Annotated in this window: 121 protein-coding genes, 1 other RNA gene, 5 pseudogenes, 1 riboswitch and 1 other annotated feature (1 of these 129 running past the window's edge); of the genes and pseudogenes, 102 read left to right on the top strand and 25 right to left on the bottom strand. The window is 36.0% G+C overall.

Features of this window, described 5'->3' with window-relative positions; all coding sequences use genetic code 11:
• From queA to yajC, 3 genes are all read left to right on the top strand, one after another.
• A protein-coding gene (gene queA, locus BKP35_RS18760) for a tRNA preQ1(34) S-adenosylmethionine ribosyltransferase-isomerase QueA (RefSeq protein ID WP_071314907.1) crosses the window boundary here: on the top strand, positions 1–650 show its 3' portion. 394 nt of this gene lie to the left of the window's left edge; only the last 650 of its 1,044 coding nucleotides appear in the window; its start codon lies beyond the left edge, outside the window; it ends in the stop codon at positions 648–650.
• Entirely contained in the window at positions 651–1,790 is a 1,140-nt protein-coding gene (gene tgt / locus BKP35_RS18755; RefSeq protein ID WP_071314906.1) for a tRNA guanosine(34) transglycosylase Tgt, read from the top strand.
• Positions 1,791–1,891: 101 nt separating this feature from the next.
• Entirely contained in the window at positions 1,892–2,155 is a 264-nt protein-coding gene (gene yajC, locus BKP35_RS18750) for a preprotein translocase subunit YajC (protein ID WP_071314905.1), read from the top strand.
• 49 nt (positions 2,156–2,204) lie between these two features.
• On the opposite strand, the gene BKP35_RS18745 is transcribed toward yajC, so the two are convergent.
• Entirely contained in the window at positions 2,205–2,591 is a 387-nt protein-coding gene (locus BKP35_RS18745; RefSeq protein ID WP_071314904.1) for a TIGR04086 family membrane protein, read from the bottom strand.
• 455 nt (positions 2,592–3,046) lie between these two features.
• Here BKP35_RS18745 and BKP35_RS18740 point away from each other — a divergent pair, with 455 nt between their 5' ends.
• The gene (locus tag BKP35_RS18740) at positions 3,047–4,336 is read left to right on the top strand and encodes an ArsB/NhaD family transporter (protein WP_071314903.1); all 1,290 of its coding nucleotides are present in this window, start codon (positions 3,047–3,049) and stop codon (positions 4,334–4,336) included.
• Positions 4,337–4,874: 538 nt separating this feature from the next.
• Positions 4,875–5,546: a DUF421 domain-containing protein gene (locus BKP35_RS18735; protein WP_071314926.1), complete on the top strand. Its 672-nt coding sequence runs from the start codon at positions 4,875–4,877 to the stop codon at positions 5,544–5,546.
• 118 nt (positions 5,547–5,664) lie between these two features.
• Here the strand turns inward: BKP35_RS18735 and spoVB are convergent, their stop codons facing one another.
• Positions 5,665–7,236: a stage V sporulation protein B gene (spoVB, locus tag BKP35_RS18730; RefSeq protein WP_071314902.1), complete on the bottom strand. Its 1,572-nt coding sequence runs from the start codon at positions 7,234–7,236 to the stop codon at positions 5,665–5,667.
• 224 nt (positions 7,237–7,460) lie between these two features.
• Here spoVB and BKP35_RS18725 point away from each other — a divergent pair, with 224 nt between their 5' ends.
• The 20 genes from BKP35_RS18725 (at position 7,461) to BKP35_RS18635 (ending at position 30,862) form a co-directional block, all read left to right on the top strand.
• Positions 7,461–7,946 carry a COG2426 family protein gene (locus BKP35_RS18725; protein ID WP_071314901.1) on the top strand — a complete coding sequence of 162 codons (486 nt, stop codon included), beginning with the start codon at positions 7,461–7,463 and terminating at the stop codon, positions 7,944–7,946.
• A gap of 100 nt (positions 7,947–8,046) precedes the next feature.
• Positions 8,047–8,334, top strand: coding sequence for a post-transcriptional regulator (locus BKP35_RS18720; RefSeq protein WP_084031765.1), 288 nt, complete (start codon positions 8,047–8,049; stop codon positions 8,332–8,334).
• A gap of 227 nt (positions 8,335–8,561) precedes the next feature.
• Positions 8,562–9,851, top strand: coding sequence for a protein translocase subunit SecD (gene secD / locus BKP35_RS19885; RefSeq protein WP_211274649.1), 1,290 nt, complete (start codon positions 8,562–8,564; stop codon positions 9,849–9,851).
• Positions 9,841–10,764 (top strand): protein translocase subunit SecF, encoded by a 924-nt coding sequence (secF, locus tag BKP35_RS19880; protein ID WP_211274648.1) that lies wholly within the window; start codon positions 9,841–9,843, stop codon positions 10,762–10,764. The genes secD and secF overlap by 11 nt, the downstream gene beginning before the upstream one ends.
• Before the next feature lie 222 nt (positions 10,765–10,986).
• A complete protein-coding gene (locus BKP35_RS18710) occupies positions 10,987–11,889 on the top strand; it encodes a cation diffusion facilitator family transporter (protein WP_071314900.1) in 903 nt (300 codons plus the stop codon).
• 127 nt (positions 11,890–12,016) lie between these two features.
• Positions 12,017–12,388: a lipopolysaccharide assembly protein LapA domain-containing protein gene (locus BKP35_RS18705; protein ID WP_071314899.1), complete on the top strand. Its 372-nt coding sequence runs from the start codon at positions 12,017–12,019 to the stop codon at positions 12,386–12,388.
• 55 nt (positions 12,389–12,443) lie between these two features.
• A complete protein-coding gene (gene recJ / locus BKP35_RS18700) occupies positions 12,444–14,783 on the top strand; it encodes a single-stranded-DNA-specific exonuclease RecJ (RefSeq protein ID WP_071314898.1) in 2,340 nt (779 codons plus the stop codon).
• Positions 14,784–14,826: 43 nt separating this feature from the next.
• Positions 14,827–15,342, top strand: a complete 516-nt coding sequence (locus BKP35_RS18695) for an adenine phosphoribosyltransferase (RefSeq protein ID WP_071314897.1) — start codon at positions 14,827–14,829, stop codon at positions 15,340–15,342.
• 209 nt (positions 15,343–15,551) lie between these two features.
• A complete protein-coding gene (locus BKP35_RS18690) occupies positions 15,552–17,741 on the top strand; it encodes a RelA/SpoT family protein (RefSeq protein WP_071314896.1) in 2,190 nt (729 codons plus the stop codon).
• Between the two features lie 117 nt (positions 17,742–17,858).
• Positions 17,859–18,299 carry a D-aminoacyl-tRNA deacylase gene (gene dtd / locus BKP35_RS18685; protein ID WP_071314895.1) on the top strand — a complete coding sequence of 147 codons (441 nt, stop codon included), beginning with the start codon at positions 17,859–17,861 and terminating at the stop codon, positions 18,297–18,299.
• Positions 18,300–18,488: 189 nt separating this feature from the next.
• A complete protein-coding gene (locus tag BKP35_RS18680) occupies positions 18,489–18,701 on the top strand; it encodes an RNA polymerase subunit sigma-70 (protein ID WP_337959660.1) in 213 nt (70 codons plus the stop codon).
• A 75-nt stretch (positions 18,702–18,776) separates the two neighbouring features.
• Positions 18,777–19,056: a binding site (T-box leader), on the top strand.
• 249 nt (positions 19,057–19,305) lie between these two features.
• Positions 19,306–20,580, top strand: a complete 1,275-nt coding sequence (hisS, locus tag BKP35_RS18675; protein ID WP_071314894.1) for a histidine--tRNA ligase — start codon at positions 19,306–19,308, stop codon at positions 20,578–20,580.
• A 15-nt stretch (positions 20,581–20,595) separates the two neighbouring features.
• Complete coding sequence (aspS, locus tag BKP35_RS18670) at positions 20,596–22,383, top strand: aspartate--tRNA ligase (protein WP_071314893.1); 1,788 nt, start codon at positions 20,596–20,598, stop codon at positions 22,381–22,383.
• Positions 22,384–22,665: 282 nt separating this feature from the next.
• A riboswitch (SAM riboswitch) is annotated at positions 22,666–22,767 on the top strand.
• A 133-nt stretch (positions 22,768–22,900) separates the two neighbouring features.
• The gene (locus BKP35_RS18665) at positions 22,901–24,154 is read left to right on the top strand and encodes a homoserine dehydrogenase (RefSeq protein ID WP_071314892.1); all 1,254 of its coding nucleotides are present in this window, start codon (positions 22,901–22,903) and stop codon (positions 24,152–24,154) included.
• A gap of 71 nt (positions 24,155–24,225) precedes the next feature.
• Positions 24,226–24,405, top strand: a non-coding RNA gene (gene ssrS, locus BKP35_RS18660) — 6S RNA.
• A gap of 591 nt (positions 24,406–24,996) precedes the next feature.
• Positions 24,997–25,758: a tRNA threonylcarbamoyladenosine dehydratase gene (locus tag BKP35_RS18655; RefSeq protein WP_071314891.1), complete on the top strand. Its 762-nt coding sequence runs from the start codon at positions 24,997–24,999 to the stop codon at positions 25,756–25,758.
• A 335-nt stretch (positions 25,759–26,093) separates the two neighbouring features.
• The gene (locus tag BKP35_RS18650) at positions 26,094–27,680 is read left to right on the top strand and encodes an L-lactate permease (protein ID WP_071314890.1); all 1,587 of its coding nucleotides are present in this window, start codon (positions 26,094–26,096) and stop codon (positions 27,678–27,680) included.
• Between the two features lie 297 nt (positions 27,681–27,977).
• The gene (locus BKP35_RS18645) at positions 27,978–28,697 is read left to right on the top strand and encodes a (Fe-S)-binding protein (protein WP_071314889.1); all 720 of its coding nucleotides are present in this window, start codon (positions 27,978–27,980) and stop codon (positions 28,695–28,697) included.
• Positions 28,698–28,710: 13 nt separating this feature from the next.
• Complete coding sequence (locus tag BKP35_RS18640; RefSeq protein WP_071314888.1) at positions 28,711–30,141, top strand: LutB/LldF family L-lactate oxidation iron-sulfur protein; 1,431 nt, start codon at positions 28,711–28,713, stop codon at positions 30,139–30,141.
• Position 30,142: 1 nt separating this feature from the next.
• On the top strand, positions 30,143–30,862 hold the full coding sequence (locus tag BKP35_RS18635; RefSeq protein WP_071314887.1) for a LutC/YkgG family protein: 720 nt from the start codon (positions 30,143–30,145) through the stop codon (positions 30,860–30,862).
• A gap of 200 nt (positions 30,863–31,062) precedes the next feature.
• Here the strand turns inward: BKP35_RS18635 and BKP35_RS18630 are convergent, their stop codons facing one another.
• The gene (locus BKP35_RS18630) at positions 31,063–31,740 is read right to left on the bottom strand and encodes an RsfA family transcriptional regulator (protein WP_071314886.1); all 678 of its coding nucleotides are present in this window, start codon (positions 31,738–31,740) and stop codon (positions 31,063–31,065) included.
• A 507-nt stretch (positions 31,741–32,247) separates the two neighbouring features.
• Here BKP35_RS18630 and BKP35_RS18625 point away from each other — a divergent pair.
• Positions 32,248–32,871, top strand: coding sequence for a class I SAM-dependent methyltransferase (locus BKP35_RS18625; protein WP_337959659.1), 624 nt, complete (start codon positions 32,248–32,250; stop codon positions 32,869–32,871).
• Between the two features lie 101 nt (positions 32,872–32,972).
• On the opposite strand, the gene BKP35_RS18620 is transcribed toward BKP35_RS18625, so the two are convergent.
• The 4 genes from BKP35_RS18620 to BKP35_RS18605 all read right to left on the bottom strand — a co-directional run bounded on the left by BKP35_RS18620 (position 32,973) and on the right by BKP35_RS18605 (position 38,580).
• Positions 32,973–34,322: an ammonia-forming cytochrome c nitrite reductase subunit c552 gene (locus BKP35_RS18620; protein ID WP_071314884.1), complete on the bottom strand. Its 1,350-nt coding sequence runs from the start codon at positions 34,320–34,322 to the stop codon at positions 32,973–32,975.
• A gap of 324 nt (positions 34,323–34,646) precedes the next feature.
• Positions 34,647–35,378, bottom strand: a complete 732-nt coding sequence (locus BKP35_RS18615; RefSeq protein ID WP_071314883.1) for a response regulator transcription factor — start codon at positions 35,376–35,378, stop codon at positions 34,647–34,649.
• Between the two features lie 7 nt (positions 35,379–35,385).
• Positions 35,386–37,026, bottom strand: coding sequence for an ATP-binding protein (locus tag BKP35_RS18610; protein ID WP_084031763.1), 1,641 nt, complete (start codon positions 37,024–37,026; stop codon positions 35,386–35,388).
• Between the two features lie 219 nt (positions 37,027–37,245).
• Entirely contained in the window at positions 37,246–38,580 is a 1,335-nt protein-coding gene (locus tag BKP35_RS18605) for an AAA family ATPase (RefSeq protein WP_071314882.1), read from the bottom strand.
• 131 nt (positions 38,581–38,711) lie between these two features.
• On the opposite strand from BKP35_RS18605, the gene BKP35_RS18600 reads away from it, so the two are divergent.
• From BKP35_RS18600 to mltG, 15 genes are all read left to right on the top strand, one after another.
• A complete protein-coding gene (locus tag BKP35_RS18600) occupies positions 38,712–39,398 on the top strand; it encodes a YczE/YyaS/YitT family protein (protein ID WP_071314881.1) in 687 nt (228 codons plus the stop codon).
• Positions 39,331–39,750 carry a cysteine metabolism transcriptional regulator CymR gene (gene cymR / locus BKP35_RS18595; protein ID WP_071314880.1) on the top strand — a complete coding sequence of 140 codons (420 nt, stop codon included), beginning with the start codon at positions 39,331–39,333 and terminating at the stop codon, positions 39,748–39,750. Before BKP35_RS18600 ends, cymR begins: the two co-directional genes overlap by 68 nt.
• Positions 39,751–39,886: 136 nt before the next feature.
• The gene (locus BKP35_RS18590; protein ID WP_071314879.1) at positions 39,887–41,032 is read left to right on the top strand and encodes a cysteine desulfurase family protein; all 1,146 of its coding nucleotides are present in this window, start codon (positions 39,887–39,889) and stop codon (positions 41,030–41,032) included.
• Between the two features lie 17 nt (positions 41,033–41,049).
• Positions 41,050–42,159, top strand: coding sequence for a tRNA 2-thiouridine(34) synthase MnmA (mnmA, locus tag BKP35_RS18585; protein WP_071314878.1), 1,110 nt, complete (start codon positions 41,050–41,052; stop codon positions 42,157–42,159).
• Between the two features lie 239 nt (positions 42,160–42,398).
• On the top strand, positions 42,399–43,064 hold the full coding sequence (locus BKP35_RS18580) for a tetratricopeptide repeat protein (protein WP_071314877.1): 666 nt from the start codon (positions 42,399–42,401) through the stop codon (positions 43,062–43,064).
• A 22-nt stretch (positions 43,065–43,086) separates the two neighbouring features.
• On the top strand, positions 43,087–45,351 hold the full coding sequence (recD2, locus tag BKP35_RS18575) for an SF1B family DNA helicase RecD2 (protein ID WP_071314876.1): 2,265 nt from the start codon (positions 43,087–43,089) through the stop codon (positions 45,349–45,351).
• A gap of 159 nt (positions 45,352–45,510) precedes the next feature.
• Positions 45,511–45,987 (top strand): PRC-barrel domain-containing protein, encoded by a 477-nt coding sequence (locus tag BKP35_RS18570; RefSeq protein ID WP_071314875.1) that lies wholly within the window; start codon positions 45,511–45,513, stop codon positions 45,985–45,987.
• 46 nt (positions 45,988–46,033) lie between these two features.
• Positions 46,034–46,225, top strand: a complete 192-nt coding sequence (locus tag BKP35_RS18565) for a hypothetical protein (RefSeq protein ID WP_071314874.1) — start codon at positions 46,034–46,036, stop codon at positions 46,223–46,225.
• Between the two features lie 84 nt (positions 46,226–46,309).
• Positions 46,310–46,495, top strand: coding sequence for a hypothetical protein (locus BKP35_RS18560; RefSeq protein WP_071314873.1), 186 nt, complete (start codon positions 46,310–46,312; stop codon positions 46,493–46,495).
• Positions 46,496–47,587: 1,092 nt separating this feature from the next.
• Complete coding sequence (locus tag BKP35_RS18555; protein WP_071314872.1) at positions 47,588–48,667, top strand: AI-2E family transporter; 1,080 nt, start codon at positions 47,588–47,590, stop codon at positions 48,665–48,667.
• Between the two features lie 688 nt (positions 48,668–49,355).
• A complete protein-coding gene (alaS, locus tag BKP35_RS18550) occupies positions 49,356–51,992 on the top strand; it encodes an alanine--tRNA ligase (protein ID WP_071314871.1) in 2,637 nt (878 codons plus the stop codon).
• A 96-nt stretch (positions 51,993–52,088) separates the two neighbouring features.
• Positions 52,089–52,355: an IreB family regulatory phosphoprotein gene (locus BKP35_RS18545; RefSeq protein WP_071314870.1), complete on the top strand. Its 267-nt coding sequence runs from the start codon at positions 52,089–52,091 to the stop codon at positions 52,353–52,355.
• Between the two features lies 1 nt (position 52,356).
• Complete coding sequence (ruvX, locus tag BKP35_RS18540) at positions 52,357–52,773, top strand: Holliday junction resolvase RuvX (protein WP_071314869.1); 417 nt, start codon at positions 52,357–52,359, stop codon at positions 52,771–52,773.
• A gap of 75 nt (positions 52,774–52,848) precedes the next feature.
• Positions 52,849–53,142 carry a DUF1292 domain-containing protein gene (locus BKP35_RS18535; protein ID WP_071314868.1) on the top strand — a complete coding sequence of 98 codons (294 nt, stop codon included), beginning with the start codon at positions 52,849–52,851 and terminating at the stop codon, positions 53,140–53,142.
• A gap of 588 nt (positions 53,143–53,730) precedes the next feature.
• Complete coding sequence (gene mltG, locus BKP35_RS18530; protein ID WP_071314867.1) at positions 53,731–54,858, top strand: endolytic transglycosylase MltG; 1,128 nt, start codon at positions 53,731–53,733, stop codon at positions 54,856–54,858.
• 72 nt (positions 54,859–54,930) lie between these two features.
• Here mltG and BKP35_RS19805 read toward each other — a convergent pair whose 3' ends face one another.
• Positions 54,931–55,095: a hypothetical protein gene (locus BKP35_RS19805; RefSeq protein ID WP_169819276.1), complete on the bottom strand. Its 165-nt coding sequence runs from the start codon at positions 55,093–55,095 to the stop codon at positions 54,931–54,933.
• A gap of 168 nt (positions 55,096–55,263) precedes the next feature.
• On the opposite strand from BKP35_RS19805, the gene BKP35_RS18520 reads away from it, so the two are divergent.
• The 8 genes and pseudogenes from BKP35_RS18520 to BKP35_RS18485 all read left to right on the top strand — a co-directional run bounded on the left by BKP35_RS18520 (position 55,264) and on the right by BKP35_RS18485 (position 63,921).
• Entirely contained in the window at positions 55,264–55,902 is a 639-nt protein-coding gene (locus BKP35_RS18520; RefSeq protein WP_071314865.1) for an O-methyltransferase, read from the top strand.
• A gap of 13 nt (positions 55,903–55,915) precedes the next feature.
• Positions 55,916–56,845: a peptidase U32 family protein gene (locus BKP35_RS18515; protein ID WP_071314864.1), complete on the top strand. Its 930-nt coding sequence runs from the start codon at positions 55,916–55,918 to the stop codon at positions 56,843–56,845.
• Positions 56,846–56,902: 57 nt separating this feature from the next.
• Positions 56,903–58,171 (top strand): peptidase U32 family protein, encoded by a 1,269-nt coding sequence (locus BKP35_RS18510; RefSeq protein WP_071314863.1) that lies wholly within the window; start codon positions 56,903–56,905, stop codon positions 58,169–58,171.
• Positions 58,171–58,806, top strand: coding sequence for a uridine kinase (gene udk, locus BKP35_RS18505; protein ID WP_071314862.1), 636 nt, complete (start codon positions 58,171–58,173; stop codon positions 58,804–58,806). Before BKP35_RS18510 ends, udk begins: the two co-directional genes overlap by 1 nt.
• A 321-nt stretch (positions 58,807–59,127) precedes the next feature.
• Positions 59,128–59,593: pseudogene (greA, locus tag BKP35_RS18500) on the top strand (transcription elongation factor GreA).
• 388 nt (positions 59,594–59,981) lie between these two features.
• On the top strand, positions 59,982–61,748 hold the full coding sequence (locus BKP35_RS18495; protein WP_084031761.1) for a peptidoglycan D,D-transpeptidase FtsI family protein: 1,767 nt from the start codon (positions 59,982–59,984) through the stop codon (positions 61,746–61,748).
• 133 nt (positions 61,749–61,881) lie between these two features.
• A complete protein-coding gene (locus BKP35_RS18490; protein WP_071314861.1) occupies positions 61,882–62,598 on the top strand; it encodes a YrrS family protein in 717 nt (238 codons plus the stop codon).
• A 27-nt stretch (positions 62,599–62,625) separates the two neighbouring features.
• The gene (locus BKP35_RS18485) at positions 62,626–63,921 is read left to right on the top strand and encodes an amidohydrolase family protein (RefSeq protein ID WP_071314860.1); all 1,296 of its coding nucleotides are present in this window, start codon (positions 62,626–62,628) and stop codon (positions 63,919–63,921) included.
• A gap of 161 nt (positions 63,922–64,082) precedes the next feature.
• On the opposite strand, the gene BKP35_RS18480 is transcribed toward BKP35_RS18485, so the two are convergent.
• Entirely contained in the window at positions 64,083–65,336 is a 1,254-nt protein-coding gene (locus BKP35_RS18480; protein WP_071314859.1) for an adenosylhomocysteinase, read from the bottom strand.
• A gap of 430 nt (positions 65,337–65,766) precedes the next feature.
• Here BKP35_RS18480 and BKP35_RS18475 point away from each other — a divergent pair, with 430 nt between their 5' ends.
• Positions 65,767–66,015 (top strand): YrhC family protein, encoded by a 249-nt coding sequence (locus BKP35_RS18475; protein WP_211274647.1) that lies wholly within the window; start codon positions 65,767–65,769, stop codon positions 66,013–66,015.
• Between the two features lie 87 nt (positions 66,016–66,102).
• On the opposite strand, the gene BKP35_RS18470 is transcribed toward BKP35_RS18475, so the two are convergent.
• From BKP35_RS18470 to BKP35_RS18460, 3 genes are all read right to left on the bottom strand, one after another.
• Positions 66,103–66,678 (bottom strand): hypothetical protein, encoded by a 576-nt coding sequence (locus BKP35_RS18470; protein WP_071314858.1) that lies wholly within the window; start codon positions 66,676–66,678, stop codon positions 66,103–66,105.
• 125 nt (positions 66,679–66,803) lie between these two features.
• Positions 66,804–68,453: a solute symporter family protein gene (locus BKP35_RS18465; protein WP_071314857.1), complete on the bottom strand. Its 1,650-nt coding sequence runs from the start codon at positions 68,451–68,453 to the stop codon at positions 66,804–66,806.
• Positions 68,454–68,726, bottom strand: a complete 273-nt coding sequence (locus BKP35_RS18460; RefSeq protein ID WP_071314856.1) for a hypothetical protein — start codon at positions 68,724–68,726, stop codon at positions 68,454–68,456.
• Between the two features lie 463 nt (positions 68,727–69,189).
• Between BKP35_RS18460 and BKP35_RS18455 the strand changes: the two genes are divergently transcribed.
• Together BKP35_RS18455 and BKP35_RS18450 are read left to right on the top strand one after the other, a co-directional pair.
• Positions 69,190–69,435 (top strand): HPr family phosphocarrier protein, encoded by a 246-nt coding sequence (locus BKP35_RS18455; protein WP_071314855.1) that lies wholly within the window; start codon positions 69,190–69,192, stop codon positions 69,433–69,435.
• Between the two features lie 294 nt (positions 69,436–69,729).
• Positions 69,730–71,406, top strand: a complete 1,677-nt coding sequence (locus BKP35_RS18450) for a glycoside hydrolase family 13 protein (RefSeq protein WP_071314854.1) — start codon at positions 69,730–69,732, stop codon at positions 71,404–71,406.
• 117 nt (positions 71,407–71,523) lie between these two features.
• Here the strand turns inward: BKP35_RS18450 and mgtE are convergent, their stop codons facing one another.
• Positions 71,524–72,894 carry a magnesium transporter gene (gene mgtE, locus BKP35_RS18445; RefSeq protein WP_071314853.1) on the bottom strand — a complete coding sequence of 457 codons (1,371 nt, stop codon included), beginning with the start codon at positions 72,892–72,894 and terminating at the stop codon, positions 71,524–71,526.
• A 601-nt stretch (positions 72,895–73,495) separates the two neighbouring features.
• Here mgtE and BKP35_RS20220 point away from each other — a divergent pair.
• The 3 genes from BKP35_RS20220 (at position 73,496) to deoD (ending at position 75,364) form a co-directional block, all read left to right on the top strand.
• Positions 73,496–73,777 (top strand): HesB-like (seleno)protein, encoded by a 282-nt coding sequence (locus BKP35_RS20220; protein WP_337959658.1) that lies wholly within the window; start codon positions 73,496–73,498, stop codon positions 73,775–73,777.
• Between the two features lie 493 nt (positions 73,778–74,270).
• Positions 74,271–74,438, top strand: a complete 168-nt coding sequence (locus BKP35_RS19800; protein ID WP_169819275.1) for a hypothetical protein — start codon at positions 74,271–74,273, stop codon at positions 74,436–74,438.
• A gap of 218 nt (positions 74,439–74,656) precedes the next feature.
• Positions 74,657–75,364, top strand: coding sequence for a purine-nucleoside phosphorylase (gene deoD / locus BKP35_RS18440; protein ID WP_071314852.1), 708 nt, complete (start codon positions 74,657–74,659; stop codon positions 75,362–75,364).
• Positions 75,365–75,666: 302 nt separating this feature from the next.
• Here deoD and BKP35_RS18435 read toward each other — a convergent pair whose 3' ends face one another.
• Together BKP35_RS18435 and BKP35_RS18430 are read right to left on the bottom strand one after the other, a co-directional pair.
• A complete protein-coding gene (locus BKP35_RS18435) occupies positions 75,667–75,969 on the bottom strand; it encodes a hypothetical protein (protein WP_071314851.1) in 303 nt (100 codons plus the stop codon).
• Between the two features lie 84 nt (positions 75,970–76,053).
• Positions 76,054–76,863 carry an ATP-grasp domain-containing protein gene (locus BKP35_RS18430; protein ID WP_071314850.1) on the bottom strand — a complete coding sequence of 270 codons (810 nt, stop codon included), beginning with the start codon at positions 76,861–76,863 and terminating at the stop codon, positions 76,054–76,056.
• Between the two features lie 337 nt (positions 76,864–77,200).
• Here BKP35_RS18430 and BKP35_RS18425 point away from each other — a divergent pair, with 337 nt between their 5' ends.
• The 10 genes and pseudogenes from BKP35_RS18425 to BKP35_RS19795 all read left to right on the top strand — a co-directional run bounded on the left by BKP35_RS18425 (position 77,201) and on the right by BKP35_RS19795 (position 87,204).
• Positions 77,201–78,343, top strand: coding sequence for an acyl-CoA dehydrogenase family protein (locus BKP35_RS18425; RefSeq protein WP_071314849.1), 1,143 nt, complete (start codon positions 77,201–77,203; stop codon positions 78,341–78,343).
• Positions 78,344–78,415: 72 nt separating this feature from the next.
• Entirely contained in the window at positions 78,416–80,059 is a 1,644-nt protein-coding gene (locus BKP35_RS18420; protein WP_071314848.1) for an AMP-binding protein, read from the top strand.
• Between the two features lie 45 nt (positions 80,060–80,104).
• Positions 80,105–81,466 (top strand): acetyl-CoA carboxylase biotin carboxylase subunit, encoded by a 1,362-nt coding sequence (locus BKP35_RS18415; RefSeq protein WP_071314847.1) that lies wholly within the window; start codon positions 80,105–80,107, stop codon positions 81,464–81,466.
• Positions 81,467–81,530: 64 nt separating this feature from the next.
• Positions 81,531–81,743: an acetyl-CoA carboxylase biotin carboxyl carrier protein subunit gene (locus tag BKP35_RS18410; protein ID WP_071314846.1), complete on the top strand. Its 213-nt coding sequence runs from the start codon at positions 81,531–81,533 to the stop codon at positions 81,741–81,743.
• Between the two features lie 17 nt (positions 81,744–81,760).
• Positions 81,761–82,662, top strand: a pseudogene (locus BKP35_RS18405) (hydroxymethylglutaryl-CoA lyase).
• A gap of 19 nt (positions 82,663–82,681) precedes the next feature.
• On the top strand, positions 82,682–83,464 hold the full coding sequence (locus tag BKP35_RS18400; protein ID WP_071314845.1) for an enoyl-CoA hydratase: 783 nt from the start codon (positions 82,682–82,684) through the stop codon (positions 83,462–83,464).
• A 205-nt stretch (positions 83,465–83,669) separates the two neighbouring features.
• A complete protein-coding gene (locus tag BKP35_RS18395) occupies positions 83,670–85,199 on the top strand; it encodes an acyl-CoA carboxylase subunit beta (RefSeq protein ID WP_071314844.1) in 1,530 nt (509 codons plus the stop codon).
• 290 nt (positions 85,200–85,489) lie between these two features.
• Entirely contained in the window at positions 85,490–86,179 is a 690-nt protein-coding gene (locus BKP35_RS18390; protein ID WP_071314843.1) for a CoA transferase subunit A, read from the top strand.
• Positions 86,180–86,213: 34 nt separating this feature from the next.
• Entirely contained in the window at positions 86,214–86,855 is a 642-nt protein-coding gene (locus tag BKP35_RS18385; RefSeq protein WP_071314842.1) for a CoA transferase subunit B, read from the top strand.
• Positions 86,856–86,859: 4 nt separating this feature from the next.
• Entirely contained in the window at positions 86,860–87,204 is a 345-nt protein-coding gene (locus BKP35_RS19795; RefSeq protein ID WP_169819274.1) for a hypothetical protein, read from the top strand.
• A 612-nt stretch (positions 87,205–87,816) separates the two neighbouring features.
• On the opposite strand, the gene BKP35_RS18375 is transcribed toward BKP35_RS19795, so the two are convergent.
• Positions 87,817–89,466, bottom strand: coding sequence for a solute symporter family protein (locus tag BKP35_RS18375; RefSeq protein WP_071314840.1), 1,650 nt, complete (start codon positions 89,464–89,466; stop codon positions 87,817–87,819).
• Positions 89,467–89,739, bottom strand: coding sequence for a hypothetical protein (locus BKP35_RS18370; protein WP_071314839.1), 273 nt, complete (start codon positions 89,737–89,739; stop codon positions 89,467–89,469).
• A gap of 467 nt (positions 89,740–90,206) precedes the next feature.
• Here BKP35_RS18370 and sigK point away from each other — a divergent pair.
• Positions 90,207–90,638, top strand: a pseudogene (gene sigK, locus BKP35_RS18365) (RNA polymerase sporulation sigma factor SigK); the annotation flags it as partial.
• A 30-nt stretch (positions 90,639–90,668) separates the two neighbouring features.
• On the opposite strand, the gene BKP35_RS18360 reads toward sigK, so the two are convergent.
• Positions 90,669–92,225, bottom strand: coding sequence for a recombinase family protein (locus BKP35_RS18360; protein ID WP_071314838.1), 1,557 nt, complete (start codon positions 92,223–92,225; stop codon positions 90,669–90,671).
• Positions 92,226–92,564: 339 nt separating this feature from the next.
• Between BKP35_RS18360 and BKP35_RS18355 the strand changes: the two genes are divergently transcribed.
• On the top strand, positions 92,565–93,317 hold the full coding sequence (locus BKP35_RS18355; RefSeq protein WP_071314837.1) for a hypothetical protein: 753 nt from the start codon (positions 92,565–92,567) through the stop codon (positions 93,315–93,317).
• On the opposite strand, the gene BKP35_RS18350 is transcribed toward BKP35_RS18355, so the two are convergent.
• A complete protein-coding gene (locus BKP35_RS18350; RefSeq protein ID WP_071314836.1) occupies positions 93,311–94,000 on the bottom strand; it encodes a hypothetical protein in 690 nt (229 codons plus the stop codon). The two genes, BKP35_RS18355 and BKP35_RS18350, sit on opposite strands and share 7 nt — an antisense overlap.
• Positions 94,001–94,291: 291 nt before the next feature.
• Between BKP35_RS18350 and BKP35_RS18345 the strand changes: the two genes are divergently transcribed.
• Positions 94,292–94,531 (top strand): hypothetical protein, encoded by a 240-nt coding sequence (locus tag BKP35_RS18345; RefSeq protein ID WP_071314835.1) that lies wholly within the window; start codon positions 94,292–94,294, stop codon positions 94,529–94,531.
• 17 nt (positions 94,532–94,548) lie between these two features.
• On the opposite strand, the gene BKP35_RS18340 is transcribed toward BKP35_RS18345, so the two are convergent.
• Genes BKP35_RS18340 through BKP35_RS18330 form a run of 3 tightly spaced genes read right to left on the bottom strand, consistent with a single transcriptional unit; the run spans position 94,549 to position 96,135 of the window.
• On the bottom strand, positions 94,549–95,169 hold the full coding sequence (locus tag BKP35_RS18340; RefSeq protein WP_071314834.1) for a restriction endonuclease: 621 nt from the start codon (positions 95,167–95,169) through the stop codon (positions 94,549–94,551).
• A gap of 24 nt (positions 95,170–95,193) precedes the next feature.
• On the bottom strand, positions 95,194–95,628 hold the full coding sequence (locus tag BKP35_RS18335; protein WP_071314833.1) for an ImmA/IrrE family metallo-endopeptidase: 435 nt from the start codon (positions 95,626–95,628) through the stop codon (positions 95,194–95,196).
• Between the two features lie 27 nt (positions 95,629–95,655).
• Complete coding sequence (locus tag BKP35_RS18330) at positions 95,656–96,135, bottom strand: helix-turn-helix domain-containing protein (protein WP_084031757.1); 480 nt, start codon at positions 96,133–96,135, stop codon at positions 95,656–95,658.
• A 124-nt stretch (positions 96,136–96,259) separates the two neighbouring features.
• On the opposite strand from BKP35_RS18330, the gene BKP35_RS18325 reads away from it, so the two are divergent.
• The 31 genes and pseudogenes from BKP35_RS18325 to BKP35_RS18195 all read left to right on the top strand — a co-directional run bounded on the left by BKP35_RS18325 (position 96,260) and on the right by BKP35_RS18195 (position 111,765).
• Positions 96,260–96,502, top strand: a complete 243-nt coding sequence (locus BKP35_RS18325; protein WP_071314831.1) for a helix-turn-helix transcriptional regulator — start codon at positions 96,260–96,262, stop codon at positions 96,500–96,502.
• Between the two features lie 143 nt (positions 96,503–96,645).
• Entirely contained in the window at positions 96,646–96,885 is a 240-nt protein-coding gene (locus BKP35_RS18320) for a hypothetical protein (RefSeq protein ID WP_071314830.1), read from the top strand.
• Positions 96,885–97,055 (top strand): hypothetical protein, encoded by a 171-nt coding sequence (locus BKP35_RS19790; protein WP_169819272.1) that lies wholly within the window; start codon positions 96,885–96,887, stop codon positions 97,053–97,055. Before BKP35_RS18320 ends, BKP35_RS19790 begins: the two co-directional genes overlap by 1 nt.
• A 22-nt stretch (positions 97,056–97,077) precedes the next feature.
• Positions 97,078–97,341, top strand: a complete 264-nt coding sequence (locus BKP35_RS18315; protein WP_211274646.1) for a hypothetical protein — start codon at positions 97,078–97,080, stop codon at positions 97,339–97,341.
• A gap of 45 nt (positions 97,342–97,386) precedes the next feature.
• The gene (locus BKP35_RS18310) at positions 97,387–97,617 is read left to right on the top strand and encodes a hypothetical protein (protein ID WP_071314829.1); all 231 of its coding nucleotides are present in this window, start codon (positions 97,387–97,389) and stop codon (positions 97,615–97,617) included.
• Positions 97,614–97,898 (top strand): hypothetical protein, encoded by a 285-nt coding sequence (locus tag BKP35_RS19785; RefSeq protein WP_169819271.1) that lies wholly within the window; start codon positions 97,614–97,616, stop codon positions 97,896–97,898. Before BKP35_RS18310 ends, BKP35_RS19785 begins: the two co-directional genes overlap by 4 nt.
• A gap of 60 nt (positions 97,899–97,958) precedes the next feature.
• Positions 97,959–98,276: pseudogene (locus tag BKP35_RS18305) on the top strand (single-stranded DNA-binding protein); the annotation flags it as partial.
• Between the two features lie 126 nt (positions 98,277–98,402).
• Positions 98,403–100,766 carry a phage/plasmid primase, P4 family gene (locus BKP35_RS18300; protein WP_084031756.1) on the top strand — a complete coding sequence of 788 codons (2,364 nt, stop codon included), beginning with the start codon at positions 98,403–98,405 and terminating at the stop codon, positions 100,764–100,766.
• The gene (locus BKP35_RS18295; protein WP_071314827.1) at positions 100,763–101,191 is read left to right on the top strand and encodes a hypothetical protein; all 429 of its coding nucleotides are present in this window, start codon (positions 100,763–100,765) and stop codon (positions 101,189–101,191) included. Before BKP35_RS18300 ends, BKP35_RS18295 begins: the two co-directional genes overlap by 4 nt.
• Positions 101,192–101,206: 15 nt before the next feature.
• Positions 101,207–101,488, top strand: a complete 282-nt coding sequence (locus BKP35_RS18290; RefSeq protein WP_071314826.1) for a hypothetical protein — start codon at positions 101,207–101,209, stop codon at positions 101,486–101,488.
• 233 nt (positions 101,489–101,721) lie between these two features.
• The gene (locus tag BKP35_RS18285) at positions 101,722–101,988 is read left to right on the top strand and encodes a hypothetical protein (protein WP_071314825.1); all 267 of its coding nucleotides are present in this window, start codon (positions 101,722–101,724) and stop codon (positions 101,986–101,988) included.
• Between the two features lie 23 nt (positions 101,989–102,011).
• On the top strand, positions 102,012–102,287 hold the full coding sequence (locus BKP35_RS18280; RefSeq protein ID WP_071314824.1) for a hypothetical protein: 276 nt from the start codon (positions 102,012–102,014) through the stop codon (positions 102,285–102,287).
• 470 nt (positions 102,288–102,757) lie between these two features.
• On the top strand, positions 102,758–103,039 hold the full coding sequence (locus tag BKP35_RS18265; RefSeq protein ID WP_071314821.1) for a hypothetical protein: 282 nt from the start codon (positions 102,758–102,760) through the stop codon (positions 103,037–103,039).
• A 364-nt stretch (positions 103,040–103,403) separates the two neighbouring features.
• Positions 103,404–103,640, top strand: coding sequence for a hypothetical protein (locus tag BKP35_RS18260; RefSeq protein WP_084031755.1), 237 nt, complete (start codon positions 103,404–103,406; stop codon positions 103,638–103,640).
• A 5-nt stretch (positions 103,641–103,645) separates the two neighbouring features.
• Positions 103,646–103,783, top strand: coding sequence for a hypothetical protein (locus BKP35_RS19780; RefSeq protein WP_169819270.1), 138 nt, complete (start codon positions 103,646–103,648; stop codon positions 103,781–103,783).
• Positions 103,774–103,914, top strand: a complete 141-nt coding sequence (locus BKP35_RS19775; protein ID WP_169819269.1) for a hypothetical protein — start codon at positions 103,774–103,776, stop codon at positions 103,912–103,914. Before BKP35_RS19780 ends, BKP35_RS19775 begins: the two co-directional genes overlap by 10 nt.
• A gap of 185 nt (positions 103,915–104,099) precedes the next feature.
• Positions 104,100–104,300, top strand: coding sequence for a hypothetical protein (locus tag BKP35_RS18250; protein WP_071314819.1), 201 nt, complete (start codon positions 104,100–104,102; stop codon positions 104,298–104,300).
• A gap of 84 nt (positions 104,301–104,384) precedes the next feature.
• Positions 104,385–104,567, top strand: coding sequence for a hypothetical protein (locus BKP35_RS18245; protein ID WP_139192922.1), 183 nt, complete (start codon positions 104,385–104,387; stop codon positions 104,565–104,567).
• A 72-nt stretch (positions 104,568–104,639) separates the two neighbouring features.
• On the top strand, positions 104,640–106,118 hold the full coding sequence (locus tag BKP35_RS18240; protein WP_071314817.1) for a hypothetical protein: 1,479 nt from the start codon (positions 104,640–104,642) through the stop codon (positions 106,116–106,118).
• Between the two features lie 16 nt (positions 106,119–106,134).
• The gene (locus BKP35_RS18235; RefSeq protein ID WP_071314816.1) at positions 106,135–108,222 is read left to right on the top strand and encodes a fibronectin type III domain-containing protein; all 2,088 of its coding nucleotides are present in this window, start codon (positions 106,135–106,137) and stop codon (positions 108,220–108,222) included.
• The gene (locus BKP35_RS19770; protein WP_169819268.1) at positions 108,219–108,377 is read left to right on the top strand and encodes a hypothetical protein; all 159 of its coding nucleotides are present in this window, start codon (positions 108,219–108,221) and stop codon (positions 108,375–108,377) included. Before BKP35_RS18235 ends, BKP35_RS19770 begins: the two co-directional genes overlap by 4 nt.
• Entirely contained in the window at positions 108,377–108,922 is a 546-nt protein-coding gene (locus tag BKP35_RS18230) for a hypothetical protein (protein ID WP_071314815.1), read from the top strand. The genes BKP35_RS19770 and BKP35_RS18230 overlap by 1 nt, the downstream gene beginning before the upstream one ends.
• 1 nt (position 108,923) lies before the next feature.
• Positions 108,924–109,199: a hypothetical protein gene (locus BKP35_RS18225; RefSeq protein WP_337959657.1), complete on the top strand. Its 276-nt coding sequence runs from the start codon at positions 108,924–108,926 to the stop codon at positions 109,197–109,199.
• Positions 109,193–109,330, top strand: coding sequence for a hypothetical protein (locus BKP35_RS19765; RefSeq protein WP_169819267.1), 138 nt, complete (start codon positions 109,193–109,195; stop codon positions 109,328–109,330). Before BKP35_RS18225 ends, BKP35_RS19765 begins: the two co-directional genes overlap by 7 nt.
• Positions 109,331–109,720, top strand: coding sequence for a hypothetical protein (locus BKP35_RS18220; RefSeq protein ID WP_071314814.1), 390 nt, complete (start codon positions 109,331–109,333; stop codon positions 109,718–109,720). It begins immediately after the preceding gene.
• A 1-nt stretch (position 109,721) separates the two neighbouring features.
• Positions 109,722–109,874 carry a hypothetical protein gene (locus tag BKP35_RS19760; protein WP_169819266.1) on the top strand — a complete coding sequence of 51 codons (153 nt, stop codon included), beginning with the start codon at positions 109,722–109,724 and terminating at the stop codon, positions 109,872–109,874.
• A 59-nt stretch (positions 109,875–109,933) separates the two neighbouring features.
• Positions 109,934–110,278, top strand: coding sequence for a hypothetical protein (locus tag BKP35_RS18215; RefSeq protein WP_071314813.1), 345 nt, complete (start codon positions 109,934–109,936; stop codon positions 110,276–110,278).
• Positions 110,279–110,911: a zonular occludens toxin domain-containing protein gene (locus BKP35_RS18210; protein WP_071314812.1), complete on the top strand. Its 633-nt coding sequence runs from the start codon at positions 110,279–110,281 to the stop codon at positions 110,909–110,911.
• Complete coding sequence (locus tag BKP35_RS18205) at positions 110,908–111,093, top strand: hypothetical protein (protein WP_071314811.1); 186 nt, start codon at positions 110,908–110,910, stop codon at positions 111,091–111,093. Before BKP35_RS18210 ends, BKP35_RS18205 begins: the two co-directional genes overlap by 4 nt.
• Positions 111,053–111,409, top strand: coding sequence for a hypothetical protein (locus BKP35_RS18200; protein WP_084031754.1), 357 nt, complete (start codon positions 111,053–111,055; stop codon positions 111,407–111,409). The genes BKP35_RS18205 and BKP35_RS18200 overlap by 41 nt, the downstream gene beginning before the upstream one ends.
• A 17-nt stretch (positions 111,410–111,426) precedes the next feature.
• On the top strand, positions 111,427–111,765 hold the full coding sequence (locus BKP35_RS18195; protein WP_071314810.1) for a hypothetical protein: 339 nt from the start codon (positions 111,427–111,429) through the stop codon (positions 111,763–111,765).
• Positions 111,766–111,895: 130 nt separating this feature from the next.
• Here BKP35_RS18195 and BKP35_RS18190 read toward each other — a convergent pair whose 3' ends face one another.
• A complete protein-coding gene (locus BKP35_RS18190; protein WP_071314809.1) occupies positions 111,896–112,150 on the bottom strand; it encodes a hypothetical protein in 255 nt (84 codons plus the stop codon).
• Positions 112,151–112,260: 110 nt separating this feature from the next.
• Here BKP35_RS18190 and BKP35_RS18185 point away from each other — a divergent pair, with 110 nt between their 5' ends.
• Positions 112,261–112,806: a recombinase family protein gene (locus BKP35_RS18185; RefSeq protein WP_071314808.1), complete on the top strand. Its 546-nt coding sequence runs from the start codon at positions 112,261–112,263 to the stop codon at positions 112,804–112,806.
• Between the two features lie 66 nt (positions 112,807–112,872).
• On the opposite strand, the gene BKP35_RS18180 is transcribed toward BKP35_RS18185, so the two are convergent.
• Positions 112,873–113,748 carry a hypothetical protein gene (locus tag BKP35_RS18180; protein ID WP_071314807.1) on the bottom strand — a complete coding sequence of 292 codons (876 nt, stop codon included), beginning with the start codon at positions 113,746–113,748 and terminating at the stop codon, positions 112,873–112,875.
• Positions 113,749–113,817: 69 nt separating this feature from the next.
• Complete coding sequence (locus BKP35_RS18175; protein WP_071314806.1) at positions 113,818–114,039, bottom strand: helix-turn-helix domain-containing protein; 222 nt, start codon at positions 114,037–114,039, stop codon at positions 113,818–113,820.
• Positions 114,040–114,308: 269 nt separating this feature from the next.
• On the opposite strand from BKP35_RS18175, the gene BKP35_RS18170 reads away from it, so the two are divergent.
• Both BKP35_RS18170 and BKP35_RS18165 read left to right on the top strand, forming a co-directional pair.
• Entirely contained in the window at positions 114,309–114,704 is a 396-nt protein-coding gene (locus BKP35_RS18170; protein WP_071314805.1) for a hypothetical protein, read from the top strand.
• 179 nt (positions 114,705–114,883) lie between these two features.
• Positions 114,884–115,174: pseudogene (locus tag BKP35_RS18165) on the top strand (sigma-70 family RNA polymerase sigma factor); the annotation flags it as partial.
• Positions 115,175–115,343: the final 169 nt, after the last annotated feature.

The following is a 115,343-nucleotide window of genomic DNA, read 5'->3' as shown; positions in this document are numbered from 1 at the left end:
TTCAATATGATGGTATTTTTCATGAAATTCTAGACGCTTTTGGTGAAATGCCTTTACCGCCATACATAACGGAGCAGTTAGAAGATCAAGATCGCTATCAAACAGTTTTTGCGAAGCATCGCGGTTCAGCAGCAGCTCCGACGGCTGGTTTGCATTTTACAGAAGAGCTTTTAGAGGAGATTAAAGCTAAAGGCGTACAAATCGTCTATATTACACTTCATGTGGGATTAGGAACGTTTCGCCCTGTTAGCGTTGATTCGATTGAAGAACATGAAATGCATGCCGAGTTTTACCAGATGACCTCCGAAACGGCTGAGATTTTAAATGAAACAAGGCGCAATGGTCAAAAAATTATTACAGTAGGAACAACTTCAACGAGAACGTTAGAAACCATTGCTCAAGAAAATGACGGTGTGTTTCGGGAAAGTTCAGGTTGGACAAGTATTTTTATTTATCCTGGGTATCAATATAGAGGAATAGATGGTTTAATTACTAATTTTCATCTACCGAAATCTACTCTTATCATGCTTGTCAGTGCGCTTGCGAGTAGAGAGCATACCTTAAATGCTTATAGAGAAGCTGTAAAAAATAAGTATCGCTTTTTTAGCTTCGGTGATGCGATGTTAATTATGGAAGGGAGCAATAAATAGATGGTAGCGATTCGCTATGAACATATAAAAACGTGTCGCCAATCAGGGGCTCGTTTAGGAAAAGTTCATACTCCACATGGAACGTTTGAAACGCCTATTTTTATGCCTGTTGGGACATTAGCAACAGTGAAGACGATGAGTCCTGAAGAATTGAAAGAAATAGGCTCACAAATTATTTTAAGTAATACGTACCACCTTTGGCTAAGACCTGGACATGACATTGTTAAAGAAGCAGGTGGTCTTCATAAATTTATGAATTGGGACCGCCCAATTTTAACGGATTCAGGTGGCTTTCAAGTGTTTAGTTTAAGTGCACTTCGAAAGATTGAGGAAGAAGGAGTGCATTTTAGAAACCACTTGAGTGGTGAAAAATTATTTTTAAGCCCTGAAGGAGCGATGGAAATTCAAAATGCCTTAGGTTCAGATATTATGATGGCTTTTGATGAATGTCCGCCGTACCCTGCCACATATGAATACATGTTAAAATCAGTAGAGCGAACGAGTCGGTGGGCTGAGCGTTGTCTAGAAGGGCACAAACGTCCTGAGGACCAAGGTTTATTTGGAATTGTCCAAGGTGGAGAATATGAAGATTTACGCAAAAAGAGTGCGGAAGACTTAGTTTCATTAGACTTTCCAGGATATGCGGTAGGTGGCTTATCCGTAGGTGAACCTAAAGATGTGATGAACCGTGTCCTTGAATTTACGACTCCACATTTACCACACGATAAACCACGATATTTAATGGGTGTTGGCTCACCAGATGCCTTGATTGACGGGACGATTCGTGGTATAGATATGTTTGACTGTGTACTTCCGACAAGGATTGCGCGTAACGGAACGTGCATGACAAGTAGCGGAAGGCTCGTAGTTAGAAATGCTAAGTATGCAAAAGATTATCGTCCTTTGGATGAAAAATGCGATTGTCACGTATGTAAAAATTATACAAGGGCATACATTAGACATCTTGTTAAATGTGACGAAACATTCGGATTTCGCTTAACCTCTTATCATAATCTTTATTTCTTGTTAAAATTAATGGAGCAAGTTCGAGAAGCTATTCGCCAAGATCGCCTTCTAGACTTTAAAGAAGAGTTTTTTGAAATGTATGGATTAAATAAGCCAAATGCAAAAAACTTTTAATTTTGGCAAGAAAAGTGATAAGGTTAGGACAGGTTTTTATGCTATAATAAAATTTAGCATTGCTATGAGAGTATAGTTTTAGAAAGGGGTGAAATTCAAAGATGGAAATGTTTATGACGATTTTACCATTGTTATTTATGTTCGCTATTTTTTACTTTCTCTTAATTCGTCCACAGCAAAAGCGTCAAAAGAAAGTTCAAGAAATGCATGCTGCTCTTCGAAAAGGGGACAAAGTTATTACAATCGGTGGCTTACATGCTACGATTGATGCGATTGACGAAGATACAGTTATTTTATTAGTAAACGACAATAAAAAACTGACGTATGATCGTAACGCTGTACGTGAAGTGGTTAATCCAGACTAATGTACATACACAAAAAATGAAAGGCTCTAAGACGGAGCCTTTCATTTTTTTAAACCATACGACTATTTCTAACAATATTTACTCCTAAAATTCCTCCAATTAGAGCTGCAACAATAAATCCAGCATGGAATAAATATTGTTCTAATGTGAACGTAGTGTTATACCCTAAAAATTGGACTAAAAATACGACTAAAGAATATAAAACTCCTGTTCCTGCTCCAACCAGCCAACCTTTCTGCTTTGATTTCCCGCCTGAAACAAAGCCACCAATTAACAATGCTACAAATGTTAACCCCATAATAATCCAACTAAATGATGACTCAGTAAGAGCGGTAAAGCGAAGCAATAACGAGATAATGAAGCTTACCGAAAGAATGATCACCAGTATTGTGATTAGTCCAAAAATCATTGATAGAAACATACCACGGTTTTCCATATTATTTCCCCCTTTCAAAAGTCCTGTTTTTTCGCCTACTAAAGCTTATTCACACTTGTACAAAAATAGAATTAAATTTTGAATTTGGAGTTAGAAAGTTGGAAAGGAAGACATGAATTTTACATGTTAATGGTTGACGATGCTTCATCTTATATGGGGTCGATAAATCCTCATGAGAATTTTGTATAAAAAAAGGCGGATGATTTAGTGAACGAGCCTCTGAGATTCGAAAGAAGGTCAAAGCGAAGAGAAGGAAATCATCCGCCTTTTCTATATTAAATGATGGCAAAGCTTTGTCATGACGGTTTTGTATATATATAAGGAAATCGCCCGACTTTTTATATTAACATTTTATGTATTAATTTTTTAGTTTTTCAACTAAATGAAAAGAAATTCTAATTGAGACAAACCTTTCATACAATGTACAAATGGACAAGATTTGAAAGGGGATTAAGATGGAGTTAACTTACGCCTTTACTATATTTATCATAAGTTATATCTTAATTATTTCTGAAAAGTTAAATCGAGCATTAGTCGCATGTTTAGGTGGCGTGTTAATGCTTTTTTTTGGCGTATTAGATTTAAATGCTGCGTTTGTCCATCATATTGATTGGCATACAATTACACTTTTGTTAGCGATGATGATTTTAGTTACAATTACCAGTAAAAGTGGATTTTTTGAATACATTGCGATTATTCTAGCCAAACAAGTAAAAGGCAAGCCGATACCGCTATTAATCGTTATTTCTCTATTAACTGGTGTTGGATCAGCTTTTTTAAATAATGTCACAACGGTATTGCTAATCGTACCTATCGTACTTACGTTAACGAAGCTTTTGAATATATCGGCAATCCCCTATTTGTTAGTGACGATTTTAGCGTCTAATATTGGTGGTACAGCTACTTTAATCGGTGACCCGCCAAATTTGATGATCGGTCAAGCCGTTGAACATTTAAACTTTAATGCTTTTTTAGTTCATCTAGGGCCAGTTGTCATTATTATATTTGCAGTCGTTATTGCAGGAATGTCTCGTTATTATGGCCCTAAACTTCAAGTTGCGAATGAAAACCGTAAGCAATTAATGAATGTTCGAGCAAGGCATTATTTGAAAAATAAGTCTTTATTATTTAAATCTGTGTTTGTTCTGTTCTTAACCACCCTTGGTTTTATTATTCAACCGCTATTAAAAGTTGAGTTAACGAGTGTTGCGATGGCAGGAGCGTTACTTTTATTGCTTCTCACCCATGGCCAACAACAAGTGGAAGAAGTGTTTAAATCGGTAGAGTGGGTGACGATTTTCTTTTTTGTAGGACTGTTTATGCTTGTTGGAGGTTTAAAGGAAGTAGGTATCATTGATGAAATTGCAAAATCAATTATATATTATACGGAAGGCGATTTACCGAAAACGGCAATGCTCATACTATGGGCATCAGGAATTTTATCGGGGTTTGTAGATAATATACCTTTTGTAGCTGCAATGATCCCGGTAATTATTGAGTTTGAAAATTATGGAATGACTAATTTAGATCCGTTATGGTGGGCATTAGCATTAGGAGCCTGTTTAGGCGGAAATGCAACGTTAATTGGTGCAACTTCAAATGTTATAGTAGCTGGCCTTGCAGCTAGAGCGAATCAAGGATTTAGTTATATAGAATTTTTAAAAGTCGGTGCACCTGTTGCCTTAGTTTCGTTTGTTATATCGAGTATTTATATTTATTTTAGATATTTAATTTATTTTAATTAAGTGAATTTCATAATTACGTAAATTGAGCCATATCAAACTATATGTAGTTGCGAGCGCCTTAACGCAACTACATATAGTTACTTAATGGCGGTCATATTGAATTATGAAATTCATTAAAGTGAATTCCAGAGAATGGGGGCGTAAGACAAATTTATTTGTTTATGTCCCTGTTTTTTGGTTAGTTGGAAAGTTGGTTAGTGGACAGGTGGTTAGGTTGCGGTCAAGCATGACATTTATATCGTAAATGGTGAAGGTGCATCGTCATGATCGTTTTTTCATGAAAAAGGCGGATGATTTCGTGAACGAGCCTCTGAGATTCGTTAGAAGGTGCTCCTGCGGTTACTCGTCGCAAAGCAGCACGAAGCCTATGCTAAGAATTATCGTCATACCTTTTTCGATGAAAAGTACCCTTAAATAATTTCCATTTTCTTTAGTCAATTTTCTATTGGTAGTTGGGTCAAACTAATAAAAACATTACATGAACGATGTCGACTAACATTTTGTCGTTAATCTACAATTGTGAAGGGAGGCGATGAAACTGGACTATTCGACCATCATTTTAAGAACTTTGTTTATATATTTTATCATTTTAGTGATATTACGATTCATGGGAAAGCGAGAAATTGGTCAGCTCTCTGTTCTAGATTTTGTCGTTTCCATCATGATTGCTGAACTGGCAGTAATATCAATTGAAAATATTCGAACTCCAATGATGCAGACGATCGTTCCGATAATTGTCTTATCAGTGATCCAAATAACGTTAGCTTATGTGTCTTTAAAAAGTGAAAATTTAAGGAAAATGATTGATGGAAAGCCATCCATTTTAATTAATAAAGGGAAGATTGACGAGGAGGAAATGCGGAAGCAACGGTATAATTTCGATGATTTAATGGTTCAACTAAGACAAAGTAAAATTAGAAATGTAGCTGATGTAGAATTTGCAATATTAGAGCCTTCTGGAAAATTGTCAGTAATTGAAAAAACAGAGAAAGAAAAGCATGAGCCTAATTATGCGGAGAAAGTAAATTTACCACTTCCTTTAATTTTAGATGGAAAAGTTCAAGAAGAGCAATTAGAGGAGATCGAAAAAACTTCATTTTGGCTTAGACGAGAACTTAGAAAGTTAGGGTATAAAGATATAAAAAAAATCTCATACTGTTCACTCAATGATAATCAAACATTTTTTGTTGACTTAAAAGATGAAAAATAACTGAAGGGTCGCATAGGAGCTGTCGCATAAGTGCAGATCACCACGTAAAGCTACTAGTGCTTAGCGGTGACACTTTGTTTTGGGACAGCTCCTTTTTTATTGGAACACCTTCACTTTTTTATTTTCCGATAATAAAGCGAGATAATAAATTTCCGATATATGGTAAACGTCGCATTTCTTCTTTCTTAATGAGACCGAGCAACATTAAGAAAAGTACATACGCAAATCCAACGACACTAATTGAAAGTAATGTTTTCGTGATAAGTGAGAAAGATAAAAATGCATGGTTGTATAAAAGGACAGCAATCCAACCACTTAACAAAATACAAATAATTGCTTTTAAAAATTCTCGAACATGTATTGTAAAAGAAATGGTTTTTACTAATGTAGCAAAGTGTAGAAGTGTTACTAGCATAAAACCTGCAACGATGGCCAAAGCTGCCCCCATAATTCCTAACTCTGGTCTTGAAGCTAAAACGAAAACTGCGGCTATTTTTACGATTGCTCCTATTAAACTGTTCATCATCGCTGCTTTTGCTAAATTTAAGGCTTGCAATGCCGCTTGAAGTGGCCCTTGGAAATATAAAAAAATGCTAAAAGGAGCCATAATTTTTAAATAGGTAGCAACGGTCGGTGCATCATACATAAGATCCATGATTGGAACTGCATATACATATAATATGACACAAGAAATCCCCCCAGAAACCATCGCTAAACGCAATGCTTGTGCAAGTCGGTGATGAATTAATTGGTAATGTCTGCTGGCAGCAGCCTCGCTAATTGCAGGTACGAGTGAAACTGACAAAGAGTAGGTAATGAATGTCGGTAAAAACAATAATGGAATTGCAAATCCTGCTAATTCTCCATACTGTTTAGTGGCGATAACCGTAGTTACTCCAGCAATTGCTAAACTTTGCGATACAACGATCGGTTCGAAGAAAAACGATACTGAGCCAATTAATCTACTTCCTGTCGTTGGTAGAGCGACTGACATTAATTGGTTAAATGTTGTTTTTCCCTCTTTAAGTGATCCAAAAAAGTTTCGACGAACTTTAATCCGTTTTTTCATTTTAAACATTGTTACCATATAACATAATGAAGCCAGTTCTCCAATAACAACAGAGATCATTGCTCCTGCTGCTGCATATTCAACACCATATGGTAAAAAAGCACTTGTTAATAGAGCAACGAGCGTGATGCGAACTACTTGCTCAATTACTTGAGAATATGCAGAAGGCTTCATATTTTGTCTTCCTTGAAAATAGCCTCGAAGCACTGAAGACAGGGCGACAATGGGGACAATAGGTGATATCGCTATTAATGGAAAAAATGCCCTTGCATCTGTTAAAAAATATTCTGCTATAATAGGTGCAAAGCCTATCATTCCTAATGTAAAAATTATACTTAACGTTCCTGTAGTGGCTAACGATACGACAAGTATTTGTTTTATTTTCTTTCGGTCATTGACGGCTTCAGCTTCTGCGACAAGCTTAGAGATTGCAACAGGGAGTCCAATTTGGGTAATTGTAATCACGAGGAGTAAAGTTGGAACAGCCATCATATAGAGCCCTACACCTTCAGCCCCCATGATTCTGGCAACAACAATTTTATTCACAAATCCTAAGATTTTAGTTATAAATCCAGCTAAAATTAAAATAAATGCACCTTGCAAGAAGCTTTGTTTGCTCACTTAAGTCCCCTACCTTCTCAAAAAAATGATGGAAATTTTCCGTATTTATTTATATGCTTAATAGGGGGCCAAGCATGACAAGTTATTAATAAAGTTAAGAGTTTTGAATTTTGAGTTATGAGTTATGATTATGAGTTTTAAGTAAAGCTTCGTAGCTTTTTCCAAAAACAACTCACCACTCAAAGCTCAACACTGATAATTACATAAAAGGAGAGACAAATTACGTGAAGGAAAGTTTTCGAGATTTTATAGTAGAGAATTTAAGTTTTTTACCAGTGGAATTAATTGTGGTCATTATTTCGGCAATGCCGATTTTAGAGCTAAGAGGTGGAATACCTTTTGCAGCGTTTGCGGGTTTATCTTATTGGGAGGCGTTATTTTATAGCATTCTTGGGAATTTATTGCCGATTATCCCGATTTTAATTTTGTTTAGACCATTAAGTACATTTTTAATGAGGTTTCCAATTTATAAACGCTTTTACGAATGGTTATATAATCGCACGATGAGCAAAAGTGAAAAAGTGGAAAAATATGGTGCGCTCGGTTTGATATTATTTACAGCTGTTCCGCTACCGACAACAGGAGCTTATTCAGCGTGTTTAGCAGCGATATTATTTTTCATTCCGTTTAGAGCAGCGTTTATCGCGATTACAACAGGTGTGTTAATTGCGGCTGTCGGTGTAAGTGTTTTTGTATACTCGGTATTTTAGTAGTTCCACTTGATGACAGTGATCTAAAAGCTACTCTAGCAACAATGTTTTAGATAAGAGATTTTAGAACAGAATTTATAAAAAGTCAGGAGGAATTGCTGTGGGAGAGCAACAGTTCGATGTATGGAAAGAAGATGTCATGCCTGCGTTAACGAGCAAAGTCGAAGAATTTCATCTTTTAGGTTATGACCGTGCTACAGAAGAAGAACTTTGGGAGTGTGTCATAGCAAATTTAAAAAAAGGAAAAGAATTTGTCAGAATTCACCATTTAGTAAAAGCTATTTTAACTCTTAAAGCAACCGATTATATGACTTGGCTAACGATTGGGGCTTACAAGGGGCCAAATTGGTTTGAGACGGAAGAAGAAATTAAATTTGGGCAAAATTAGTAATGTCAATTTCATGAATGAAATTGACAGTGGAAACAAAGCATCGCTATAATTGTAATGTTGTAATTTTTTGGACAAGCTCTTTTTTCAGTTTTGAATGAAAATGTTGAGTGCTGAATTGTTTTTGAGACTTGCTTCGCAGCAGTTACTTACGACAACTCACCACTCAAAACTCAACACTCAAAATTATACATAGAGAGATTTTATACAAGGAGGCATTTTAAAAGATGGTGAAAAAAGGTCGGATTGTCGCTTTTTTTCTTATTGTTGCTTTACTTGCAGGTCTCGTTTCGACAACTGCAATGGACAATGCAAGAGAAATTAAGCTAGGCTTGGATCTTCAAGGTGGATTTGAAGTTTTATATGAAGTTCATCCTGCGCATGAAGGTGATGTAATAGATGAAGAGGTGTTAAAAAGTACGGTAACGGCGTTGAATCAACGTATTAACGTTATCGGTGTTTCAGAACCGAATGTGGCGATTGAAGGGGAAAATCGAATTCGTGTTCAACTTGCTGGAGTGGAAGATCAACAAACAGCACGTGAACTTCTTTCAACAGAAGCGCAGTTAACCTTTCGTGATGTCGATGATAATTTAAAGTTGGACGGTGCAGACCTACGAGAAGGTGGAGCTAGTGTTACGTTTGATGAAGCTAATCGTCCTGAAGTAGCAGTTACATTAAAAGATGCAAATTTATTTGCAGAAGTTACAAGAGAAGTATTAGGAAGTCAGCTTGTTATTTGGTTAGATTACGAAGACGGCGACTCTTTTATGGAAGAAAGGCTGAAGCCAGAGGCTGAGCAAAAGTTTATTTCTGCGCCGAGTGTTAGTGAAGTGTTAAATACGAGAAATGTTCGTATTACCGGAAATTTCACTCTTGCGGAAGCTCAATTTTTAGCAGATGTTCTTAATGCAGGTGCTTTGCCGGTAAGTCTTGAAGAAGTTTATTCGAACTCTGTCGGGGCAGCACTTGGTGAAAAAGCAATGGAAAGAACGATTTATGCTGGCTTTATCGGTATAGCATTAATTTTCCTATATATGCTCGTATATTACCGATTTATGGGAATCATTGCGGTTGTTACGTTGTCTTTCTATATTTATTTAGTATTAGTTATTTTTAACTTGATGAATGCAGTCCTAACGTTACCAGGGATCGCAGCATTAATTTTAGGGGTCGGTATGGCCGTGGATGCCAACATTATTACTTACGAACGAATTAAAGATGAACTTCGTAGTGGTAAAACGACGATGTCTGCGTTTAAAGCGGGAAGTCGCCGTTCCTTATCAACGATTTTAGATGCTAATATTACGACGATTTTAGCAGCATCAGTGTTGTTCTATTTCGGGACAATGGCTGTTCAAGGGTTTGCTGTTATGTTAATTGTAAGTATTTTAACAAGCTTTTTAACTGCTGTTTACGGTTCACGTCTTCTTCTTGGGTTATGGGTTAACAGTAGAATTTTAAACAAGAAGCCACGACTTTTTGGTGTGAAGGAGAGTGAGATTAGTGAACTTTAATTATGGAGAAACGAAGATAGATTTTGTTAAACATCGCAAAAAGTTCTTTATTTTCTCAGGAATCCTAGCCATAGTCGGAATGATTTTACTTTCGACCATCGGATTAAATTTAGGAATTGATTTCGAGAGTGGAACGAAAGTTGAACTTTTAGGTGAGGAAGGGTTGACGGCTGACATCGTTTATACAGAGTTTGCTGAAATTGGCCTAGAACCTGATGATGTATTACTCGCTGGAGATCGCAATGAAATGGCGTATGCTTCATTTATCGGAGTTCTAAACCAGGAAGAAATGTTAACAGTTCAAAGGCATTTCGATACATCGTTTGGTGCAGAGCCTAACATAAGTACGGTTACACCAACGATCGGACGTGAACTTGCTAGAAACGCTTTCTTTTCTGTTATTTTTGCTTCAATCGGTATTATTATTTACGTAACAATTCGTTTTGAATTGATCTACGGATTAGCAGCGATTGTCGCACTTTTACATGATGCGTTTTTCATTATTACAGTATTCAGCATTACGCAAATGGAAGTCAATTTACCATTTATTGCTGCCGTCTTGACGATTGTCGGTTACTCGATTAATGATACGATCGTAACCTTTGATAGGATCAGGGAAAACTTAAAGTATGAGAAGAAAGTCAAATCGTTTGAGGACTTAGCCCGTGTTGTTAATAAAAGTTTAATTCAAACGTTAGCTCGTTCGATTAACACGGTATTAACGGTTGTGTTTGCAGCTGGTGCCCTACTACTATTTGGTGGCGAAGCGATTAGAACGTTCTCGTTTGCCCTATTAGTTGGTTTAGTCGCCGGAACATACTCATCATTATTTATCGCTGCACAGCTTTGGCTTGTTTGGAAAAGCAAAAGTTTACAAAAAAAACGCTTTAAAACTGCAGAGAATGAAGCATAATAGAATTAGTAATAAACCGTGGTTGAATACAAAACCACGGTTTGTTTTTCATAGTAGCAAGTATAATTTATACATAGTTTAGTGAATTTCATAATTCAATATTACGCCATTAAGTAACTATATATAGTTTTATATGGCTCATTTTAGGTAAATATGAAATTTACTCAGTTAGTTTCTTTAAAGACATAAAAGGGAATAAATTATAATAAATAAGGTGATTAGATGGTAGAGGAAAAGGATGAACGATTTAAGAAAGTCCAATTTGCCGCTTGGGTTGGTATTATTGGAAATATTGTTTTAGCTTTAATTAAAGGAATTGTAGGGTGGATCGCTGGAAGTCGAGCGCTTGTTGCAGATGCTGTCCATTCAGCATCAGATGTAGTGGGCTCTGTAGCTGTTTTAATAGGTGTCCGAGCTGCAAAGCTTCCACCTGATAAGGATCACCCTTATGGTCATGGTAAAGCGGAATCAATCGCAGCGATTATAGTTGCCGTTTTATTATTTATTGTCGGTTTTGAAATTGCTCTTTCAGCGATTAAGTCGTTTAATGAGCCGATTCAAGTACCAGGTGTTATTGCTATTTATGCAGTTATTTTTTCGATCATTGTTAAAGAATTAATGTTTCGCTATAAATATCGCTTAGGGAAAAAGTATCGTAGTGAAGCATTAATTACTGATGCATGGCACCACCGTTCAGATGTTTTCTCCTCTTTTGCTGCGCTATTAGGGATTGGTGCATCAATTGTTGGGGGCTATATCGGAGTTCCTTGGCTCGTTTACGCTGATCCATTAGCAGGTTTATTTGTTTCTATTCTTATTTTAAAAATGGCTTACAGCTTAGGAAAGCAATCGATTCATAACGCACTCGATCATGTGCTCCATGATGAAGATACAGTCGAAATGCGACATACGGCTAAAGAAGTAGAAGGGGTATTAAGTATTGATGAGTTTTTAGCTAGAGAGCACGGTCATTATGTCATTATCGATATAAAAATAGGTGTTGATCCACATATAACCGTTGAACAAGGACATGCCATAGGTAAAAATGTGAAAGCTCAACTAATAAAGCTCGAGCATGTTCAAGATGTTCGCGTCCATATCAACCCATTTTCCGGCAAAAATTAATTTGCAATTCACAATTCACAATTCACAATTCACAATTCACAATTGAAAATTAAGAATTCACAACCTAGCGGTGCAATTTAAAATTTTAAATTCTAAATTGTGAATTAAAGAAAGAGGTGATCAAAAGATGAAAGGTCAATGGGGGTTAATTATCGGATTGTTTGTCGCTTTGTTAATTGCTATTTTTGCTGTTATCAATATGGATGTCGTAACCGTTAATTATGTTTTTGGAACAGCTGAATGGCCACTTGTCATCGTTATTATTAGTTCGGTTCTGATGGGGGGCATATTAGTAGGTGGTGTTGGCTTATATGGCATTTATAAAATTCGTGCAGAGTTAAAAGCACTGAAACTTGAAAATGACGAACTTCGTAAAAAAAATGCCCAACTGAATAAATCGAATCAAACTAGTAAAAAGGGCGCAATTCCGACACAAACGAGTAAGAAAGAAATTCCATCAGAACCACAAAAAAATAGTACTGAAAATCCGAATGGATGAATTGCCACACCTTCTAACCTCTTGTATACTAAATAGGTTAGGGGTGTGATATTTCATGCTAAGGTCAAAAAAAAGGTGGAGAATTGAGAGGCAAGGTCATTCTTTAGAACAACAATTTGTGGATGAGTTAAACATATCACCTCTCGTAGCTAAATTACTTTTAAATCGAGATATTTCTACAGTTGAAGAAGCTCGTAGCTTTTTATATATTGAAAAAACTGAGTTTCACGATCCTTTTTTAATGAAAGGAATGAGACAAGCAGTTGAAAGAATTCAAACTGCAATAGCAAATCAAGAAAAAATCTTGATTTTTGGCGATTATGATGCAGATGGTGTTAGTAGTACGGCTGTGATGGTCGAGACGCTTAAAATGTTAGGTGCAACGTTTCAATTTTATATTCCGAACCGCTTCACAGAAGGATATGGACCAAATGAGCCTGCGTTAAGACGAGCGAAAGAAGAGGGTTTTTCGCTAGTTATCACCGTTGATACAGGAATTTCTGCTGTTCATGAAGCAGATGTAGCTAAAGAAATTGAGCTTGATTTTATCATTACAGATCATCACGAACCGCCACCGGTATTGCCTGATGCCCATGCGATCGTCAATCCTAAACAAGAAGATTGTTATTATCCTTTTAAAGGCTTAGCCGGGGTTGGCGTAGCATGGAAGCTAGCTCACGCTTTATTAGGTGAGGTTCCTGAAGATCTATTAGACATCGCTGTTATTGGTACAATAGCTGATTTAGTACCTTTAGTTGGTGAAAATCGACTGATTGCAAAAAAAGGTCTTAAAGCACTACAAAATACTTCTCGACCTGGTTTAATAGCATTGAAAAAAATTGCAAGGGTAGATGATAAAGAGTTAAGCGCAGACCACGTTGGTTTTGCGATCGGTCCAAGAATCAATGCTGTAGGTAGACTCGAATCTGCTACCCCAGCGGTCGAGTTATTAATGAGTGAAGAAATGTCCAATGCAGAACGTTTAGCGACTGAAATTGATGAACTAAATAAAGTTCGCCAAGGAATTGTGAATGAAATTACTGAAGAAGCAATTGAAATCGTTGAGAGCCAATATGCTTCTTTAGAGGAACATAAGGTGTTGGTGATTGCTAAAGAAGGATGGAATTCTGGAGTGATCGGAATTGTTGCATCACGGTTAGTAGAACGATATTATCGACCAACAATCGTTTTGACGATAGATCGTGAAAAAGGAATAGCAAAAGGTTCTGCTAGAAGTATTGAAGGATTTGATATGTTTAAAAATTTATCAGAATCGCGCGATATTTTACCTCATTTCGGTGGACATCCGATGGCAGCTGGATTAACGATGCAACTTGAAAACCTGAATGAACTTAGGTCACGATTAAATTTTCAAGCGACCGAAGTTTTAACAGATGAAGATTATATTCCTATTACAAAAGTAGATTTAGTCGTATCAATAAATGAAGTTAAACTTCCGATTATTGAAGAAATGAATCTTCTTGCTCCTTTTGGTGTAAGTAATCCGACACCAAAAGTCGTAATTGAAGAAGCTAACTTAGCGCAAATGAAGCGAATTGGTAGTGAAGAGACACATTTGAAAATGTTATTAGAAGAAGACGGGCACACTATTGACTGTGTTGGCTTTCATTGTGGATATTTGTATGAGGAAATATCAATGACCTCCAAAATCTCTACGGTAGGCACTCTGTCGATCAATGAATGGAATGGACATTGCAAACCTCAAATAATGTTAGAAGATGTAGCTGTTCACCACTGGCAACTTTTTGATTTAAGAGGTAATAAAAATTTCAAAAAAATTAAACTACCGAAAGAAAAAGTAGTATGTATTTATTTTAATGAAGAAACATTAAATAATATAGATATAGACGAGTATCAGCTCGTCCATATACCTTTTGAATCAGAAATACCTTCTATCAGTTTGTCTGACCAATATGTAATCTTTTTAGATTTACCGATTGAGAAAAAACAAATTGAGCGTTTATTACTGAATGGAAATGCGCCAGAACGAATTTATACTATTTTCCACCATAGTGAGGAGCACTTTTTTACAACGATGCCATCAAGAGATCACTTTAAATGGTTTTATGCATTTTTAGTAAAGCAAAAAACGTTTGATGTAGCAAAACATAGTTCTCAGTTAGCGAAGCATAAAGGTTGGTCAAAAGACACAATTGATTTTATGGTTAATGTGTTTTTTGACTTAGAATTTGTTACAATAAACAATGGACTTATTTCAATATGTAAAAATGTTGAGAAAAAAGATTTAAACGAATCAAAAACATACAAACGAAAACAAGAGCAAGCAAGATTAGAAAACGATCTTTATTATTCATCCTACAATGAATTAAAGACATGGTTTGAACAAATCTTCTCAGTTCAGTCTGTGAAATAATCTTGCTTTTGATCTAAAGATAAACTAGGAGGAACAGTTAAAAATGGATTTTAAAAAGTTTATTACGATTGTCGAAGATTTTCCAAAGGAAGGAATTCGTTTTAAAGATATTACGACGTTAATGGAAAATGGAGAGGCATATAAAAAAGCAATCGATGATATGGCACAGTTTGCTAAAGATAAGCAAATCGATGTTGTTGTTGGACCAGAAGCAAGAGGGTTTGTTGTAGGGTGTCCGATTTCTTATGCATTAGAGGTTGGCTTTGTTCCAGTTCGTAAAGCAGGTAAATTACCGAGAGAAGTATTATCAGTCGATTATGGTTTAGAATATGGCAAAGATAGTTTAACAATTCATAAAGATGCAATTAAGCCAGGCCAACGTGTATTAATTGCTGATGACTTATTAGCAACAGGTGGTACAATTGAAGCTACAATTAAAATGGTAGAAGAACTTGGCGGTATCGTAGCAGGAATCGTATTTATGATACAATTAGATTACTTAGACGGTAGCGAGAAGTTAAAGAATTATGAAATCTTTTCACTTACTCATTATGCGTAAATTAGAACGACAGAGTGCTCTAAAAGAGCGCTCTTTGTTTATAGGTTAGTTTTGAGTGTTGAGTTAAGAATGTTGAGTTAATACTTAGGTATCTCACCGGTGCAAAGCTTTCATCTAACTCAAAACCAAAAACTCAAAACTCAAAAGGTCTTTACACAGACAAGAAATATAACGATAATAGAAAGAAATATATTAAAGGTTGTAAGGTGATGGTGATTCCATTGATCGAACATGTATTACAAAAAGCACAATCGTATCTTCCAGACAAAGATGTTAAATTTTTAAAAAAGGCATATAAGTTTGCGGATGAGGCCCATGGAGAGCAATACCGCAAATCAGGAGAACCGTATATACTACACCCGATTCAAGTTGCTGAAATTTTAATTGGATTGGAAATGGATCCTGATACCGTTGCTGCTGCATTTTTACATGATGTCGTGGAAGATACAGATGTATCTTTAGATGAGTTAAGAGAACAATTTAATGATGAAGTAGCGATGCTAGTAGATGGAGTCACGAAGCTTGGAAAGATCAAATATAAGTCGAAAGAAGAACAGCAAGCTGAAAACCATCGGAAAATGTTTGTAGCAATGGCCAAAGACATACGTGTCATTTTAATTAAGCTTGCAGATCGTCTTCATAATATGCGAACATTGAAGCATTTACCAGCGGAAAAGCAAAGAAGGATTGCTAATGAAACACTAGAAATTTTTGCTCCTCTAGCTAACAGGCTAGGGATCTCTGCAATTAAATGGGAGTTGGAAGATACAGCACTTCGCTACCTAAATCCACAACAATACTATCGAATCGTGAACTTAATGAAGAAGAAACGTGCGGAGCGTGAAGAATATATCGATGATGTTGTGATAAAGATTAAGGAACGTTTAGGAGAAGTCGGCGTTGAAGCGGATATGCATGGGAGAGCCAAGCACATTTATAGTATTTATCGAAAAATGGCTCTGCAAAATAAACAATTCAATGAAATATATGATTTATTAGCAGTTAGAATTATTGTTAAAAATATAAAAGATTGCTACGCAGTTTTAGGTGTGATCCATACTTGTTGGAAGCCGATGCCAGGACGTTTTAAAGACTATATTGCGATGCCAAAAGCAAATATGTACCAGTCTCTTCATACGACCGTTATTGGTCCTAAAGGTGATCCACTTGAGGTGCAAATCCGTTCTGAAGAAATGCACAAAGTTGCGGAATTTGGGGTTGCGGCTCACTGGGCATACAAAGAGGGACAAACTGTTTCTAATGCGCAAACGCTCGAAAAGAAAATGACGTGGTTTAGAGAAATATTAGAGTGGCAAAATGATGCGATCGATGCTCAAGAATTTATGGAATCGCTAAAAATTGACTTGTTTTCAGATACGGTCTTCGTTTTTACTCCTAAAGGAGACGTTATTGAACTTCCAGCAGGTTCTGTACCATTAGACTTTGCTTATCGGATTCATACTGAAATTGGAAACCGTTGTATTGGTGCGAAAGTAAATGGCAAAATGGTCACGTTAGACCATCGTTTGAAAACGGGTGATATCGTTGAAGTGTTAACTTCAAAACATTCTTACGGTCCGAGTCAAGACTGGATAAAAATTACCCAAAGCTCTCAAGCCAAAAACAAAATTCGTCAATGGTTCAAAAAAGAGCGTCGTGACGAGAACGTCGCTAAAGGCCGTGAACTTGTTGAGAAAGAAATAAAAAAACATAATATTGAGCCCAAAGAAGTGCTAACAACTGAAAATATTGAAGTTGTGGCTAATAAGTTTAACTTCCAAGGTGAAGAAGACATGTATGCGGCTGTCGGATACAACGGAATAACTGCGGCTCAAATTGCGACAAGATTAACAGAAAAAATTCGTAAAAAACGTGGACAAGAGTTAGACGATCAGACATTAGCAGAAAAAGTATCTGATATTAAAAAATACACCCCTACTAAAAAGACTAGTATTGGTGTACGAGTTAAAGGTATCGATAACTTATTGATTCGTTTGTCAAAATGCTGTAATCCGGTTCCAGGCGACGAAATTATTGGTTTTATTACAAAAGGCCGTGGCGTTTCAATTCATCGCGCTGATTGTCCTAATGTTCTTATTGAAGATGCGCAATCTCGTCTGCTTCCTGTTGAATGGGAAGGTAATAAACAAGAAAGTAAAAATTATAATGTCGATATAGAGATATCAGGGTATGATCGTAACGGGTTACTAAATGAAGTGCTTCAAGCAGTAACTGAAACTCGCACGAATATTAATGCTGTTTCCGGGAAATCAGATAAAAATAAAATGGCGACCATTTTAATGACAATTTCCATTCATAATATCGACCATTTACAAAAAGTAGTCGATCGAGTGAAACGAATACCAGATATTTACTCAGTCAGGCGGATTATGCATTGATAGGAAATCTCCCGCCTTTTACATTTTAGATGGCGGCGGGAAATCGTCATGCGGGTTTTGTATATTAGCTACCTAGTATAAATGCGAAATTTTGTATTGGTTAAAGGAGTATTAAAAGTGAGAGTAGTAGTGCAAAGAAGTAAGAAAGCAAGTGTGGTTGTAAATGGGGAAACGGTCGGTCAGATCGATTTTGGGTTTACTGTTTTGGTTGGAATTACTCATGAAGACACTGAACAGGACGTTGAATTTGTAGCAGATAAGATTGTGAATTTACGTATTTTTGAAGATGACGGTGGAAAAATGAATTTGTCATTATTAGATGTCGGAGGACAAATTTTATCGATTTCACAATTCACCTTGTACGGTGATTGCCGCAAAGGAAGGCGTCCGAACTTTATGAGTGCTGCAAAGCCAGATTATGCCGTGAAACTTTATGACCTCTTTAACGAAAAGTTACGCCAAAAGGGTGTTACCGTAGAAACGGGTATTTTCGGAGAAATGATGGATGTAGAGCTTATTAACCACGGACCAGTGACGTTGATTGTTGAGAGTAAATAGTAGTTTTGAGTTTTGAGTGAAGAGTGTTGAGTTATTTGTAGTAGTGCTTCGAAGTATTTATTTAAAATGTACGGTTGATTTTCTTGAGCGAGCCTCTAAAATTCGCTATTAAAGGCGATTTCTTTCAAATTCAAAATAAAAAATCAAACTTTCTTTTGGAAGTTTGATTTTTTATTTTAAAAAGTGGACATGCTAGAAGGAAAAGGGTTTGAAAGGAAGTCGATTATGAGAGCAGGAAGTAAACAAACAGGTACAGGAAATGGACATCATCAACTGATTGGAGTTGACTTTCACGACTTTATCCAGAGAGAACAGCAATTGACGAATTATGAATTAGCCGAGGAATACGGGATTACATTAGGAGATGTCAAAGATTTAAAAAAGAAGTTATCAAGAAATTAAGAAAATTGTCGTAATCACTATTGACAACGACGTGGTTACTACGTATGATAGAGTACATTAATATACTAATAATAAATACAACCTTTGAGGGAGCAGAGTAATTAAGGTTTGCGTGGTTAGAGAGGAAATGTCGTGGCTGAAAGCATTTCTCCATGTGCTTAATGAAAGAACACTCCTTAGGTTTTTCCTTGAAGCTTTAGTAGGGGAAAACGTTACAGGCGTTAACTGTTTAAAGTGGGATTTTTTATTTTAAGGCGGTTTTACGATGACTGAATTATGTCTTCTAGAAACCATCGCATACAATAATAAGTCCAATTAGGGTGGCACCACGGGAAATAAAACTCTCGTCCCTGATATGTTATATATCAGGGACGGGAGTTTTTTGTGATTTTATGGTTTACAGCATATCTGATAAGATAAGAAGTTATTAATTTTGAACTAGGAAAGCTGTCTAGCTCCAGCGCCTAGCTTCTCGATCGTTTCGGTCCAACAAGGTTTGTCTATTCGAGAAGTAACTCAAAGAGGAGACAAAACATTGCTGGCCCTCCAACGCTTGTCGAAGCTGAGCAAGGCGCTTGCGCTTTTCTAATAAGGAGGAACAAAAATGAATTTTAAAATACCGAGAGGGACACAAGACATATTGCCCGGGAAAGTTGAACATTGGCAATATGTTGAGGATAAAGCTCGAGATATTTGTCGGCGTTACAATTATAAAGAACTTCGCACACCAATTTTTGAGCAAACTGAATTGTTTATGCGCGGTGTCGGTGATACGACGGATATCGTTCAAAAGGAAATGTATACGTTTGAAGATCGGGGCGGTAGAAGTTTAACGCTAAGACCAGAAGGAACTGCTTCAGCTGTTCGTTCTTACGTTGAAAATAAGCTTTTTGGAAGCCCAATTCAGCCAACTAAGCTGTATTATGTTGGACCGATGTTTCGTTATGAACGTCCACAGTCAGGACGAATGCGCCAATTCGTACAGTTTGGCGTCGAAGCTTTAGGAAGTGCAGATCCAGCTATTGACGCAGAAGTGCTTGCGTTAGCAATGGAATTTTACCGTGAGTTAGGGTTGAAAAATTTAAAGTTAATCATTAATAGTTTAGGTGATACAGAAAGTAGAAATGCGCACAGACAAGCTTTAATTAGTCATTTTGAACCGAGAATTTCAGAGTTTTGTTCTGATTGCCAAGCTCGACTCGAGAAAAATCCTTTGCGTATTTTAGATTGTAAAAAAGATAAAGACCATGAATTAATGGCAACAGCTCCAGCCATTTTAGATTACTTAAATGAAGATTCAAAAGCTTATTTTGCAAAAGTACAAAAGCTTTTGAATGACATGGAGATTGAATTTCAAGTTGACCCGAATTTAGTAAGAGGACTTGATTATTACAACAATACTGCGTTTGAAATAATGATTGGCGGCGATGGCTTCGGGTCAATCACTACTTTATGTGGTGGTGGTCGCTATAACGGTTTAGTTCAAGAAATTGGTGGACCGGAAACACCTGGAATTGGGTTTGCATTAAGTATCGAGCGTCTTCTCATGGCACTAGAAGTTCAAAATGTAACATTACCAGTGAACGATCAATTAGACTGCTATGTAATTGCGATGGGAGAAGAAGCGAAAGTAGCCGCATCAAATATAAGTTTTAAATTACGACAAGCAGGGCTATCAACTGACCAAGATTACCTTGATAAAAAAATGAAAGCACAAATGAAAGCGGCAGATCGTTTTAAAGCATCATTTGTTGTGATCATTGGTGAAAATGAGCTCGAGAAAAATGTTGTTGTCGTAAAAGAAATGGAAACAGGTGAACAGCAAGAAGTTTCGATTAATGATTTAACAAAATTTTTACAGCAAAAGCTGATACGATAAAGGGAGGTAATACTAATGATAGGAAGAACACATCATTGTGGAGAAGTTTTAGAAGAGACAATAGGACAAAAAGTACGCTTAAAAGGGTGGGTACAAACTCGTCGTGATTTAGGACAAGTAATCTTTATCGATTTAAGAGATCGTTCTGGAATTGTACAAGTCGTTTTCCAACCTGAATTTTCAGAGGAAGCACTTGCGATAGCTGATAAAGTAAGAAGTGAGTATGTAATTGACGTAGAAGGAACAGTTGCTGCTCGTAGTGAGGAAACGATTAATCCAAAAATGAAAACTGGGAAGATCGAGGTACTCATCGATAAAATAGAAGTATTAAACAAGTCAAAAGCATTACCGTTCCAAATTGAAGAAAATGTAGACACTTCAGAAGAAATTCGTTTAAAGTATCGTTATTTAGATTTACGTCGTCCTGAAATGCAAGAAACATTTAAGTTAAGACATAACACAACAAAATTAATTCGCAACTTTTTAGATGACAATACGTTTTTAGAAATTGAAACACCTATGCTAACGAAAAGTACTCCAGAAGGCGCGCGTGATTATTTAGTCCCAAGTCGTGTTCAACACGGAGGGTTTTATGCATTACCGCAATCACCACAAATTTTTAAACAATTATTAATGGTTTCAGGTTTTGAGCGCTATTATCAAATTGTTCGTTGTTTCCGTGATGAAGACTTACGAGCAGATCGCCAACCTGAGTTTACTCAAGTCGATATTGAAACGTCTTTTATGGATAAAGAAGATTTACTTTCAATGATGGAAACGATGATGACCAAAGTATTGAAGGAAGTAAAAGGAATTGAGGTTTCAACTCCGTTTGAGCGATTAACTTATGATGAAGCAATGAACCGATACGGTTCTGACAAACCTGATACTCGCTTTGATATGGAACTTGTCGAGCTTTCTGAAATCGTAAAAGATTGTGGCTTAAAAGTATTCAAAACGGCGATTGAAAACGGTGGAATTGTTAAAGGGTTAAACGTTAAAGGAGCAGCTTTAAAGTTATCTCGTAAAGAAATTGATGATTTAGCGAAGTTTGTTGCAATTTACGGCGCAAAAGGACTTGCATGGCTTAAGGTTGAAGAAGACGGCTTAAAAGGTCCAATCGCAAAGTTTTTTACTGCTGATGAAATAGATGCGATGAAAGCAGCATTTGATGCGGAGATTGGTGACTTATTATTGTTTGCTGCCGACAAAAAGAAAGTTGTTTTTGACAGCTTAGGTGCGCTTCGTTTGAAATTTGCTAAAGAAATGGATTTGATCGATAAGAGTAAGTTCAATTTCTTATGGGTAACAGAATTCCCGTTATTATCTTATGACGAAGACGAAGATCGTTATGTGGCAGAGCATCATCCGTTCACACGCCCAGTCAAAGAAGATGAAGAGTTTTTAACGACTGCACCAGAAAAAGTACGTGCAGAAGCTTATGATTTAGTATTAAACGGTTATGAGCTAGGTGGAGGTTCACAACGTATTTATGAACGTGAGCTACAAGAAAATATGTTTAAAGCTTTAGGGTTTTCAGAGGAAGAAGCTCGTTCCCAGTTCGGATTTTTAATGGATGCATTTGAGTACGGAACACCTCCTCACGGTGGAATTGCTCTAGGCTTAGACCGCTTAATCATGATTTTAGCAGGAAGAACAAACTTAAGAGATACAATCGCATTCCCGAAAACAGCAAGTGCTAGCGATCTTTTAACAAATGCACCAAGTGGTGTGAGTGAAGCTCAATTAAAAGAATTAAACCTCTCTGTTATTCCGAAAAAAGAAGAGAAGGTTAAAGCTTAGGTAGTTTTGAGTTGGAGCCCAAGCTTCGGTGTTAATTCACAATTTAAAATGTAAAATTAAAAATTAGTGTTGGTGGCGCTTTGTTGTTAATTCGATTCATCATAATAATTGACAGGTGTTAAGAATTAAAATGAAGGGGGCTGCGGAGCTACACGCTCAGCAACTCAAAACTCAAAACTCAAAATTTTTAATTTTACATTGTACATTAACATTAATCATGTTATAGTGTTTTTACACAAATTTCTAGAAATTTAAAATAAGTTCGATAATTTAATTAAATATTACTTATCAAGAGTGGCGGAGGGACTGACCCGATGAAGCCCGGCAACCTGTTTTAAACAAGGTGCTAATTTCAGCAGAACGATTTGTTCTGGTAGATAAGTTGAGGCAAAAACCTTTCCTTATCTGGAGAGGTTTTTTTTATTTCGTTGGTTAGCGGTTAGTTGGCTAGTTGGTTTGGGTAGAAATCTCGTGCGAACACCTAAAGCTAAAATTTTAAAAAAAGGGAGTGTTTATTTTGATAAAGGTAGGATTTTTAGGATTTGGAACAGTGAATTCAGGAGTTTATGAAGGGATTGTTGATTCGGTACATTACTTAGAACAGATTTTACAAGAAGAAATTTGTATTCAAAAAATTCTTGTAAGGAATAAAGCACAGTATTTGATTGGTAAACAGAAAGAAGTTGTGACAGATTCTCCTGAACAATTTTTTGCTGAACCGTTTGATGTAGTTTTTGAAGCAATGGGTGGAGAGCAACCAGCGCTTGAATATATTTCATTTCTTTTAACTAAAAAGATACCGGTGGTTACGGCTAATAAGGAATTAATAGCAAAGCACGGCCAGCTACTAGAAAGTATTGCTAATGAAAATGGTACATTTATTGGTTATGAGGCAACTGTAGCTGGTGGTATTCCAATAATTAATACTTTGCGAAGCCAATTACAGTGGACGGCTGTAAATAAAGTTTCTGGGATTCTTAACGGAACGACAAACTACATTATTTCGAAGCTGAAAAACGGAGATCGAACTTTTTCAAGTGTATTAAAAGAAGCTCAGCAATTAGGATTTGCAGAAGCTGATCCTACTGCTGATATCGAAGGTTATGATGCCCTATATAAATTACAAATTTTATGTAAGCTCTGTTTCGGTGTGTGGGTGAACGAGGATGCGTTTATTCGAAATGGAATGTCGCAAATAGAAAGTTGGAACTTTAATGTTGGCGCAACACTTGGTTTAAAATTGAAATATATCGCTGAGGCTTATTATGATGGTCATAAAGTTCAAGGAAATATTACTCCATGTTACGTGGAAAAAAAGCATCCGCTCGCAGCCATTGAAGATGAAAATAATGGTGTTTATATTCAAGGCGATTGGTTAGGAAATTTTCTCACATCCGGTCCAGGTGCAGGTAAAAAACCAACTGCTACAAGCATGATTGAAGATTACCTACATCAAATACAGAAGAAAGCTAAGTTTCAAGAAGTCAACAAGCGTTGGAAAGTGAATTCTTCAACAAATAAAGAATTTATCGTTTTGTATAGTGAAAAAAACGAGGAAGAAGTTTTTGAAAAGTTGAATGAGGTAACTTATAACATCGGTAATAAAGTTTATAGCGATAATAGTGAAAAAATAGCACTATTAATCATAGGAGGAAGGGAAGTCTTTTCTTTATTCAGTGAGCAAGAAGAAGTGCAGATTATCCCTGTGTTACGAATGATTGAATCAATAAGTGACATCAAAAGTAATGAAATTGAACAGCAGATTGTTTAATTAGTTGGTAATCATGAAATTCACTCACTTGAAAACAAAATAAAACAATGGTATTATAAAGGCAATACAATAGAGTCCTGAGATGTACGTAGGATGCTATACGTTTTGAGCCAACATTTTTAGAATGGGAGCCTGAAGTTTTGACTTGGCGTGCAAGCCTTCTTGAAAGGAAGTATTAAAAGTTGAACAGGGCACCCACCTGCGGAGAGCAGGTTCAAAACTAAGCAATTTAACGGCATATTGGGGCTCTATTTTTATTTAAAGATAAGAAATTATAAAAAAATTGGGAACTGTCTAGCTCTATGCGCCATCGGCTCGACCGCTTCAGACTTTCCCTTGCGGTCTAAAACCTGCCCGATACGGGAAGGTCTTCCACCGGTTTTCGCCGATATGCGGGCGCCTTGCGCTTTTCTTATAATGAACTACTTTTACCTAGGAGAAAGTGATAACCTAGGTTTTTTCGTGTGAAAGTTGGTTAGTTGGTTTGTGGTTTGTTTGTTAGGTCGAGAAGAGAAATCGAAAAACGGTATTTTCCATATTAGGTGGGGACAGTTACTTTCATTTCGGTTTTGTATGAAAAAAAGAATGAGTAATTTCCTGAACGAGCCTCTAAAACTCGATAGAGGTTTACAGCGAAGAGAGGGAAATTGCTCGTTCTTTTCCATGTTAGATGGTGACGGTAGTGCGTCATGAGCGTTTTGTATACTTAAAAACAGAATTGGGAAATTTACATTTAATATAGCTTATGGTATATTCAAAATCGGAAAATATAGATTTCCTATTTGTTTATAAGACTTTAAATTAGTTGTATGTAAATAGGATTTGGAGGGAGCAAAAGTTTTATGTTACATCAGTTTTCTAGAAATGAGCTTGCTATTGGTCATGATGGGTTAGGAGTTTTAAAAAATAGTACGGTTGCAGTTCTCGGTATTGGCGGTGTCGGGTCTTTTTCGGCAGAGGCTTTGGCACGTTCTGGAGTGGGACGACTTATATTAGTAGATAAGGACGATGTCGATATTACAAATGTTAATCGTCAAGTACATGCATTACTTTCTACAGTAGGTCAGCCGAAAGTAGATTTAATGAAGGATCGTATTGCAGACATAAACCCCGAATGTGAAGTCATTGCTTTAAAGATGTTTTATACAGAGGAAACGTATGAAACATTTTTTGAATATGGTATCGACTTTGTGGTTGATGCCTCAGATACGATTTCTTATAAAATTCATTTAATGAAGGAATGTTTAAAGAGAAATATCCCAATTATTTCGAGTATGGGTGTAGCGAATAAAATGGATCCTACGCGGTTGAGAATAGCAGATATATCTAAAACGAGCTATGATCCAATCGCTAAAGTAATTCGCACAAAATTACGTAAACAAGGAATTCATAAAGGAATTAATGTTGTATTTTCAGACGAACAACCGATAAAAATTCGTGAAGATATTCGAAAAGAAATTGTATCAGATGCACAAGAGGAATCTCCAATTCGCAAAGCGAAAATGCCACCATCATCAAATGCTTTTGTTCCTTCAGTGTCAGGTCTGATAATGGCAGGACATGTAATTACTTCCCTATTAAAAGATATAGAAATACAGAGGTGAATTATCGTTTACAAGCTCGTCAACCGGCGAGCTTTTTTTCATGCCGTTTGGTCTATTGTCTAATTTTCCCACATTCTATTTGTGTGATTGCACAAAAAACAAGCGTAATAACCATGTAGATTTCTTACTAATAACTGAATAGTTGCTACGTTTAAAGTTTTATTTAAAGAACGCATTGATAATAATTTGAACGTTACTTATAATGAAAGTGCTTACAGGACTCGTCAGATGATCAGAAGGTAAGTTAATTTTAATAAGAGGGGGTAAGCAAGTTTAGTTAAGGTGGTTTGGTTAATATTTTATTTTTCAGTATGAACTAATATGGGGGAGTTATTATGCAATTATTAGCAGCATTTAGTGCCATTATCGCACCGTTTTTATTTTTAGTTGTTTTTAGAATGCCAGCAAAAAAAGGGATGCTATTTAGTGCATTGATCGTTATTTTCTTCGCATTCACAGTATGGGGGCTAGATTTCAATATCTTAACTGCGTCGATTTTACAAGGTGGACATAGGGCGATAACGATATTATTTATTTTATTCGGAGCGATTGTTCTATTAAACACGCTAAAGCATACAGGCGCAGTTGATAGAATTAATGAGGGCTTTAGAAATATTTCGCCAGACATGCGTGTTCAAGTAGTTATCGTTGCTTTTCTTTTCGGGAGTTTAATTGAAGGGGCGGCAGGTTTTGGAACACCAGCAGCAGTAACTGGGCCTTTACTTGTTGCACTAGGGTTTACCCCTTTAGCAGCAGCTGCAACGGCACTTATTGCCGATAGTACTGCCGTTTCGTTTGGTGCTGTTGGTACGCCAGTTATTGTTGGTCTAGCTAACATTGAAGGTGCAGGCTTAGCAATGTTTCAAGACGTTGCAATTTTAATCACATTAATGGATTTATTAGTTGGTACATTAATTCCATTTATTTTAGTTCTTGTTTTAACAATTGCTTTTGGAAAGAAAAAAGGGTTATCAAGTGCATTTTCACTTTTACCGTGGACATTGCTTGTAGGTGCATCTTACAGTATTTCAGCAGCTGTATATGCTTGGGCATTCGGACCAGAATTCGTTTCGATTTTAGCTTCAATTACTGCTTTAGCTGTTGCTACTATTACGGCAAAGAAAAATATTCTTATTCCGAAAGTTGTTTGGCAAGACGCTCTTGCGGAAGGCTTTAAAGTTGAAGAGAAAAAATCAGAAATGAGTCTGTTATCTGCATGGAGCCCGTACTTTGTTGTTGTTGCTTTACTTCTATTAACAAGAATTGTTCCGCAAATTCAGGAGTTTGCACAAACAGCTATTGACTTAAGTTGGAACAACGTAATGGGGATAGAAGGGGTCAGCTCAGCATGGCAAGTTCTGTATTCACCAGGGGCTGTTCTTACGTTAGCTGCTATCATTTCGGTATTTACACAAAGAAGTAAATTTTCAAGCTTTACGAAAGCGTCGAAAGAATCGCTTGGATCTGTTAAAGGTGCAGCATTAGCACTTATTCCGACATTAGCACTCGTACAAGTATTCTCTAACTCAGGAATGAATATGAACGACCTCGTCAGTATGCCGGAATATATCGCGCTATCATTAGCGACAACACTCGGAGGTGCATGGCCGTTAGTTGCTCCTTATGTCGGTATACTAGGTGCGTTTATTACAGGTAGTGCAACGGTATCAACACTTACTTTTGCGCCAATCCAGTATAGTGTAGCGATGGAGACGGGGTTAAATACAAACATCATTTTAGCTCAACAAGTAGCTGGTTCAGCAGCTGGTAATATGATTTGTGTACACAACGTTGTTTCTGCATTAGCGGTTGTTGGACTTGTTGGTAAAGAAGGAGAAGTTATCCGAAAAACATTAGCTCCTGCATTGGTGTATGGACTGTTGATCGGTATCGCTGGTACTGTATTACTAATGATTATGTAAGAAATTAATATTAAAGAAGAGGGGGGAGATAACTCCTCTTCTTTTGCTTAGGTATAGGGTAAAATAAAGATGTAATATAGTTGAACTTTTACTAATTTAATAGAATTTTTTTCAAAACAACAAGGTGCTTTTTTGAAAAAAGTATTGTTACCTAACCTACAATTGAACTATAATAGGTTAGGGATACAATATTAGTTTATAGTTATTTTCAAAAAACGAATATCTTTTTATTCGTTTCATTAATACTCAGGTCATCTGATGACCGGGTCACCTATTAAAATTTAGGGGGAAAAGACAATGAAAGTTTCGTTATTTTTAACTTGTTTAGCAGATGTTGTTTATCCAGCGTCTGTCGGTAAAAGCACAGTTGAAATACTTGAGCGTTTTGGGTGTGAGGTAGATTTTCCGAAAAAACAAACGTGCTGTGGACAGCCAGCCTTCAATAGTGGCTATCACCGTGAAACAAAAGATGTTGCAAAGCATATGATTAATGTTTTTAAGGATGCGGAGTACGTAGTATCACCATCGGGATCATGTACAACGATGTTACACGAGTATCCGCATTTATTTGAAGATGACCCAGAATGGAAGCAAAAAGCAGAAGAACTGAAAAACAAATCTTTTGAATTAACACAGTTTCTCGTAGATGTTTTAAACGTGAAAGATGTAAACGCTAAACTAAATGCGAAAGCGACATATCATACATCTTGTCATATGACACGCTTATTAGGAGTAACTGAAGCTCCTATGACTTTATTAAAAAATGTAGAAGGCTTACAATTTACTGAACTACCACATAAAGAACAGTGCTGTGGTTTTGGTGGAACTTTCTCAGTGAAAATGGTACCGATTTCAGAACAAATGGTCAATGAAAAAGTTCAACACATTGAAGATACAGATTCAGAAGTGTTAATTGGTGCAGATCTAGGTTGTTTAATGAATATCGGTGGTAGAATTAATCGTCAAGGTAAACCGATTAAAGTAATGCATATTGCAGAAGTATTAAATAGTCGATAAGGCGGTGAGATAAATGGCAATAAAAACTGGAGATGAAAACTTCTTTACACGAGTTGATAAAGGAATTAATAACGAGTTTATGCGTAAAGCAGTTGCTACTGCACAAGGACGTATTGACGGTCGCCGTCGTGATTCAATTAGTTCTCTAGGAGATTGGGAAGAATGGCGAAATCATGCTGAAGAAATACGTCAGCACACACTGGAAAACTTGGACTTTTATTTAGAACAGTTAGCTGAAAACGTAGAAAAAAGAGGCGGGAAAATCTTTTTTGCTGAAACAGCTGAAGAAGCAAATGAATATATCAAAAATGTTGTTTCAAGCAAAAATGCAAAAAAGATTATTAAATCAAAATCAATGGTCACTGAAGAGATTAGTATGAATCAAGCACTTGAATCTATTGGCTGTGATGTCGTAGAAAGTGACCTTGGTGAGTGGATTTTACAATTAGATGATCATGATCCACCTTCGCATATTGTTGTACCTGCTCTTCATAAAAATAGAGAGCAAATTCGCGAAACGTTTGAAGATAAAAGAGGTTATAAGAAAACATCTAATCCTGAAGAAATGGCGCTTTTTGCGAGAGAACAGTTGCGTAAAGATTTCTTGGAAGCAGAAGTAGGTATTACAGGATGTAACTTTGCCGTTGCAGAATCTGGTTCTATTTCTCTAGTAACGAACGAAGGAAATGCTAGAATGGCAACGACGATTCCGAAAACCCAAATTACGGTTATGGGAATGGAAAGAATTGTCCCTACTTGGGAAGAGCTAGACGTCTTAGTTAGCATGCTCGCTCGTAGTGCAGTAGGTCAAAAGCTTACAAGTTATGTTACAGGTTTAACAGGTCCGAAAGATGAAGGCGATGTTGATGGTCCAGAAGAGTTTCATTTAGTTGTTGTTGATAATGGAAGATCGAAAATTTTAGGAACACAATTCCAATCAGCTCTTCAATGTATTCGCTGTGCAGCCTGTATAAACGTTTGTCCAGTTTATCGCCATATCGGTGGCCATTCTTATGGGTCAATTTATCCAGGACCAATCGGAGCGGTTTTAAATCCGTTATTAGGCGACTATGACGAGTGGAAAGAGTTACCATATGCTTCAACGTTATGTTCGGCGTGTACAGATGTGTGCCCTGTAAAAATTCCGTTACACAATTTATTAATTGAACATCGTAGAATGATGGTCGAACAAGAAGGAAAAGCTCCTTTTGCTGAAAAGTTAGCTATGAAAGGTTACGCTTTTGCCGCGTCTTCTCCAAGTATATATAATATGGGAACAAAAACTGCTCCATCGGTCATGGGTCCTTATTCAAACAATGGTTTTATTACAAATGGGCCAGGACCAGTGAAGCTATGGACAGATATTCGTGACCTTCCTGAACTAAGTAAAGGTAAAGACAAGTTCAGAACATGGTTTGAAAACCGTGATAAAGGAGGAAACTAACATGTCGGTTGTAAAAACTAATAATAAAGATAAATTTTTAAATAAAATTGCAAACTCGCTAGGTAGAGAGCGTAAAACGGAAGGTGTTGCTCGTCCTAAGTGGAAACACCAACCGCAGTATGAGGTATTTAAAGGAATGAATCAAGACGAATTATTAGAGCAGTTAGTAGAACAATGCGATCGAATTCATACTACTGCAAAGGTAACGAAACTTGAAAATTTACCAAATGTTTTAAAAGAAGTAATCGATGAATTAGGTGGAAAGTCGATTGTAAACTGGAAAGATCCACGCTTTGATGAATATAACTTAAATGATATTTTTGAAGAGTTTTCTAATGAAGAAGGCAATGAATTTCACGTTTGGGATTCAACAATGTTTGAAGAAAATATGAAAATTGCTGAACGTGCAAACATTGGAATTACTTTTTCTGACATGACTCTAGCAGAATCAGGGACAGTGGTTTTATTAAGTGATAAAGGTAAGGGGCGTTCAGTAAGTTTATTACCAGCTACTCATGTGGCGATTATTCCAAAGAGTACAATTGTACCAAGAATGTCTCAAGCAGCGAGAAAGCTACATGAAATGGCTCAAAAAGGCAATGTACCTTCATGTGTTAACTTTATTTCAGGCCCAAGTAATAGTGCTGACATTGAGTTAAACTTAGTTGTCGGTGTACACGGTCCGATTAAAGCTACGTATATTATTGTAGAAGATAAATAGTAGATCGCAAGCGAGACTAGAACAGGCTCAGTCTCAAAATAAAGTATTAGACATTTATGAGGCATAGAAAAGAGGCTGGGACAAAATAAAGTGTCAGACACCGCTAGGCACCAAATATAGACATTCGATTAATCTTTCTTGTCTATATTTAGTACGATCCGCGTGGTTTCAGATACTTTTGTCCCAACCTCTTTATGTTATTATTTTGCAATTTTTTCTAGATTTCCGTTTTTGTCCATTTTAAACTTTGGTGCTGTTTGAATTTCCTCTTCTTCATCTTGTAATAAAGCCATTCTTCTCGCGCGATTCATAATTTGAATTAACGATTGATAGTCTTCTTCGACGACTTTGTAGTCATTTTCCACTTTTGATAGCTTCGTTTCTAACTCTTTTTTCTCAGTCATTAATTGTAAATTTTCTTTCATTAATTTCTCGTTTTCTCTCTTTAATTGTAACGAGCTACCTTCGTTCGTAGCTAACGATTGAATAAAGTTAAGAACATCACCTAAATTAATACTTTGCCCGTGAGTAGATCTCTCGTTACTAACATCGGTCGTTGTATCCGAAGCTGTTTGCATTGGAGCTTGGATGGACGTTTGCATTTGCGTATTCATTTTAGAATGGATCGTCGTAGGTCTATTGGATAATCTTCGTTTCATTTCTTTTCTTTGTTTTTTTGCTAGTTTTATTGCTTCATTGTACTGATTTCTAACAACTGCATTCCAACGAAATCCACATGCTGCAGAGGTACGATTTAGTTCATCGCCAACCTCATCAAAAGCTTGTAATTGAGTGCCGCCTTCTCTAATGTGTCTTAATACTGTTTCTGCTAGTAAAAGATCATCTTCTGATGACCAAGCATCTTGTCTAATTTTCATATTAAATCATCTCCTTAAAGTATGTTTCTATTTTTCTAGGCAATTTTTTGTTAAGTGAAATTGTTAATTATTTACTAATACTTTTGCCAGCTTTTAAAAGAAATATACATAGCTTTACAGAACTTTTATAAGATTCTTGTTAAACTAATGGGAATTATCTCGCAAACTACTTATGAATGAGGAAATTCTAATAGCTGTAATGTTGTTTATGTTAGGATACAATAATAGATGTAGTTCATTGTTTTTTCATATAAAAGTTGGGAAATTTGCTTGTTGGAAGGTCGAAAGTCGGGAAAGTTGGAAAGAAAACAACGAACTTTTACATCTTAGATGCTGACGATTATCGTCATGGAGGTTTTGTATATAAAAAAGGAGGGCGATTTTCTGAACGAGCCTCTAAAACTCGATAGAGGTTTACAGCGAAGAGAAGAAAAGCGGCCGACTTTTACATTTAGATGTTGTTCACGGTTGTGCCGTCATGTTAGTTTTACATGAAAATATATAGGAGTGATTTTATTGAATCCATGGGATAAAAAATTTAATGAAGAAGGATATTTCTTTGGCACAGAAGCAAATGTGTTTATTAAAGAGTGGGGCAAGAGGATTAGTAAAGGGAAAATCCTTGCAATCGCAGAAGGAGAAGGTAGGAATGCTACTTACTTAGCAAGCCTAGGTCATCACGTAACTACATGGGATTATTCAAAGGTAGGTATTGAAAAGACATTACAGCTAGCGAGTGAGAAAGGTGTAACTGTAAATGCAAAGTTAAATGACTTGGAAATAGTGGAGTGGGATGAAAATAAATGGGATGCTATTGTAAAAGTATTTGGTCATTTACCACCTGAAGTAAAAACGAAGACTTTTGCAGGGATTAAGAAATCATTAAAACCTGGTGGATTATATGTAACCGAGGTTTATTCGACGAAACAAATTGAATATGGTACTGGTGGACCTAAAATAACTGAGTTGCTTTATGAGCCTAAAATGTTTTTAGAGGCCTTTAGTGATTGGAAATTTATTCACTTTTTCTATGGTGAAGTTGAGCGTTATGAAGGGGAAAATCATACCGGACTATGTCATGTAATACAAGCGGTGATTCAAAAACCTCTAGTAGGAAGGGAAGACATCTAAACAGTAAAGTACTCGTCTATTATTTCTAATAAGAAAAAACCTTTCGGACTGCTTTCCGAAAGGTTTTTTGAAGGGATGGTAGTTTACATTAATAAGTTGTTTTAGTTAAGTAGTTCCATTCCTTGTTGGATTAGTGCGTCAGCGTTATCGAGAATTCTGTGTGCTTCTGGCGCATTGTGGAACCCATTGCTGTTTTCAACCCAAACGTAATCCCAGTAAAATTGTGCTTCTCTATGAATGGCTTGGATTTCTTCAAGTTCTGCACCAGCAAGGCTGCCATCTTCAATCTTAGCTCCTACTTGGTTAATAAACTCTTCTAAATCATAACCAATTCTGTTTTGTTTTTCATAAACATCTTTTTGTACACCTTCTGTTCTTGCCACAAGCTCATCTGCACTCGTACCGCCGTGACAACTTAGACAAGACTCTTCAACATGAAGTAGTGGACTCATCTTTTGGTGAGAAGTAAATTCTTCACCATTTTCGTCTGTGAATGTTGGCATATGACAATCGTTACAACCTACGCCCATCTGTGCATGCACAGATAATTCTTTACCTTCATAATATAACTCATATTCTGGATGTTGAATTTTAGCAATTAAAGCACCAGTAATTTCATGCTCCCACTCATCGGAACGTATTTCAGCGTTGTAATGCTCAAGTTGAGCTTCAACAGTCATACCTGTCGACCATGGGAAAGTGATTTTAGTTGTTTCAGCATCAAAGTGATAGTTAACATGACATTGTGCACATGTTAAATCTGCACGATCTCTAGGATCGTTTGTATAGCCACCGTGATCAAGTGCCTCATAAACGTAATCCCTTGGAACATTTAAAGAAGAACCGTCATTTTGATCATGACAATCTAGACAGCCGATTGTGTTTTCTCCAACAACGTCAGCGTATGGCTTACCCCAGAAGTCATCTCCATACTTTTCCATACCGACTACAACATCAGTACTCTTACATGATAAACATGCAGCTCTTCGCTGATTTTCCCAGTCAGGAAGTCTTTGTGTTTCGTTTACACTAGTTAAAGCATACATATGTCCACGTGATCTATTGTAATCAACAGAGAACGGGAAGCCAGCGTAATTTGTTACTAAAAATGGATATATTGTTAAATAATCTTGGAGTTCACCGTTATCGTCAAGTGCACCTCCATAAGTTGTTGTTTGTAACTCTTTCGTTTGTGTCCATGTAGCGTATTGAGCTGGGAAATATGGCGCCCAATTGTCAGAATTAGCTGCTTCTTCGATTGATGAAAAGCCTGTGAATTGGGCTGGTTCATCTGAAGCTTCATCAGATCCCTCGTCAGAACCTGCATCAGGTTGTGAAGTATCTGCATCTGTAGGCTCAGTAGTTGTTTCTTCTTCTGTCGAACAACCTGTAATAACGAGTGCAAATGCTAAAAGTATTACTGCTAGAAATAATAAATGTTTCTTTAGCATGAAAATCTCTCCCCTTTAATAATTCTTCCTGAACAAGTGATTGTATGTACTTGTTGGAGTTAAATAAATTATAGTAAAAAGAAATTACATGCCTATAAATGAAATCTTACATTTTTGTTATATATTCTTACATTTTTATTTTACATTTTTACATAATTGAGAAAAGGTGAAAAATGTCCAGTAAAATTCTCTCTTTTGCTCCAAAATAATTCGAACTTTAGAGGCTTTAAGCGAACTTTACCGGACATTAACTGGCTAGATATTGAAGGCCCATCTACATGATTAAATAATAGTTAATATGAGTTTGTTACATTTTTTTCACATTTAGTCGGTTGCAAACTTGTATCCTACTCCCCAAACCGTTACAATTCTTGTTGGTTTGGCAGGATCGTCTTCTAACTTTTCTCTTATTCTTCTAATTAGTACAGTGACTGTGTTAGCATCGCCGACGTAATCACTATCCCAAATCTTTTGAAGTAGTTGTTCTCGAGTGAAAACTTGGTTTGGATGTTGCATAAACAATTTTAATAGTTCAAATTCTTTAGCAGTCGACTTAATCACTGTCCCGTTTACTTCAATTTGTCGACTATTAAAATCAATTTTTACACCACCGAGTTCTAGAGTGGGTTCAGAAGTTTGTGGTGATGTCGATTGACTTTGGCTTCGGCTTATGAGAAGTTGCGCCTCAGCAACCCTTCGCATGACAGCTTTTATTCTAAGGGCTAATTCTGAAGGACTAAAAGGTTTTGTCATATAGTCGTCGATTCCCATATGAAAGCCAACGGTTTTATCGACTAAATCGCCCTTAGCTGTGAGCATTATGATTGGTATATTTGTTTTGCTTTTGGCTAACCTACATACTTCATAACCGTCTAATTTAGGTAACATTAAATCTAAAACCATTAAATCAGGATTTTTTTCTTCTAGTTTCAATAATGCTTCTTCACCGTCGCTAGCGGTAATAACTTCATAATTTTGTTTCGTTAATGTTTGCTCCAATACTTTTAGAATTTTAGGTTCATCATCAACCACTAAGATTTTTTTCCCCTCGTTCATTTTGAAATCAACCCCTATCTTCTTCTTTATCTATTGGAACGGTAAATTTAAAAGTACTTCCTTTATTTATCTCTGATTCGGCCCATATTTTTCCACCGTTTAACTCTACTAAGTTTTTGGAGATTGCTAGCCCTAAGCCTGTTCCTTGAATGCTTTTAGTTGATGAACAATTGACTTGATTAAACTTGTTAAAGATTTTTTCAAAGTTTTCTTTTTTTATTCCTATTCCTGAATCTTCAACGGAAACAATTACTTCGTCTCCCTTAATTTCTGCATTGATAATCACTGTTCCTCCCTCGGGAGTAAACTTTATCCCGTTGCCTGCTAAGTTTAATAAAATTTGCCGTAGTCGATCAGGATCGGCAATGATTAATGGGATATCGTAGCCAATATTACTGATGAGCTCAACCCCTTTTATTTTTGCTAGAGGAGTAAGTGTTTTTTCAACTGATAATGCTACATCAGATAGGTCAGTACTTATTAAGCTAACTAGCATTTGACCAGCTTCAATTTTAGCCATATCTAACAGGTCATTAATCATTGAAACGAGCTTTTCACCACATTCTTGCATATCTCTCAGGTTTTCAGCTTGCACTTCGTTCCCTTCTTCTTCAGCTTGCTCTAACATAATCTCTGTAAAGGCGATAATCGAAGTTAATGGTGTTCGTAATTCGTGACTCATATTAGCTAAAAACTCTGATTGTAGTTGATTAGAACGGGTTAAATCCTCGTTCGCTTTTACTAATTGTTCTGTTCGTTCGTTAACCTTTTGCTCTAGTTGGTTATACATTGCCCTTAATTTTTTTGACATAATGTCAAAATCATTAGCAAGACTTTTCACTTCACCGTAAGCTTTAACCTTACTTAAATCAGAATTTAATTCCCCTTTGCCCATCGCTTTAGTGATTGTACTTAAATGCTGAATCGGACCTGCAACAAAATGGCGCATTAAGAAATAACAAACAATTAAGGAGAGAACTACTGTTATTACAATTAACACTGAATAATTTTTAATAGTAGATAGTAAGTTCTCATAAAAGCTTTCCATCGGAACGGTTATACTAATACCCCCAGCAAAATCACCTAAGTTATAACCTTCTTTTTCATACCCAGCAATATCAATCTCACCTGCTGTTCCTCCATGACAGTCTAAACAAGGCTGTTCTATAGATAAGGGGATGATGTAACGAAAGTACTTTTCACCCTCAATATCATCTTTTGTCCATATTTCCGTTAGTGACCTGTCGGCTTTTAATTGATTTAGTAGGTCAGTTTCAATAGAGTCAGGCTGATTCTCTGGATTTCTAGGGTTTTCTCTAGCAAGTTTAATTTCATATTCGGTCCAATTGGAAAAGATATCCCCTACACCTTTACTTACTCTAGAAGGATTTAAGTGTTTAAATTCAAAATTTCCTTCTGAGTCATAATTTATTGCATCCTGATTTTTGGCTATATATTCGCGCATCGATTCAAATTGTTTTCCTATTATATAGGCTTTTTCTTTTAGCTCCTCCAAAGCTTGTTCTCGTTGAAGTTGTAAAATAAAGCTTAGATTAATAGCCATAATAATAATAATAGCTATCGTTAGATAAAACATAAATCTATGAGGTAACTTATCTAAATGTCTTTTAATTCGTTTTATAAACATATAATGCCCCTATAATTTAAATTCGGAAATACCTTATTTTAATTATACTAGTTATTGTGGCTGTAACTTTGACAATGGTGTGACGATTTTACATAATTATAGATGGGATATCGACAATTTAACACAAAATGAAAAGGGCTCGTCCGAAAACAAAGTGTAAGACACTCATGGGACAGCCCTTCAATAGAGAGAATTTTGGATGAAATATTTAATTAGTTTTTACTTTTTCGATTTGATTCTTTCAGCCAAATAATCCATACGCTTTGTAATAGTATTTTCATACCCGTTGACTGTAGGGTTATAAAAGTTTTTTCCATTCATATGATCTGGTAAATATTGTTGTGGAACATAATTTTTTTCATAGTTATGTGGATATTTATAACCAATCCCGTGCCCTAAATCTTTTGCACCTTTATAATGAGCATCCCGTAAATGAACAGGGACTTCTCCTGTTTTTTCGTTTTTAACAGCATCTAATGCAGCATCTATTCCAGAAATTACGGCATTACTTTTTGGGGCTGTTGCTAAGTATAAAGCAGCTTCAGCTAACGGAATTCTTGCTTCAGGCATGCCGATAAAATCTACTGCATAAGCGGCAGATTGAACGATGAGAAGAGCATTTGGGTCTGCTAATCCGATATCTTCTGCGGCATGAACATATAGCCTTCTTGCGATGAATTTCGGATCTTCTCCTGCGTACAACATTTTTGCAAGCCAGTATAGTGTTGCATCAGGATCAGAGCCACGGATGCTTTTAATAAAAGCTGAAATCGTATCGTAATGATTGTCCCCTTTCTTATCATAACGAACGATTCGTTTTTGTATCGATTGTTCTGCGGTTTGTAAATCAATGTTAATGATTCCATTTAGGTTTGGGTCTGTTGTTAAAATCGCAAGCTCAAGCGCATTTAGCGCTGACCGGGCATCACCATTGGCCATGTTAACTAGATGGTCTAGTGCTTCGTCAGTAATTGAAATATGATAGTTTCCGAAACCGCGTTCTTTGTCGTTAATGGCGGAAGTTACAATTTCTTTAATGTCTTTATCGGTATGTGGTTTTAATTGAAACAGTCTTGATCGTGAAAGAAGCGCTTGATTGATTTCAAACATCGGACTTTCCGTTGTTGCTCCAATGAGGATCACCGTACCATCTTCTACATAAGGTAAAAGAGCATCTTGTTGCCCCTTATTGAAACGGTGAATTTCATCAATAAAAAGAACTGTTTTCTTTTCGTACATTAATAGACGTTCTTTTGCTTCAGATACGACTTTTCGAAGGTCATTAATTCCTGCAGTTACAGCATTTAACTGTTCAAATGTTGCCTTGGTAGAATTAGCAATTACTTTCGCTAGTGTTGTCTTACCTGTTCCAGGAGGACCAAAAAGAATCATCGGTGTTAAACGATCAGCTTCAATAGCTCTTCGTAAAAGAGTTCCTTCACCGAGTATTTGTTCCTGTCCAATTACTTCATCTATGTTTCGAGGACGCATCCGATTAGCAAGTGGCCCTTTTAGATTATTACTTTTTTGTGAAGAATAATTAAATAGATCCATCGTTCTCCCTACTTCCGTGTAACATTTAACTTTGATTATATACCATGTTAAGACTTCGACCCAACTGTTTCGAAAATCGTGCTATAATTAATTTACTACAACACAGTTGGCGACGAGAGGAAGAAGGAGCTTTGAAAACAGCAAAAGGATTAAGAAGATGGCTAATTTTTTTAGTCGGAATGATGATCATGTCATTAGGAATAGTTCTAATGATTGAAGCGAACTTAGGCGTTGCTCCTTGGGATGTATTACATATTGGTTTAACAAAACAACTAGGATTAACCGTAGGAACGTGGTCAATATTGGTAGGTTTTTGTATAATATCATTAACACGCTTACTGACAAAAGAGTGGCCACAAATTGGTGCTTTTTTAAATATGATTTTAGTAGGTATTTTTATAGATATCTTCCGATTATTTATTAATACACCTACGACAATGATAGGGCAATATGTTATGCTTTTGGTTGGTGTCATTGTCATTGGCTATGGGATCGGTCTTTATATTGCACCGAAATGTGGTGCGGGCCCGAGAGATAGTTTAATGATAGCAATTACTGAAAAGAGTGGCTGGAAAGTTCAGTATGTTCGTGGTGCAATGGAAATTGTCGTATTAGCGATCGGCTGGAGTTTAGGCGGCCCGGTTTTTGTAGGGACGATTATTTTTAGTTTAACAATCGGCAATGTTGTAGGTTTTACATTGCCACAATGTCAACGAATCGTTGATCGAATGATAGAAAGAGGGGATCAAATTGAAAATATCAACAAAAGGACGGTACGGGTTAACCATCATGATGGCGTTAGCAAAGAAGTCAGGTGAAGGGCCGATATCGTTAAAATCGATAGCAAAAGATCATAACTTATCAGAGCATTACTTAGAGCAATTGATTGCACCACTTCGAAATGCCTTATTAGTTAAAAGTGTTCGAGGAGCATACGGTGGGTATATGTTAGCAAAAGATGCAGACCAAATTACTGCGGGTGACATTATCCGAGTACTAGAAGGGCCAATTAGTCCCGTCGAAGTCGTCGATGATGAAGAACCAGCAAAACGGGATCTATGGATAAAAATTAGAGACGCAGTAAAAGACGTTCTCGATAATACAACATTAGCTGATTTAGCCAATTACGAAGATAAAGGAAATCAAGAATACTATATGTTTTATATTTAGTCCATAATAGGTTTGAGTGAAGAGTTAAGAGTTGTTTTAAGGATCGCTTCGGAGCTTTTCATCTATGTTAACTCAAAACTCAAAACTCAAAACTCAAAACTCAAAACTGAACTGTAAGAAGGTGACTGGAAAGATAATGAAACCGATATATGTAGATCATGCCGCTACGTCTCCGACACATCCGGCAGTTGTTGATGCAATGGTTCCTTATTTTTATGAGAATTTCGGAAATCCATCGAGTATCCATCAATTTGGTCGGATATCAAGACATGCCGTTGATGAAGCTAGAGCTTTTTTAGCGAGTACGATAAATGCAACTGAAAAAGAAATTATTTTTACGAGTGGCGGGACAGAAGCCGATAATTTAGCTGTTTTAGGCTATGTAATGGCCAATCAAAATAAAGGAAACCACGTTATTACAACTTCTATTGAACATCACGCCTTATTACATACGTGTCATCATTTAGAGAAGAATGACTTTGAAATTACCTATTTACCCGTCGATGAAAATGGATTAATTTCAATAAAAGATCTAGAAGACTCTATTAAAGAAGAGACGATTTTAGTTTCAATTATGTTTGGTAATAACGAAGTAGGAACAATTCAACCGATCAAGCAAATTGGCGAGTTGTTAAATGAAAAAAATATTGCTTTCCATACAGATGCAGTTCAAGCTTACGGAATTGAAGAAATCGATGTTAAACAAATGCATATCGATTTTTTTAGTGTCTCAGCTCATAAAGTAAATGGACCAAAAGGAACTGGTTTTCTTTATGCCAAAAATGATAGATACTTGCAGCCACATTTACACGGAGGAGAACAAGAAAGAAAAAGAAGAGCCGGCACAGAGAATGTCGTAGGAATTGTTGGCATGAAAGAAGCTGCAAAAATTGCTTTAAACGAGCGAGAAACAAAAAGAAAGCAATTTTTATCTTTTCGTGATAAAATGATTGCCGTATTTAACGAACAAGATATCGAATTTAAAATCAACGGTAGCGATTCAAGTTTTTTACCACATATTTTAAATGTAAGTTTTCCGGGTGTAAGTGTTGAATCTCTACTCGTAAACTTAGACTTAGTAGGAGTTGCAGCATCGAGCGGGTCTGCTTGTACGGCTGGAAGCATTGAACCTTCACATGTTTTAGTAGCGATGTTTCCAAATGATAAAGACAGGGTGATGTCTTCGATACGTTTCAGTTTTGGTTTAGGTAATACCATAGAGGACATTGAGCTAGTAGCACTGGAAACTGCGAAGATCGTCAAGCGTATTAAAAGTAATTAGAGGTAGGTGGCGTGTCAATGCAAAATAACAATCATAATAAAGCTCCTCACGAGACACGTGTCGTTGTTGGAATGTCTGGCGGAGTTGACTCATCTGTCGCTGCATACCTTTTGAAAGAGCAAGGTTATGATGTCATCGGAATTTTTATGAAAAATTGGGATGATACAGATGATAATGGTGTATGTACCGCAACAGAAGATTATAACGACGTAATTCGCGTTTGTAATCAAATCGGCATTCCTTATTACGCGGTTAATTTTGAGAAACAATATTGGGATAAAGTGTTTACGTACTTTTTAGAAGAGTATAAAGCAGGGAGAACGCCCAATCCCGATGTCATGTGTAATAAAGAAATAAAGTTTAAAGCTTTTTTAGAACATGCAATGTCGCTTGGCGCTGATTATTTAGCGACAGGGCACTATGCAAGAGTCGAATATCGTGACGGGGAATATAAAATGCTCCGTGGTGTTGATGATAATAAAGATCAAACGTATTTTTTAAATGCGCTAGGGCAAGATCAATTATCACGGACAATGTTTCCGATTGGTGATATACCGAAAAAAGAAGTAAGAGAAATTGCTAAAAAAGCAGAACTTGCAACGGCAACGAAGAAAGATAGTACAGGAATCTGTTTTATTGGAGAACGAAACTTTAAAGAGTTTTTAAGTCAATTTTTACCTGCTCAAAAAGGTGAAATGCAAACACTCGAAGGTGAAGTGAAAGGTACACACGACGGTTTAATGTATTATACGTTAGGGCAACGTCACGGTCTAGGGATCGGTGGTGCTGGTGAACCTTGGTTTGTTGTCGGTAAAAATTTAGAAAAAAACGTTCTTTATGTTGCTCAAGGTTTTCATCATCCAAGCCTTTATTCAGAGGCCCTTGAAGCGACAAATATTAACTGGGTAAGTGATCACCCAGTAGATAGTAATTTTCATTGTACGGCAAAATTTCGTTACCGCCAACCGGACAATGGTGTAACCGTAAACGTAAAAGAAAATGGGGATGTCAAAGTGATTTTTGATGAGCCGCAACGAGCAATTACACCTGGACAAGCTGTTGTATTTTACAATGGAGACGAATGTTTAGGTGGCGGTACCATCGATAAAGTAATTAAGAAAATTTGACTTGTCATTGAGAACGATGACGATTAAAAATGGACTGATCCCCCACGAAAGCGGGGCAGTCTTTTTTTGGATTAGTTGGTTAGTGGTTAGTTGGTCTGTTGGTTTGGTGGCTAGTGATTAGGGAGGGGACTCGATTTTTCGTGAAGCAATTTGAAGAGGAGTCAGAATGTTGTTGGCCTTCCATTGCAGGTGAAACTTAATCAAGGCGCATACGCTTTTCTAATAAAGGAGAATGATAAATGGAAAATAAACATGTAGAGGCGGCCCGTCTCATTCAAGAAGGAAAACTTGAGGAAGCTGCTAAATTGTTAAATGAAGCGATTGAAGAAAATCCGAACGATGCGCTAGCGTATGTTAATTTCGGGCATCTCGTATCAATCGTTGGTGAAAAAGAAAAGGCGATTGTTTTTTACAATAAAGCAACTGAAATCGATGGTTCGTTAGCTACTGCCTATTATGGCGCAGGGAATACGTATTTTGAACTAGAAAAATATGAAGAAGCCATTGATAGCTTTAAAAAAGCAGTAGAAAATGGGCTAGTTGAAGCTGACGCCTATTTCATGCTCGGTTTATGCTATTACAATTTAGGGTTATTACCTTATGCATTAGCGAACTTAAAAACTGCCACAGAAAAAAATCCTGACGATGTGGATGCATTGTTTCAATATGGACTAACGTTAGCGCAATTAGAGCAAGTCGATGAAGCTGTTTCTGTTTTTGAAAATGTCGTTCAAAAAAATGAAAATCATGCTGATGCTTATTACAACTTAGGTGTTGCTTTTGCTTTTAAAGAAGATGCTGCAAAAGCGATTAGTATGTTTGATAAAGCTATAAAAATTCAACCAGATCACTTACTTGCTGGAAATGGGAAAAAGCAGCTAGAAACATTACTCCGAGAAGAATAATACTCGAGAGAAGGTTGTTAAGATGATACTTGAAGATACAAAAGATCAACCTTTTATAAAGGGAGAGTTAATTAACGTTATTTATACGAATGAAGATAATTTTTATACGGTGGCTCGAATTAAAGTACAAGAGACGGATGTCGACTTATCCGACAAAGTAATTGCTATTGTCGGTACGCTACCAAAACTAGATGAAGAACATCTTTATACGTTTTATGGGAAGTTGGTCGATCACCCGAAGTTCGGTGAGCAATTTCAAGTAAGTCATTTTGAAAAAGAAATGCCGAAAACGAGTGAAGGCATTATCCGTTATTTAAGTAGCGATCGTTTTAAAGGGATTGGTCGAAAAACGGCTGAAGCAATTGTCAACAAGCTTGGGGAAAATGCACTTTCAAAAATTATTGAAGATAAAGACAACCTTAAAAAGATACCATCGCTTAAAAAAGATAAAATTGATTTGGTTTATGAGCAAGTGATCGAAAATCAAGGCATTGAACAAGTGTTAATCGAACTTTATAAATATGGTTTTGGAGCACAGCTTGCAATGAAGATTTATCAAGTATATAAAGATGAGACGTTACAAGTGTTAAAAAATAACCCATATCAATTAATTCAAGATGTAGAGGGGATCGGATTTCAAAAAGCGGATGCCTTAGGACAAGAAATCGGGTTTACGAAAGATCAACCGGAACGAATTCATGCAGGTTGCCTCCACATAGTTCAAGAGCTCTCACTTCAAGAAGGACATGTATTTGTTGAAAGAGAAAATCTTATTTCAGATTGTGTGAGATTACTTAGTGACAACAGTTATCATATTTCAGCCCAAGAAGTTGAGAGTCAACTTGTTTATTTAGAAGAAGAAGGGCAACTGATCGTTGAAGGTGAAAATATTTACTTACCAACACTTTTCTTTGCTGAAAAAGGACTAGTTACAAATGTAACTAGGCTTTTGAAAAATAAAGATCATATTGAAGAGTTTCCTGAAGCAGAGTTTTTAAAAGCGATTGGTGAAACAGAAGAAGCTTTAAAGATTGAATATGCTCCGTCGCAAAAGGAAGCAATAAAAACGGCCTTACAATCATCGCTCATGATCTTAACCGGAGGTCCAGGTACTGGTAAAACGACCGTTATTAAAGGAATTGTTGAGTCATATGCAAAATTACATGGTCTGTCTTTAAATAAAAAAGATTACAGTACAAAAAATCCTTTTCCTGTTGTACTTGTTGCACCAACAGGTCGCGCTGCAAAACGGATGTCAGAAGCTACTGGTTTACCGGCTGAAACGATCCACCGACTTTTAGGATGGAAAGGTGGCCATTCTGGCTTTGAGAAAGATGAAGACAATCCGATTGAAGGAAAATTGCTTATTGTGGATGAAGTTTCGATGGTTGATATTTGGCTTGCTAATCAACTTTTTAAATCATTAGCTACGGATATGCAAGTAATATTAGTTGGTGATGAAGATCAATTACCGTCAGTTGGTCCGGGCCAAGTGTTAAGTGAATTGCTCCATTCTAAAGTGATTCCAACCGTCAATTTAGTCGATATCTATCGCCAATCGAAAGAATCTTCAATCATTCAGCTTGCGCATCATATGAAGGCTGGTCAATTACCTGAGGACATATTAGAGGCAAAAGTAGATCGTCGCTTTTTACCTTGTAGTCAAGATCAAGTCATATCGGTCCTTGAGCAAATTTGTACGAATGCGATAAAAAAGGGATATACCGCAAAAGAAATTCAAGTTTTAGCTCCTATGTACCGGGGGAATGCGGGGATTGAAGCTTTAAATAAAAACCTACAAGCGATCTTTAATCCGAAGAAAGAAAGACAACGGGAGATAATTTTCGGCGATGTTGCTTACCGTGTTGGTGATGTTGTTTTACAGCTTGTCAACAATTCGGAAGAAAATGTGTTTAATGGCGATAGAGGTGAAATCGTCGCAATTATATATGCAAAAGAAAACGTTGAAAAACAAGATCAAATTATTATTTCTTTTGATGGGATTGAAGTTGAATACACGAAGCAAGATTTAAATCAAATCACATTAGCATATTGCTGTAGTGTTCATAAATCGCAAGGAAGTGAGTTTCCGATTGTGATTATGCCGATCGTTAGAGGCTATCACCGAATGCTTAGGCGTAATCTCGTCTACACCGGCATTACACGCGCAAAAGACTACTTAATTTTATGTGGAGAAGTACAGTCATTCCAAACTGCTATCCAACAACAAAATGAAATGAAACGTAACACACTTTTGAAGGAGAAGTTAGTTTTGAGTGTTGAGTGAAGAGTTATGAGTTGCAGTGAAGCAAAGCTCCGAAGCTTAACTGAAAAGTAACTCAAAACTCAAAACTCAACATTCAAAACTGAGATGGTAACAGTTCCCCAGCATGATTTGTTCGGCTTTCACAAATGCTATAAATGTTCGGAAAGGTGGAGGATAACTTTGCGAACATTTTCCGTTCTTCAAGGGCTATCCGTTGTTTCTCTAAAAACTGGTGAAGAAATCGGCAAAGTCATTGATTTATTATTTCGTGAAACTAATGTCGAAGGCTTAATCGTTGATAAAAATGGTTGGTTAAATCGCCATTTATTTGTACCATTAAAAGAAATTCATGCAGTAGGACATGATGCCATTGTTATTAATGATGTAGAGAGGCTAACTGCGTATGATAAGAAGCAGTTTCCGTTTCATTCACTTCATCATGGTTCCAAGCATATCGCTGGAAAAACGTTAATGTCTACAGAAGGGGAAAAGTTGGGCTTGGTAGAAGATGTATATTTTAACGAAAATTTGGGCAACATCGTAGGGTATGAGGTGACAGACGGTTTTATCGCTGATATCAAAGAGGGGAAACAAGTTTTAAAAACAAGCTCTCCTTTAATTGTTGGTGATGAATTACTTGTCATTGATTTAGAATGAAAGTTCAGAAATACTTTTTGAACATCGTATTAAGGAGGCCCTTGCGATGCGCTGTCCTAACTGCAAAGGAAAAGATATCGGAAAAATTGGTACAAATCAATATTATTGCTGGCATTGTTTCATTGAGTTATCAATTACAAATGGCCGCTTTTCGCTCCACCAGGTTGAAGAAGACGGAAGCTTAAGCTCACTTGATGATCTTTTTGAAGATGAAGATATGAGCGTTGAAAGTAGTTAAGGTTTCGTTCATCAAGTGTTAGAGGTTACAAAGTTTGACATCAGTCAAAAGCAATAACACTCTAAAAAGATGGTGGTGATCAACATGCGTAGAGCAACATTACTCGCATTAGGTTTAGGGGCTGCGGCTTTTTCATTAACAGACCGAAAACGACGAAAGAAAGTAGCTCGTTTTATTGAACCAATGGCAAATGTTGAAATGGCTGAAATGATGCCAACGAAACGAACAATGAAGAAACTAAGTAAACGCGTAAGACGCACACTATCTTAAAAAAAACTGGGAGCTCCTAGCACAATTTGCTGGGAGTTCTTTTATAATGAGTGTACTATTAATCAATACACAGCTAAGAATTGTGACGGCAGTATGGGGAGAGTGTGCAATTGCAATATAAAAGAGAGAGCAAAATGCTCACTTTAAGCATTCGATTCCCCTTCTCTTGCTGCGAGCTCAGATGAGTAATCATTCGAGTGTTTGGATTACTCTTCTCTGGTTTAGAATTCAGAAGAGTAATCATTCGAGTGTTTGAATTACTCTTCTCTGGTTTAGAACTCAGAAGAGTAATCATTCGGGCGTTTGGATTACTCTTCTCTAGTTTTAAGTTAGGAAGAGTAATCAGTTTTTTTCGCATAAACAGATTATCTTTAGAAGGTGTGGATGATTTGACGGTTACAGATAAAGGGTACGTAAGAATTTTTAGCGTGACCTAACCGAGTTTCACATCACTTAAAAGGGAACGCAAGAAGATCTCGCGTGCCCGAACAAAGCGTCACATCACCTAAAAGGGAACGCAAGAAGATCTCGCGTGCCCGAACAAAGCGTCACATCCCCCAAAAGGTAACGCGAGACCTTCTCGCGTGCCCGAACGAAGCGTCACATCCCCCCAAAAGGTAACGCGAGACCTTCTCGCGTGCCCGAACAAAGCGTCACTTCACCCAAAAGGTAACGCAAGACCATCTCCCGTGGCTGAACAAAGCGTCACATCACACAAAAGGTAACGCGAGACCTTCTCCTGTGCCTGAACAAAGCGTCACATCACACAAAAGGTAACGCGAGACCTTCTCCCGTGCCTGAACAAAGCGTCACACTCACCAAAAGGTAACGCAAGATCTTCTCGCATGCCCGACCCCATAAGGAACCCAACTACAGCATACTCTCCCCATAATGCATACTACCGAGCGAGTGCGAATTACTGCGCATAACCCCCATACTGTGAATTATCACTATTCAAGTTTAATGAGTGCATTAGTTGAACGTTTCCATTTTTATTATGAATTTTAAATTCATAATTGTTAATTAAATCATAAATTACCAATTTTGTTAAACACTATATACTACTTTCCCTAGTTTGGAGGTGTGTGGTGTATGGAAGGAACTCCGTTAAAATGGCTTCTTCGGCTAATAAGTATATTAGTGATTTTGCTATGTGGGTATGTTTTTTTATTACTTGCTCCTATATGGCAACCTTTTTTAACGATTGTGATGAGGATAGCCTTACCTTTTATTATAGCTGGAATTATCACATATTTATTACATCCGATCGTTGAACAAATGAAAGATATGGGCGTTTCAAGACCTATTTCTATTTCAATAATATATCTTGTGTTTACATTAATTTTAGTTTATTTATTTATGAAGGGTACGCCATATATTGTTGAAGAAATAAAAGATTTAGTTGATAACATTCCAAATTATATTAACATTTATCGGGAGTTAGTTAATGACTTTTACAAGCAAACATCGATGATGCCAGAAGGGTTTCGAGTTCGAGCTGAAGCATGGTTAACTGATTTAGAGGCGGTTGCAGCAGAAGGTATTGCTGATACAGTATCACACTTACCTGGTATCATTGATTACCTCTTATTGGCGATCATTGTTCCATTTCTTGTGTTTTATTTACTTAAAGATTATAATTTGCTTGAAAAAACTGCATGGTATTTGACTCCGAGGAAATGGAGAGGGTCTGGAAGACAATTACTAAGAAATATTAATATTTCACTAGGTAATTATATTAGAGGTCAACTGTTAGTTTGCTTAGCTGTAGCCATTATCGCTTCAATTGGCTTGTTATTAATTGGCATGCCTTATGCAGTTATTTTAGGGATATTTATCGGACTTATGAATATAATTCCTTACTTTGGTCCCATTTTTGGAGCATTTCCAATCGCTATTATTGGTTTTACTGAATCGGTGCAACTAGTTTTATTAGGGTTATTAGTTAATTTCGCTATTCAATTTATTGAAGGTAATATTTTATCTCCATTAATAGTTGGGAAAAGTATACATATGCACCCGATCTTAGTGATGTTTGCGTTAATTGCCGGTGCTGAAGTTGGTGGTGTGATTGGATTAATTATTGCAGTCCCAATATTAGCAGTGGTAAAAGTGATTGTGATGCATATTCGCGAATCCATTCAAAAAAAACACGAAGAGGAGTCATTTTAAAAGTAGTCCAAGGCGCTTTCGCTTTTCTATAAAGAAAGTATAAAATATTATTAACTTTTGAAGCTGTCTAGCTCCAGCGCCTAGCCCTTCGAGCGTTTCGATCCATCGATGTTTATCTACTCGGTGATGCACCTCAAGAGGAGATAAACCGTCGTCTGGATCTCCAACGCTTTTCAGGCCTTCCCAAGGCGCTTTCGCTTTTCTATTGACAATGGATTTTCAAATATCTATAATGACTTTTATATAGATGTAAAAAGATTGGTGAAATTGCCGATACATAAAGAAAACTTGATGAAGGAACTTGTTTGTTAAAGACCACTAAATTTTTAAGAAGGTTCTTAAAAGCAGAGAGGAATTTCCGTGGCTGAAAGAAATTCTTGGTGAAGGTTAACAAATTGCTACTCCTGAAAGCAGGCTAAAACCTGCCGGTGAATAACCGTTATGATTACTTAAGGTGATGAACGTTTTTGTTCATAACTAGGGTGGTACCGCGTGAGTCTAGCTCTCGTCCCTGTTTTGGGATGGGGGTTTTTTATTTTTTCAGTTATGAGTTTTGAATTTTGAGTTAAGAGTTGTTGTTGTAGAGCTACGATGCCTTATCAGTTTATACCTTCGAAGCGACATTTGAAAGAACTCAAAACTCAACACTCAAAATTCAAAACTTACTAGATAAAGGGAGGAAAAGATAATGAAGCGATTAACTTCAGTGGTAGTTAGGCAAATGTTTTTAGATTTTTTTAAAGAGAAAGGACACGATGTTGAGCCGAGTGCATCATTAGTTCCGCATGAGGATCCGTCTCTTTTGTGGATTAATAGTGGGGTGGCAACGTTAAAAAAATATTTTGACGGTCGTGTAATCCCTGAAAATCCGCGGATTACGAATGCTCAAAAATCAATTCGTACGAATGACATTGAAAATGTAGGTAAAACTGCTCGCCACCATACTTTTTTTGAAATGCTAGGAAACTTCTCAATTGGTGACTATTTTAAAAAAGAGTCAATTGAATGGGCGTGGGAGTTTTTAACGAGCGAAAAGTGGATTGGCTTTGATCAGGAAAAACTTTCAGTTACTGTTCATCCAGAAGATCATGAAGCTTTTGAAATCTGGAAGGATGAAATTGGTATTCCTGAGGAGAGAATTATTCGTTTGGAAGGGAACTTCTGGGATATTGGAGAAGGGCCAAGTGGACCGAATACGGAAATTTTTTATGACCGAGGCGAAAAGTACGGAAGTGATGAAAGTGATCCAGAGCTTTATCCTGGTGGAGAAAATGAGCGTTACTTGGAAATCTGGAACTTAGTATTCTCACAGTTTAACCATAATCCTGACGGAACGTATACTCCGCTACCGAAAAAGAACATTGATACTGGTATGGGATTAGAGAGAATGGTTTCTGTCGTTCAAGACGTACCAACAAACTTTGATACTGATTTATTTATACCGATTATTAGGTCTACAGAACAAATTTCAGGAGTTACATACGGAAATGATACTGAGACAGATGTTTCATTTAAAGTCATTGCTGACCATGTACGTACAGTTGCTTTTGCAATCGCTGATGGCGCATTACCATCAAATGAAGGAAGAGGTTACGTGTTAAGACGTTTACTTCGAAGAGCGGTACGTTACGCAAAATTAATTAATATTGATCGACCATTTATGTACGAATTAGTTCCTGTAGTTGGTGAAATTATGGTCGACTTCTATCCAGAAGTAAAAGGTAAAACAGAGTTTGTGCAAAAAGTCATCAAAAATGAAGAAGAACGCTTCCATGAAACGTTAAATGAAGGTTTAGCCATATTGTCAAAAGTAATGGAACAAGCCAAAGTTGAAAATAAAGATACGATTTCTGGAGAAGATGTTTTCAGGTTATATGATACGTATGGCTTCCCAGTTGATTTAACAGAAGAATATGTGTTAGAAGCTGGTCTTTCCATTGATCGTGATGGTTTTGAAACTGAAATGGAAAAGCAAAGAGATCGTGCGCGAGCAGCTCGACAAACAAGTGATTCGATGCAAACTCAAGACAGTGTTTTGGGAGATTTAACGGTAGCAAGTGAGTTTATTGGATATGATCAACTGTTATCTAAATCGACGATTGAAGTAATCATTAAAGAGAAAGATGTCGTTAACGAAGCAACCAAAGGTGATGTTGTTAAAGTGATTGTTGACCAAACTCCATTTTATGCTGAGAGTGGGGGACAAGTAGCTGATAAAGGTTCGATGAAAGCTGATGGAGTAGTTGTAAGTGTAGAGGATGTTCAAAAAGCACCGAATGGACAAAATCTTCATACAGTTCGTGTTGTAGAAGGTACATTAACTCAAGGAATGACAGTTACTTCAACAGTAGAAGATACAGAGCGAATTGGTATCGTAAAAAATCATACAGCAACACATTTACTACACCGAGCTTTAAAAGATACGTTAGGTGAACACGTTAATCAGGCAGGGTCATTAGTTTCAGAAAATCGTCTCCGTTTTGATTTTTCTCACTTTGGACAAGTTACTTCAGAGGAGCTAACGAAAATAGAAGAGATTGTAAATCAAAAGATTTGGGATGCTATTTCCGTTGAGATTGCTAATAAAAAAATCGATGAAGCAAAAGCGATGGGAGCAATGGCTCTATTTGGTGAAAAATACGGAGATGTTGTCCGTGTCGTTCAAGTAGGAGATTATAGTCTTGAGCTTTGTGGTGGATGTCACGTACAAAACACTGCTGAAATTGGATTGTTTAAAATTATTTCAGAATCAGGAATTGGGGCAGGGATCCGACGCCTTGAGGCTGTAACAGGTAAAGGTGCTTATGAGTACATGAATAGTCAATTGGAGTTAGTAAAGGAAGCTGCAAGTCTTTTAAAGACAAATATAAAGGAAGTTCCAGAAAAAGTTGGGCAGCTTCAAAACCAAGTCCGAAAATTACAGCGTGAAAATGAATCTCTAGCAGCTAAATTAGGAAATATGGAAGCTGGAAGTTTAGTGGATGACGTTGTTAAGGTGAATGACGTTGCTGTTATTGCGAAAAAAGTGAATGTAGCAGAAATGGACAGTATTCGTGGTTTAGTGGATACGTTAAAAAATAAACTAGGTACAGGTATTGTTGTATTAGGTGCTGTCAATAATGGAAAAGTAAATATAGTTGCTGGAGTAACAAACGATTTAGTAAAGGATGGCTACCATGCTGGGAAAATTGTTAAAGAAGTAGCTACTCGCTGCGGTGGTGGCGGCGGTGGACGTCCAGATATGGCTCAAGCAGGCGGGAAAAATCCTGATGAATTGCAAGCAGCATTGGATTTTGTACCGGAATTTTTGAAAACAATTTCCTAAATAATTCATGTTAGTGTACAATATGGATATAGATAAAATTTTATGCAGATTGAACAGCATTAATAATTGTGTAATGTAGGAAAAGAGGTGTTTGTGATGAGTTCAATGGACAATACGATGAAATTTAATTTCCAAGATGACTCAGTAGATGCGAATGTTCAAGAAGTATTACTTACCGTATATCAATCGTTAGAAGAAAAGGGGTATAACCCAATTAACCAAATTGTAGGATATTTACTTTCGGGTGATCCTGCGTATATCCCTAGACATAATGATGCTAGGTCATTAATTCGCAAGCTTGAAAGAGATGAATTAATTGAAGAATTAGTGAAATCGTATTTATCACAGCACCAAGAGGAGTAGTATGAGAATATTAGGACTAGATGTTGGAACAAAGACAATTGGTGTGGCAGTAAGCGATGAATTAGGTTGGACTGCCCAGGGCGTCGAAACAATTAGAAGAAGTGAAGAGGATCCACAGCAGGATTGGGATAAGTTAGCTAGCTTAGTAACTAATCTTGAAATTGATAAAGTTGTCGTAGGGTTGCCGAAAAATATGAATGGAACAATCGGTCCAAGTGGTGAAGCATGCCAACAATTTGCCGAAGAGGTTAAGCAACGTTTTGACCTTCCTATAGTTTTATGGGATGAGCGTCTAACTACTGTTGCTGCTGAGCGAATGTTAGTTGCCGCTGATATGAGCCGGAAAAAGCGGAAGAAAGTTATCGATAAGATGGCAGCTGTGATGATTTTACAAGGATATCTAGATTCATTATCTTAGAGTGCATGCATATTGATGAAAATGTCAATATTAACTAACAGTATTGATTTACAATTAATTTAATGAGGTGTTAATGTGGAAAAAGCAGAAAGAGAACGAATTATTATTCCAGATGAAAATGGGGACGAGCATTTATTTGAAGTGTTGTTTACGTTTGACATCGATGCAACAGGAAAGTCATACATGGTTTTAGTGGATGCAGCTGATGCTGAAAACGATGAAGAAGAAATGGAAGTACATGCTTTCCGTTATGAAGATAAAGGCGAAGGCGAGGACGATTTAACTCTTCATCCGATCGAAACAGATGAAGAATGGGATGTCGTTGAAGAGATGTTAAATACATTTACTGAAGGCGAAGAAGACGAGTAATAAATATATGATTGGACAGCTCCTAATATATAGTGAGCTGTCTTTTTAATGTAGAAGTTTGTTAGTTGGAAAGCTGAAGGTTGGAAAGTTGGAAAAAACCTTGAACTTTTATATGTTTGATGATGACGATTAATCGTCATAAGTGTTTTATATGAAAAAAGGTGGGTGCTTTTGCGAACGAACGTCTGAGATTCATTAGAAGGTCAAGGTGAAGTGAGGGAAAGCGCCCGCTTTTTCCATCTTAGTAAGAGATGCTCCTGCGGTTACTCGTCGCAAAGCAGCATGAAGTAAATTCAAAGATGTATCTTATGACGTAATTGAGGTCAGTAGCTTTGGTGACGGAATATCGTCATGCGGGTTTTGTATGAAAATTACTTTGAGGCTATGCAATCAACAATTGTACATTTTTAAAGTTTAAATTTAAAATTGTACATTGAAAAAACGAACTTGGTTGTAATTCCCTCTACAAAATTCTACATTGTTAATGAAATTTTGTAGAAATATAGTATAATAGGAGTGTTGTAAAAAAATAAGTATTTACAAAAATTAGGGAGAGATCCTCTAAGATGGCTTGAGGGGGAGAATACGATGTCTTCAAAAGACAAACAAAAAAACTGGCAAGAAATAAAAAAGAAAAAATTGAAAGAGCGTCAAGAAGAAGCAAGTATTGTACGTAAAATTGTTCTCGTATGCTTGTTTTTATTTTTAATTGCTTTTACAGCAGCGGGCTACTATGCTTATTCATACGTTACAAGTGCTTTAGGACCTGTTGATGAAACAGATGAGCAACTGATTGATGTTGAAATACCAATTGGCTCTAATAGTACGAGAATTGGAAATATATTAGAAGAAAATGGGCTCGTGAAAAATGCTAGCTTTTTCCGATATTATATCCGTTATAAAAATGAAACTGGCTTCCAAGCAGGCGACTATCAACTCTCTAGATCTATGGATTTAGATGAGATTATCGCTGCATTAAAAGAAGGTACAGTTTACCAAGAGTACGCATTATCTTTTACAGTACCAGAAGGTCGATGGTTAGAAAGAATTTTAGAAATTATTGCTGATAATACTAATCATGAGTTGGAAGAGATTAGAGAAAAAGTACAGGATGAAGAATATATAGAAAGCTTAATTGATCGCTACTCAATTTTAACAGAAGATATTTTAGCTGAAGGCATACGTTGGCCGCTGGAAGGTTACTTATTCCCTGCTAGATATGATTTTGTTGAAGAGAAGCCTTCGATTGAAACGATTATAGAAGCGATGCTGCAGCGTACAGAACAAATTATCGGCAGATACTTTGCAGACGTTGAGGAAAGTGACTATAATATCCATGAGATTATGACATTAGCTTCAATTGTTGAAGGAGAAGCACAAAAAGCTGAAGACCGTTATAAAATTTCGGGAGTTCTTTATAATCGCCTTGATCGTAACATGCGCCTTGAAGTAGATCCGACTGTGGCCTATGCTCATGGGGAACACTTTTCAAGAACGTTATATGAGCATTTAGATATTGATTCACCATACAATACGTACCGTGTGGTTGGCATTCCGATCGGCCCAATTAATAACCCAGGTGAGGCTGCAATTAAAGCTACACTACAACCTGAGGAAAATGATTATTTATTTTTCTATGCACGAACAGATGGTGAAGTAATGTATACGAAAACGTTCCAAGAACATCAAGAAGTGTTAAGGGAGTATCGTGATTAAGGCGCTTCCGCTTTTCTTATTGTCTAGCTGCGGTGCCTAGCTTCTCGAGCGTTTCGGTCCATCAAGATTTGCCTATTCAGGATCGTATTTCAGGGGGGAGGCAAAACGTTGCTGGCCCTCCAACGCTTGTCGAAGCTTAACAAGGCACCTTCGCTTTTCTGGATGTCTAGCTACAGCGCCTAGCCCTTCGAGCGCTTCGATCCATCGGTGTTTATCTACTCGAAGATGAGAGTTCATAAGGGGAGATAAACCACCGCTGGCTCTCCACCGCTTTTCAGGGCTTCCCAAGGTGCTTCCGCTTTTCTTAGAGAGTGTGATTATTCGCATTCTCTTTCTCTTTATGTTAAAATAAATCGTTCTTTTTAGGAAATACTTAGTGGAATTGAGAAAAAGGAGGCTTTGATAGTGGTCTCAGATCAAGTAAATAAATATATTGGTTCATTGATTAAGCAAAGAAACCCTCTGCTTACAGAGATGGAGCTGTACGCCGCTGAAAATGAAATACCGATAATGGACATCGTAAGTGTTGAAGCGATGTTGCAATTCTTATCATTTGCCAATACTAAAAATGTATTAGAAATTGGTACGGCGATCGGTTATTCGGCAATGAGAATTACTGAAAGGCTTCCAGATTGTAAAGTGGTCTCTATTGAGCGTAATAATGAGCGTTATGAAAAGGCGAAAGAATTTATTAGTAAGGGACAACTTGAAAATCGTATTACGCTTATTTATGGTGATGCACTGGAGGCGCCTTCTGCCATTCAAGAATATGGCCCTTTTGATGCTTTGTTCATAGATGCAGCTAAAGGTCAATATAAACGTTTCTTCGAATTGTATAGTCCACTAGTAAAAAAAGGTGGAATTATAATAAGCGATAATGTCTTGTATAAAGGGGTTGTCGCAAAAGAAGGTAAGGTAGCCAAGGGGATTAGAACGATGGTTGTGAATTTACGTTCTTATAATGAGATGCTCATGACAAACGATAAATATGAAACAACATTTTATCCAATTGGTGATGGTATGGCAATTAGTAAGAAGAAATAGGTGGTGAACTGTGATGAAAAAACCTGAATTACTTGTAACGCCAACAAAGGTAGATGACATAAGTCGTTTAATTAACTCTGGTGCAACGGCAATATTAATCGGAGAAGAAAAATATGGGTTACGTTTAGCAGGAGAGTTCAATCGAGATGATATAAAAGAGTCTGTAAAAATTGCTCATGGCCTAGGAGCAAAAGTTTACGTTTCAATGAATGCTCTTTTCCATAATGATAAATTAGAATTTTTACCTGAATACATTAGCTTTTTATCTGATGTGAACGTTGATGCGATTGTTTTTGGTGACCCAGCAGTAATAATGGCTGCCAGAGAAGCGGCTCCAGAAATGAAGCTTCATTGGAATACAGAAACAACGGCTACCAACTATTTTACCGCTAACTATTGGGGGCAAAAAGGTGCAAAACGCGCAGTTATGGCCCGTGAAATCAATATGGACTCAATCGTAGAAACCAAAGAAAAAGCTGAAGTTGAAATCGAGGTACAAGTACACGGGATGACTTGTATGTTCCAATCAAAGCGGACTCTTATTGGGAACTATATGGAGTTTCAAGGTAAGGACTTAAAGGTTGAAGGGCGCAGTAAAGATCGTACACTGTTTTTACACGATCCTGAAAGAGATGCTAAATATCCTATTTTTGAAGATGAAAATGGAACTCATATTATGAGCCCTAACGATATATGCATTATCGATGAGTTAGAAGACATGTTAGATGCAGGGGTAGATAGTTTTAAAATAGATGGGGTTTTAAAAAGTGTAGATTATATTGAAAAAGTTACCTCTTTATATAACGAAGCAATTGAGTTGTATTTACAAGATCCAGATGCATATCAAGATAAAAAGTTTTTTTATCTTGAAGAAATTGAAAAAATACAACCTATTAACAGGAACTTAGATACTGGCTTTTTCTTTAAAGAAACTGTTTATTAAAGAGAAGTCTCGAATAGTAAGAAGAGCTTTTTATTAATTTTAAGGGGGTGTGTTTAAATGCAACAAATTTCATCGTTTACTCCTGAAGGGAAACGTGTAATTATAAAAAAGCCTGAGCTACTTGCGCCAGCAGGAAGTTTGGAAAAGTTAAAAATAGCTGTACATTACGGTGCTGATGCTGTTTTTATCGGTGGTCGAGAGTTTGGACTTCGTTCAAATGCTGATAATTTTTCCATAGAAGAAATGCGTGAAGGTGTCGAGTTTGCTAATAAATATGGCGCGAAAATTTATGTTACGACTAATATTTTTGCCCATAATGAAAACATGGAAGGCTTAGAAGAATACCTAAAAGATTTACAAGAAGTGGGTGTTACGGGGATTATTGTAGCTGATCCGTTAATTATTGAAACGTGTAAGCGAGTTGCTCCAAATGTTGAGGTTCATTTAAGCACTCAACAATCGTTAACAAACTGGCAAGCAATTAAGTTTTGGAAAGAAGAAGGTTTACATCGCGTCGTTTTAGCTCGTGAAGTTGGTTTGGAAGAAATGTTAGAAATGAAAAAGCATGTCGATATTGAAATTGAAACCTTTATTCACGGGGCGATGTGTATCGCGTATTCGGGGCGATGTGTGTTGAGTAATCATATGACCGCTCGTGACTCTAATAGAGGTGGTTGTTGCCAATCTTGTCGTTGGGACTATCATTTATTTGAACAAGATGATCACAAAGAGGAAGAAATTGCTTTATATCAAGAAGCAGATGACCCTTTTACAATGAGTCCTAAAGATTTAAATTTACTTGAAGGTATTCCACAAGTAATCGAAGCTGGTATTGATAGCTTAAAGGTTGAAGGAAGAATGAAATCTATTCATTATGTGGCTACAGTTACGTCGGTGTACCGTAAAGTTATTGATGCCTACTGTGCGGATCCAGATAACTTTAAAATTGATCCAAAATGGATTGAAGAATTAGATAAGTGTGCAAACCGTGATACAGCACCTGCATTTTTTGAGGAAGTGCCTACGTATAAAGAGCAGATGTTTGGTAACCATGGAAAGAAAACGACTTTTGATTTTGCTGGGCTCGTTCTTGACTATGACGAAGATACAAAAATTGTAACATTGCAACAGCGAAATCATTTTAAGCCTGGTGATGAAGTTGAATTTTTTGGCCCAGAAATAGAAAACTTTACTCAGCAGATTGAAAAAATTTGGGATGAAGATGATGAGGAGATAGATGCTGCAAGACACCCTCTTCAAATTGTGAAATTTAAAGTGGACAAACCACTATATCCTAATAATATGATGCGTAAAGGAGTACTATAATGACAAAAAAACCAATTGTCATTGGGGTTGCCGGGGGAACAGGCTCAGGAAAAACAACAGTGGCAAGAGAAATTTATCGTAAATTTAAAGATAAATCGATATTAATGATAGAGCAAGATGCATATTATAAAGACCAAACTCATAAAACAATGGAAGAAAGAATTAAAACGAATTACGATCATCCATTGGCTTTTGATAATGATTTACTACTTGAGCAAGTACAGAAATTATTGTCTTATGAAAAGATTGAAAAGCCTGTGTATGATTATGCTAACCATACGCGGTCTAAAGAAGTAATTACTGTTGATCCTAAAGAGGTTATTATTTTAGAAGGAATTTTAATTTTAGAGGATGAGCGTCTTCGAGATTTAATGGACATTAAGCTTTTTGTTGATACTGATGCAGATGTTCGGATTATTCGTAGACTCATGCGCGATATTGAGGAACGTGGCAGAACGTTAGACTCAGTCATTGATCAATACACATCAGTAGTTCGTCCTATGCACCTTCAGTTTGTTGAACCGACAAAGCGTTATGCGGATGTGATTGTTCCTGAAGGTGGACAAAATCGTGTCGCAATTGATCTAATGGTGACTAAAATTAGAACAATCCTTGAAGAAAAAGTAATTTTGTAATAGCATAGGAAAGTGGGGTTTTATATCTTTCTTATTAAAGTCAGTTTTTAGTTGAAAAATTAGGCTTTCACAAATTTTTGCGGTAATCTAATTTTTTCTAATAACGTGTAAAGAAAAGCTTGGGCATTTATCACCTTGGTATTTGCTAAGCTTTTCTGTATACATAAGCTTACAATGTTTTAAACTGTTCGGGGGTCGAACAGTAAAACGAAGAATTATCTTTTAAAGGCATTAAGAAAAGTGAAATGTAACCCTTACCAAAGAAATACCTAAATGTACGAATAGTATTGAAAATGATCATATTTAAGGAGTGAAAGCAAGATGGCGGAAGACAAAAAGTATTATATGACGTTGGATGGAAAAGCAAAATTAGAACAGGAATTAGAATTTTTAAAAAGTGAAAAAAGAAAAGAAGTAGTAGAGCGTATTAAGATAGCTCGCTCGTTTGGGGATTTATCGGAGAACTCTGAATACGATTCAGCAAAAGAAGAACAAGCATTTGTTGAAGGGCGAATTGTAACCCTTGAAAAAATGATCCGAAATGCAGAAATTATTGAAGAAGATGAGACAAACTCTTCTGTAGTTTCTTTAGGAAAGTCAGTGAAGTTTAAGGAATTACCAGACGGTGATGAAGAAACGTATACAATTGTAGGTAGTGCTGAAAGCGATCCGTTTGAAGGAAAAATCTCCAATGGCTAAAAGCTTATTAGGAAAAACGGTCGGAGACAAAGTGAGTGTCCAAACTCCAGGCGGCGATATGCAAGTTGAGATTTTAGAAATTAAATAAGGACTTATTAATTGACTATTATCAAAGTGCTTAACCCAATAGGTAAGATGGGTTAGGCACTTTTTGTGTGAAAAGTTAGTTAGTTGGTTAGTTGGATTGTTGGATTGTTGGTTTGGGTACCGATCGAATTTTTGCAGAGTAGGTTGTGACGGTTCTGCCCTTATGAAGATTTTGTATGAAAATAAATGACGGTCGACTTTTCCGAACAAGCCTCTAAAGCCGGAACGGATTTACAGCGCAGTGAGGGAAATCGACCGGAATTTTTTGTTAGATGGTGATGATTAATCGTCATGAAGGTTTTGTATGAAAAAAGGCGTCGAAATGTTTCAATATGCTTGAATAAAATTACTCGACTATTGACAACAATGAATAATTAGAGGTGGTTGATTTGCTTATACAAAAACGGACCATTCAAGTGTTAGTAATATTTATGTTGATATTAAGTGTCCTTATTATACGTCTTGCTTATGTTCAGTTATTTGCAACTCATCATTATTCAAAGAACGATATAGACTTAGTTGCCGAAAGTATAAAGCAAAGAACACAGTCATTTGTGTTACATTCAGGTAGAGGGTACTTCTCAGATCGTAGAGGTGAACCGCTCGACGTTGATTATTATCCTAGTTTAATCTTATTCCCATTTTTAAAAGATCAAAAATGGCCTGTACATGAAGTCGCAAATATATTAGATGTTAACGAAGATGCACTATTAAAAGAGGTAAGTAACGCTAAGGAGCCTATTGTTTTTCATATGAATGGGGAACGACGTAAGTTGAAAGAAGATGAAATGACCAAAATTAATCAACTAAAAATTCCTGGAGTTTATGCTCAATATGTGCAAGAACGAACAGAGAATATTGCCCCTCATTTAATTGGTGTGACTGGTGAAAATGTAGAGGAAGTTAAACGGCGTTACAGTGACCAATTAGCTAACGGAAATATTTCTATCCACGCTGAAGTAGGTGTTTCAGGAATGCAACGATCTTTTGATCCGTTTTTAATCTCGCAAGGTGATGCCAAACTTGTATATTTTGTTGATAACCTACAGCAACCACTTTTTGGTTTTGATGTAAAGTACTCTGCACCTGCAAATCCGTATCATCCTACACAAGTAGTGACGACTATAGATAAACAAACTCAATTATATGTTACGAATACGTTAAAAGATGTAGGAATTTCAAACGGAGGTGCTGTTATTTTAGATGCTAAAACGAATGATCTGATTTCCTTAGTTAGTTTACCAAACTTTAATATTAATTCTCCGTTTGGTATTGGAGCAGAAAATCAAATCGTTACTTCCCATACCCCGGGATCGATTTTTAAAATTGTTGTTGCAGCAGCGGCAATTGACCATAACTTAACTCATAAATTTGACTTGTTTGATTGTGATAAAAACTTATATGGTGATGACGAGGAACCACGGCAATTAGGAATGTTAACGTTTGAAGAAAGTTTTTCACAAAGCTGTAATTATACGTTCAGTTATTTAGCTAATGAACTTTTAAAAATAGATCAACAAATTTTACATAAGTATGCCCAAAAACTTGGGTTAACGGATCAAGTAGGTTGGATTGGTGATGTCTATCGCCTAGAAGAAATCACTCATTTTCCAGAAGAAGAACGTGGTAAGGTCACAGTGGAAGAAAAAGATATTGGTGATTATTATGCGATTGCTCAAACTTCGATTGGTCAAAAAAATGTTCGCGTCACTCCTCTTGCAGTAGCAAATATGTTAGCAACGATTGCAAGAGGGGGTGAGAAGCACCAAGTGCGAGGATCCTCGAAAATTAAATATGAAAATGGAACGACCGTCGTTGAGTTTCCTAAGCAGTTAGTAAATAACGAAGAAAGGATATCAACTTATACGGCAATGCGCTTACAACAATTGTTAAGATCGGTGGTGAAAATGGAAGAAGGGACAGCCAATCCGCTGTTACATTCAGCGCCATATTCTATAGCAGGTAAAACAGGGACTGCCGAAAAAGGTATAAATAAAAATGAAATGACCCACTGGTTTGCAGGCTATTTCCCTGCAGAAGATCCGAAGTATGTAATGGTAATTCTCGATTTAGATCATAAAGGAGAAGTCAAAACACTGAAAGCTTATAGAAAGATTGTTGAATTTTTATATAAAAATTACGATGGAAATGAGTAAATTTTTCATAGTAGGGTAGTGAGTTTGTTGTTTAGTAGTTTTTGAATTTTTCTCATTTAACTCGAAAAAGTTGTCCTCTTTGATTATAATGGAGTTTAGTATAGATAAATAGTCAACATAGGAGGAGATTTGTGTGAGAGGAGATCAGTATAACGGTACTGGCTTAAGGAGTCAAAAACGAAAGCGTAAAGTAGCTAATAAAATTTTAAATATTTCAATTGGGTTAGTTGTGCTGCTAATTTTATTAGTAGGAGGACAACTATTATTAGGCGGGAAATCTACTGAACCAGTAGTGAGTGATAATTTAGAAGACCGTGAGGAGAATAATAGTGAGGCGGTTGAAGAAAACGGCGATTCTACAGCAGAAGCGGACGAGTCTACAGATGTAGATAAACAAGAGGAACAGTCAGCATCTGACAGTACTTCAGAAGAGCAAGCGAGTAACGATAGTACGGAACAAACAGATACTACAAATCAAAATGAAACTGAACAAACACCACCTACTCAAGTAGTACAATCTGGTGAATGGGCACCAATTGGAACGGTTCAAGAAGAACCTTTTGCAGCAGTTTACGAAAGAGACCATGTCAACTGGGAAGAGATGACACGCGCTTTCCAATATGCCACAGGTTTAGGGGAAGAAATGACGTTATGGCATGTAAGAAATGGTGGGGATCATTTAAGCTCAGTAGGAATTGTTGCTAATTATGAAAACCGTTTGACTCCTTATGAAGTGAGAATAGAATGGGTGAAAAATGAAGGATGGATGCCTGTCAGCGTTGTGAAACTTGACGAGAACCCTTATTTAGAACGATATACTTCTTCTAGTAATGAGGATGACGATGAATAAGGACGGTTTATAAGGAGAGAAATAGTTATGAAAACAGTCATTAAAAATGCAAAATTGATTACAATGGAAAATGACCACCGCATTATTGAAAACGGTGCAATTGCCTTTGAAAACGGAAAAATTACTTACGTAGGTGAAAATATAGATGACCCAACTACGTATGATGAGGTTTATGATGCGAAAGGAAATTATGTATTACCAGGCCTCGTGAACACCCATGGTCATATTGCGATGTCTTTACTTCGAGGCTATGCTGATGACTTACCGTTACAACAATGGCTTGAAACGAAGATGTGGCCTCTTGAAGGTCAATATACGAAAGAGCATACTAAGTGGGGTTCTTATTTATCGATTATTGAAATGTTGAAAACTGGAACGACGACATTTGTTGATATGTACGACAATATGGATGTTGTTGCAAGTGCTGTTGATCAGTCAGGAATTCGTGCAAAATTATGTCGAGGTATGATTGGACTTGCTTCAGATGAGGTTCAAATGCAAAAAATTGAAGAAGCTACAGCGTTTGTTCAAGATTGGGAAGGGAAAGCGAATGGTCGTATCACAACAATGATGTCACCACACTCTCCTTACACTTGTCCACCAGCTTTTATTGAGAAAGTAGTTGAAAAAGCAAAGTTATTAAATGTTCCGATACATACTCATATGTCCGAAACATTATTTGAAGTTGAATTAAATGTAAAAGAATATGGGCAGCGTCCGGTAGCACATTTAGAAAAATTGGGAGTATTTGATTGTCCAGCCTTAGTAGCTCACGGGGTTCATGTTAGTGATGAAGAACTAGATATATTAGCTAAACATGATGTAAGGGTTTCTCACAATGTCATTAGTAATTTAAAGCTAGCAAGTGGTGTTGCACCAGTTCAGAAAATGCTTGAAAAAGGACTTCTTGTTTCATTAGGGACCGATAGTTCTGCTTCAAATAATAATCTTGATCTATTTGAAGAATTAAAACAGGTGGCACTTTTACATAAAGGTGTACATAATGATGCTACATTAATTCCTGCAAAAACTGCCTTACAAATGGCGACGGTTGATGGGGCTAAGTCACTCTGGTTAGAAGAGCAAACAGGAAGTCTTGAAGTTGGAAAAGAAGCAGATATTATCGTGTTAAATACAAACCAAGTATTTTTCCAACCGAGCCATGACCCGATTTCACATGTCGTATATTCTGCGAGTGGACGAGACGTAAAAGACGTTTTCGTTCAAGGGAAGCATGTAGTTAAAAACGGTGAGTGCACAACGGTCGATGAAGAACAAGTGATCTTTGAAGCGAATCGAATGTTTAAGAAATTTACGCTTTAGTAGGAAGTAGTTAAACCGTGTTTGATCGTAGATTAGACAATAAATTAACAAAATGCATCTAAAAGACGTTCTAACGGTTGTGTTTGCGTAAAGAGTTTAGAATAAAAAACGAGAAGGGAGCCACTACAATGTGCTCCCCTTCTCGTTTTTATATATGGTGTTTATTCTTCATGGTGCCAACTAGCTAAATATTTTTTTTGCTCATCTGATAACGTGTCGATAGAGATCCCTAATGTTTCTAGTTTTAGGCGTGCAACTTTTTCATCTAGCTCGCTAGGAACAGATAAAACTTCGGCACCAGTTTTTTGATAGTTTTCGTTTATAAAGGCTAAACAAAGGGCTTGTAAGGCAAATGTCATGTCCATAATTTCTGCAGGGTGTCCGTCACCAGCAGCTAAATTTACTAAACGCCCTTCCGCTAGTAAATAAATTTTTCTCCCATCATTCAATTCATATTCTTCAATATTGTGACGCACAGTACGTTTCGATGAAGAAAGTTCCTCAAGTTCAGGCTTATTAATTTCGATATCAAAATGACCAGCATTTGACAAAATCGCACCATCTTTCATATTTTCAATATGCTTACCTCGGATCACATCGCGATTTCCCGTTACTGTAACAAAATAATCACCGACTTTGGCAGCGTCTGACATCGTCATAACTTCAAAGCCTTCCATATGGGCTTCAATTGCTTTAATTGGATCTACTTCCGTAATGACTACTTTTGCTCCTAATCCTTTTGCTTTTTGAGCCACACCGCGTCCACACCAACCAAATCCAACGACTACTACAGTTTTACCTGCTACGATAAGGTTAGTTGTCCGATTAATGCCGTCCCATACCGATTGTCCTGTTCCGTATCTATTGTCAAATAAGTACTTGCAATAAGCATCGTTTACAGCAACCATTGGAAAGGCTAATTGATTACTATTTTTCAAAGCGTAATTCCTTAATACTCCAGTTGTCGTTTCTTCACAACCCCCACGTATATTTTCTAGTAAATCTTGACGTTCTGAATGAAGAACTGTCACAAGATCGCCACCATCGTCAATGATTAAGTCAGGCTTTTCTTCTAATGTTTTAACTAACTGGTGTTTATATTCTTCTTCAGTAGGGTTGTATGTAGCATAAACAGTAATGCCATCTTCGACTAAAGCAGCACAAACGTCGTCTTGTGTTGAAAGGGGGTTACTTCCTGTAATCGTTACATCAGCTCCACCTGCTTGAATAACCTTAGCTAAGTAAGCGGTTTTGGCTTCTAAATGAAGAGAGATCGCAACTTTTAAGCCGTTGAAAGGTTTATCCTTTTCGAACTCTTTTTTAATCAGATTTAAAACAGGCATATGCTCGTTTACCCAATTAATCTTTAAATGGCCATTACTTGCAAGGTTAATATCTTTTATTATGCTTTTCATGAAAGATGCCTCCAATTTTTAAAAATTCCAACTATTATATACATATTGTACACATATTGCTTATTAGAATTCAATTTATTTCGAACAAAACTATTTACTTACAAAACCTTCATGACAAACATCGTCACCATCTTAAATGAAAATGTCGGCCGCTTTTCTCTCGCTTCGCTGTAAAATTCTATCGAATTTTAGAGGCTCACTCAAGAAAAGCGACCGAGCATTCTTTTTTCATACAAAACGATGATGACGATTTACCGTCACAATCTAACATATAAAAGTTCAAGGTTCCTTCCTGCTTTCTACTTACCAACTTGCAAACCAACAACCCATCTCATCCAATTGGTTCATTTAGCAACATTTACAAGCGGTTGAGCCTCTGTCAGCATGTTATAATCATTATATTGATATAGTGTTTAAGGGGGTAATCAATTTGTCTAATAAAAGTAGTGTAACAACTAATATCTTAAAAGGTAAAGTTACTGATTATAAAAGATTTGCATTTATTTTACTAGCGTTAAGTGTATTTATGTTTATTGGGCTAATTGTTCCTAATGAAGGTGTTAGTCAAATGCAACAGATGATCCTTATTATTTTAAGTATTACTTCTATCGTATTTGCTTTTATTTTTCATAAAATGGCGATGAAGTTTAGAGAGCAGCTTTTTAATGAGGAAGAATAAATATTAAATAAAAAACCTCAAGCTGGATCTACCAGTTTTAGAGGTTTTTTTGTTGCGCTTTTCTTATTTTTTAACAAATTATTTACTTTAAGTCGCTGGCGGTGTAACGATATAATAAATACTTGTGAAGAAAATAAACACTAACAAGATTGCAACGTATGCTTTCCAAGGAATGAATTGTTGCGTTACTTCTAGTATTTTACTAAAAATTAAATACATCCACGTAAGAGATAAAGCAAGAAATAGAACCATTAAAAATGTTAGAGGTGCACCTACTTGTAACGAAATAAACGCAGGTAAAGCCATAACTGAAGGAATAAGTGCGATCGTTGTATTACGATATAAGATTCTTAGGTATCCTGGTCCACCAAAACCTTTAGCTCCGGCCCATAATAGGAGTGAAAAACCAATCTTCGTAATAAAAATCATCACAATTCCAAAAAACAGAAAAAGTCCTGGAACAACCGTCTCTCTTAATAAGGGAGTTTCAAATGATGCAATTAATTCGCTATTAATAGTAATGGATGTAAAACCGTAAAAAATACCAAGTAGAAATGTTATAAATGCACTAATCAATCTCCAGTTACTATTTGGATCTGATAATTGTTGGATCGCTTCTTTGTCTAAGGTTATAGCTTTGAAGATTAAGTTGACCTTTCCCATAATTCCCTCCTACAATTAATATGTATTGAGACGATTAAACAAAAGTGACGCAGAAGCACAGTACTCCTGCGTCACTTCTTATAATAAAATTGTATCTTTGTTAATTTTGAATGTCCAGACTTTTCTTACAAATTCCATGGCATGATTGCCCAGATTACAACAACTGCACTAATGAAAGTGATGATAAACGCCCCAACAGTACTGTTATAACGCTTCGGGTTAATATCACTCCAGCCATGAATTCTCTCAATTAAGCCATGAACTTCTTTCGTTTCTGCTTCATTACGTAAAGCAGGAATGCGGTTTGTAATGTAAGAAACAACTATTAAGATGAGGAAACTTAATGGAACTGCAAGCATCCCCCCGGAAATCCCCATACTATCTGTTAAAGCATGACCACTGACGACAATATTAGGGAAGACAAACGGTGATACGACTACATATATGATACCAGCTCCTAAAGATGCTGCAATCGCTCCGTATCGATTTGCTTCTTTCCACCAAACTCCCATAATAATGAGTGGTGCATTTGTTGAACCGGCTAATCCAAACGCCCACAATATACTAACGATGAGGAAGGCTGGTGGATCTATCGCTAATAATACGCTGGCAACCCCACCGGCGAAGATTGAAACATACCCTAAACGTAATTTGGCCTTATTCGTTAAGTTAGGTTTTAAAGTTGTAACGATATCTTGTGAGATTAATGCGCCAATTGCAAGTAAGTTACCACTAATCGTCGATAAACCTGCTGAAATTGCACCAGCAATTACTAATGCCGTTACCCATTCAGGGTTATAGACTAAGTTTAAAATGATTGTGATTTTATCCGCGTCAGCCTCACCGATGATTGTGCCTGTTGATTGCTCAAAGTATACTCCGGCAAATCCCATTGTATACGTAGAAGCGAATACGATCCCAAGTGCTAGAGCAAACCAAATCATTGCAGAACGTGCACTTTTTAAACTTGATGCAGTATAAACACGCATCGCTAAATGTGGTAGACCTAATGCCCCTAATGTAAATGCCGGAATTAAAGCAAAGTACCATTTCGTATTATATTGGTAGTCAAAGAACGAAGGCATCGCTTCTAACATTGCAGGGACCATGTCTGCGTAAAATAACGGTGGAAAATACCAACCAGTACTACCCATAGCTTTCATAATTGCACCTAACGGAATAATAAACATTAATGCAATAATAACCATTTGAATAGCCGCATTATTCGTAGCACCACTCATACCACCGATTGTAACGTAACCGACGATAATAAAACCACCAATTAATAAACCTGTTAAGTATGGAATACCTAATAATGTTTCAAATGTAACAGCAATTCCGATCATTTGCCCTAATGCATACATTAAACAAACTAAAATCATCCATAATGCAGCGATAATCGATGCTGTTTTTCCGTAACGATCTCTAACAAAGTGAGTCGGTGAAAAAGCACCCATACGACGTAAACTCGTTCCATAAATAATAGTAATTAACGGAATGGCTAAAATAAATTGAATCCAAAGAATAACAAATGGTACTTGAAGCTGTAATATTAAAGCAGTTACCCCTAAAAATGTTGCAATACTCATGTATGTTGAGGCCATCGCTAAACCGTTCGTGACAGGACCTACGCCACCTTTAGTTGCATATAAGTCTTCTACAGAAGTACTTGCACGGTTTGAAATCCAAGAAACAACATAGAATAAAATAAATGTAGCTACAACGATCGCGATACCTACAATTGGATTAGATAATTGCCATAATTGCTCTTCCATCTACATTGCCCCCTCTCCGCTTTGTTTTTTCCTATTTTGCTGATCTTCTTCTTCAATAATTTCATCAAGTCGGTTACCAATCTTGCCCGAAACAACCGTTAAAATGAGAACTCCGAACCACCCGAATAGGATAGGCACGATATACATAACTGGAAATCCAAAGAAGAATCCTTCTACAGGAAACATTGTAAACAGAAATCCTATATGTCCCGTTAATACAAAAGCCAATGACATAAGAATTGTAAACCATACCTCTTTTTTATAAGCGTCCATAAAAACTCCCCCTTTAAAAATAATCCCTACGTTAAGATGTTAAGCTTATATGTCTTTGGGTTTTGTAAACAAATAGTATAATTGCTATGGTCCCGAGCGACTGCTCAATCAAATTAAACAGTTAAAAAATTATAAATGTTCTGAAATTTATTTTTAAACCTCCTTTCTTTATATAAAAAAAGACCATATAAAATACTTCTGATTATAAATCTACAATAAAAAGTAAGCGTTTTCAACTATTAATTTTAGAAAATTTTAAATTTTTAAATTAATACAACGAAAATTGTTATCGTGCTATAGTGTGGTGTTTTATAATGTTTCCGTTAATTGTTGCATTGTGTATAAATTCTGAGAAATTATTGTATATTATTAAAGTTTTAAAATTTGACTTGTATTTTATTTTGGTTAAACTAAAAAATAAGCATTTATAATCTATAAATAAAATAGAAGGGAAGATTTTCACATGAAATTAAAAGTATTAACACCAATTTTTGCAGAATCTGCTAGCAAGCTTGTCAATGCCGTGAGTAAATATCCAGACACCATTTTAATTAAAAAAGATCATTGGGTAGTAGATGCAAAGAGTTTATTAGGCGTACTAGCACTTGCGTTACAGCCAGATCAAGTTATCGAGGTTAGTATGGAAACTGAGGCTAATGAGCTTATTTCAGAATTAACTGAACTCGGACTATTTGAAAAAGTTGAATAAATAATTGATTTTGAAGTGCTAAAAAGGCCTTGGTGGATCCTCACGAAGGCCTTTTTTTGTTAAAAAACATCCTTTTTAAAATGTAAGACAAGCGTTTGCTTAAACTTTAGTGAGGTCAACAATTTTTTGATAGTGACTAAATAATAATTCACTATAATAAAGGTGGAGTTAGTTTTTTGAGAAAACGTTTGCGCACCGCTGATTTTATATAGTAAGATTAGTAATAATGGAAAAACTGAATAAGGCTATATACATACATTTGTAAAAATTTATTAGGGAGTTGACTACATACTAATGAAAAAGACTTGGTGGAAAGAAAGTGTTGTTTATCAGATTTACCCTCGTAGCTTTGCTGATAGTAATGGGGACGGCATTGGTGATTTACAAGGAATTATTTCAAAATTAGATTATTTAAAAAAGCTAGGAATAGATGTAATTTGGCTATCACCTGTTTATAAATCTCCGAATGATGACAACGGTTATGATATTAGTGATTATCAAGATATTATGGATGAATTTGGTGCGATGCAAGATTGGGAAGAGTTACTTAGTGAAGTACATAAACGAGATATGAAATTGATTATGGATTTAGTCGTTAATCATAGCTCTGATGAGCACCAATGGTTTGTTGAAGCGAAAAAGTCAAGAGATAATCGTTATCGTGATTATTATATTTGGCGTCCGGGGAAAAATGGAGGCGAACCGAACAACTGGCAATCGGCTTTCAGTGGTTCAGCATGGGAATACGACGAAAACACTGATGAATATTACTTACATTTATTTTCTAAAAAACAACCAGATTTAAATTGGGAAAACCCAACTTTAAGAGAAGAAGTTTATAAAATGATGAATTGGTGGTTAGATAAAGGGATCGACGGATTTAGAATGGATGTTATTAACTTTATTTCAAAAGTGGACGGTTTACCTGATGCTCCAGCTGAAGAAGGTAAAAAATATGTTTCTGGTCATGAATACTTTATGAATGGACCGAGAATTCACGAATTTTTACAAGAAATGCATCAAAAAACGACGGCGAATTATGATGTGATGACGGTCGGTGAAATGCCAGGGGTTAATCATGAGCAAGCAAAATTATATACAGATGAAGAACGAAAAGAAGTAAATATGGTTTTTCAATTTGAGCATGTTGATTTAGATTCAGGTCCTGATGGAAAATGGGATCTTCGTCCACTAAAGTTAGCTGATTTAAAAGAAAATTTATCGAGCTGGCAAAAAGGGTTAGAACATGTTGGTTGGAATAGTTTGTACATGAATAACCATGACCAACCACGAATGGTTTCACGGTTCGGTAATGATAAAGAGTATCGAGTTGAGTCGGCAAAAATGCTTGCAACTTTACTTCATATGATGAAAGGTACTCCATATATTTATCAAGGTGAAGAAATGGGCATGACGAATATTCGTTTTGAAAACATTGAACAATATAAAGATATTGAGACGTTAAACATGTATAAAGAAAAACGTGAGCAAGGGGTTCCACACGATAAAATTATGGAAGCGATTTACGTAAAAGGAAGAGATAATGCTAGAACTCCAGTTCAGTGGGATGATAGTGAACATGCAGGATTTACAACCGGAACTCCTTGGATTGACTTAAATCCTAACTATAAAGAAATTAATGCGAAAGCTGTCGTAGAAGATGAAAATTCAATTTTTTACTATTATCATAAGTTAATTCAACTGCGCAAACAACATGAGATTATCGTATACGGTGGCTATGACTTAATATTAGAAGACAACGAAGATATTTTCGCTTACGTTCGAACATTAGGTAATGAAAAGGTAGTTGTAGTATGTAATTTTTATGGAAATGAGCCGACATTTGAGCTTCCTAACGATATTCAGTTCTCTGAGTCCGAGTTGTTGATTTCTAATTATGGAGATGAAGAGGGGACTGTTAAGCAGTTTACGTTAAAACCGTACGAAACAAGAGCTTATTTATTAAAGTAAGACAAAAAGAGGACGATTAATATTTGAAAAAGCACTAGGGGTGTAAGTGAGCCCTAGTGCTTTTAATTTTACTTATAGATGGTCTGAAACGTCCATTGAACGCCTCATCTTATGTGATTATTTTGGTAAGTAATCTAGTAAGGCTGTTGCGATCGAGAAATATATGAGTAACCCCATAATATCGTTGATCGTCGTTATAAATGGCCCTGAGGCAACGGCTGGATCGATTTTCAATTTATTAATAATTAAAGGTACAGTTGCACCGACCATGGTTGATATACTAAGAGTGAAAAACAGGGATACGCCGACAATACCAGCTAACCATAACCCACCTTCCGGATAAACAACAGGAACAATAATTAGTAACGTGATTGCACAAATCAATCCAAGCATAATTCCAGTGCCGAACTCACGTTTTAACATTTTTCCGATGGAAGAACGGTCAACTGTACCTATGGCTAGACCGCGGACAACAACTGCTAACGCCTGCGTACCAGTGTTCCCTGCCGAATCCATTATTAAGGGGATAAACGCTGCAAGCAAAATAACTTCTTCTAGTGTATCTTCAAAACCGCCGATGACTCCTGCTGTAATTAACCCTAAAAACATTAGCATGATGATCCACGGTGAACGTTTTTTTGCTGCAGAGAAAGAAGAAATAGTTGTATCTAATGAACCTCTAACAGCTGAGATTTCCCCAAAGTCTTCTTCAGTTTCTTCATCAACTACGTCCATAATATCGTCTATGGTAACGATACCGACTAACATTCCTTGGGCAGTTACTGGAACAGCTAAAAAGTCGTACTTTTTCATGATTCTCGCTACTTCTTCTTGATCAGTATGTGTTTCAACAGATTTTACTCTCGATAACATCACTTCTTCAATTTTTTCATCTAAAGGAGAAATAATTAAATCACGTAATGAAACAACACCGACTAACTTAAGTTGAGTATCAATGACATAAATGTAATAAATGGTTTCCGCTTCTGGAGCTTCATGTCGTAGACGTTCCATAACATTTCGTACAGTTTCAGTAGAAGAAACAGACACAAACTCTGTTGTCATAATTGCCCCAGCGGTTTGATCTTCGTATTTCAATAGGTGAATAACTTCTTGAGCTTCTTCTTTATCCATTTGACTCAAATAAAGTTCTTTTGATGTTTCTGGTAATTCTGCTAAAAAATCAGCAACATCGTCATATGGCATGTTATTAATTACATCGATTGCATAGTTTTGTTGTACTTCTGCAATGTATTGTTTTTGCTTTTCAAGTTCAAGGCCTTGGAAAATTTCAGCGAACTCTTCAGGCTTAACATATTTATAGATAATGACCCGCTGTTTTTTTGTTACAGAATTTAAAATATCAATTTGATCGGTCGGATGCAGGTCAAAAAATAACTCTCGAAAGTTATTCATATTATTGTCAACGATTGTTTCAATAACTTGTTTTGTATATCCTTTGCGACTCTCTTCGTCAAGACGTTCCATAGTATCCTCCTCGTTTTTAGAGTGCTGTACAAAAGAAGTTCACACAGTATTCTTTTACTATTGTGCATTATTGTTGTTAAAATATGAATTCTGAGTTGGTTTGTATAATCGAAAAAATGTGAATTTTTTAGGAACATTCATAAAACACTTGAAAATTTTCCATGAAAAAGCATATAATGATATTGAAAATTATTCTCAATAAAGTGAGGGGATTTAAGATGGTATATGTCCTAATCGGTTTAACAATAGTTATCTATTTTTTAATTGTCATCCGAATTTTTCATGGAATTAATGACGAAAGAACAGTCTCCTTAGTAACTAGAATTAAAAACATTTTTAAACCAAAAAAATACAATGATAAATTTTCACATTAAGTAGGTAAGCGTAATTGAGCTTATCTATTTTTTTTAAGCACCCGCTTTTCCATATTAGTTGGTGACGATATACCGTCATGATAGTTTTGTTTGTAAATGTACAATCAATTTCTTACATTATAAGTTTATAGTACGATTTTCTTGTGAATAATATCTAATATTGTTACGATTACTCTGAGAGTTATTATTATAAGGTAACTCCTTAATGAAATTTTTGAGGTGAAAAAATGAACATTACTAACGAAGCAAAATCGTTCATTCAAGAAGTGCTTGAACAGAACAATGCAAAAGGAATTAAAGTAATTTTTGCAGGCATGGGCTGAGGTGGTCCAAAGTTAGGACTGTCTCTGGATGAGGCATCAGAAGAGGATATTGTTGAATCGATCAATGGTATTCAAGTAGCGTTTGAGAAAAGTATCGTTGAGCAAACAGAGGGGTTAACACTTGATTTCCAAGAAACTCCACAAGGTTCTGGGCTTGTAATGGTTGGAGTTAATGATTGTTGTTAAAAGTGTGCGGGCTGACCTATTTACAGGTTAGCCCTTTCTCTATGATGGAAAGCTAAGCAAGTTCAATAAATGCATTATAAAAATAATTAATCTGACAATATTACGTTTCATTTAATCATTTAAAATAAGCTTAAAATGTGTTATAGTTTTTAGTGGAACAGAACTTCGTTAGCCTCCAATTCCTCGAAAGTAGTTGCCTGCTCAATGGTGAGCATATTAGTAGTTACATTGTTGTATAACAATCTTTTGTATATACCTTAAGAAAATTACACTTCACTAAAGGGTTAAAGTATAAGAAAAAACAAGCCTTTCTCTATTGGCTTTACCGAAAAGTTAAGTTTTTCTTATTTGAGTGAATTTCATAATTACCAAAAATGAGCTACATCACACAATATATAGTTTGCAAATGATTTTACGAAAACTATATATTGTACTTATGGCGAGAATAATGAATTATGAAATTCATTGATTTTAATTAGAAAGGGTTATGCTTATGAAACATAAAGATTTTTTAAACGAAGGAGATTTAAAAAAAGTAAAGCGGTTACAAGAAAAGTTAAAAAAATCGAATTGTTACGATGAACGGAAACGGTTAGTTACGAAAAAAGCATTAGTTATTGAAAAAGCAAGAGTTAATAAATCGAAGCAAAAATCAGAGTAGAAATGATCCCTTTCAATAAATATAACTCCTCTAAAACGGGAAAGCTTATTTATAGAGCGTTATATTTATTGAAAGGGATTTTTTATTGTGAAAAAACGTTAAATTTTTGATTAAAAACCTTTAATGTGTTAAATTGACTCGTACAATTTTTTTAGAGTTAAAGCAAAAGTTCAATTAACTCTAATAGAAAAAGATTAATATTCAAGGAGGAAGTAAAAATGAGTGTACATATCGGTGCAAAAGAAAATGAAATTGCAGAATCAATATTATTACCAGGAGATCCACTACGAGCAAAGTATATTGCTGAAAATTTTTTAGAGGATGCAAAATGTTATAACGAAGTTCGAGGTATGTTAGGGTTTACTGGGACATATAAAGGAAAGCGCGTATCAGTTCAAGGAACTGGAATGGGTATTCCTTCGATTTCTATTTATGCTCAAGAGCTCATTCAAAGCTATGGAGTAAAAAATTTAATTCGTGTTGGAACTTGTGGTGCCATCCAAGAAGACGTGAAAGTAAGAGATTTAATTCTTGCGATGAGTGCCTCAACTGATTCAGCTGTAAATCGAATTCGTTTTAAAGGAATTGATTTTGCTCCTACAGCGAACTTCGATTTATTAAAAACGGCTTATGATATCTCTATAGAACGAGGTAAACAAATTAATGTTGGTAACGTTTTTACGGGGGATACGTTTTATAATGAAGATAAAGAAGCGGTTCAAAATTGGGCAAATCATGGTATTTTAGCACTTGAGATGGAAACGGCAGCACTTTATACGTTAGCTGCGAAGTTCGGCGTGAAGGCCTTATCAGTTTTAACAGTAAGTGACCATGTCATTACTGGAGAAGAAACGTCTTCAGAAGAACGCCAAAAAACATTTGGGGAAATGGTAGAAATCGCTTTAGATACAGCGATTAAATTTTAAAAGGCAGGACTAGCGTCAAGCGAGGACATCTTTGCGGACATCACATCCGTTATTTTTTTAAAAAGCAGTCATATTGATGTGCTAACGGACATACGTTCCTTTAATTAAGGTAAATAAGGTATTTTTCCTTTAAATTAAGTCAATAACGGAACGTATGTCCTATAATTTTATTAGAACGAGGGTTTTGTAGTATATAAAGGAACGTATGTCCGTTAAAAATTTTTGATAGTAAAATGGGGCTACCTGTTTTTGGTCACGCTCCGAAAAAGAGCTAGTTTCATAAAGGTATCCAATCCTACCGACTATAAAAACAATTTAAACCCCATACCCACTAGCCCGACAACTGTTACATAAAGCCATAATTTCAATTTGGAGAGTTCTTTTTCTACAGTTTCATTCGTTACTAAATCCTCTTTTTTGATTGTATCTTGAATAAGTACAATGATTTTTTCGTCGTTTGGAAGTTCTTTTAATGAATGATTGATCATGTTTTTTGTCTTTTCATAAGTAGGGACTTCATCGAATTTAGTAAGGCGGTCTTCTAGTAAGGCTACTTTTGTTTTCAGTTCTCTTAGTTCTTCATACACAGCTTTTTCTTCCGGCAACGTATTCAGCCCCCTCTCAAAAGGATTAATCTCTCCTGACAAAATAGTATATGCAGGTTGACCTTCTATTGAAAGGGACAGGTGTTACGTAAAATCGATCCTTTTAAAACGCTCAAGAATTGCTTCACGATATAGCTGTGCAACTTTTTCTTCTCGGTTTTGATTATTTTTACAATACTCATCAAGCATCACTTGTTCATTTACTTCCAATACGCGTAAACCCGAGGTCGTTTCAAGGATATCGATCGAGCAAAAGTCTAGTTCCATTGCTTTAGCTACTTTGCTAGCTATTTCTGATAGCAGAGGAATTTTTGTTGGCTCGACGTCTTTTGAAAGTGCGCCACTGATTAAATTATGTTTCCATGACCTCGTTCGCTCTTTCGCTAATAAAAGTTTAGGTTCTCCAAGGAGTGTCACAATTCGATATTCAAATATAGCTTCATAATAAGGACTAATAGAGGCATTGGCTTGTAGAGAGAATATCGATTGTAGTTGCTTATTTAATTCTACAATATCGCTAATTTTGTATACATTATTACCTTGCGACCCGTTATCTTGTTTTAAGACGACCGTTTCTCCCCATTGATAAAATAATTCTCTCGCTAATTGAAATGAGTCTCTAGAAATAAATCTTGAGTTGCTATTCATAATGAATACATGTTCAATCGCCGGTATATTTTCTCGCTTGAGCGTAGCATAAGTTGCAGACTTACTCATTGCTACCTTAGCTGCGGATGCATTATTGAGACCGATTTCTACATCATGCATAATAAATGACTTTAGATCTTGTTTTAAATGAGCTCGATATAAATAGTCTGCAGAAATTTCCTCGAAGCTTATGTCGTCTTTATTTACAGATTGTTGAATTAAAGCTAAATATCTTCTTCTAGTCATCGTTTTTTCTCCCTTAATCATATATAAATTCACGATTTTTTTTCGCTACTACGATACTACAGGTGTTTTATGTAGCTACCCTTAGGTAATTATGAAATTCAATCTATAATAACTTTATTATATCTTAAAAGTGTTTGTTTGCTTAATTAAACAAAGCTAATGAAAAGTCAAAAAAAAAATTTAAAAAATTTCAAAAAAGATATTTAAAATTTTAAATATTTAGAATATAATAAAAGCGTAGTTAAGATTTAATGTCAGGTGAGCGATTGTTCATTTATATTTTTTTAAGTAAATAGGTAACCAGTTACATTTATTATATTATAAGGGGGAGTATATGATGAATTTTGAATTAACGAAAGAACAGCAAATGATTAAGGAAATGGTGAGAGACTTTGCTAAAAATGAAATTGCACCTATGGCTGAGGAATTAGACAAAACAGAGAAATTCCCTATTGAAACATTTAAGAAAATGGGAGAGCTTGGACTCATGGGAATTCCATTTCCAGAACAATATGGAGGATCGGGTGGAGACACGATTTCTTATATTTTGGCTGTTGAAGAAATTGGGAAAGCGTGTGGAAGCACTGGTTTAAGTTATGCTGCAGCTATTTCATTAGGAGCTAGTCCACTTTACTTTTTCGGGACTGAGGAACAAAAGCAAGAACATCTAGTACCACTTGCTTCAGGAAAGTCACTAGGAGCTTTCGGTTTAACAGAGCCAAATGCAGGATCAGATGCTGGTGGAACGCAAACGAAGGCGGTTGTTGATGGTGATGATTTTGTCATTAATGGTGAAAAGTGTTGGATTACGAATGCTGGTTTTGCTCGTACGGTAACGGTTACGGCAGTAACTGGTAAAGATGAGCGCGGGAAAAACATTATTTCGGCGATTATCGTTCCAACAGATACACCAGGTTTTACAATTAATAGTAATTACGAAAAGATGGGGGTTCGTGGTTCAAATACTTCAGAGTTAGTTTTAGAAGATGTACGTGTACCAAGAACAAATTTACTTGGTGATCCACAAAAAGGTTTCGGGCAGTTTCTTTATACTTTAGACGGTGGAAGAATTTCGATTGCATCGTTAGCGGTAGGAATTGCTCAAGCTGCATATGAGGCAGCCTTAAAATATTCCCAAGAAAGAAAGCAATTCGGAAAAACACTATCTAGTTTCCAGGCGACGCAATTTAAACTTGCTGACATGGCAATGGAAATTGATTTAGCTAGAAATGCAGTTTTAAAAGCTGCATGGCTTAAAGATAATGATAAATCGTTTAAAAAAGAAGCCGCTTTTGCAAAGTTATTTGCTTCTGAAATGGCAACTCGTGTTTGTAATCAAGCAATTCAAATCCACGGTGGTTACGGTTACATGAGAGAGTATCATGTTGAACGTTATTTACGAGATGTAAAACTGATGGAAATTGGTGAAGGCACATCGGAAATTCAAAGAATAGTTATTGCTCGTCAACTTCTTTCATAAAGTAAAGATAGAACTATTGTCCATTAGTAGAGAGAACGAATATAATCTTTAATGTTTACGAGGAGGATTAGAATGGCGGAAGAAATTAAATTAACGATCGGTCAGTTGCTTGAGGATGTAGCAAGTAAAAATCCAGATAGGGATGCGCTAGTTTATCCAGATAGAGGTTTAAGATTATCTTACGAACAGTTTAATAATCATTGTATTGACGTAGCCAAAGGCTTAATGAAGTTAGGGATAAAAAAAGGTGAACATGTTGCTATATGGGCGACCAACCGGCCAGAGTGGCTTTCTTGTCAATTTTCTACCGGAAAAATGGGGGCAGTATTAGTAACGGTTAATACAAATTATCGAACAGCAGAATTAGAATATTTGCTAAAGCAATCAGACTCTACAACGTTAATTTTGATGGAGCAATATAGGGATGCGTCCTACATTGATATGCTTTATGAAATTGTTCCGGAATTAAAAACAGCCGTTCCAGGGAAGTTAAACTCCAAAAAATTACCTCATCTAAAGAATGTTATCGTACTAGGGGATAAAAGGTACCCGGGAACATTTTTATGGGACGATGTACTTTCAATGAAAGACGATGTTACAGATGAGGAATTCAATAAACGAATGGATTCTCTCGATATTCATGATCCGATTAATATGCAATACACATCGGGAACGACAGGATTTCCAAAAGGGGTCATGCTAACTCATAATAATATTATTAACAATGCTAGAAATATAGCGGAATGTATGAATTTAAGCGCAGAAGACCGAATGTGTATTCCTGTACCGTTTTTCCATTGTTTCGGTTGTGTACTTGGGACACTTGCTTGCGTTTCTGTCGGCGCAACAATGGTACCAGTACAAGAGTTTAATGTGAAAGAAGTATTAACTGCTGTTGAACAAGAACGTTGTACAGCGCTTCATGGGGTTCCGACGATGTTTATCGCTGAATTAAATGACCCTGACTTCGATAAGTATGATTTATCGAGCCTACGTACAGGGATTATGGCGGGTTCACCATGTCCGATTGAAGTAATGAAAGCAGTAGTTAATAAAATGGGAGCCTCTGAAATTACGATCGCTTATGGACAGACAGAGTCTTCACCGGTGATTACGCAAACGAGAACGAACGATCCAATTGAATTAAGAGTTTCTTCAGTTGGTAGGGCGCTTCCGAATGTCGAAGTGAAGATCGTTGATCCAGCGACAAACGAAGAAGTCGATCGTGGTGTTCAAGGTGAGCTATGTACGAGAGGCTACCACGTCATGAAAGGATATTATAAAAATCCAGAAGCAACAGCAAATGCGATTGACAATGATAGCTGGCTTCATACTGGTGACTTAGCAGTGATGGACGAAAATGGATACTGTAAAATCACTGGTCGCTTAAAAGATATGATCATTCGCGGCGGTGAAAATATTTATCCACGAGAAATTGAGGAGTTTTTATATTTACATCCGAAAGTTTTGGATGTTCAAGTGGTAGGCGTTCCTCATGAAAAGTTTGGAGAAGAGGTTGTTGCTTGGATTCAGCTTAAAGAAGGAGAGACAGCAACAGTAGAAGAAATTCGTGAATTTTGTTTAGGTAAAATTGCGAGATATAAAGTTCCGAAACATATCGCATTTTGTGACAGTTACCCGATGACTGCATCTGGTAAAATTCAAAAATATAAATTAAGAGAACAGTCTATGGAGTTAATAAAATTATCAAAATAAAAGGAATAAGTTGGATAAAAGTAGAATTCTTTAAGGGGTGAGTTGATGTTTAAGAAAATATTAATTGCAAACCGTGGCGAAATTGCGATGAGGGTCATACGTACTTGTAAAAAAATGGGGATCAAAACTGTAGCTGTTTATTCAGAAGCGGATGCTGATTCTTTACACGTTAAAAATGCCGATGAAGCATTTTTACTCGGTCCTGCAAGAGTGAATGAGAGTTATTTAAAGGTTGATAAAATATTAGAAATAGCTAAACAAACAGGTGCAGAAGCGATCCATCCTGGTTATGGCCTACTTTCAGAAAATATTAGTTTTGCTAATGCATGTGAAAAAGCGGGTATTGTTTTTATCGGACCTAATCCTACTTGTATCGAAAAGATGGGTAGTAAAATCGAAGCAAGAAAAACGATGGAAAAGGCCAATGTTCCAATTGTACCAGGTGGTAATGAGCCATTAAGAGATGCAGATGAAGCTGTTGAAAAAGCTAAAGCAATGGGCTTTCCGGTCATGCTTAAAGCCTCAAGTGGTGGTGGCGGTATTGGGATGCAAATCGTTCATGATGAAGTGGAACTGTCGAAAGCGTTTGCAAGTAATCAAAAGAGAGCACTAGACTTTTTTGGTGACGGAGCGATGTATTTAGAAAAGTATATTGTAAACCCACGTCATATTGAAATTCAAATACTTGCTGATAAAAAGGGAAATACCGTTTATTTATGGGAACGTGAATGCTCAATTCAAAGACGTCACCAAAAAGTTGTCGAAGAAGCACCATCACCATTTTTAGATGATGAAACGAGGAGAAAAATGGGTGAAGCAGCTGTCCGCGCAGCAGCAGAAATTGGTTATGCCAATGCTGGTACGATTGAGTTTCTCGTTGATGAGGATAAGAACTTTTATTTCTTAGAAATGAATACGAGATTACAAGTTGAACATCCAATTACAGAAGAAATTACAGGTGTAGACCTTGTTGAACAACAATTAAAAGTCGCTTACGGAGAAGGTCTACCATTTACACAAGATGATATTACACTTACAGGGCATGCCATTGAAGTACGAATTTATGCAGAAGATCCGGTGACGTTCTTCCCTTCTCCAGGGAAAATAACTAAACTAACACTTCCAACTGGAGAAAATGTTAGGAATGAAATTGGTATTGAGTCGAATAGTCAAATTACACCGTTTTACGATCCGATGATCGCTAAATTAGTCGTAAGAGGTAACGATCGGCAAACAGCAATTAATGAGTTGAAAAATGCTTTGGAAAATTATCATGTAGAAGGTATTAAAACGAATATTCCAATGTTATTAAAAGTTATTGAGCATGAAGCATTTATAAGTGGCGATACAACAACGAATTTCGTTGAAAAGTATTTGCCGAAAAAAACAAAAACGAAAACTAAGTAAGTAGTGTTAAATAATTTATAAAAATAGAGGGCGTTTGCCAACAGCCTGATAAGGAGGAAGTAAAATGACTGAAGTAATTGCAACAATGGCAGGTAACGTATGGAAGGTATTAGTGAAAGAAGGTGACCAAGTAGAAGAAGGTCAAGATGTTGTAATCTTAGAATCAATGAAAATGGAAATTCCAATTGCGGCTGAAGTTTCAGGAACTGTTCAAAGTGTAAAAATCGAAGAAGGCGGCTTTGTTAACGAGGAAGAAGTACTTTTAATCGTTGAATAAAGGGAGTGTAGAGGATTATGAAGTTCCCGAAAAGTGTAACAATTAAGGAAGTTGGTCCTCGTGATGGATTGCAAAATGAAAAAGCAGTGATTACTGCTAGAGACAAAATAGATTGGATCAATAAGTTATCCAAATCTGGTTTGTCCTATATAGAAATTACTTCGTTTGTAAATCCAAAATGGATTCCAGCTCTAGCAGACTGTTACGAGGTAGCAACGTCAATAGAAAAGCAGCCCGGTGTCACATATGCGGCACTCGTTCCTAATCAAAAAGGTTTGGAGAAGGCATTAAGTGCAAATGTCGACGAAGTTTCAGTTTTTATGTCTGCTAGTGAAACACACAATAAGAAAAATATTAATAAGTCGATTGAGGAGACTTATCCTATATTAAATAATGTAGTTAGTGAAGCTATTAATGAAGGTAAAACAACTCGAGGTTATGTTTCAACCGTTTTTGGCTGTCCGTATGAGGGGGAAGTCAACGTTGAAGATGTAATGAAAGTATCGGAAAAGTTATTTGAAATGGGGATCTCTGAATTGTCATTAGGCGACACGATAGGTATCGCCACCCCCAATCAAGTTCAGGTCTTATTAGAGCAGTTTTTAAAGAGGTTTCCTGAGGATAAAATTGCCTTGCATTTTCATGATACGAGAGGGATGGCGATCGCTAATATTTACGCGTCATTACAAATGGGAATGACTACATTTGATAGTTCACTAGGTGGTTTAGGGGGCTGCCCGTATGCTCCAGGTGCATCCGGCAACGTTGCCACAGACGATGTGCTTTATATGCTTCATGGAATGGGAATTGAAACTAATATTAATGAAAAAAAATCTCAGAGGCAGCCGCTTTTATTGAAACTGCCTTAAATAGAAAATTAACAAGTCACAGTATGTTAGTTCAAGGGAGTAAATGTTAAGTGAAATTGAGGTGAGAGCGTGGAAAAACAGGCCTTATTAACTTTGAATGAAAATGGAATTGCCACAATATTATTGAATAGACCGAAAGCGGCCAATTCATTATCAGTGCAAATGTTAAATGAGTTACAAGAAATTTTTCAAGAAATAAAGTATGACCAAAGTGTTCGTTGTGTTGTTATTACTGGTGCTGGTGAGAAGGCATTTTGTGCAGGTGCTGATTTAAAAGAGAGAGCTACAATGAACCCGACAGAAGTAAAAAAAACGGTTGCTCTTATTCGAAAAACGATTAATGATGTTGAAGATTTACCGAAGCCAGTAATTGCAGCGATCAATGGAGTCGCTCTCGGTGGAGGCACAGAGTTAGCGCTCGCTTGTGACATTAGAATTTCTGCTGAACGCGCTCTTCTAGGATTAACAGAGACATCACTTGGGATCATTCCAGGTGCTGGGGGTACACAAAGGTTGTCTCGCTTAATCGGAAAAGGGAGAGCAAAAGAGTTAATCTTTACAGCAAGGAAAATTGCCGCTAGTGAGGCTGAAAAAATTGGACTTGTTGAATATGTCGCCAGTAATGAAAAGTTAATCGAAAAAGCTGAGGATATAGCAAGTTTAATTAGTAAAAACGGACCTATTGCAGTTACTCAAGCAAAACTAGCGATCGACAAAGGCTATGAAGCGGATTTGGTCACGGGGTTAGCGATTGAGCAAGCCGCTTATGCGATTACAATTCCAACGAAAGATCGACTCGAAGGATTGCAAGCTTTTAAAGAAAAAAGAAAACCTAACTATATAGGTGAATAACGAACCGGGAATAAATACGACATAAATTTTCTTAATATTAGTAATTGATTGAATTTCACAATTACCTAAATTGAGCCATACCAAACTATATATAGTTGCGAACGAATTAACGCGACTACATATAGATACTTAATGGCGATAAAATTGAATTATGAAATTCATTTTAAATTTAATTTTTCGGTTTATAGTGAAGGGGGCTGTTAACATGTCATTAGACGATCAATTACAAGAACGAGTTGAGCGTATAAAAAAAGGTGGAGCTGAAAAATATCATCAAAGCAATTCAGAAAAAGGGAAGCTTTTCGTAAGGGAACGATTAGAGCTTTTATTTGATGACGGATTGCAACTAGAGGACGCACTGCTTGCTAATTGCTTAAATGAATCACTTCCGGCCGATGGCGTTGTCACTGGAATGGGGAAAATCAACGGGCAATCCGTATGTTTTATGGCCAATGATTCAACGATTAAAGCAGGTTCATGGGGAGCAAGAACAGTAGAAAAGATTATTAGAATTCAAGAAACAGCTGAAAAATTAAAGGTACCAATGATTTATTTAGTAGATTCAGCAGGGGCGAGAATTACAGACCAAATCGAGATGTTTCCTGGTCGCAGAGGGGCAGGGAGAATTTTTTATAATCAAGTAAAACTATCGGGCCAAGTCCCGCAGCTTTGTGTATTATTCGGCCCTTCGGCTGCAGGTGGGGCATACATTCCGGCGTTTTGTGATGTTGTGATTATGGTAGATGGGAACGCCTCAATGTATTTAGGGTCACCACGAATGGCAGAGATGGTCATCGGTGAAAAAGTATCGCTTGAGGAAATGGGCGGAGCGAAAATGCACTGTTCTGTATCCGGATGTGGAGATGTTCTTGCTAAAAATGAGCAAGATGCGATTGCTCAAGCTAGACAATATTTATCATATTTCCCAGCAAACTACTCAGAGAAGCCAGAGCGTATCGAGGCTGTCCCTATAAAAGAATTCGATAAATCGATTGAAGAAATTATTCCGAAAAATCAAAACGCTCCTTTTAATATGCATGATTTAATCAATCGGGTCATTGATGAAAATAGCTTCTTTGAAATTAAAAAGCTATTTGCTCCTGAATTAATTACAGGTTTTGCAAGGATTAACGGTCGGTCTGTCGGAATTATTGCTAATCAACCGCGAATGAAAGGTGGCGTATTATTCCATGACTCCGCTGATAAAGCGGCAAAGTTCATTACGTTATGTGACGCCTATCATATTCCGCTAGTGTTCTTAGCTGATATCCCAGGGTTTATGATCGGTACGAAAGTAGAAAGAGCAGGGATTATTAGACATGGTGCTAAAATGATTTCGGCAATGAGTGAAGCTACAGTTCCGAAAATCTCTATTATTGTAAGAAAAGCTTATGGAGCAGGTCTTTATGCAATGGCAGGTCCAGCATTTGAGCCAGATTGCTGTTTAGCACTTCCAACCGCTCAAATTGCGGTCATGGGACCTGAGGCAGCTGTCAATGCCGTTTATGCTAATAAAATAGCGCAGTTGAGCGAGGAAGAACGTCCGGCATTTATTGAAGAAAAGCGAAATGAATATCGTGAGGATGTCGACATTTATCGCTTAGCATCGGAAATGATTATCGATGGGATCATACCAGCAGATTCACTTCGCGAGGAACTAAATACAAGGATAGAAATGTATATGTCAAAATATATGGTCTTCTCACAACGTAAACATCCAGTTTACCCTGTGTAGCATTAGTGTTTTTGTCTAGGGAACTATAAATACAAAACAATTGTGGAATATTTTAACACGAAAGCTGTCTAGCTCAGCGCCTAGCTTCTCGAGCGTTTCGGTCCATCAAGATTTGCCTATTCACGAAGAGAGTTCGAAGAGGAGGCAAAACATTGCTGGCCCTCCAACGCTTGTCGATGCTCCTGCGTCTACTCGTCGCAAAGCACAAGGAGTAAATCGAAGAAGCTGCTTCGCTAACCAAGGCGCTTGCGCTTTTCTTAATTCAAATAAAAAGAGGGAGAGTGAAAACATTGAAACCAGTGCATACTTCTTTCGTTGATGCAGTTAAAGACATTCATGACGGTGCAACAATTATGGTTGGAGGATTTGGGTTAGTAGGTATCCCAGAAAACTTAATTAAGGCTTTGTTAGAAACCGGAGTAAAGGATTTAACCATTATTTCGAACAACTGTGGGGTTGACGATTGGGGATTAGGCTTATTATTACAGAATAAGCAAGTGAAAAAAATGATCTCCTCATACGTTGGTGAAAATAAAGAGTTTGAGCGCCAAGTTCTATCAGGAGAGCTAGAAGTTGAGTTAGTTCCTCAAGGATCGTTATCTGAAAAAATTCGGGCTGGTGGAGCAGGTATCCCAGGTTTTTACACTCCAGCTGGAGTTGGGACTCCGATTGCTAAAGGGAAAGAGACGAAAGTGTTTAACGGTAAAGAGTATTTATTAGAAGAAGGTTTAGTTGCCGATTTCAGTTTAGTAAGAGCAGCAAAAGGCGATAAAATGGGGAACCTTATTTATAATAAGACGGCTCAAAACTTTAATCCGATGATTGCTACTGCTGGAAAAGTAACAATTGCTGAGGTTGAAGAGCTAGTTGAAATAGGTGACTTACCACCAGACCAAATTCATACACCGAGTGTATATGTTCAACGTCTAATTGTTGGTAAACAAGAAAAGAGAATTGAACGACTAACGGTTAGTGATTAATTTCGATATTAAAATTTGGGGGAGGCGTTAAAAAGTGAATATTCGTGAGCGAATTGCCCGGCGTGCAGAAAAGGAAGTTCAAGACGGTTTCTTTGTTAATTTAGGTATAGGAATGCCAACACTAGTTGCAAACTATATTTCTGACAATAAACAAGTAGTTTTACAATCAGAGAACGGATTACTAGGTATTGGACCATATCCGACAAAGGAGAATGTAGATCCAGATTTAATCAATGCAGGAAAAGAAACAGTGACTGCAATTGATGGTGCTTCTTACTTTAGTAGTGCAGAGTCTTTCGCAATGATCCGAGGTGGTCATATTAACTTAGCGATACTAGGAGCGATGGAAGTTGCTGAAAATGGAGATTTAGCGAACTGGATGATCCCTGGCAAGATGATTAAAGGTATGGGGGGAGCTATGGACCTCGTGCATGGCGCTCAAAAAGTCGTGATTATCATGGAACATGTTAACCGCAAAGGTCAGCCTAAAATTTTAAAACAGTGTAGCTTACCGCTAACAGGAAAGAAAGTAGTAAACAGAATTATTACCGATCGTGCAGTTATTGACGTAACTGATCAAGGCTTGAAGTTAGTAGAGGTAATGGAAGGTTATACAGTTGAAGATATTCAAAATTCAACAGAACCAGAATTGATTATTGCTGATGATTTAAAATAAACGAGTGAGGTTATTTAAACCATTAAAAACAGGTGGAGAATTTATTTCTTCACCTGTTTTTATGTTGGTTAGTATGGGGGGAGTGCGCAGTATTAATAAAGCTAAATGGTGTAAAACAAACAGCGAACTCTTTAGGGAGAAATATCATCCTTGGCCTATAAATTCCCCCTCCAAAACATGGATTGAAACAAAACTGATTACTCTTCCTACATCAAATCCAGAGAAGAGTAATCGAAATGTCGGAATGATTACTCTTCTAGAATCAAAACCAGAGAAGAGTAATCAAAATGCTCGAATGATTACTCTTCTGTGTTCAAACCAGAGAAGAGTAATCAAAACGCTCGAATGATTACTCTTCTAGAATCAAAACCAGAGAAGAGTAATCAAAATGCTCGAATGATTACTCTTCTCGACTCAAATCCAGAGAAGAGAAATCCAGTGTTAGAAAGGGCGCATTTCTACTGCACAGTCTCCCGTGCCCGAACAAAGTGTCGCACTAGCGAAAAGGGAACGCGAGATCTTCTCCCGTGCCCGAACAAAGCATCGCACTCACCAAAAGGGAACGCGAGACCTTCTCCCGTGCCCGAACAAAGCGTCACATCACTCAAAAGGGAACGCGAGACCTTCTCCCGTGCCCGAACAAAGCGTCACATCACTCAAAAGGGAACGCGAGACCTTTTCCTGTGCCTGAACAAAGCGTCACATCACTCAAAAGGGAACGCGAGACCTTCTCCCGTGCCTGAACAAAGCGTCACACTCACCAAAAGGTAACGCAAGATCTTCTCGCATGCCGACCCTATAAGGAACCCAACTACAGCATACTCTCCCCATAATGCATACTACCGAGCGAGTGCGAATTACTGCGCATAACCCCCATACTATTCAATACTGAAAGAGGGTGTCCGTCATTGGACACCCTCGCATAAGACTTTAAGTTGTAAAACGATCTATTAAACTTTTATTAAAAATCCCAAGGAACTAATGCCCAGATCATCACGATAAAACATGCAGCTAATGCAATGAACGCTCCAACATTACTATTGTATCTTTTAGGGTTAACTACATCCCAACCGTGAATTTTCTCAACGAGTTTATTTACTTCATCTCTTATAGCGATGTCATTTAAAGAAGGAATTCGATTCGTAATGTATGAAATACCTATTAGCAAAATAAAGCTTAACGGTACCGCAAACATCGAACCTGATATTCCCATTCCGTCCGTTAACTCGTGACCACCGATAACGATCGATGGGAACACAAATGGTGAAACGACAACATAGACAATACCACCAATGAAGGATGCAGCAATGGCACCATACCTGTTCGCTTCTTTCCACCAAACACCCATAATTATGAGTGGTGCATTGGTTACGCCAGCTAAACCAAAGGCCCACAATATACTAACAACGAGAAAGGCTGGAGGATTGATCGCTAGTAGAATACTAACAACCCCACCCATTGCAATCGAGAAATAACCTAAACGTACTCTCGCTTTTGTTGATAAGTTCGGCTTTAACGTTGTAACAATATCTTGTGAGATTAAAGCCCCGATTGCTAGCAAGTTACCGCTTATCGTCGATAAACCTGCTGATATAGCACCAGCAATTACAAGCGCTGTGACCCATTCTGGATTATAAACCATGTTTAGTATAATCGTTAATTTATCTGTATCAGCATCGGCAATAACAATTCCAGTTGATTGCTCGAAGTATACTCCTGCAAATCCCATTGTGTAAGTTGCAGAGAATACTAAACCGATAATAAAGGCAAACCAAATCATTGCTGAACGAGCACTTTTTAGACTAGATGCCGTATATATTCGCATCGCTAAGTGAGGTAGGCCGAGTGCACCAATGGTAAATGCAGGAATTAAGGCGAAATACCATTTAACTGAGAACTGATAATCAAAAAACGTTGGAAAAGCTTCTAACATAGCTGGAACCATGTCAGCGTATAATAACGGTGGGAAAAACCAACCAGAGCTTCCCATTGCTTTCATGATAGCTGCTAGTGGAACGATAAACATTAAGGCGATAATTACCATCTGTATCGCAGCGTTATTTGTGGCTCCACTCATACCACCGATCGTTACATACCCAACAATGATTAAACCACCAACAAGTAAACCAGTCATATAAGGAATACCTAATAACGTTTCAAACGTAACGGCAATACCGATCATTTGTCCTAATGCATACATTAAACATACTAAGATCATCCATAAAGCGGCGATGATTGAAGCAGTTTTCCCGTAGCGATCACGAATGAAGTGAGTAGGAGAAAAGGCTCCCATTCTTCTTAAGCAAACACCATAAATAATCGTAATTAAAGGAATAGCTAAAACCATCTGTATCCAAACGAGAATAAACGGTACTTGTAGACGTAAGATCAGGGCAGTTACTCCTAAAAATGTTGCTAAACTCATATAGGTGGAAGCCATGGCTAATCCGTTTGTTATTGGACCTACACCGCCTCCAGCTACGTATAAATCTTGAACGGTTTTACTTTGACGGTTAGAAATGTAACCTACTACATAAAACAATACAAAAGTAACGATAATGAAAAAGATACCTAATAACGGATTAGATAACTGCCATACTTGTTCTTCCATCTATACCGCCCCCTCATTTTTTTGTTTCGCTACTTCTTCTTGATTTTCTTTTTCAATAGATTCATCAATTTTATTTCCGATTTTTCCACTAACGATCGTTAGAAAAAGAATACCAAACCATCCGAGTAGAATTGGGACGATGTACATAATTGGAAAACCAAACATGTATCCTTCTACTGGAAAAAGTGAAAATATTAGGCCTGTATGTGCAGTAAGTAAAAACGCTAATGTCATCAGAATGGTAAATACTACTTCTTTCTTATGAGCATTCATGATAAGACTCCCCCTCGTTTTTTTATTCTAACGTTCGGTCTAGGATAAAAAATAAGTTCCAACTTACTGCAATAAAAAATTGTTCCTGAAAATCGTTCCCCCCTTTTCAAGAAATATATTACCCGCTTATTAAAATTTACACTAAAAAGAAAACGCTTTCAATACCCCTTTTTAGAAAAGTGGGAATTTTATGAATATTTAAAAGAATATGATTTTATTGATATAATTTTAAAAAATTAGTTTAATGGTCTTATACTTTATAAAACAAGAAAATACCGAGATTTATAAAATGTAATACCTTATATAAAAAAACTAAAATTTTTTTAAAAATTTTTTTTACTTAATATTAGAACCAGATACTAAAATTTATCTTTCTTACAAAATTAGGCTTATTTATATTAAGTGTACAGACACACACAAGCTCATCTCGACATAAATATAATATAAATGCCTTTGGAGGTGAGCGTATGTCTAGTATCATAGCAGCACTTAGCTATTTCATCAAAGAGATTTTCTTCTTTGTTTCCTTTGTGAAAAATAATGCTTTTCCACAGCCATTAAAACAAGAAGAAGAAAAGCGATATTTAAAACTTATGCAGGAAGGAGACGAAGTAGCAAGAAATCGCCTTATTGAGCACAACCTTCGCCTAGTAGCACATATAGTAAAGAAATTTGAAAACACACGTGAAGATAATGAAGATTTGATTTCGATTGGTACTATTGGACTAATGAAAGCGATCGATAGTTATTCGAGTGGAAAAGGAACGAAATTAGCTACTTACGCAGCTAGATGTATTGAAAATGAAATACTAATGCACCTACGAGCCCTTAAAAAAGTAAAAAAAGATGTTTCACTTCACGATCCGATTGGTACAGATAAAGAAGGCAACGAATTAACTTCATGAGGTTATCGGTATAAGAAAAACCCTTTAAAGAAAGGGTTTGATTAATGGATACAACACTAGCTCAAAGTCATCGTTGCGCTGGTGTTTTTCTTTATGGTAAATAGCTTTGTCCAGAACTGTTTTTAGTAGGGTGTTTTTTCTTTCGGCATCTTCGTCCTTGTAGTAGACGTCTAAGACATTTTCAACAACTGGTATTATATTTTTCTGAGCTTCTTCACGTTTATCCTCTATTTCAAGATCAACTTTGATTTCTTCGATTGAGATTTTAATGTCATTCATTTTTTTTGATAAGAGTTGAGAGCGATCGAGGAAGGTTTTTTCATCGTAAACTCCTCTTTCTAAAAAGTCGTGAAGTCTATTTTTTTGTTGCTCCATTTCTTCAAGTTCTTTTTCTAAATTCGCAATAGATTTCCGTTTTAATTCAAGTACTTCAAAGCTCTTATCTTCTGTAGGAGTATAAGCTTCCCAATTTGCTTTAAATTGCTCTAGCCACATTTTCAGCCCTTCTATAACTCTTTTCTCAACATAATCAAACCTTGTGCTTCTGGAATTACAATGTTTGTTTGAGCAAATTAAGTGAGCGGCTTGTTTCATGTAAGGTCTATAAACAATAGAGGCATCACAATGACCACAACGAATTAAACCGGCTAATGGATTTCTGACAGGGTTTATAAGTTGGTATGGAACGTGATATTTCTTTTTTAAAATAGCTTGGGCTTTCTCGTATGTTTCCATTGAAACTAATGGCTCATGTTTTCCTTTTACATCAATCCACTCATCTTTACTTCTTGTTCTACTGTCTCGACTCTTGCCAGGAGTCGTTGATTTTTTAATTTCCTTACGCTTCCATTGCAATCTTCCAGCGTATACCGCATTTTTTATGATGTTTAATACAGAGTTTCCTGTCCATGACTTTCCAGTATACGTTTTATATCCTAATGAGTTTAATTTATTTGCAATATGTCCGGTAGCTAAACGATTTGTATGATCGGGGTTTGTATACCAATTAAAAATCATTTTTACGATTGGAGATTGATCAGGATGAGGTTCAAGTGTACGACCATTGTCTAATTCTTTGATGATATAGCCGAAAGGTGGACGTGTAGCAATGTAATTTCCGTCTTCCACTGATCGAATACGACCACCTTGAAGTCGTCTATTAATAATTTTTAACTCTTTCCTAGCCATAAACGCTTCAAATTCACTGTATTCTTCGTCAAATTCATCTGAAAGGTCATATGCCTTTCGTGGAGTAATAATTTTTGTATTCGCTTTTTGGAACGTCTCAAGTATTAATCCTTGTTCTTGCATATTACCACGGCCAAGGCGGTCCATATCCATGACTAACACACCGCTATATTGCTTATTTTCGACTTCTTTAAGTAGCTCTAACATTTCTGGTCGGTGCATTAAACTTTCACCAGAAACAATTTCCTCACGAATTTTAATGATGTTTAAGTTTAATTGTTTCGCAGTCTTTAATAAAGCTTTTTTATGTTTGGCTAGTGTTTCCCCTTCTCCACGGGATTCAGCTTCAAGATCAGCACGAGATTTTCTGAGATACATACAAACTCGATCCATCATATATCCTTCCTTTTATATCTATCTTTTAATAATAAAATATGGGTATGAGCTGATTAATATGATATTCAAAGCACTTTAATTTCAAATAATCAAACATAGGACATAAATTTATGAAAATGAGACTGGATTTAATGTTTTGAAAATAACATAATCAACCATGTTTCTTATAATAAATTATACAAACTAACGTTCTGTTTGTAAATAAAATGATATAATTAATAGGTATGAAATATATGTACTTACATATGGTGTGAATGGGGAATATTTGAAATTACCAAAAAACTTCTTGCTATAGAAAATTACAGAATGTAATCTACTAAAGAAGGGGGTGTTTGTATGAAGAAGTACATTCTATATATACCTTGGGTTGTATTATTCATTTTATTAGTTAGTAACATTATTTTTCAATCGGATAGATTGGTTAATAATCTTATTCTCTATGGAAGTTGGTTGTATCTCCTTATTAGTTTTTATTATCGAAATTCAGATCGCTTTTATTTATTTGTAAAAAGGTTACAAATGAAAAGAAAAAACTATGATGTTAAATGGAATATGCAACTTGTTTATGAAGGTGATTTTTCTGAGGAAACATTCGAACTAATTTATGATCATGCAAAAAAAATATACAAAAATACGAAAATGGTAGATCTAAGTGAATACAAAAGACTTTTCACAATAGGAACCTTAAAACCTGAGGTCTTGATTGAGGATAATAAATTAACTTTCTCCTTTTATGATCAACAAATGAGTTACAATAGAGCTTATAAAATTATAGATAAAGAGGTAGGGAAACTATTTGAAGATTTAAAAAGTGTTGTAGGTGGTGAAAATGCGGAATATTATATAAAAATCGTTTTTGAAGATGTTAATCCATTTACTGGTTTGTTTTTACAAAATGTACAAAATGAAAATATCATTAATTATGATGTTAGGCTATCCTTTGATAATAATAAAATTTCAATTAATAAAAATTATATTGAATTTTACTCGCTAACACTTTCCGAAATTAATGAGCAAGCTAAAGATTATCTGTCTCTTTCTTATAATCCAATAAAAAATTTAAAAGAACAAGGTAGCTCAAATTATTGAGTTACCTTGTTCTTTATTAATGGTTCAATTAATCGAGAAAATATCTCATTTGTGAGAGCAACAGCATCATATGGACCAGCCATTTTTTCATGTGTTACAATAACGCCCTTTTTTGAAATAAGGACATTATATGATCTAGAAAACTTTCTAGATGTAAAGGAAGCTGAAATCGATGATATCTTTGCTTCTTTAATTAACTCTTCGGCTTTTTGATTTCTATGAACATCGGTTCCAAAATACCCCGCGCTAGAAAGATTCATTTCTTTAATGTCACTAATCCATAAGCCATTAACATCTGAAATTCTATCAATAATTTCATGCAGGTTAAATTCCATTAGTTCTAATTTAAAGTTCTTGTGCTCATTTAATTGATTACAAAATAATTTAGCTGTATCATGACTGGTATTAATAATAGCAATCTCACTCTTTGAATTATAATACAAAAAAAAGTCAGAAGGATCGTAATAGTGATCATAGAATTCATCATGTTTTATTTTAATTCTTTTATTAATTTTTCGATCAAAGTGACATGAATATGCATCGAAAGCTTCAAATGCATTTTCTAGAAAAAGCTCTATTTTAGTTTCTTGATATCCATTTTCTTGGAGTAAATCTTGTTGTGTTGGTACAATGTAATTTTTTTCGAAAAATTTATTAACTTTAACAATTACAAATGTAGACAATAACATCACTCCTTATTGCTGTAACACACTCTATCAAGTAATGTGTAAACGAAATATTTATAATAACAAGAATATACATAAAAAAAGATGTTCTTGTCATATGGAATTTTAATTGATTATGGATTTATTCATTAGTAATAATACTAGCTTTTGTCACCAATGGAAAAGTGAGGATTGCTAGTTGTAAAATCTTGTTCTTATTTTACCATGTTTTTGGGGTGTTTTGGGGTATTGATTGGAAAAATATTGATTTAAAATTGAAATAAAAGGCTTTTGAAAGGAGTTTAGTTTATGGGGTTAGATTTATCTGGAATAGAGTTGCCATTTAGTGTCCTTGATATTGTTATTGGCGGGTTACAGATGGTTGAATTAGCTGGAGCTTTTGCATTATTGGCTTTATCACTTATAGTTGCTCCCAAAATTGTTAGGTTTGCTAAAATTGTTGTTGAAGGTAGAGAAAATGGTGAATCGTGGAGACAAATAACGAATAATTATGACCGTGATTTTCATAAAAGGAAGTTTTATGAATGAAGAAAAAAGACAAGCGCTTAGCTTGTCTTTTTTACTTCGTTATCTCTCCACTTTAATATATTACTTTCAACCCAATTTTTTTCATACGTATCAATTTTAAATTTATCGGCTTGAAGAAGAGCATTCTTGGTAAATGAGGAAGTGGTAATAAAGTCAGCTAGTGCACAATTGTGATTGGTCTTTGCAGCTTTCAGTTCACGAATAGGCTCTACACCTATCGGTTTGCCACTTTTATAATGTTTAATTTGTACTGCTACATTAGCATTATGTTCTTTACTAAAAATAATTAAGTCTACTCCACCATCTGCGCCCTCTTTAGTTTCTTTAGGTTTATATCCTTTTGCTTTGAAATAAAGGTAACAAAGTCGTTCGAATTCTCTCCATGTTAAATCATCAAGTGGTAATCTTAATATTTCTTTGTCAGATCTCAATAGGGTATTTCCCTTAGGTGTTCTACTGAATTTCTTCGATTTATTGGTGGTATTTGTCTTTTTGGGTGATTGATTCTTTTTGAATAAACTTTTAATTTTACCTAGAGTAAAATAATAAATCGCACCCACCATTCCAATAACTAACATAATCAATGCAAATTGAATAGCCATTGAATTTATTGCAGAGTTATCAACTTCACCAAGCAAGTAAATATCCTCCTTTCATTTGCATTACTTAATAATATCTTTAAAACCACTTACTTCCATAGGAACTCCATAGATCCCAGCTACTTCATTAATTGTCATATTTGTATCTCGAAAATTTTCAATCTCGTAATCTGGTATTAGTAATTCTACTGCAAAGGTATTTGCTTCAACTTCAATCTTATCAATGGAATAAAAGGTATTTTTCTTTAAGAATGGTGTGTTTGATCTGGGGTGTAGGATTGCGTGTCCAAGTTCGTGGGCACAGACGAAACGTTGCATTGTTTCGTCTAAGTTATTATTAATATTGATAAATTTTATCCTAGAAGCATGTGTGAAAAATCCGTATGTATCTCCTAAGTCGGCATATTGAATGATGATATTCTTTTCGTCAGCAATAACAAAAGGATTGTTTGTTTTATGTTTTTTAATAAGCTTTGTTACAGTTTCTTTAATTCTCAAAACATTAAGTCCTCCTATAACAAAGCTCTAATCATCTCGGTATTTCTTCGGTGTGAATTTTTTCTTTGCAAGTTGTTTTGCTAAACGAAGGTTACTTTCCATCTGTGCTAACACTAATTCACGGGTATGTTCGTCCATTGGCTCCCCATCAAATGCCAAGCTTGTATCGCTTTCAAGATCATTAATAAGTGCTTCTAGTTTTTTTGCAATATCACGTTCATCTTTAGCAGTTAGTGGAGGTAAATTTGAATTAGAAGGAACAGGTTTATCTGTTTTTCCTATTAGAAAATTACTATCGACTTCTAGGATAGAAGAAAAAACCGCTAATTCGTCATGATGAACAGGTCTTGTACCTTTGATAATTCTATTAAGGACACTGGTATTAATCTTTACTTTTTCAGCTAATTGTTTTTGATTCCATCCTCTATTTTGCATGATCTTTTCGATCCTCTGACCAATATGCATGATCTCACCTTCTTTCTTCAAATAACAACTATATTCTACCATTTTTCTAAAATGGAAATAAAATAAATTTCTAAAAAAGAAATTAAAGTATTGACATTTCTGTTATAGAAATTTATTATAAAGGTATAAGATTTCTAAAACAGAAATTAGAAAGGGGGAGCACTTTATGAGAGTAATATGTCATGAATTCATTAAACAAAGAAGAATTGAACTTAATATCACAATGCAAGATATGGCGAAGATTTTAGGTTTTAAGAATGCTTCTACTTATTTGAAATATGAAAATGGCGAATATAGTTTAAAAGCTAACCATCTCCCAAAACTTGCTGATACGTTGAAGTGTAAAATTGATGACCTTTTTTTTATAAAAATAATTTCTGAAATAGAAATTGGAGCGAATACAGCATAAACTTTAATTTCGACAATAACTGGAAAAAACCTTCAAGTATTAATCTATTCGCTGTTTCGTGGTTCAGCCAATGAATAAATCACAGTGATCCTTGATGCGCTGCAAGGCAGCCAATGAACCTAAATTATGTGAGGTGAAGGGAAATGGAAGCAACTGATTTTTTAACTGTTAAAGGTTTCTCTAAATTAACTGATCAACAGCAACAACTTTTTGTAAAGGTTTATAAAAGTCATTTAGCAGCAATGGGTACTGAAAAGAGAAAGAAGTATGAGCCATCCAATCTAAAGGAAATTAAATATAGCGTGCGTGAACGTTGCTTGCATGTATTTTGGAAAGGTAACACAGATTGGTTTCATTATGACTCGCGAGGGTGTTGGTACTAATGAAAGAGGTTCAACATCGTATTGCATATTATTTAAAAAAAGTTAGTGAAAAAACGTCAGTTCATCCTGCTAAAATTCCACCTAGATCACACAAATATAGACATGAGCGTTTAATGACCTATAAAAAGTTAATGCATGAAGAATTTAAAAATCAAGGGTACGTCAATTAATAGGCTAAAGGGGGAGGGAATTTTGTTACAAACTTTAAGGGCAGTCCAAGAGAAGTTTCAGCATAGACATAGATCAAGAGGTGATCAGTCTATGGCAGAACAAAAATATGCAGCCACCTATCAGTTAGGGAAAACAACCGTTCATGTGGTAGCTCCAGAACCAATGAGTAAGGAAGAGCATGAACAAAGAGTTCGTGAATTTCATTTAGCAGGATGGGCGATATGGAATGCTTTACCGGTTGAACAAAGGTTAAGTATTAATGAAACAGCAGCAGGAAAAGAGTAACCTGTTGCCAGTGGACAAGCTATTCCAAGTTTAGGATGTGAGAACGTGAAGGTTATTAGAAAAAACAAATATGCTTATGCATCTTTTAGATTAATTGTTTCTTTACTTATTGTAGTAGTTATATTTTATCTTTTTAGTATTGGTTTTATTTTACAAGGAAATGAAATCAAACCTCTTCAAGAGACAGATCGATTTGCAATTTTTATCGGTATTCTTATAGGTTATTTTGCTGCATCGATGCCGTTAATATTAAATCCACTCTATAAAGAAGATTGATTGGATGTGTTAAATATGCAAATGCTGTTAGCTTTAGTAACTATCCATTTCAGCACTGCGGTAATTCTTTTAATAACAAACAAATACAGAAGAAACGAGGATATTTAACAATGACAGAACACGCGGAAATTGCAGGTTTTTTACAAGTGAAGATTTGTGACTCGGAAGCAGACACTAATGAATGGTTACAAGAAAATGGTGATCTTGAAATTGTAGAAATTAAGTTTGCTGGAAGTGAAACCTATAAAGCTATCATGATCATCTATCGTGTCGATGCATAAAAAATTTTAAGCCTTAGTGCAAAAAATGTTGTCAGAAATAAAAGAAAAGGAGCGAATGCTTTGATAAATCGAGTTATATTGACAGGGCGATTAACTAAAGCACCGGGATTGAAGTACACACCAACTGGTAAAGCTGTAGCAAACTTCACCCTTGCAGTCAATCGGACATACGTAAATGGCGACGGTGAACGTGGAGCTGATTTTATAAATTGTATTTTGTGGGGAAAACAAGCTGAAAATGCAGTGAAGTATTTACACAAAGGGAGCCTTTGTGGAGTAGATGGAACTTTACGAACTAGAAAATATGAAAATAACGATGGAAATACGATTTATGTAGTAGAGGTTAATGTGGAAAGAGTTCAATTTTTAGAGAAAAAGAAGGATCAATATGATGAACAATATTAAAAAAGCTGTCAGAGCGGCAACTCTAACAGCAACAGACAAAAATAAACATCTAAATAAATATTAGCATTATACGGACCAATGAACAAGGGGGAAGAATTGATGACAGCAACGATGACCATTTCAGAAGAGGGAATAAAATTACAAGATTTATTCCCTTCTGCACGGCAGCCTATAAAGATTATTAAGCTTATAGGCTATGCAGATTTTAACCGAGAAAAAGATCATCAAAAACGGTACAACATTGCAAAACGTCCAATTCAAAAAGGGTGGCAAGATGCTACCCAACCAGGAATGGCTGATCATGAAATTCGTAAATGGCATAAGTTAAATGGTTGGACAGGCTTATTAGTTCCAGACGGTTACGACGTAATTGATATTGACAACATAGAAGAAGGAGAGCGAATTTTTAAAGCTTTAAAAGCAGAACACTATAAGTTTCATGCAATTAAAACAGTGAGAGGCTATCAATTTTTCTTTCGTACAACCAATGTAGTCCAAGGGCAAGATGCGGTAGTTTTAATGGCTGGAGGTTTTGTTGGTGATTATCGATTATCGGGTAGAGGGCAGATCGTCCTTCCTAGTCAAAACACAAAAGGTCGTGAATGGATACATACATCAAATGAAGAGCTTTCTCCAATGCCTATTTTCTTTAACCGTCTAAAAAAGGTTGGAAATGAAGGGCGCCCGTTTCCGGTACCACTTGCAGAAGGTGGACGTAACAATACACTTTATAGCCATTGCTGCAGATTAGTAGAGTTTGGATTTACTGGTGACCAGGTTGCAGACATTGCTACTTTTTTAAATAAATATTTCTTTTCACCACCATTGGATCAACGAGAGTTTAATAACACGTTAAACAGTGCTTTATCAAAACAAGCAAGTGGTAAAGTTTATCTTGCTAACTTCCGGGGCGGTGAACAACCGCCAGATCACCCAATAGAAAAAACAAAGGATGAACAACCAAAAAACTTTAACTTAACTGAAATCGGTAACGCTGAACGACTTGTCCATCATCATGGTGACAACCTCCGTTACTGCATAGAGTTTGAGGAATGGTTGATATGGAACGGTAAAGTATGGGAGCAAGATAAGAAAAAAAGTATTGAAAGAATTGCAACTAAGACATTTCGAAAAATTTATAGTGAAGCAGGAAAAGAAGAGGAAGAAAACCGACGACAAAAATTAATCAAATGGGCCCAATCAAGTGAGAAAAGCTCGGTTTTGCTTAATAGCATTGATCGCTCAAAAGCAATGCTTCCAGTATTAAGATCAGAGTTAAATCGAGATATTTTTAAGTTCAATTGTTCTAACGGTGTAATTGACCTCAAAACAGGGCAATTATTACCACACAACCGTGGGGATATGCTTACGAATTACACAAACATTGAATACAACGAAACGTCAGAATGTCCAACATGGTTAGCTTTTCTTGAAAGCATTATGAAAGATGAAAACGGAAATGTAAAACATGATCTTATTGAATTTTTGCAAAGGGCAATTGGTTATACGCTTACTGGAGATACGAGAGAGCAATGTGTGTTCTTCTTGTGGGGCGGTGGTCGAAATGGTAAATCAACTTTTATTAATACAATTAAAGAAATCTTAGGCGATTACGGGAAACAAACAAATGCAGATACTTTCACATCTAAAAATAATGAAGGTGGCATAAATAACGATATTGCTAGATTAAATGATGCTAGATTTGTTTCAGCGGTTGAAAGTGAGGAAGGGCAAAGGTTATCAGAAGCTTTAATCAAACAACTTACAGGTGGAGAGCCTATTACTGCTCGTTTTTTACGAAAAGAGTTCTTCGAATTTATTCCTGAATTTAAAATTTTCTTCACGACAAATCATAAGCCCATTGTTAAAAATAATGATGAAGGTATTTGGCGAAGGATCAAACTCATCCCTTTTTCGGTGACGATCCCGAAGGAAGAGATTGATACGCAATTGCCACAAAAGTTAAAAGATGAATTACCAGGCATTTTACGATGGGCAGTGGAAGGTTGCTTGAAATGGCAACAGGAAGGTTTAGGAGAACCAGCAGAAGTTAAACAGGCGACACAAGGCTATAAAGAAGAAATGGATATTCTAGGCGAATTCCTTAATGATCATTGTGTTATTAGAGCTACAGCTAGAGTTGCTGTTAAAGACTTATATGAAAAGTATAAAGAATGGTGCAAAGAAACCGGAGAATACGAGACAACGCAGCGGAAATTTAATCGAAGGCTTGAAGAACGTGGCTTTATTAAGAAGCGAAGTGGTAAAGCTGGGAACACAGAATTTCACGGAATTGGAATTATGGATGATCGATTTACTGAACGAACTGAACAACTGAACGAAACTGAGCCATTTTCACCTATTTCCCCTACGAAAAATTTTAATAGAGAAATACCTAAAAATAGTTCAGATACATTCAGTGCTTCAGTTACTTCAGTAGATTATGTTGAAGAGGATATATGATTAGTAATTTTCTACATTATCTTTACCACTTGGATATATATATTTCAGTTTCTAATGAAAAGCTACGCCTTAAATATAAAAACATAAATAAAGAAACAAAACTAAAAATAAAACAGCTAAAACCTTTATTAATAAAAAGATTAAAAGAAAATGATGAAGCTATTGAGAAAGGTTTTATTATTTATCGCTATGGTGATCTATATGAATTTCGCTACGGTTTAAATAGTTTCTTGTTTATCGAAAGACTGGACGATCAAAAAGCGTCAGCGTGGCGAGCCAACTACCGCCAAGGCGATGACAAACCCTACAAAGTCAAACTGATTGCTAGAAATGTCCCTTTTAATGAAGCTTTCGAGCAGGCTAGTAGTTTCATAAATTGGCTTTATAGAATGGACGGAAAAAGAAGCACGGCATGTAAAAATTAATAGAGAGGTGTTGAAATGGGTTTTTTATCTCAAGTAAAGGCGAAAGGTAAGCAGTACATTTATTTGTCGGAGTACATAGGCTCCAGTAATTTCTCAGGAAGCACTGAAATCAATGTGTATGGCTTTGGTCCAAAAGAAGAAGCACTAAAGAGGATGAAACGCTGGGAAGAAAATTTTGCTTATGAGTTTCCGAAAGAGTTGCTTAACAGAGGATATGGCAGACACGATTTAAGGCATTGGATAAAAACACTGGAAACAGGACGATCAAAGACAGGTAGAAGTTTAAAGTTTAGTTGATAGCTTAGAAGGGATTGTTATTATGTCTATTCACTATGCAAATTATGACCAATTAATCAACAAGGGCGAAATAGTTTTGCCCTTTATACAATTCAAAGTATTAATTCGCAAACTAGACTTAGAAGGTTACGATTTTCATTATGAAAAGCAAAATAACGGGTTGTATTTAATTGAGGTGCATTGAGGTAGTTCGGATTTGAGGAAAAATGTTCATTAAGAAAGGGTGATGAAAAATGGAAATTAAATTCTTTACAATTAAAGGTGAAAAATGGTTTTTTGAAAAGACTCCAGCTTGTGAAATTCCTGATTATCAATGTGAAGCTGTTTTTAAAAAGTTAGAAGAACATATAAGAAGTGTAAATTTTCATTATGAAAGAAATGGTTCTGATGAACTTATACAAAGGAATTTTAGAATATTTTCTGATATTACATCTATTTTAGTTTCTGTTGGTTTATACATCAATCCCATTGAGCATTTAGAAGGAAATACTGATGAATAGTACGGTGAGAAAGGATTGATTTTATGACAAAAAGTGAGAAATTTAACAATTTAGAACTAGGTAATTTTTTTATATCTCCTTTACTAGGGTACGTCGGACAGTTCTTCATTAAAGATGAGGACGATCCAGAAACGGAATATGTGTATGAAATGGTATTTGAATTTGATAAAGACCAAAATAAACTAATTTTTGATGCGTGTATCAATAATAAAATTGATTTTAGTTTAGAAGATATTAAGAAGCTAGAAAAGCAAGTTAATGATTTTGCTGAAAGTAGAGGGGGTTTTGAAAATAGGTAAACAAAAGATTAATTATGTTTCCAGAAGGGGGATTTTATGAAATATCATTTATATATTTTATATTTCTTAGCAATTGCAAATGTAATTTGCTTAATAGCGGAGTTTCCTTATCTCGTAAATTTATCAGTTGGTTTAGTAGCTATAATTCATATTGTTACAGTGTTACTTATGTTGCATTTAGAAAAAAAGAAATGCAACGATAGGAGAGTAAAAGCATGATTAATTTAATTCTTGTCGTGATAATAGCTATTGTTTTTTATTTCTTTTTGTTTTCCGTTATAACCGATCCTCTATTTCACGAATTACTATCTACACTTTTTGCTGAAAATCCTATTACTTATTATTCACTTATGATTATAAATACTTTAATTTTAATTACACTTGTTTTTAAATTCATAAAAAATTTATTTAAAGGGTTAGATGTTTAATAAATACAATGATAGTTATTTTTATTATAAGGAGGTTTTACCATGATAGAGCATAAAAAGTTTGAAAAATTACAATATAGCATACTTCAAATTTTAGGTGTAGATACGGAAAATTTAGTTGAAGCTGATCGAATTGCATTAGATTCACTACTGGAGAAAACTTTTCGTTATGGTTATGAAGTAGCTTGTAAAAATCAATTTGAATTAAAGAATAAAGCTTCTTTTACAAAACATGAATTGGAGATCATATACGATTGGTCAAGGGGTTTTAATAGTTTAGATGATGAAGAATTGAAATTCAGAATAGAAAAATTAATTAAGTAAACACAATGATATTTTTGTTTCCAAAACAAATATTTTTCCTAGGCTTGGCATGTTTGCTAAGTCTATTTTTTCGCTTAAAAGGGTGTAAAAAATTAAAGATATATTTATATCTATTATTATGCGCACAATATAGCTTTTTATGGGCAAGAAAATTTGTTTTGATGATGTAAAACAGGCTGTAATTCGTATCAAATATCCGCTGTGAAATGTAAATTTTAGCTTATTTCCAATTAAGTGCCCTTATGTAAGGTTTTGGGGTATTTTGTCAAGTTTTGGGGTGTTTTGGGGTACTAGAACGTTTTTTTACTAGGTATTATTAAGGCAGTTAAAATATTTCTCCTACGTTAGATTGAAGGTGATAAAAATGCCAGAAACGAGTGAGATTATTTTGGAGTTCCCAAGTGAAATGAAAGTATACCCTAAAGATGATGAAACAATTTTCACCATTCAAGATGAAGCTAGAACTTCGGAAACGATTTTCGAAACTGAAACGGGCGCAATTCATATTGTTCATGAAATGACATTAGGTGATGTTGTCGTTTCAACATTGTTAGTAATGATCCTTGTCTTGATGATCTTAGGGCGAATTATCAGGAGGTAAAGATAATGTACAACGTACTGGAAGCTTCAAATAGTGAAATTTTCTTAGTGTACATTGTAATCTTTGGTGCTTGCATTCTTTTATCTCCAATCGTTAGTTATTTTTACAGTATCTTCGTAAAGGGGACATCAAGATGGAGATAGGCGGATTAGTAGCAGATACATTTCGAATATTGTTAGGAAATCCTGATGTGATGACTTTGATTTTAACTTTCACTATATTTTTAACACTATTATTAGTTTCAATAGATATTTACCAAAATTCTAAGTTGTAAAGGGGTTGAAAGGATGACATGGAAAACATAGCTAGTGTATGGGATTGGTCATTCTTTTGGCAGGTTTTTGGATTTATTTTAGGAATAGTCGCATCTTTCATTATGATTTATGTTGCTATTCAAGCAGTTGGATTACTTTTGAAAATGGTAGTGGATGCAATAAGGACTAGGAATTAGGTGATTTAATGCCTGAATTTCAAACATTTCTTTCAGGACAAGCACTTGAAGAATTTTGGTACTGGATAAAATGGCTATTGTTTTATGTTGGTCCAGTGGTGATGATTTTAGTGGCACTTTTTGCAGCAGAAGAAATTGTGAAAGTCATTCGATCAATATTTTTGAAAAAAGATGATGACGATGATGATTACGATGTTTACCGTTACTAACTAGCATTGCTAGTTAAATATAAATAACTCTCTAACTCTTAGGGTGAAAGGAGTGAAAATAAAATTATGGAAGGAGAAGGTACTATGGGATTAGATTTATCAGGAATTGAATTGCCGTTTACTGTAGCAGATGTTGTTGGTGGAGGTATGGAATTAATTGGCTTAGTAGTCGGGTTTATCGTACTAGCTATGGCTCTTATGTTCGCACCACGTCTTATCAACTTCGTTAAAGGTGTATTCGGTAAGGGTGGCAGATCAGCTCACTAATTAAAAAGTTGGAGAAAAAGGGGGCTGGAGGGTTCTCCTTTTTCTTTTTTATAAAGGGGTTTGATTGCTTATATGTTAAAAGTTGATACAGTACAGCCGAATTTGAGTGGTAAAAAGTTTTTTGCGGTCTTATGTTTCTTTTTAGTAGTTTTGATGTTTTTTGCTCAAGTTTCTTTTGCTTATGACTACCATAAAAACACAATTAGATGGCAACAAGATCATGAAAACAGAACATATTTCGACTATTCTGGTGCAAGTTGGTTGCAAGCAGATCCAAATGCCTTTTTAGAGGTAAGTTGGTCAAACGACGGAGAAACAAAGACCGTAATATTTCAAACGTGGGAATTAGCTTTTTTCCCAACAAAAAATGGATACTATCATGCAAAAGTTGTAAGAGGTGATGGAGATATAGTTGGTCAAGAAGGGACGATAATTTCTGGTATTGAAAATGAGACAGATGGAACGATTGGTTACGATGGAACAACTGGAAATACTGGAACTGATCCCGAGGGTGGAGGTAGTGAGCCGGATCCACCGGGTGATGGAGATAATGGGGGAGATGATCCAGATCCTCCACCTGAACCCACACCACCAACTCAACCAGGTAATTTCACATCACCAACTGGTGAATTAAGCGTTGGAGATATAACGGTAAGTTGGGGAAGTTCTAGTGGTGGAGAAAATAATTCGGTCACAGGATATCGTTTGGAGCAACGTATAGATGGTAATTGGACTCATATTAGCACGGAAAATAATACCTCAAGATCAATAGCATTGGATACAAGTGGAACAGTTGAATTTCGAGTAAGGGCGGAAGGAAGTGGAGGTTTAAATTCTGCTTGGCGTGAAAGCGGTACATTTGAAGTAGATTGCGGATGTTGGTTTGAAGCTCCTGCATGGAACGAATACATGGGGAAGATTGATGAAATAAGAAATGCGATACCGCCACCGCCTAATTGGACTCAAGTAGCTGACACTTTTTATGAACGAATTGTACCCAATGCTATAAACGATCTACAGAACATGTTAGGTACAGCTCCACCTCCACCAGCACCGCCGAGTCAAGATATTAACATTCAGGAACCAAGTAGAATCGGACAGCACGAACAAATCCCAGATTATGCAGATGAACTCAGTCAAAGTGAACCTACTATGGAGGAAGTGCCAGGCTTAGCTGAAAGTGGATATTCGAAAGAGGATATTGAAAACGAAGCTCCAGTAATTGAGTTTCGAGAAGATCCTACAGGTGGTTTTAATATTGGGAATCCATTGGAGATGCTACCAGATATCCCAACAGAACCACCGATACCCGGTCAAGTAGAAGATGCCGGGGAATGGGACCACCAGCCAGAACAACAAGAATTTCAGACACCAATGCCAGAAGGTGGCGAAGTAGTAGATGTATTAGAACCACCTATGCCGAGTGGTGATAATGGTGGTAATTCAATACCAATTCCAAAGGAAAACTACACACCACCAACGCCAGGTGATAATCAGATAGATATAGGTAACTACAAAAACCACCCGGACGAACCGGATGGGAGTGGATGATTAAGGAGGCTAGAGAATGATAAAAAAATTTAGTTTTATAATAGTTTTATCAATCGGCTTGTTGTTTACAAGCGGTCAAACGTTTGCGACAGATATACAACCGGGAGACACCGTTCATTTCGGTGGGGTTGAGTGGATCGTCCTTGATCCAGAGACAGGCCGAGTTATTTGGAACGATCCAGATAATAATGGAAACCCATTCTGGAAAACAAGAACTTTTGATGATGGTAACTCCAATGTTTGGGAAACATCAGATGTTCGGGCAGATTTAAATAACAATTTAATCAATGACTTAGATTTTTCAGATGGCTCTAACCCAGATGCTATATTAAATATCGACTTAATTACAGAAGATGAATATATCCAATATGCAACATATTACAATGGAGATATTTTAGATTTTAACGATTGGTCAACTACTTGGTTGACAAAAACGGCTTCTTCTGGTTCGTCGTCCTGGGTGCGTTCTGTGAACAGCGCTGGTCGTATGGACGTCAGCGGTGCGCGCAATTCGCGCGGCGTTCGCCCCGCTTTGAATTTGGAATCTGGAATTTTTGAATCTATTCCAGAAATATCAAATTTAACGAGTGATCAAACAGATACAACAATAACTTTAAACTGGAATAATCCTGATATGTATGAGGTTGAAAAAATAAATATTTATAAAAATGATAACTTATTTACCTCGTTAACGAATGAAGAGGAAAGCTATACATTTACTGGTTTAGATTATTCAACGAGTTACGATTTTAAAGTAACAACGGTCAATAACGAAGGAGAAGAAAGTGTAGGGGAAAGTATAACAGTTAAAACAGACTATATCCATTTAGAAGAGATAACGATTAAAGGGATAGAAGAATTTTATAACCGTATCCATTTAAAATGGGAAAACCCCACGCAAGAGGGATTTGAAAAGGTAAAGATATATGAAGAAGGTATCTTGATTGATGAAGTGTATGCACCATACAATCATTATCATTTTTCGGACCTTAAACCTGAAACGAATTATACATTGTTATTAACATCCTTTTACGATCCTCCAGGAGAAGAATCGGATGGAATTGAAATACATGCAAAAACAGCTGCAGTTTCAGAAGTTGAAGATTTACATGTGGGAGCATTAAATTATCACGCGATTAAATTAATATTTACGATTCCAGAAATGGATGGATACGAAAAGGCAAACCTTTACTATGAAGGTATAAAGGTAGCAGAAACGGATGAATATGGATTTTTTATAGAAGGTTTTGAGCCAGGAAAAGAACATGAATTTGTAATAAAAACAAAAACAACTGATGGTTATGAGTCACAGGGTATACCGATTACAGTGGAAACACCTGAAGCTCCTTTAATTGAAGATGTTTCAAATGTTGAGGTAGAAACTACTCACGAAAGAGTCGATTTATCTTGGGCAGTTCCAGAATACAACCCTAACTTTAACTTTGTAAGGATCTATAGAAAAACATTAACTGAAGAACAAAACCCTGTTAGTGCATTTCTATTCGGTAAAAGCGTTTCAGCTAATGAAGGTTATGATCCCTTATTCGAAACAAACGGATCGTACTTTAATGATTTAAGTGTAGATCCAGACAGCGATTATGAATATCTCTTAACAACGGAAAACACTGAAGGGCAAGAGTCAGATGGAGTTACGGTTCTAGCTTCAACAGATCCAGAACCAACCCCAACAATGGGTGGCATCAATGAAACGACAAATGAAAACGGTGATTATGTATTTACATGGTCAAGTCCTACTACTGGAGATGTAAAAGTATTTGTTGGTGGTAGTGAATATACAACTGTTCCAGCAAGTGATGGTCAAGTCACCATACCAAAAGATGATATGCAGTACACAATGTTTAATAATCCCGATGTTCAATTACAACCGATTTCCGAGAGTGGCACTGAAGGGGTAATTAGTAAACCTAGCCAAACGATTGGCGGTATTGCAATGCCTTTTGGTGTTAATGACATAGTAAGTGGTGGCATGGAGCTAATAGGCTTGGTTGCTGGATTTATCATTCTGGCATTTGCGTTAATATTTGCGCCAAGGTTGATAAACTTTATTAAGAAGACACTTAGAACGAGGAGGATTAAGACATGAATACAGTGATTTTAGAAAATGTATTAAATGTCGTGTTCATGGATCTTTTTCCTTACCTTATTCCTTTGCTGTTCCTTTTCATGGTCATTTTATTTACTGACCGCTTAATTGATCTACTATTCAAATCAATGGAAACTAGAAGAAGGCGTTATTGATGGAAATACTGATCAGTTCAATGATCATTGCAGGAATATTTAGTACGACCTTTGGCAGGTTATTTTCTGTTATATGGGATGGAATACAATGGCTTGGTGGGCAAATTGCTAGATTTTTTTCGTGGCTTGGTCAACTTATATGGGATGCGATCATTTGGCTAGGTGATTTGTTAAAAGATTTGTTTTTTACATTACTTAATCTACTTCTAGCATTCTTTGAAGTTATTTATGCATTGATACATGGTCTTTTGTATTTCCTATTCCAAATCGGTTTAATTGCGGTTAAAATTTTTCAAATATTTTACGAGTTAGCTAAGTTAATTATTAGTTTTTTTGTCGGTTTAGGACAAACCTTATCGAGTTTAAGTTACACACCACAACAAAGTAGTGGTCATGGATACAGTGAAATGATTAGCCAAATTTTCACTGCATTAGAACCGATGCAATTAAATGTAATTGCTTATATTTTACTTTTTGGTATATGGCTGTTCACAGCAATTCAATCTATTAAACTACTATCTAATATTCGTGTGGGAGGGGATTAAATTGAAAGAAAGATTAGTCTCTTGGATTGATGGTATTTTTTCTCCTTTCCATGCGTTTTTAGATATGGCGATTGAACGGTTACAAGTAGTTAGTTTAGTTACAGCACAAGGGTTAAATGTTGGTCAATATTTGTCTGTATTTGCAGATATGCCTTTTGAATGGCAGTTAGTGGTCTATTCACTTATGACATCAATGGTCGTAATTGGCTCAATATTTATGTTTAGGTCGATTATGAGGCTTTACTATGCGAAAAAGGACGGTGTGAAGTTTTGGTAGATGTTTTTATTTATTTTTATTTTATTGGTGCCGGGGGAGCTGCTGGTGTAGGAACAATTGCTTTCCTTGGGTGGAAGATTGTCCAGAGATCAAAACGGAAAAGTAGTCCGAAAAGAAAGGCGGTTGTTTAAATGTTTAAAAGAAAAAAAGAAGAGTTGGAAGAAACGAATGACGTTCTAATCGTTTTTGACGATGAAGCAAAAACGAGTGATATTCAACGAATTACAGATATAGATACGGAAAGCGTTACTGTTGTAGGAATGTATAAAGTACCTAGTAGAGATTGTGTTGTCACGAATAGTTCAGAGGGGCGGAACTTCTTTTATCGTGCGCCTTCTCAATCAGTAACTGAGACGAAGCGTCTTGCACAGCTTGAAAAGAACTTAGTATTAACGCAAATTACAAAGTACAAGCCGCCAGTTGAAGATACGGGAATAGATTTTACAAAGATTGGTCTAATGGTGTTACTAGGAGTTGCTATTTTCGGATTTGTACTAACTAGTTGCGGGTCAGGTGCGTAAAATGGAAGATCAACTAAAAACATTAATTTATGAACTAAAAGGCATGGTAGAAATGGTTAATTGTCAATTTGAACTTGATGAAGTAGTTTCTTATTCACAGTTTGAGTTGGTCCGTGGGAAAGTTAATGAGATAGTAAGCAAGATTGAAAAGTAGTGTTTCTAACGGCTTCTCGTTTGCAGTGAAATTTGAAAGTAAGGGGGTAATCCATCTAAATGCAAAATAACAACGCTGAAAAATTGCAATCTGTTATCGGTGATGATTTATTTCCAACAGTTCACCATATCAGTGATGTAAAACAAGTGCTTGAAGAAATGAAGACAAATGCACAAGAGCTTCAGGAATGGCAAATTAGAGCATTAATTTTTATAAAACAACTAGGGCAAAACAAATACCTTCATCCGGAAGGAGATCCTTATAAAGAAATCACCAAAATGATTATGGAAGGGAAAGTATTAGTTGCAGATCCTTCCTACTATTTAGACACTATTGAAGCATTAATACCGAAGCCACCGAAGCCTATAGTAATGGCAGAAAAGGCAGGGAAAGGAGAAAAGTAAATGGCACATCATTTTTTTATACAAGGTCCCTTGGGTAGTGGGAAAACTTTTTTAATGTCACTGCTTGCTCATCATTGGCGAGAAAAAGTAATGATGAATGGTGGAGATGTGAAACTCTTTTCGAATTATGGATTAAAAGATAGTCATGATATGTCGCATTTTACAGATTGGTATGATGTAGCAAAAGCACAAGGTAGTATTTGTTGCTGGGATGAAGCGCAAATGGCTTTCTCAAATAGACGTTGGAGTAAATACGGTCAAGGAATAGCAACGGAAATAATGATGTATGTAAGGAAAATGAAGAGCGTGCAAATGTATTGCAGTCCATCAATTTACAACGTTGATAGTCGTATAAGACAAATAGTAGAAGTTCTTGTAGATGTTCGAAAAATAGGAGATAAAGGCTTTACGATTATTTTTACAGATTTTCAAACAGGTATGTTTATGCATAAGCAGTTTCTACCGATGTGGAAGGCAAAAAAAGTATTTAAACAAAAGCTTTATGATACGTATGCAATGGTGCAAGGATTTCCATTACCTAGTACTGAGAAGCAGGGACAAGAATTTTTTGCGAAATTAGAAGAAGAGCACAATAAAGCTAGAGCTTTAGAAAGGAAGGTGCTAGTAAGTTGATTAACTTTATTATCATTCCACTTCTAGTAGCTGCGTTAATTGCTTGTATTTTAAGTAGTCTTGTTGATGAAATAATAGTAATGATTAGTGAAAAATTTAAAAAGAATCAATTGAAAAAACGGTTGGAAGGGGCTGAAAAACTTGAAAAGAGAAGACCTTTCATTAGTGCCGAACGGTTATAAAGACAGAGATCCACGTTCACTACTTTTTAACTTTCCATCAATGCCAAAGGTGAAGTTCGCAAAAATGATGAATGAGTTTTATTTTTATAAAGCACTTGAAGCCGTTGAAGAAGCAGCAAATAAATTAGGTTTTATCCTAGTACCAAGAATATGTATGCACTGGAAACGATGTAGAGACTATTCAGAAGATCGAAAGGTTAAAGTGGTCGGTAAAACGTACTTTATGATGAAGTTTCGTGAAATGACAGAAAATGAAATTCTAAAACTTGAAAACTATCTTGAAGAGAATGTAAGAAATCATAGACTTGCTTCATAAAAAAAGGAGATGAAAAAATGTTGAGGTTAAAATCTGAAGAAGTAGCAGCATTACTTTGTCACATGACAATTATGAGGAAGCCGACTAAAAAAGGATTAAAGAAAAAGAACGATCGCCAAGAAGCTAAAGCAACGATGAAAACATATGATCAAATTCTAGAAAAAATACAGCAAATAGATGATGAACAGGAAATTCATGAATTAGAACTAGATCATGCAGAAATAGAATTTTTACAAACGTTCATACCTTGGTACATTGGAGAGCTTGAAAAGGAATTTAACGAAGAACATAACCAAGAGTCAGAAGCGCTTAACAGCTTAAAAGTTATTAATAACATGCTGCTTGTTGCAGTCTAATCAAAAACCACCGTTTATGGGAAGGTTTGAAAGCAGGGCGATAATTGCCCTTTTTTCTTGCAAAAACCTTCCCAAAACTCATTGTCATAATTAAATTGTTAAAAAGGTACGATTAAAGGAAAATGACTTACTATTCAATTCCAAAAGCGGTATTTGCAGCTTCAATTATTTTTTCAAATGATTGATATGCCTCATTATGCATATCATTCTCAACATAATTCTTATAATCGATTGAATTTAGTAAAGAAAGGATAATCTCAACTTTTAAATCATCGTTTGAAAATGGAATTTTTGATAATCCTTCAAAATCTACTTTCATTGAAATATTACCAGTAGAAGGATCCATAGAAATTAAATTACTTTTTACGTATTCTTTTTTACTCATAAAATTACTCACCCTTTATTTAATATTAAAAATAGTATACTACAAATTACTGTCTGTTCAGTACAAAATTAGAAATGATATATATACTGTATATTTAAGTAGGTGAAAAAATGATAATAGGATATGCAAGAGTAAGTACGAAAGATCAATCATTTAACATACAGTTAGATGCATTAAATAAAGCAGGTTGTGTGCGTATTTACAAAGAGAAAGTAACAGGAGCAAAAGATGATCGTGAGCAGTTGAATCGAGCATTAGAAACGTTACGTGAAGGTGATAAGTTTGTTGTTTATAAATTGGATCGACTAGCCCGATCTACTCTTAAACTGTTAAAAGTAGCAGAGCAATTAGAAGAACTTGGCGTAGAGCTAATAAGCATCCAGGACAATATTGATACGACAACACCAATGGGAAAAGCTATGTTTCGGATGTTATCGGTCTTGGCGGAACTAGAAAGAGATATGATAAGGGAACGGACAAAATCAGGTCTTGAAGCTGCAAGAGTAAGAGGGCGAAAAGGTGGACGTCCAAAGAAGAACTCTAAAAAAGTTGAACAAGCATTGAAAATGTATTCAACAAAGCAGTTTACGATTGCTGAAATTACCGATGCCACCGGGGTTTCGAGTAGTACGTTGTATCGAGGATTAAAACCTTAATTCTCTTTTTTATTTAAAAAAGGGAAAACATAAATTTACTACACTATGTTTTCCCTAAACCTTAATTTATAACGTTGAAGATTTTATTATTATGTTGTTGGCAACTTCTTCTTTCAAGTTATTAACGACATTTGAAATATACTCATCCATATTATAATGAAAGTCAGGTCTCGAGATAATGTATTTTAGTTTTTCTTTTGCTTCTAAATAAGAACTCTTGTCCATAAAAAATTCAATTATATGAAAGTAACATAAGTATTTAAAAGGTAAATAGGTCATTTGTTTAGCTATTTTATAATATTCTATTAATTCTGGTTGGTATGTCTTATATGTAAGAGTCAATTCATTGTATTCAGGCATTTTTCTAGGCCTTTTAAAAAGTCCAAATTGAGGGTTATAATCGACGGAATCAACCATAATTCCAAAGTTGAAATTTAAATCAAAAGAAATGCAGTTCAATAGTTTTCTAATCTCACTCAAATCTTTTTCAGTTATATTTTTAATGATAAGTGTTGGACTTGAACTTCTTCTACCATTAGTACTTAAAAGTGTTTGGATTCTGCTAATATATGTTTGTTCCATAGTAGATAATATAGCCTCTATTTTCTTTTGTTTAAAGCTCATAGTAATTTTTATTTCTTTATTATTTCTCTCAAAACTAAATAACCTTCCACGAGAAATGTTGTCTATTCCACGTATTGCAATTTCTAATTGGTTTTCATAATAAATACCAATAAAATCCTCTAAAAAAATCAACTCAGTTAATGGTAAAGAATTAACAGAATCAAAATCTTCATTATCACCAAGTAGTAGTTCTAAGTTCTTATTTCCCTTTAAATTTGAAATTGTTATATACGTATTATCAACAGTAGGTTGTTCCAATTTAATCTTTAATTCTGGAAACTTATTTTCTAGTTGTAATTTATCGTCAGCATTCAACATAATCCTACACCCCTTTTTTGGTAATTATACCAATATTACGGTAGGATGTTAACGTGAAAAGGTATTAATTTAATTTCTAATTTTATTTTCATCTAGATCATGCCCCAACTCCTTCAGAGCCTTTTTCACTTTGGTAACGGTTCTATAAGTTGGCTCATGATCTTTTTCATTGCATAACCTACTGATCACGCCTCTGCTTAACTTTGTCTTCTTCTCTAAGTCAATTTGTTTGATCCCATGTTTATCAATCCACTTTCCAAACTTTGTTCTTGGTTTACCTAATCCAAACATAACTCAACACCTCTAAAATTTTTATTACAAGCGTGTCCAAAAAGTACATTTTTTAAACTAGGGAAAAAAATGTACATATTGTACAAGCCTTAGTTAATATGCTTTATCAAGGACGTCAACAAGGCGTCAAACAACAAGGAGGAATGCGATATGACAAAGGAAATGGCTATATTATTATTGGAGAGTAAGGACGTCTACTTAACAAATGAAGGTAAAATGAAGCTTGAAGAGATTATTTACCAGGAGAAAAAGGTGGTGACGTCTAGGTAATGGTTTATCGTCCAACCGTTCGATATGATGATCGTTTTAAAGAGTATGTAGATGAAATTTTTAAAGCTACAAGTTTAGATCGGAATCAAATAATAAGGCTCGCACTTTTTGCAGCTCCATTTAGTCCATTGTTTCAACATCAAATTAAAAAGCATATGACGTCCACACTCCCTCAAGCTTCCTGGGAAGTGACGGAGCACGGTTTATGGATGGAGCAAACATTTCTTAAAAGAGGGGAGGAGAGGGACGTCAATGGCGAAAGTAAAGAGGTATTCACTGAACGACCAGGTGGATCAGCTACAGCAAGACACCGATCAACCGAGAGACACAATGGGGAGATTTATCAAAAGAGAGTATATAAACAATCAGGAGGCGTTACAATTAAAATCGGATAGACCAATAAAAATAATTAAAGTTAGAGGTTCATACGGTACGTACAAAGTGAAAGAAGCAGCCTTTACTTCTGGAGAAAAAGTATTTGTTGCGGTTTTTGTGACAACAATTTCAGTGTTATTATTAGTATAATATTAAGTAAATAAATTGTTATTAGAAAAACCGATAACATCATGATGTCAATGAAATCACTCTTATCGATGTTTTACAAGCAGATACACAAGACGTTGTTGATACGATCCAGCTTAAAATGGAAAAGAAACAAGTGTATGAATATATCCATATTTTAGACGGCAGGGAGAAGGAAGTCATTATCGGCAGGTTCGGACTTGATAATAAAAAAGAACGAACACAGCGTGAAATCGCGAAGGAATTAGGTATTTCCAGAAGCTACGTTTCAAGAATTGAAAAAAGAGCCCTAATGAAGTTGTTTCATGAATTTTATAAGCAAAGTCAGAAAGGGAAAAAATAATAAAACTGTAAAAGAGCCGTCGGGTTGGCGGCTCTTTTTATTGTGTGCCCAGCATGGGTGCAATCTCTAGGGTGAAAGTCCCGAGCCGTGAAGGCAGAAGTAACGGTTAGCTTAACGCAAGGGTGTTCACGGCGACGTGAAATCTGAAGGAAGCGAGCGGCAAACTTCC

Source organism: Anaerobacillus arseniciselenatis (assembly GCF_001865995.1).
In the GTDB taxonomy this organism is placed as follows: Bacteria; Bacillota; Bacilli; order Bacillales; family Anaerobacillaceae; genus Anaerobacillus; species Anaerobacillus arseniciselenatis.
This window is presented reverse-complemented; position numbering and strand designations above follow the sequence as displayed.

What these genes read in the sequence shown, in the direction of transcription:
- tgt (WP_071314906.1), top strand. Translation starts at nt 651, where the DNA reads ATGGTAGCGATTCGCTATGAACATATAAAAACGTGTCGCCAATCAGGG.
- yajC (WP_071314905.1), top strand. Translation starts at nt 1,892, where the DNA reads ATGGAAATGTTTATGACGATTTTACCATTGTTATTTATGTTCGCTATT.
- BKP35_RS18745 (WP_071314904.1), bottom strand. Translation starts at nt 2,591, where the DNA reads ATGGAAAACCGTGGTATGTTTCTATCAATGATTTTTGGACTAATCACA.
- BKP35_RS18740 (WP_071314903.1), top strand. Translation starts at nt 3,047, where the DNA reads ATGGAGTTAACTTACGCCTTTACTATATTTATCATAAGTTATATCTTA.
- secD (WP_211274649.1), top strand. Translation starts at nt 8,562, where the DNA reads ATGGTGAAAAAAGGTCGGATTGTCGCTTTTTTTCTTATTGTTGCTTTA.
- BKP35_RS18710 (WP_071314900.1), top strand. Translation starts at nt 10,987, where the DNA reads ATGGTAGAGGAAAAGGATGAACGATTTAAGAAAGTCCAATTTGCCGCT.
- BKP35_RS18705 (WP_071314899.1), top strand. Translation starts at nt 12,017, where the DNA reads ATGAAAGGTCAATGGGGGTTAATTATCGGATTGTTTGTCGCTTTGTTA.
- recJ (WP_071314898.1), top strand. Translation starts at nt 12,444, where the DNA reads ATGCTAAGGTCAAAAAAAAGGTGGAGAATTGAGAGGCAAGGTCATTCT.
- BKP35_RS18695 (WP_071314897.1), top strand. Translation starts at nt 14,827, where the DNA reads ATGGATTTTAAAAAGTTTATTACGATTGTCGAAGATTTTCCAAAGGAA.
- BKP35_RS18690 (WP_071314896.1), top strand. Translation starts at nt 15,552, where the DNA reads ATGGTGATTCCATTGATCGAACATGTATTACAAAAAGCACAATCGTAT.
- BKP35_RS18680 (WP_337959660.1), top strand. Translation starts at nt 18,489, where the DNA reads ATGCTAGAAGGAAAAGGGTTTGAAAGGAAGTCGATTATGAGAGCAGGA.
- hisS (WP_071314894.1), top strand. Translation starts at nt 19,306, where the DNA reads ATGAATTTTAAAATACCGAGAGGGACACAAGACATATTGCCCGGGAAA.
- aspS (WP_071314893.1), top strand. Translation starts at nt 20,596, where the DNA reads ATGATAGGAAGAACACATCATTGTGGAGAAGTTTTAGAAGAGACAATA.
- BKP35_RS18655 (WP_071314891.1), top strand. Translation starts at nt 24,997, where the DNA reads ATGTTACATCAGTTTTCTAGAAATGAGCTTGCTATTGGTCATGATGGG.
- BKP35_RS18650 (WP_071314890.1), top strand. Translation starts at nt 26,094, where the DNA reads ATGCAATTATTAGCAGCATTTAGTGCCATTATCGCACCGTTTTTATTT.
- BKP35_RS18645 (WP_071314889.1), top strand. Translation starts at nt 27,978, where the DNA reads ATGAAAGTTTCGTTATTTTTAACTTGTTTAGCAGATGTTGTTTATCCA.
- BKP35_RS18640 (WP_071314888.1), top strand. Translation starts at nt 28,711, where the DNA reads ATGGCAATAAAAACTGGAGATGAAAACTTCTTTACACGAGTTGATAAA.
- BKP35_RS18635 (WP_071314887.1), top strand. Translation starts at nt 30,143, where the DNA reads ATGTCGGTTGTAAAAACTAATAATAAAGATAAATTTTTAAATAAAATT.
- BKP35_RS18630 (WP_071314886.1), bottom strand. Translation starts at nt 31,740, where the DNA reads ATGAAAATTAGACAAGATGCTTGGTCATCAGAAGATGATCTTTTACTA.
- BKP35_RS18620 (WP_071314884.1), bottom strand. Translation starts at nt 34,322, where the DNA reads ATGCTAAAGAAACATTTATTATTTCTAGCAGTAATACTTTTAGCATTT.
- BKP35_RS18615 (WP_071314883.1), bottom strand. Translation starts at nt 35,378, where the DNA reads ATGAACGAGGGGAAAAAAATCTTAGTGGTTGATGATGAACCTAAAATT.
- BKP35_RS18610 (WP_084031763.1), bottom strand. Translation starts at nt 37,026, where the DNA reads ATGTTTATAAAACGAATTAAAAGACATTTAGATAAGTTACCTCATAGA.
- BKP35_RS18605 (WP_071314882.1), bottom strand. Translation starts at nt 38,580, where the DNA reads ATGGATCTATTTAATTATTCTTCACAAAAAAGTAATAATCTAAAAGGG.
- BKP35_RS18590 (WP_071314879.1), top strand. Translation starts at nt 39,887, where the DNA reads ATGAAACCGATATATGTAGATCATGCCGCTACGTCTCCGACACATCCG.
- mnmA (WP_071314878.1), top strand. Translation starts at nt 41,050, where the DNA reads ATGCAAAATAACAATCATAATAAAGCTCCTCACGAGACACGTGTCGTT.
- BKP35_RS18580 (WP_071314877.1), top strand. Translation starts at nt 42,399, where the DNA reads ATGGAAAATAAACATGTAGAGGCGGCCCGTCTCATTCAAGAAGGAAAA.
- recD2 (WP_071314876.1), top strand. Translation starts at nt 43,087, where the DNA reads ATGATACTTGAAGATACAAAAGATCAACCTTTTATAAAGGGAGAGTTA.
- BKP35_RS18565 (WP_071314874.1), top strand. Translation starts at nt 46,034, where the DNA reads ATGCGCTGTCCTAACTGCAAAGGAAAAGATATCGGAAAAATTGGTACA.
- BKP35_RS18560 (WP_071314873.1), top strand. Translation starts at nt 46,310, where the DNA reads ATGCGTAGAGCAACATTACTCGCATTAGGTTTAGGGGCTGCGGCTTTT.
- BKP35_RS18555 (WP_071314872.1), top strand. Translation starts at nt 47,588, where the DNA reads ATGGAAGGAACTCCGTTAAAATGGCTTCTTCGGCTAATAAGTATATTA.
- alaS (WP_071314871.1), top strand. Translation starts at nt 49,356, where the DNA reads ATGAAGCGATTAACTTCAGTGGTAGTTAGGCAAATGTTTTTAGATTTT.
- BKP35_RS18545 (WP_071314870.1), top strand. Translation starts at nt 52,089, where the DNA reads ATGAGTTCAATGGACAATACGATGAAATTTAATTTCCAAGATGACTCA.
- ruvX (WP_071314869.1), top strand. Translation starts at nt 52,357, where the DNA reads ATGAGAATATTAGGACTAGATGTTGGAACAAAGACAATTGGTGTGGCA.
- mltG (WP_071314867.1), top strand. Translation starts at nt 53,731, where the DNA reads ATGTCTTCAAAAGACAAACAAAAAAACTGGCAAGAAATAAAAAAGAAA.
- BKP35_RS19805 (WP_169819276.1), bottom strand. Translation starts at nt 55,095, where the DNA reads ATGAACTCTCATCTTCGAGTAGATAAACACCGATGGATCGAAGCGCTC.
- BKP35_RS18515 (WP_071314864.1), top strand. Translation starts at nt 55,916, where the DNA reads ATGAAAAAACCTGAATTACTTGTAACGCCAACAAAGGTAGATGACATA.
- BKP35_RS18510 (WP_071314863.1), top strand. Translation starts at nt 56,903, where the DNA reads ATGCAACAAATTTCATCGTTTACTCCTGAAGGGAAACGTGTAATTATA.
- udk (WP_071314862.1), top strand. Translation starts at nt 58,171, where the DNA reads ATGACAAAAAAACCAATTGTCATTGGGGTTGCCGGGGGAACAGGCTCA.
- BKP35_RS18485 (WP_071314860.1), top strand. Translation starts at nt 62,626, where the DNA reads ATGAAAACAGTCATTAAAAATGCAAAATTGATTACAATGGAAAATGAC.
- BKP35_RS18480 (WP_071314859.1), bottom strand. Translation starts at nt 65,336, where the DNA reads ATGAAAAGCATAATAAAAGATATTAACCTTGCAAGTAATGGCCATTTA.
- BKP35_RS18470 (WP_071314858.1), bottom strand. Translation starts at nt 66,678, where the DNA reads ATGGGAAAGGTCAACTTAATCTTCAAAGCTATAACCTTAGACAAAGAA.
- BKP35_RS18465 (WP_071314857.1), bottom strand. Translation starts at nt 68,453, where the DNA reads ATGGAAGAGCAATTATGGCAATTATCTAATCCAATTGTAGGTATCGCG.
- BKP35_RS18460 (WP_071314856.1), bottom strand. Translation starts at nt 68,726, where the DNA reads ATGGACGCTTATAAAAAAGAGGTATGGTTTACAATTCTTATGTCATTG.
- BKP35_RS18455 (WP_071314855.1), top strand. Translation starts at nt 69,190, where the DNA reads ATGAAATTAAAAGTATTAACACCAATTTTTGCAGAATCTGCTAGCAAG.
- BKP35_RS18450 (WP_071314854.1), top strand. Translation starts at nt 69,730, where the DNA reads ATGAAAAAGACTTGGTGGAAAGAAAGTGTTGTTTATCAGATTTACCCT.
- mgtE (WP_071314853.1), bottom strand. Translation starts at nt 72,894, where the DNA reads ATGGAACGTCTTGACGAAGAGAGTCGCAAAGGATATACAAAACAAGTT.
- BKP35_RS19800 (WP_169819275.1), top strand. Translation starts at nt 74,271, where the DNA reads ATGAAACATAAAGATTTTTTAAACGAAGGAGATTTAAAAAAAGTAAAG.
- deoD (WP_071314852.1), top strand. Translation starts at nt 74,657, where the DNA reads ATGAGTGTACATATCGGTGCAAAAGAAAATGAAATTGCAGAATCAATA.
- BKP35_RS18430 (WP_071314850.1), bottom strand. Translation starts at nt 76,863, where the DNA reads ATGACTAGAAGAAGATATTTAGCTTTAATTCAACAATCTGTAAATAAA.
- BKP35_RS18425 (WP_071314849.1), top strand. Translation starts at nt 77,201, where the DNA reads ATGAATTTTGAATTAACGAAAGAACAGCAAATGATTAAGGAAATGGTG.
- BKP35_RS18420 (WP_071314848.1), top strand. Translation starts at nt 78,416, where the DNA reads ATGGCGGAAGAAATTAAATTAACGATCGGTCAGTTGCTTGAGGATGTA.
- BKP35_RS18415 (WP_071314847.1), top strand. Translation starts at nt 80,105, where the DNA reads ATGTTTAAGAAAATATTAATTGCAAACCGTGGCGAAATTGCGATGAGG.
- BKP35_RS18410 (WP_071314846.1), top strand. Translation starts at nt 81,531, where the DNA reads ATGACTGAAGTAATTGCAACAATGGCAGGTAACGTATGGAAGGTATTA.
- BKP35_RS18395 (WP_071314844.1), top strand. Translation starts at nt 83,670, where the DNA reads ATGTCATTAGACGATCAATTACAAGAACGAGTTGAGCGTATAAAAAAA.
- BKP35_RS18375 (WP_071314840.1), bottom strand. Translation starts at nt 89,466, where the DNA reads ATGGAAGAACAAGTATGGCAGTTATCTAATCCGTTATTAGGTATCTTT.
- BKP35_RS18370 (WP_071314839.1), bottom strand. Translation starts at nt 89,739, where the DNA reads ATGAATGCTCATAAGAAAGAAGTAGTATTTACCATTCTGATGACATTA.
- BKP35_RS18360 (WP_071314838.1), bottom strand. Translation starts at nt 92,225, where the DNA reads ATGGATCGAGTTTGTATGTATCTCAGAAAATCTCGTGCTGATCTTGAA.
- BKP35_RS18355 (WP_071314837.1), top strand. Translation starts at nt 92,565, where the DNA reads ATGAAGAAGTACATTCTATATATACCTTGGGTTGTATTATTCATTTTA.
- BKP35_RS18345 (WP_071314835.1), top strand. Translation starts at nt 94,292, where the DNA reads ATGGGGTTAGATTTATCTGGAATAGAGTTGCCATTTAGTGTCCTTGAT.
- BKP35_RS18330 (WP_084031757.1), bottom strand. Translation starts at nt 96,135, where the DNA reads ATGGTAGAATATAGTTGTTATTTGAAGAAAGAAGGTGAGATCATGCAT.
- BKP35_RS18325 (WP_071314831.1), top strand. Translation starts at nt 96,260, where the DNA reads ATGAGAGTAATATGTCATGAATTCATTAAACAAAGAAGAATTGAACTT.
- BKP35_RS18320 (WP_071314830.1), top strand. Translation starts at nt 96,646, where the DNA reads ATGGAAGCAACTGATTTTTTAACTGTTAAAGGTTTCTCTAAATTAACT.
- BKP35_RS19790 (WP_169819272.1), top strand. Translation starts at nt 96,885, where the DNA reads ATGAAAGAGGTTCAACATCGTATTGCATATTATTTAAAAAAAGTTAGT.
- BKP35_RS18300 (WP_084031756.1), top strand. Translation starts at nt 98,403, where the DNA reads ATGACAGCAACGATGACCATTTCAGAAGAGGGAATAAAATTACAAGAT.
- BKP35_RS18295 (WP_071314827.1), top strand. Translation starts at nt 100,763, where the DNA reads ATGATTAGTAATTTTCTACATTATCTTTACCACTTGGATATATATATT.
- BKP35_RS18290 (WP_071314826.1), top strand. Translation starts at nt 101,207, where the DNA reads ATGGGTTTTTTATCTCAAGTAAAGGCGAAAGGTAAGCAGTACATTTAT.
- BKP35_RS18285 (WP_071314825.1), top strand. Translation starts at nt 101,722, where the DNA reads ATGGAAATTAAATTCTTTACAATTAAAGGTGAAAAATGGTTTTTTGAA.
- BKP35_RS18280 (WP_071314824.1), top strand. Translation starts at nt 102,012, where the DNA reads ATGACAAAAAGTGAGAAATTTAACAATTTAGAACTAGGTAATTTTTTT.
- BKP35_RS18265 (WP_071314821.1), top strand. Translation starts at nt 102,758, where the DNA reads ATGATAGAGCATAAAAAGTTTGAAAAATTACAATATAGCATACTTCAA.
- BKP35_RS18260 (WP_084031755.1), top strand. Translation starts at nt 103,404, where the DNA reads ATGCCAGAAACGAGTGAGATTATTTTGGAGTTCCCAAGTGAAATGAAA.
- BKP35_RS19780 (WP_169819270.1), top strand. Translation starts at nt 103,646, where the DNA reads ATGTACAACGTACTGGAAGCTTCAAATAGTGAAATTTTCTTAGTGTAC.
- BKP35_RS19775 (WP_169819269.1), top strand. Translation starts at nt 103,774, where the DNA reads ATGGAGATAGGCGGATTAGTAGCAGATACATTTCGAATATTGTTAGGA.
- BKP35_RS18250 (WP_071314819.1), top strand. Translation starts at nt 104,100, where the DNA reads ATGCCTGAATTTCAAACATTTCTTTCAGGACAAGCACTTGAAGAATTT.
- BKP35_RS18245 (WP_139192922.1), top strand. Translation starts at nt 104,385, where the DNA reads ATGGGATTAGATTTATCAGGAATTGAATTGCCGTTTACTGTAGCAGAT.
- BKP35_RS18240 (WP_071314817.1), top strand. Translation starts at nt 104,640, where the DNA reads ATGTTAAAAGTTGATACAGTACAGCCGAATTTGAGTGGTAAAAAGTTT.
- BKP35_RS18235 (WP_071314816.1), top strand. Translation starts at nt 106,135, where the DNA reads ATGATAAAAAAATTTAGTTTTATAATAGTTTTATCAATCGGCTTGTTG.
- BKP35_RS19770 (WP_169819268.1), top strand. Translation starts at nt 108,219, where the DNA reads ATGAATACAGTGATTTTAGAAAATGTATTAAATGTCGTGTTCATGGAT.
- BKP35_RS18230 (WP_071314815.1), top strand. Translation starts at nt 108,377, where the DNA reads ATGGAAATACTGATCAGTTCAATGATCATTGCAGGAATATTTAGTACG.
- BKP35_RS18220 (WP_071314814.1), top strand. Translation starts at nt 109,331, where the DNA reads ATGTTTAAAAGAAAAAAAGAAGAGTTGGAAGAAACGAATGACGTTCTA.
- BKP35_RS19760 (WP_169819266.1), top strand. Translation starts at nt 109,722, where the DNA reads ATGGAAGATCAACTAAAAACATTAATTTATGAACTAAAAGGCATGGTA.
- BKP35_RS18215 (WP_071314813.1), top strand. Translation starts at nt 109,934, where the DNA reads ATGCAAAATAACAACGCTGAAAAATTGCAATCTGTTATCGGTGATGAT.
- BKP35_RS18210 (WP_071314812.1), top strand. Translation starts at nt 110,279, where the DNA reads ATGGCACATCATTTTTTTATACAAGGTCCCTTGGGTAGTGGGAAAACT.
- BKP35_RS18195 (WP_071314810.1), top strand. Translation starts at nt 111,427, where the DNA reads ATGTTGAGGTTAAAATCTGAAGAAGTAGCAGCATTACTTTGTCACATG.
- BKP35_RS18190 (WP_071314809.1), bottom strand. Translation starts at nt 112,150, where the DNA reads ATGAGTAAAAAAGAATACGTAAAAAGTAATTTAATTTCTATGGATCCT.
- BKP35_RS18185 (WP_071314808.1), top strand. Translation starts at nt 112,261, where the DNA reads ATGATAATAGGATATGCAAGAGTAAGTACGAAAGATCAATCATTTAAC.
- BKP35_RS18180 (WP_071314807.1), bottom strand. Translation starts at nt 113,748, where the DNA reads ATGTTGAATGCTGACGATAAATTACAACTAGAAAATAAGTTTCCAGAA.
- BKP35_RS18175 (WP_071314806.1), bottom strand. Translation starts at nt 114,039, where the DNA reads ATGTTTGGATTAGGTAAACCAAGAACAAAGTTTGGAAAGTGGATTGAT.
- BKP35_RS18170 (WP_071314805.1), top strand. Translation starts at nt 114,309, where the DNA reads ATGGTTTATCGTCCAACCGTTCGATATGATGATCGTTTTAAAGAGTAT.